The organism is Variovorax sp. AC103 (assembly GCF_979254005.1).
In genome coordinates, this window is record NZ_CEEDFC010000001.1 from 54,704 (window position 1) to 165,586 (window position 110,883).

General features: G+C 67.4%; 107 protein-coding genes and 2 tRNA genes (2 of these 109 only partly in view). 59 read left to right on the forward strand and 50 right to left on the reverse strand.

Annotated elements, in window-relative coordinates; all coding sequences use genetic code 11:
- The 6 genes from tolB to AC0IYU_RS00315 form a co-directional block, all read left to right on the forward strand.
- Window positions 1-1,204 carry the 3' portion of a Tol-Pal system beta propeller repeat protein TolB gene (tolB, locus tag AC0IYU_RS00290; protein WP_435438272.1) on the forward strand. 23 nt of this gene lie to the left of the window's left edge, so only the last 1,204 of its 1,227 coding nucleotides appear in the window; its start codon lies beyond the left edge, outside the window; its stop codon occupies window positions 1,202-1,204.
- 25 nt (window positions 1,205-1,229) lie between these two features.
- Window positions 1,230-1,745 carry a peptidoglycan-associated lipoprotein Pal gene (gene pal / locus AC0IYU_RS00295; RefSeq protein WP_472111645.1) on the forward strand — a complete coding sequence of 172 codons (516 nt, stop codon included), beginning with the start codon at window positions 1,230-1,232 and terminating at the stop codon, window positions 1,743-1,745.
- Window positions 1,745-2,494, forward strand: coding sequence for a tol-pal system protein YbgF (gene ybgF / locus AC0IYU_RS00300; protein WP_472112704.1), 750 nt, complete (start codon window positions 1,745-1,747; stop codon window positions 2,492-2,494). Before pal ends, ybgF begins: the two co-directional genes overlap by 1 nt.
- Window positions 2,495-2,510: 16 nt before the next feature.
- Entirely contained in the window at window positions 2,511-3,353 is an 843-nt protein-coding gene (locus tag AC0IYU_RS00305) for a tRNA threonylcarbamoyladenosine dehydratase (RefSeq protein WP_472111648.1), read from the forward strand.
- Between the two features lie 50 nt (window positions 3,354-3,403).
- Window positions 3,404-3,479 (forward strand) — tRNA-Lys (locus AC0IYU_RS00310).
- Window positions 3,480-3,599: 120 nt separating this feature from the next.
- Entirely contained in the window at window positions 3,600-5,729 is a 2,130-nt protein-coding gene (locus tag AC0IYU_RS00315) for a putative bifunctional diguanylate cyclase/phosphodiesterase (RefSeq protein WP_472111651.1), read from the forward strand.
- Between the two features lie 54 nt (window positions 5,730-5,783).
- Here AC0IYU_RS00315 and AC0IYU_RS00320 read toward each other — a convergent pair whose 3' ends face one another.
- Genes AC0IYU_RS00320 through AC0IYU_RS00330 form a run of 3 tightly spaced genes read right to left on the reverse strand, consistent with a single transcriptional unit; the run spans window position 5,784 to window position 11,646 of the window.
- Window positions 5,784-8,879 carry an efflux RND transporter permease subunit gene (locus AC0IYU_RS00320; RefSeq protein ID WP_472111654.1) on the reverse strand — a complete coding sequence of 1,032 codons (3,096 nt, stop codon included), beginning with the start codon at window positions 8,877-8,879 and terminating at the stop codon, window positions 5,784-5,786.
- 10 nt (window positions 8,880-8,889) lie between these two features.
- Entirely contained in the window at window positions 8,890-10,047 is a 1,158-nt protein-coding gene (locus tag AC0IYU_RS00325) for an efflux RND transporter periplasmic adaptor subunit (protein WP_435438277.1), read from the reverse strand.
- Window positions 10,048-10,101: 54 nt separating this feature from the next.
- Complete coding sequence (locus AC0IYU_RS00330; protein ID WP_472111657.1) at window positions 10,102-11,646, reverse strand: efflux transporter outer membrane subunit; 1,545 nt, start codon at window positions 11,644-11,646, stop codon at window positions 10,102-10,104.
- A gap of 146 nt (window positions 11,647-11,792) precedes the next feature.
- On the opposite strand from AC0IYU_RS00330, the gene AC0IYU_RS00335 reads away from it, so the two are divergent.
- Together AC0IYU_RS00335 and AC0IYU_RS00340 are read left to right on the forward strand one after the other, a co-directional pair.
- Window positions 11,793-11,948 (forward strand): hypothetical protein, encoded by a 156-nt coding sequence (locus AC0IYU_RS00335; protein ID WP_472111659.1) that lies wholly within the window; start codon window positions 11,793-11,795, stop codon window positions 11,946-11,948.
- A 53-nt stretch (window positions 11,949-12,001) separates the two neighbouring features.
- On the forward strand, window positions 12,002-12,562 hold the full coding sequence (locus AC0IYU_RS00340) for a fasciclin domain-containing protein (RefSeq protein WP_435438280.1): 561 nt from the start codon (window positions 12,002-12,004) through the stop codon (window positions 12,560-12,562).
- A 176-nt stretch (window positions 12,563-12,738) separates the two neighbouring features.
- Here AC0IYU_RS00340 and AC0IYU_RS00345 read toward each other — a convergent pair whose 3' ends face one another.
- A complete protein-coding gene (locus tag AC0IYU_RS00345; RefSeq protein ID WP_472111662.1) occupies window positions 12,739-13,455 on the reverse strand; it encodes a helix-turn-helix domain-containing protein in 717 nt (238 codons plus the stop codon).
- 68 nt (window positions 13,456-13,523) lie between these two features.
- Here AC0IYU_RS00345 and AC0IYU_RS00350 point away from each other — a divergent pair, with 68 nt between their 5' ends.
- Both AC0IYU_RS00350 and AC0IYU_RS00355 read left to right on the forward strand, forming a co-directional pair.
- Window positions 13,524-13,754 carry a helix-turn-helix domain-containing protein gene (locus tag AC0IYU_RS00350; RefSeq protein WP_435438282.1) on the forward strand — a complete coding sequence of 77 codons (231 nt, stop codon included), beginning with the start codon at window positions 13,524-13,526 and terminating at the stop codon, window positions 13,752-13,754.
- Between the two features lie 3 nt (window positions 13,755-13,757).
- Window positions 13,758-13,991 carry a hypothetical protein gene (locus tag AC0IYU_RS00355; RefSeq protein ID WP_472111664.1) on the forward strand — a complete coding sequence of 78 codons (234 nt, stop codon included), beginning with the start codon at window positions 13,758-13,760 and terminating at the stop codon, window positions 13,989-13,991.
- On the opposite strand, the gene AC0IYU_RS00360 is transcribed toward AC0IYU_RS00355, so the two are convergent.
- The 10 genes from AC0IYU_RS00360 to argA all read right to left on the reverse strand — a co-directional run bounded on the left by AC0IYU_RS00360 (window position 13,942) and on the right by argA (window position 25,223).
- Complete coding sequence (locus AC0IYU_RS00360; RefSeq protein WP_435438283.1) at window positions 13,942-14,445, reverse strand: hypothetical protein; 504 nt, start codon at window positions 14,443-14,445, stop codon at window positions 13,942-13,944. The genes AC0IYU_RS00355 and AC0IYU_RS00360 overlap by 50 nt on opposite strands.
- 19 nt (window positions 14,446-14,464) lie before the next feature.
- Window positions 14,465-16,444: an ABC-F family ATP-binding cassette domain-containing protein gene (locus AC0IYU_RS00365; RefSeq protein ID WP_435438284.1), complete on the reverse strand. Its 1,980-nt coding sequence runs from the start codon at window positions 16,442-16,444 to the stop codon at window positions 14,465-14,467.
- Window positions 16,445-16,617: 173 nt separating this feature from the next.
- Window positions 16,618-17,499, reverse strand: coding sequence for a 50S ribosomal protein L3 N(5)-glutamine methyltransferase (prmB, locus tag AC0IYU_RS00370; RefSeq protein WP_472111665.1), 882 nt, complete (start codon window positions 17,497-17,499; stop codon window positions 16,618-16,620).
- Entirely contained in the window at window positions 17,496-18,671 is a 1,176-nt protein-coding gene (dapE, locus tag AC0IYU_RS00375; RefSeq protein ID WP_472111667.1) for a succinyl-diaminopimelate desuccinylase, read from the reverse strand. Before dapE ends, prmB begins: the two co-directional genes overlap by 4 nt.
- 16 nt (window positions 18,672-18,687) lie before the next feature.
- Window positions 18,688-19,839: a PilT/PilU family type 4a pilus ATPase gene (locus AC0IYU_RS00380; RefSeq protein WP_472111669.1), complete on the reverse strand. Its 1,152-nt coding sequence runs from the start codon at window positions 19,837-19,839 to the stop codon at window positions 18,688-18,690.
- Between the two features lie 64 nt (window positions 19,840-19,903).
- A complete protein-coding gene (gene dapD / locus AC0IYU_RS00385; protein ID WP_435438288.1) occupies window positions 19,904-20,728 on the reverse strand; it encodes a 2,3,4,5-tetrahydropyridine-2,6-dicarboxylate N-succinyltransferase in 825 nt (274 codons plus the stop codon).
- A 66-nt stretch (window positions 20,729-20,794) separates the two neighbouring features.
- Complete coding sequence (gene dapC / locus AC0IYU_RS00390) at window positions 20,795-22,003, reverse strand: succinyldiaminopimelate transaminase (RefSeq protein WP_472111671.1); 1,209 nt, start codon at window positions 22,001-22,003, stop codon at window positions 20,795-20,797.
- Window positions 22,004-22,055: 52 nt separating this feature from the next.
- Window positions 22,056-23,069, reverse strand: a complete 1,014-nt coding sequence (locus AC0IYU_RS00395; protein WP_472111673.1) for a DUF3829 domain-containing protein — start codon at window positions 23,067-23,069, stop codon at window positions 22,056-22,058.
- 134 nt (window positions 23,070-23,203) lie between these two features.
- A complete protein-coding gene (locus AC0IYU_RS00400; protein ID WP_472111675.1) occupies window positions 23,204-23,842 on the reverse strand; it encodes a LysE family translocator in 639 nt (212 codons plus the stop codon).
- Between the two features lie 34 nt (window positions 23,843-23,876).
- Window positions 23,877-25,223, reverse strand: a complete 1,347-nt coding sequence (gene argA, locus AC0IYU_RS00405; RefSeq protein WP_116907571.1) for an amino-acid N-acetyltransferase — start codon at window positions 25,221-25,223, stop codon at window positions 23,877-23,879.
- A gap of 227 nt (window positions 25,224-25,450) precedes the next feature.
- On the opposite strand from argA, the gene hrpA reads away from it, so the two are divergent.
- On the forward strand, window positions 25,451-29,314 hold the full coding sequence (gene hrpA, locus AC0IYU_RS00410) for an ATP-dependent RNA helicase HrpA (RefSeq protein ID WP_472112706.1): 3,864 nt from the start codon (window positions 25,451-25,453) through the stop codon (window positions 29,312-29,314).
- Between the two features lie 69 nt (window positions 29,315-29,383).
- Here the strand turns inward: hrpA and AC0IYU_RS00415 are convergent, their stop codons facing one another.
- From AC0IYU_RS00415 to lptF, 6 genes are all read right to left on the reverse strand, one after another.
- Complete coding sequence (locus AC0IYU_RS00415) at window positions 29,384-29,542, reverse strand: DUF3309 family protein (protein ID WP_280806883.1); 159 nt, start codon at window positions 29,540-29,542, stop codon at window positions 29,384-29,386.
- Between the two features lie 144 nt (window positions 29,543-29,686).
- Window positions 29,687-30,859, reverse strand: coding sequence for a pyridoxal phosphate-dependent aminotransferase (locus tag AC0IYU_RS00420; protein ID WP_472111678.1), 1,173 nt, complete (start codon window positions 30,857-30,859; stop codon window positions 29,687-29,689).
- Window positions 30,856-31,797 (reverse strand): CysB family HTH-type transcriptional regulator, encoded by a 942-nt coding sequence (locus AC0IYU_RS00425; RefSeq protein WP_435438294.1) that lies wholly within the window; start codon window positions 31,795-31,797, stop codon window positions 30,856-30,858. Before AC0IYU_RS00425 ends, AC0IYU_RS00420 begins: the two co-directional genes overlap by 4 nt.
- A gap of 63 nt (window positions 31,798-31,860) precedes the next feature.
- Window positions 31,861-32,244: a sirohydrochlorin chelatase gene (locus tag AC0IYU_RS00430; RefSeq protein WP_472111681.1), complete on the reverse strand. Its 384-nt coding sequence runs from the start codon at window positions 32,242-32,244 to the stop codon at window positions 31,861-31,863.
- Window positions 32,241-33,353 (reverse strand): LPS export ABC transporter permease LptG, encoded by a 1,113-nt coding sequence (gene lptG, locus AC0IYU_RS00435; protein ID WP_472111684.1) that lies wholly within the window; start codon window positions 33,351-33,353, stop codon window positions 32,241-32,243. The genes AC0IYU_RS00430 and lptG overlap by 4 nt, the downstream gene beginning before the upstream one ends.
- The gene (gene lptF, locus AC0IYU_RS00440) at window positions 33,350-34,471 is read right to left on the reverse strand and encodes an LPS export ABC transporter permease LptF (RefSeq protein ID WP_472111686.1); all 1,122 of its coding nucleotides are present in this window, start codon (window positions 34,469-34,471) and stop codon (window positions 33,350-33,352) included. Before lptF ends, lptG begins: the two co-directional genes overlap by 4 nt.
- A gap of 21 nt (window positions 34,472-34,492) precedes the next feature.
- Here lptF and AC0IYU_RS00445 point away from each other — a divergent pair, with 21 nt between their 5' ends.
- The 4 genes from AC0IYU_RS00445 to AC0IYU_RS00460 all read left to right on the forward strand — a co-directional run bounded on the left by AC0IYU_RS00445 (window position 34,493) and on the right by AC0IYU_RS00460 (window position 38,185).
- Entirely contained in the window at window positions 34,493-36,007 is a 1,515-nt protein-coding gene (locus tag AC0IYU_RS00445) for a leucyl aminopeptidase (protein ID WP_472111688.1), read from the forward strand.
- Window positions 36,004-36,444, forward strand: coding sequence for a DNA polymerase III subunit chi (locus AC0IYU_RS00450; protein WP_472111691.1), 441 nt, complete (start codon window positions 36,004-36,006; stop codon window positions 36,442-36,444). The genes AC0IYU_RS00445 and AC0IYU_RS00450 overlap by 4 nt, the downstream gene beginning before the upstream one ends.
- Before the next feature lies 1 nt (window position 36,445).
- Entirely contained in the window at window positions 36,446-36,841 is a 396-nt protein-coding gene (locus tag AC0IYU_RS00455) for a hypothetical protein (protein ID WP_435483766.1), read from the forward strand.
- A gap of 135 nt (window positions 36,842-36,976) precedes the next feature.
- The gene (locus AC0IYU_RS00460; RefSeq protein ID WP_472111694.1) at window positions 36,977-38,185 is read left to right on the forward strand and encodes a branched-chain amino acid ABC transporter substrate-binding protein; all 1,209 of its coding nucleotides are present in this window, start codon (window positions 36,977-36,979) and stop codon (window positions 38,183-38,185) included.
- A gap of 67 nt (window positions 38,186-38,252) precedes the next feature.
- On the opposite strand, the gene AC0IYU_RS00465 is transcribed toward AC0IYU_RS00460, so the two are convergent.
- The 5 genes from AC0IYU_RS00465 to AC0IYU_RS00485 all read right to left on the reverse strand — a co-directional run bounded on the left by AC0IYU_RS00465 (window position 38,253) and on the right by AC0IYU_RS00485 (window position 40,809).
- On the reverse strand, window positions 38,253-38,642 hold the full coding sequence (locus tag AC0IYU_RS00465; RefSeq protein ID WP_435438302.1) for a response regulator: 390 nt from the start codon (window positions 38,640-38,642) through the stop codon (window positions 38,253-38,255).
- A gap of 100 nt (window positions 38,643-38,742) precedes the next feature.
- A complete protein-coding gene (locus AC0IYU_RS00470; RefSeq protein WP_472111697.1) occupies window positions 38,743-39,099 on the reverse strand; it encodes a hypothetical protein in 357 nt (118 codons plus the stop codon).
- A gap of 196 nt (window positions 39,100-39,295) precedes the next feature.
- Window positions 39,296-39,386, reverse strand: a tRNA-Ser gene (locus AC0IYU_RS00475).
- Window positions 39,387-39,420: 34 nt separating this feature from the next.
- A complete protein-coding gene (locus AC0IYU_RS00480) occupies window positions 39,421-40,350 on the reverse strand; it encodes an SPFH domain-containing protein (protein WP_435438304.1) in 930 nt (309 codons plus the stop codon).
- A gap of 33 nt (window positions 40,351-40,383) precedes the next feature.
- On the reverse strand, window positions 40,384-40,809 hold the full coding sequence (locus AC0IYU_RS00485) for an NfeD family protein (RefSeq protein ID WP_435483763.1): 426 nt from the start codon (window positions 40,807-40,809) through the stop codon (window positions 40,384-40,386).
- A gap of 213 nt (window positions 40,810-41,022) precedes the next feature.
- On the opposite strand from AC0IYU_RS00485, the gene AC0IYU_RS00490 reads away from it, so the two are divergent.
- On the forward strand, window positions 41,023-43,323 hold the full coding sequence (locus AC0IYU_RS00490) for an Orn/Lys/Arg family decarboxylase (RefSeq protein WP_435483762.1): 2,301 nt from the start codon (window positions 41,023-41,025) through the stop codon (window positions 43,321-43,323).
- Between the two features lie 45 nt (window positions 43,324-43,368).
- Here AC0IYU_RS00490 and AC0IYU_RS00495 read toward each other — a convergent pair whose 3' ends face one another.
- Window positions 43,369-44,211, reverse strand: a complete 843-nt coding sequence (locus tag AC0IYU_RS00495; RefSeq protein ID WP_472111700.1) for a DNA ligase — start codon at window positions 44,209-44,211, stop codon at window positions 43,369-43,371.
- Between the two features lie 65 nt (window positions 44,212-44,276).
- Entirely contained in the window at window positions 44,277-45,059 is a 783-nt protein-coding gene (fabI, locus tag AC0IYU_RS00500) for an enoyl-ACP reductase FabI (protein WP_435483760.1), read from the reverse strand.
- 37 nt (window positions 45,060-45,096) lie between these two features.
- Here fabI and AC0IYU_RS00505 point away from each other — a divergent pair, with 37 nt between their 5' ends.
- The 11 genes from AC0IYU_RS00505 to typA all read left to right on the forward strand — a co-directional run bounded on the left by AC0IYU_RS00505 (window position 45,097) and on the right by typA (window position 60,558).
- Window positions 45,097-46,917, forward strand: coding sequence for an extracellular solute-binding protein (locus tag AC0IYU_RS00505; protein ID WP_472111703.1), 1,821 nt, complete (start codon window positions 45,097-45,099; stop codon window positions 46,915-46,917).
- A gap of 28 nt (window positions 46,918-46,945) precedes the next feature.
- Complete coding sequence (locus AC0IYU_RS00510; protein ID WP_472111706.1) at window positions 46,946-47,986, forward strand: microcin C ABC transporter permease YejB; 1,041 nt, start codon at window positions 46,946-46,948, stop codon at window positions 47,984-47,986.
- Between the two features lie 147 nt (window positions 47,987-48,133).
- A complete protein-coding gene (locus AC0IYU_RS00515; RefSeq protein ID WP_472111710.1) occupies window positions 48,134-49,174 on the forward strand; it encodes an ABC transporter permease in 1,041 nt (346 codons plus the stop codon).
- Window positions 49,174-50,805, forward strand: a complete 1,632-nt coding sequence (locus tag AC0IYU_RS00520; RefSeq protein WP_472111713.1) for an ABC transporter ATP-binding protein — start codon at window positions 49,174-49,176, stop codon at window positions 50,803-50,805. Before AC0IYU_RS00515 ends, AC0IYU_RS00520 begins: the two co-directional genes overlap by 1 nt.
- 17 nt (window positions 50,806-50,822) lie before the next feature.
- Window positions 50,823-52,025 carry a YbfB/YjiJ family MFS transporter gene (locus AC0IYU_RS00525; RefSeq protein ID WP_472111716.1) on the forward strand — a complete coding sequence of 401 codons (1,203 nt, stop codon included), beginning with the start codon at window positions 50,823-50,825 and terminating at the stop codon, window positions 52,023-52,025.
- Window positions 52,026-52,201: 176 nt separating this feature from the next.
- Window positions 52,202-52,840: a ribosome maturation factor RimP gene (rimP, locus tag AC0IYU_RS00530; protein ID WP_435438314.1), complete on the forward strand. Its 639-nt coding sequence runs from the start codon at window positions 52,202-52,204 to the stop codon at window positions 52,838-52,840.
- A gap of 16 nt (window positions 52,841-52,856) precedes the next feature.
- A complete protein-coding gene (gene nusA / locus AC0IYU_RS00535; RefSeq protein ID WP_435438315.1) occupies window positions 52,857-54,350 on the forward strand; it encodes a transcription termination factor NusA in 1,494 nt (497 codons plus the stop codon).
- Window positions 54,351-54,374: 24 nt separating this feature from the next.
- The gene (gene infB, locus AC0IYU_RS00540; protein ID WP_472111719.1) at window positions 54,375-57,359 is read left to right on the forward strand and encodes a translation initiation factor IF-2; all 2,985 of its coding nucleotides are present in this window, start codon (window positions 54,375-54,377) and stop codon (window positions 57,357-57,359) included.
- Between the two features lie 21 nt (window positions 57,360-57,380).
- A complete protein-coding gene (gene rbfA, locus AC0IYU_RS00545; protein ID WP_093122236.1) occupies window positions 57,381-57,752 on the forward strand; it encodes a 30S ribosome-binding factor RbfA in 372 nt (123 codons plus the stop codon).
- Window positions 57,753-57,754: 2 nt separating this feature from the next.
- Window positions 57,755-58,723: a tRNA pseudouridine(55) synthase TruB gene (truB, locus tag AC0IYU_RS00550; protein WP_472111722.1), complete on the forward strand. Its 969-nt coding sequence runs from the start codon at window positions 57,755-57,757 to the stop codon at window positions 58,721-58,723.
- Window positions 58,720-60,558: a translational GTPase TypA gene (gene typA, locus AC0IYU_RS00555; protein WP_472111725.1), complete on the forward strand. Its 1,839-nt coding sequence runs from the start codon at window positions 58,720-58,722 to the stop codon at window positions 60,556-60,558. Before truB ends, typA begins: the two co-directional genes overlap by 4 nt.
- A 108-nt stretch (window positions 60,559-60,666) precedes the next feature.
- Here the strand turns inward: typA and AC0IYU_RS00560 are convergent, their stop codons facing one another.
- The 6 genes from AC0IYU_RS00560 to smpB all read right to left on the reverse strand — a co-directional run bounded on the left by AC0IYU_RS00560 (window position 60,667) and on the right by smpB (window position 65,027).
- On the reverse strand, window positions 60,667-62,100 hold the full coding sequence (locus AC0IYU_RS00560; RefSeq protein ID WP_472111728.1) for a hypothetical protein: 1,434 nt from the start codon (window positions 62,098-62,100) through the stop codon (window positions 60,667-60,669).
- A 98-nt stretch (window positions 62,101-62,198) separates the two neighbouring features.
- On the reverse strand, window positions 62,199-62,591 hold the full coding sequence (locus tag AC0IYU_RS00565) for a COG4315 family predicted lipoprotein (protein WP_472111730.1): 393 nt from the start codon (window positions 62,589-62,591) through the stop codon (window positions 62,199-62,201).
- A gap of 90 nt (window positions 62,592-62,681) precedes the next feature.
- Window positions 62,682-63,500, reverse strand: a complete 819-nt coding sequence (locus AC0IYU_RS00570) for an anti-sigma factor family protein (RefSeq protein WP_472111733.1) — start codon at window positions 63,498-63,500, stop codon at window positions 62,682-62,684.
- Window positions 63,501-63,513: 13 nt separating this feature from the next.
- Window positions 63,514-64,029 (reverse strand): sigma-70 family RNA polymerase sigma factor, encoded by a 516-nt coding sequence (locus AC0IYU_RS00575; RefSeq protein ID WP_472111736.1) that lies wholly within the window; start codon window positions 64,027-64,029, stop codon window positions 63,514-63,516.
- 29 nt (window positions 64,030-64,058) lie between these two features.
- The gene (locus AC0IYU_RS00580; RefSeq protein ID WP_472111739.1) at window positions 64,059-64,454 is read right to left on the reverse strand and encodes a COG4315 family predicted lipoprotein; all 396 of its coding nucleotides are present in this window, start codon (window positions 64,452-64,454) and stop codon (window positions 64,059-64,061) included.
- 96 nt (window positions 64,455-64,550) lie between these two features.
- A complete protein-coding gene (gene smpB / locus AC0IYU_RS00585) occupies window positions 64,551-65,027 on the reverse strand; it encodes an SsrA-binding protein SmpB (protein WP_409168598.1) in 477 nt (158 codons plus the stop codon).
- A 64-nt stretch (window positions 65,028-65,091) separates the two neighbouring features.
- Here smpB and AC0IYU_RS00590 point away from each other — a divergent pair, with 64 nt between their 5' ends.
- Window positions 65,092-65,538, forward strand: a complete 447-nt coding sequence (locus tag AC0IYU_RS00590; protein ID WP_472111741.1) for a type II toxin-antitoxin system RatA family toxin — start codon at window positions 65,092-65,094, stop codon at window positions 65,536-65,538.
- A gap of 10 nt (window positions 65,539-65,548) precedes the next feature.
- Window positions 65,549-65,893, forward strand: coding sequence for an RnfH family protein (locus AC0IYU_RS00595; protein WP_472111744.1), 345 nt, complete (start codon window positions 65,549-65,551; stop codon window positions 65,891-65,893).
- Window positions 65,894-65,902: 9 nt separating this feature from the next.
- On the opposite strand, the gene AC0IYU_RS00600 is transcribed toward AC0IYU_RS00595, so the two are convergent.
- Window positions 65,903-66,424: a DUF4124 domain-containing protein gene (locus AC0IYU_RS00600; RefSeq protein WP_472111747.1), complete on the reverse strand. Its 522-nt coding sequence runs from the start codon at window positions 66,422-66,424 to the stop codon at window positions 65,903-65,905.
- 138 nt (window positions 66,425-66,562) lie between these two features.
- Between AC0IYU_RS00600 and guaB the strand changes: the two genes are divergently transcribed.
- From guaB to guaA, 4 genes are all read left to right on the forward strand, one after another.
- On the forward strand, window positions 66,563-68,032 hold the full coding sequence (guaB, locus tag AC0IYU_RS00605) for an IMP dehydrogenase (protein WP_472111750.1): 1,470 nt from the start codon (window positions 66,563-66,565) through the stop codon (window positions 68,030-68,032).
- An 88-nt stretch (window positions 68,033-68,120) separates the two neighbouring features.
- Entirely contained in the window at window positions 68,121-68,369 is a 249-nt protein-coding gene (locus AC0IYU_RS00610; protein WP_435438329.1) for a type II toxin-antitoxin system Phd/YefM family antitoxin, read from the forward strand.
- A complete protein-coding gene (locus AC0IYU_RS00615) occupies window positions 68,366-68,800 on the forward strand; it encodes a type II toxin-antitoxin system VapC family toxin (RefSeq protein ID WP_435483742.1) in 435 nt (144 codons plus the stop codon). Before AC0IYU_RS00610 ends, AC0IYU_RS00615 begins: the two co-directional genes overlap by 4 nt.
- An 11-nt stretch (window positions 68,801-68,811) precedes the next feature.
- Window positions 68,812-70,428: a glutamine-hydrolyzing GMP synthase gene (guaA, locus tag AC0IYU_RS00620; protein WP_472111753.1), complete on the forward strand. Its 1,617-nt coding sequence runs from the start codon at window positions 68,812-68,814 to the stop codon at window positions 70,426-70,428.
- Window positions 70,429-70,491: 63 nt separating this feature from the next.
- Here guaA and AC0IYU_RS00625 read toward each other — a convergent pair whose 3' ends face one another.
- Window positions 70,492-70,935 (reverse strand): outer membrane beta-barrel protein, encoded by a 444-nt coding sequence (locus AC0IYU_RS00625; RefSeq protein ID WP_472111755.1) that lies wholly within the window; start codon window positions 70,933-70,935, stop codon window positions 70,492-70,494.
- Between the two features lie 363 nt (window positions 70,936-71,298).
- On the opposite strand from AC0IYU_RS00625, the gene AC0IYU_RS00630 reads away from it, so the two are divergent.
- Both AC0IYU_RS00630 and AC0IYU_RS00635 read left to right on the forward strand, forming a co-directional pair.
- Window positions 71,299-71,772, forward strand: a complete 474-nt coding sequence (locus AC0IYU_RS00630) for a 2'-5' RNA ligase family protein (RefSeq protein WP_472111758.1) — start codon at window positions 71,299-71,301, stop codon at window positions 71,770-71,772.
- A 144-nt stretch (window positions 71,773-71,916) separates the two neighbouring features.
- Window positions 71,917-72,408 carry a RidA family protein gene (locus AC0IYU_RS00635; RefSeq protein ID WP_472111760.1) on the forward strand — a complete coding sequence of 164 codons (492 nt, stop codon included), beginning with the start codon at window positions 71,917-71,919 and terminating at the stop codon, window positions 72,406-72,408.
- Here the strand turns inward: AC0IYU_RS00635 and AC0IYU_RS00640 are convergent.
- The gene (locus AC0IYU_RS00640) at window positions 72,405-73,481 is read right to left on the reverse strand and encodes a DUF72 domain-containing protein (RefSeq protein ID WP_472111762.1); all 1,077 of its coding nucleotides are present in this window, start codon (window positions 73,479-73,481) and stop codon (window positions 72,405-72,407) included. The two genes, AC0IYU_RS00635 and AC0IYU_RS00640, sit on opposite strands and share 4 nt — an antisense overlap.
- Before the next feature lie 62 nt (window positions 73,482-73,543).
- On the opposite strand from AC0IYU_RS00640, the gene AC0IYU_RS00645 reads away from it, so the two are divergent.
- The 8 genes from AC0IYU_RS00645 to AC0IYU_RS00680 all read left to right on the forward strand — a co-directional run bounded on the left by AC0IYU_RS00645 (window position 73,544) and on the right by AC0IYU_RS00680 (window position 79,985).
- Window positions 73,544-75,046, forward strand: coding sequence for a sensor histidine kinase (locus AC0IYU_RS00645; protein ID WP_472111765.1), 1,503 nt, complete (start codon window positions 73,544-73,546; stop codon window positions 75,044-75,046).
- On the forward strand, window positions 75,043-75,681 hold the full coding sequence (locus AC0IYU_RS00650; RefSeq protein ID WP_435486799.1) for a response regulator transcription factor: 639 nt from the start codon (window positions 75,043-75,045) through the stop codon (window positions 75,679-75,681). Before AC0IYU_RS00645 ends, AC0IYU_RS00650 begins: the two co-directional genes overlap by 4 nt.
- A gap of 118 nt (window positions 75,682-75,799) precedes the next feature.
- Window positions 75,800-76,300 (forward strand): GlcG/HbpS family heme-binding protein, encoded by a 501-nt coding sequence (locus AC0IYU_RS00655; RefSeq protein ID WP_472111768.1) that lies wholly within the window; start codon window positions 75,800-75,802, stop codon window positions 76,298-76,300.
- A complete protein-coding gene (locus AC0IYU_RS00660; RefSeq protein ID WP_472111771.1) occupies window positions 76,300-77,007 on the forward strand; it encodes an ankyrin repeat domain-containing protein in 708 nt (235 codons plus the stop codon). Before AC0IYU_RS00655 ends, AC0IYU_RS00660 begins: the two co-directional genes overlap by 1 nt.
- Before the next feature lie 46 nt (window positions 77,008-77,053).
- Window positions 77,054-77,686 carry an FMN-binding negative transcriptional regulator gene (locus tag AC0IYU_RS00665; protein WP_472111774.1) on the forward strand — a complete coding sequence of 211 codons (633 nt, stop codon included), beginning with the start codon at window positions 77,054-77,056 and terminating at the stop codon, window positions 77,684-77,686.
- Between the two features lies 1 nt (window position 77,687).
- On the forward strand, window positions 77,688-77,906 hold the full coding sequence (locus tag AC0IYU_RS00670; protein ID WP_472111777.1) for a hypothetical protein: 219 nt from the start codon (window positions 77,688-77,690) through the stop codon (window positions 77,904-77,906).
- Window positions 77,896-79,017 carry a tRNA adenosine(34) deaminase TadA gene (gene tadA, locus AC0IYU_RS00675; protein ID WP_472111780.1) on the forward strand — a complete coding sequence of 374 codons (1,122 nt, stop codon included), beginning with the start codon at window positions 77,896-77,898 and terminating at the stop codon, window positions 79,015-79,017. Before AC0IYU_RS00670 ends, tadA begins: the two co-directional genes overlap by 11 nt.
- Complete coding sequence (locus AC0IYU_RS00680) at window positions 79,014-79,985, forward strand: LD-carboxypeptidase (RefSeq protein ID WP_472111783.1); 972 nt, start codon at window positions 79,014-79,016, stop codon at window positions 79,983-79,985. Before tadA ends, AC0IYU_RS00680 begins: the two co-directional genes overlap by 4 nt.
- A gap of 49 nt (window positions 79,986-80,034) precedes the next feature.
- On the opposite strand, the gene AC0IYU_RS00685 is transcribed toward AC0IYU_RS00680, so the two are convergent.
- Entirely contained in the window at window positions 80,035-80,277 is a 243-nt protein-coding gene (locus tag AC0IYU_RS00685) for a hypothetical protein (protein ID WP_472111785.1), read from the reverse strand.
- Window positions 80,278-80,713: 436 nt separating this feature from the next.
- Between AC0IYU_RS00685 and AC0IYU_RS00690 the strand changes: the two genes are divergently transcribed.
- From AC0IYU_RS00690 to AC0IYU_RS00700, 3 genes are all read left to right on the forward strand, one after another.
- A complete protein-coding gene (locus AC0IYU_RS00690; RefSeq protein WP_472111788.1) occupies window positions 80,714-81,661 on the forward strand; it encodes an adenylate/guanylate cyclase domain-containing protein in 948 nt (315 codons plus the stop codon).
- 135 nt (window positions 81,662-81,796) lie between these two features.
- On the forward strand, window positions 81,797-82,138 hold the full coding sequence (locus tag AC0IYU_RS00695) for a hypothetical protein (protein WP_472111790.1): 342 nt from the start codon (window positions 81,797-81,799) through the stop codon (window positions 82,136-82,138).
- A gap of 245 nt (window positions 82,139-82,383) precedes the next feature.
- Window positions 82,384-82,746 (forward strand): hypothetical protein, encoded by a 363-nt coding sequence (locus AC0IYU_RS00700; protein WP_472111793.1) that lies wholly within the window; start codon window positions 82,384-82,386, stop codon window positions 82,744-82,746.
- Window positions 82,747-82,748: 2 nt separating this feature from the next.
- On the opposite strand, the gene AC0IYU_RS00705 is transcribed toward AC0IYU_RS00700, so the two are convergent.
- From AC0IYU_RS00705 to AC0IYU_RS00760, 12 genes are all read right to left on the reverse strand, one after another.
- The gene (locus tag AC0IYU_RS00705) at window positions 82,749-84,260 is read right to left on the reverse strand and encodes a mannitol dehydrogenase family protein (protein WP_472111796.1); all 1,512 of its coding nucleotides are present in this window, start codon (window positions 84,258-84,260) and stop codon (window positions 82,749-82,751) included.
- 11 nt (window positions 84,261-84,271) lie between these two features.
- Window positions 84,272-85,483 carry a D-mannonate dehydratase ManD gene (gene manD / locus AC0IYU_RS00710; protein ID WP_472111798.1) on the reverse strand — a complete coding sequence of 404 codons (1,212 nt, stop codon included), beginning with the start codon at window positions 85,481-85,483 and terminating at the stop codon, window positions 84,272-84,274.
- Between the two features lie 55 nt (window positions 85,484-85,538).
- Window positions 85,539-86,306 carry an amino acid ABC transporter ATP-binding protein gene (locus AC0IYU_RS00715; RefSeq protein ID WP_435486818.1) on the reverse strand — a complete coding sequence of 256 codons (768 nt, stop codon included), beginning with the start codon at window positions 86,304-86,306 and terminating at the stop codon, window positions 85,539-85,541.
- Complete coding sequence (locus AC0IYU_RS00720; protein ID WP_472111800.1) at window positions 86,306-86,965, reverse strand: amino acid ABC transporter permease; 660 nt, start codon at window positions 86,963-86,965, stop codon at window positions 86,306-86,308. Before AC0IYU_RS00720 ends, AC0IYU_RS00715 begins: the two co-directional genes overlap by 1 nt.
- Complete coding sequence (locus AC0IYU_RS00725) at window positions 86,965-87,630, reverse strand: amino acid ABC transporter permease (protein ID WP_472111803.1); 666 nt, start codon at window positions 87,628-87,630, stop codon at window positions 86,965-86,967. Before AC0IYU_RS00725 ends, AC0IYU_RS00720 begins: the two co-directional genes overlap by 1 nt.
- Window positions 87,631-87,670: 40 nt before the next feature.
- Window positions 87,671-88,501: a substrate-binding periplasmic protein gene (locus tag AC0IYU_RS00730; RefSeq protein WP_472111806.1), complete on the reverse strand. Its 831-nt coding sequence runs from the start codon at window positions 88,499-88,501 to the stop codon at window positions 87,671-87,673.
- Between the two features lie 87 nt (window positions 88,502-88,588).
- Window positions 88,589-89,320, reverse strand: a complete 732-nt coding sequence (locus AC0IYU_RS00735) for a FadR/GntR family transcriptional regulator (protein WP_472111809.1) — start codon at window positions 89,318-89,320, stop codon at window positions 88,589-88,591.
- Window positions 89,321-89,493: 173 nt separating this feature from the next.
- On the reverse strand, window positions 89,494-89,853 hold the full coding sequence (locus AC0IYU_RS00740) for a response regulator (protein WP_472111812.1): 360 nt from the start codon (window positions 89,851-89,853) through the stop codon (window positions 89,494-89,496).
- A gap of 74 nt (window positions 89,854-89,927) precedes the next feature.
- A complete protein-coding gene (locus AC0IYU_RS00745; protein ID WP_472111814.1) occupies window positions 89,928-91,145 on the reverse strand; it encodes a hybrid sensor histidine kinase/response regulator in 1,218 nt (405 codons plus the stop codon).
- The gene (locus tag AC0IYU_RS00750; protein ID WP_472111817.1) at window positions 91,135-91,740 is read right to left on the reverse strand and encodes a chemotaxis protein CheB; all 606 of its coding nucleotides are present in this window, start codon (window positions 91,738-91,740) and stop codon (window positions 91,135-91,137) included. The genes AC0IYU_RS00745 and AC0IYU_RS00750 overlap by 11 nt, the downstream gene beginning before the upstream one ends.
- Window positions 91,737-92,594: a CheR family methyltransferase gene (locus AC0IYU_RS00755; RefSeq protein ID WP_472111819.1), complete on the reverse strand. Its 858-nt coding sequence runs from the start codon at window positions 92,592-92,594 to the stop codon at window positions 91,737-91,739. The genes AC0IYU_RS00750 and AC0IYU_RS00755 overlap by 4 nt, the downstream gene beginning before the upstream one ends.
- 11 nt (window positions 92,595-92,605) lie before the next feature.
- Window positions 92,606-96,124, reverse strand: coding sequence for a response regulator (locus tag AC0IYU_RS00760; RefSeq protein ID WP_472111821.1), 3,519 nt, complete (start codon window positions 96,122-96,124; stop codon window positions 92,606-92,608).
- A gap of 149 nt (window positions 96,125-96,273) precedes the next feature.
- Here AC0IYU_RS00760 and AC0IYU_RS00765 point away from each other — a divergent pair, with 149 nt between their 5' ends.
- From AC0IYU_RS00765 to bioD, 11 genes are all read left to right on the forward strand, one after another.
- A complete protein-coding gene (locus tag AC0IYU_RS00765; RefSeq protein ID WP_472111824.1) occupies window positions 96,274-98,598 on the forward strand; it encodes a helicase C-terminal domain-containing protein in 2,325 nt (774 codons plus the stop codon).
- The gene (locus AC0IYU_RS00770; protein WP_472111827.1) at window positions 98,595-99,305 is read left to right on the forward strand and encodes an alpha-ketoglutarate-dependent dioxygenase AlkB; all 711 of its coding nucleotides are present in this window, start codon (window positions 98,595-98,597) and stop codon (window positions 99,303-99,305) included. Before AC0IYU_RS00765 ends, AC0IYU_RS00770 begins: the two co-directional genes overlap by 4 nt.
- A 282-nt stretch (window positions 99,306-99,587) precedes the next feature.
- Window positions 99,588-100,613, forward strand: coding sequence for an acyl-CoA dehydrogenase (locus tag AC0IYU_RS00775; protein WP_472111829.1), 1,026 nt, complete (start codon window positions 99,588-99,590; stop codon window positions 100,611-100,613).
- Window positions 100,601-101,359 (forward strand): PIG-L deacetylase family protein, encoded by a 759-nt coding sequence (locus AC0IYU_RS00780; protein WP_472111832.1) that lies wholly within the window; start codon window positions 100,601-100,603, stop codon window positions 101,357-101,359. Before AC0IYU_RS00775 ends, AC0IYU_RS00780 begins: the two co-directional genes overlap by 13 nt.
- Entirely contained in the window at window positions 101,356-101,985 is a 630-nt protein-coding gene (locus tag AC0IYU_RS00785) for a class I SAM-dependent DNA methyltransferase (RefSeq protein WP_472111835.1), read from the forward strand. The genes AC0IYU_RS00780 and AC0IYU_RS00785 overlap by 4 nt, the downstream gene beginning before the upstream one ends.
- Entirely contained in the window at window positions 101,982-102,692 is a 711-nt protein-coding gene (locus AC0IYU_RS00790) for a glycosyltransferase family 2 protein (protein ID WP_472111837.1), read from the forward strand. The genes AC0IYU_RS00785 and AC0IYU_RS00790 overlap by 4 nt, the downstream gene beginning before the upstream one ends.
- A 124-nt stretch (window positions 102,693-102,816) precedes the next feature.
- Window positions 102,817-103,128: a plasmid stabilization protein gene (locus AC0IYU_RS00795; protein WP_472111839.1), complete on the forward strand. Its 312-nt coding sequence runs from the start codon at window positions 102,817-102,819 to the stop codon at window positions 103,126-103,128.
- Between the two features lie 22 nt (window positions 103,129-103,150).
- Window positions 103,151-104,017, forward strand: coding sequence for an NmrA family NAD(P)-binding protein (locus AC0IYU_RS00800; RefSeq protein WP_472111841.1), 867 nt, complete (start codon window positions 103,151-103,153; stop codon window positions 104,015-104,017).
- Between the two features lie 297 nt (window positions 104,018-104,314).
- Window positions 104,315-105,697 carry an adenosylmethionine--8-amino-7-oxononanoate transaminase gene (gene bioA, locus AC0IYU_RS00805; RefSeq protein ID WP_472111843.1) on the forward strand — a complete coding sequence of 461 codons (1,383 nt, stop codon included), beginning with the start codon at window positions 104,315-104,317 and terminating at the stop codon, window positions 105,695-105,697.
- Window positions 105,681-106,934 (forward strand): 8-amino-7-oxononanoate synthase, encoded by a 1,254-nt coding sequence (bioF, locus tag AC0IYU_RS00810; RefSeq protein ID WP_472111847.1) that lies wholly within the window; start codon window positions 105,681-105,683, stop codon window positions 106,932-106,934. The genes bioA and bioF overlap by 17 nt, the downstream gene beginning before the upstream one ends.
- Window positions 106,931-107,665 carry a dethiobiotin synthase gene (gene bioD, locus AC0IYU_RS00815; protein ID WP_472111850.1) on the forward strand — a complete coding sequence of 245 codons (735 nt, stop codon included), beginning with the start codon at window positions 106,931-106,933 and terminating at the stop codon, window positions 107,663-107,665. The genes bioF and bioD overlap by 4 nt, the downstream gene beginning before the upstream one ends.
- Here bioD and AC0IYU_RS00820 read toward each other — a convergent pair.
- Window positions 107,648-108,700 (reverse strand): aldo/keto reductase, encoded by a 1,053-nt coding sequence (locus tag AC0IYU_RS00820; protein WP_472111853.1) that lies wholly within the window; start codon window positions 108,698-108,700, stop codon window positions 107,648-107,650. The two genes, bioD and AC0IYU_RS00820, sit on opposite strands and share 18 nt — an antisense overlap.
- A 219-nt stretch (window positions 108,701-108,919) precedes the next feature.
- Between AC0IYU_RS00820 and AC0IYU_RS00825 the strand changes: the two genes are divergently transcribed.
- Window positions 108,920-109,924 carry an AraC family transcriptional regulator gene (locus AC0IYU_RS00825; RefSeq protein WP_472111855.1) on the forward strand — a complete coding sequence of 335 codons (1,005 nt, stop codon included), beginning with the start codon at window positions 108,920-108,922 and terminating at the stop codon, window positions 109,922-109,924.
- A 124-nt stretch (window positions 109,925-110,048) separates the two neighbouring features.
- Window positions 110,049-110,883, forward strand: the 5' portion of a protein-coding gene (locus tag AC0IYU_RS00830) for a cation diffusion facilitator family transporter (protein WP_472111858.1). The gene runs 113 nt beyond the window's last position; 835 of the gene's 948 nt are visible here — the first part of the coding sequence; it begins with the start codon at window positions 110,049-110,051; its stop codon lies beyond the right edge, outside the window.

The following is a 110,883-nucleotide window of genomic DNA, read 5'->3' on the forward strand; positions in this document are numbered from 1 at the left end:
CCGGGTCGAGGTGTCGGGCGTCGGGCTCACTCAATTGCCCATCGCGCTCGTTCCCTTCAAGGGACAGGAAAGCTCGCCCCAGAAGATCTCCGACATCGTCCAGGCCGACCTCGAACGCAGCGGCCAGTTCCGCGGCGTCGACGCTTCGGGCCAGGCGCTGGACGAGGCCTCGCGCCCTGACCTGTCGCTGTGGCGCCAGCGCACGGCCGATTCGCTCGTGGTGGGCAGCGTCAGCAAGCTGGCCGACGGCCGCTTCGACGTGCGCTTCCGCCTGTGGGACGTGGTGAAGGGACAAGACCTGGGCGGCCAGAGCTACACCGTGCCGCAAGGTGACCTGCGCCTCGCGTCGCACCGCATCGCCGACTACGTGTACGAGAAGCTGACCGGCGAGAAGGGCATCTTCTCGACCCGCATCGCCTACGTCACCAAGGGTGGCAGCCGCTACTCGCTGTGGGTGGCCGACGCCGACGGCGAAAACGCGCAGGCTGCGCTGGCCAGCCCCGAGCCCATCATCTCGCCCTGCTGGTCGTCCAACGGCCAGCAGCTGGCATACGTGTCGTTCGAGTCGCGCAAGCCGGTCGTGTACGTACACAACGTGGCCAGCGGCCAACGCCGCCTGCTCGCGAACTTCAAGGGCTCCAACAGCGCCCCTGCGTGGGCACCGGACGGCAATTCGCTGGCGGTGACGCTCAGCCGGGACGGCGGCTCGCAGCTCTTCACCATTCCGGCCAGCGGCGGCGAGCCGCGCCGCCTCACGCAGAGCTCCAGCATCGACACCGAGCCGGTCTACTCCGCCGACGGCAGCACCATCTACTTCGTGAGCGATCGCGGCGGCGCGCCGCAGATCTACAAGATGGGCGCCAGCGGCGGCAACCCGACCCGGGTGACCTTCAGCGGCACCTACAACATCTCTCCGTCTGTCAGCGGCGATGGCCGGTGGTTGGCCTACATCTCACGCGTGGGCGGTGCCTTCAAACTCCATGTAATGGAGTTGTCCACCGGCACAGTGAACGCCATCACCGACACGACGGCCGACGAAAGTCCGAGTTTTGCCCCCAACAGCAAGTTGATCGTCTACGCCACGCAGCTGCAAGGCCGAGAAGCGCTGATGACCACCACGCTCGACGGAAAAATAAAAGCCCGGCTGGCAGGACAGGCGGGAGACATAAGAGAACCGGACTGGGGTCCGTTTCAAAAGCAATGATCAAGGTTTATTTGAGGAGTTCGAAATGTTGAAACGCACAATTTATTCGCTGGCCATCGTGGCTCTTATTGCTGGTTGCTCGTCGGGCACCAAGCTCAACGACACCCCGGTCACCGACCGCTCCGGCGCTGGCGCCGGCCAAGGTGGCCAAAGCAGCGTGGCGCCCGTCACCATCGATCCCAACGCGGGCACCACGCAAGGTCCGGTCAATGTGGCCCGCATCATCTACTTCGACTACGACAGCTACACCGTCAAGCCTGACTTCCAGTCGGCCATCGACGGTCATGCGCGTTTCCTCAAGGCGAACCCGCAACGCCGCATCTCGATCGAAGGCCACACCGACGAACGCGGTGGCCGCGAGTACAACCTGGCACTGGGCCAGAAGCGCTCCGAAGCCGTGCGTCGTGCACTGACCCTCCTGGGTGTGAGCGACAACCAGATCGAAGCCGTGAGCTTCGGCAAGGAAAAGCCGGCCGTCACGGGCTCGGGTGAAGAAGTCTGGGCGCAAAACCGCCGCGCCGAAATCACGTACCGCCGGTGATGCATCGCGCTGTGTTGCGAGGCGCAGCGTTGGCTGCGGCCTTGCTTTGCGCCTCGGTCGGTTCGCAGGCCGCGTTGTTCGAGGACGACGAGGCCCGCAAGGCCATCCTCGACCTGCGCCAGCGCGTCGAGGCCATGCGCCAGCAGACCGACCAGCGGCTGACCGACGAAAACGGGCAACTGCGGCGCAGCCTCCTCGACCTGCAAAACCAGATCGAGCAAATGCGCGGCGACCTGGCCCGCATGACCGGGCAGAACGAGCAGCTCACACGCACGCTGAGCGACATGCAGTCGCGCCAGACATCCCTGGACGACAAGCTCAAGCAGAGCGAGCCGTCGAAGGTGTCCGTGGACGGCCGCGAGTTCAATGCCGATCCCAAGGAAAAGGCCGATTTCGAAGCCGCCCTCGGCGTGTTTCGCGCGGGCCAGTTCGCGCAGGCGCAAACCGCCTTCGCCGAATTCGTCAAGCGCTATCCGCAAAGCGGCTACAACGCCTCGGCGTTGTTCTGGCTGGGCAATGCGCAGTACGCCACGCGCAACTACAACGAAGCCATTGCGAATTTCCGCTCCATGCTCTCGCTCGCGCCCGACCATGCCAAGGCCCCCGAGGCCGTGCTGTCGATCGCGAACTGCCAGATCGAGCTGAAGGACACGCGCGCCGCGCGCCGCACGCTGGAAGACCTGACCAAGGCCTACCCGCAGTCCGAAGCTGCACAGGCCGGACGCGAGCGCCTCTCGCGCCTGCGCTGATCCCTGCGGACCTCGCTTGAGCGCCGTCATCACTGCCGATATCGCGTCTTCTGTCGCCGCGGATGTCTTCACCGACACCGCGGCGCCTGACTTTGCGCGCCGCTTCGGCGGCCTCGAGCGCCTGTACGGCGTTGCGGGTGCCGCACGCATCCGCGATGCGCACGTCCTGGTCGTCGGTATTGGCGGCGTGGGGTCGTGGGCGGTCGAGGCCCTGGCGCGCAGCGGAGTGGGGCGCTTGACGATGATCGATCTGGACCATGTGTCGGAGTCGAACATCAACCGCCAGATCCACGCGCTCGAAGCGACGGTGGGGCAGGCCAAGGTCGAAGCGATGCGCGAGCGCATCGCGCAGATCAACCCCGCGTGCAAGGTGCACGCGATCGACGAATTCGTCGAGCCCGGCAACTGGACCACGCTGCTCGACGCGGCGCAGGCTGCGAACGGGCCGGCAACGGCCGTCATCGACGCTTGCGACCAGGTGAAGGCCAAGCTGACCATGGCCGCATGGGCGCGTTCTTCGCGCGCTGCGTTCGTCACGGTGGGGGCGGCGGGCGGCAAGCGGCTGGCGCACAAGGTCGACATCGACGACCTGTCTCAGGTCACGCACGACCCGCTGCTGGCGCAGCTTCGCCAGCGCCTGCGCAAGGAGCACGGCGCTCCGCGCGAGGGAAAGAAGATCGGCGTGACCTGCGTCTTCAGCCGCGAAAGCGTGGCGCCGCCCGATGCGTCGTGCGCCATCGAAGGCGACGGGTCGCTCAACTGCCACGGCTACGGATCGGTGGTCAGCGTGACCGCAACTTTCGGCCAATGCGCGGCAGGTTGGGTGCTCGATCGAATCGCGTCTAACGTCACGCTATAATCTTAGGCTTTGCCGGATTCAACGTCGGCAAAAAGCAAAAAAATGGTTCCGGGACGTTAGCTCAGTTGGTAGAGCAGCGGACTTTTAATCCGTTGGTCACTGGTTCGAATCCAGTACGTCCTACCAGAACCCTTTGCAGGATCATCAAAGCCAGCTGTCTACCCGATAGCTGGCTTTTTTCTTGGGAACCGAACTCCCGTTCGACACGCCACCCGCTGCCGGACGAACTCAAGTGTCATCTGCACTGTGAATACCGCTGCCGCCTTTCTTCCGTCCCACCACAACCTGTGGGTTGTCGCCGCGTCGCTGCTCCTGGCGACACTCGCTTCGTACGTGGCGCTGGACCTGGCGCGCCGCGTCCGGCATGCCAGCGGAAAGCCGCATCTGCTGTGGTGGGGCATCGGGTCGCTGGCCATGGGCACGGGCATCTGGTCGATGCATTTCGTCGGCATGCTGGGTTTCACGCTGCCGATTGCGCTCGGCTTCTCGGGGGCGACGACGCTGACATCATGGGTGGCCGCCGTGACCGCATCCGGCATTGCGCTGTGGGTGGCAAGCGAGGCGGACTACAGCCTTCGGCGCATCGCCATCGCTTCGCTGGCCATGGCCGTCGGCATTTGCGGGATGCACTACATCGGCATGGCCGCGCTGGACATGTCGCCGCCCATCGTCTGGCACGTGCCGACCGTGCTGGCATCGCTGCTGATCGGCCTGGCCGCCTCGGCCGCGGCGCTGTTCATCTTCAAATACCTAGGCGAGGTCCACAGCGCCCATCGCGTGGCCTTTCAGTTGCTGGCCGCGGTGGTCATGGGCATCGCGATCTGCGGCATGCACTACACGGGCATGGCCGCGGCGAACTTCCCGGCGGATTCGGTCTGCCGCAGTGCAGACGGGCTGTCGGGTTCCGAACTCACCGCCATCGTCGTGCTGGCGTCGGGCCTGCTGCTGCTGGGCACGCTGTTCACCTCGATCTTGGAGTCGCGGCTGCAGCAGGTCGCCAGGCGCCTGTCGCGCTCGCTCGAGGAGGCGAACGCCGAGCTCACGCAGGCCAACCGGGAGCTGCAGAAGCGCGCTTTCACCGATGCGCTGACCGGCCTGCCCAACCGGATCCTGTTCGAAGACCGGCTGCGCCACGCGTTGCTGCGCATGGAGCGAGCCAACCAGCACCAGGTGGAAGAGCGCATTGCCGTGCTCTTCGTCGATCTCGACGGCTTCAAGCCGATCAACGATTCCTTCGGCCATGCGGCCGGCGACCAGATCCTGCGCGCCGCCGCCGAGCGGCTCGCCGACGCCACGCGGGAAAGCGACACCGTGGCACGCATCGGGGGCGACGAGTTCCTGCTGCTGTTCGAAGGCGTGAGCGACCGCGCGGAATGCGCGCAGGCGGCCAACCGGGTGCTGCGCGCGCTCAGCCAGCCTTTCAACGTGATGGGCAGGCAGTTGCAGATTGCCTGCTCGATCGGCATCGTGCTGCATCCGGAGCAGGGCGAGCCCGACAAGCTCGTGGCCAACGCCGACGCCGCCATGTACGAGGCCAAGCGCGCCGGCGGCGGCAACTATGTGATGTTCGAGTCGCACATGGGGGCCGACGTCGTGAGGCAACTGCAATTGCAAAGCGACCTGCGCCGGGCGGTCGAGCTCAAGCAGTTCGAGCTGTACTACCAGCCTAAGATCAACGGCGCGGGCGACACCCTCAGCGGCGTGGAGGCGCTGGTGCGTTGGAACCACCCGCAGCAGGGCCTGATCGGTCCGAACGATTTCATCGGCCTGGCGGAGCGCTTCGGCCTGATCGTGCGCCTGGGCGACTGGATTCTGGACGAGGCCTGCCGCCAGATCGCGCAATGGCGGGCGCAAGACATCTGGATGAGCGTGGCAGTCAACCTGTCGGTCATGCAGCTGCGCGAGATCGATTTCGTCGCGCGCGTCGAGCAGACCCTGGCAAGGCACCAGGTGCCCGCCTCCTTGCTGCTGTGCGAGATCACCGAGTCGGTCGCCATGGAAGACATCAAGGCCACCCAGCGCACCTTCGAGGGGCTGGCGCGCGTGGGCGTGTTCCTGTCGATCGACGATTTCGGCACGGGCTATTCCAGCCTGAGCCATCTGCGCAAGCTGCCGGCGCGCCAGGTGAAGATCGATCGCAGCTTCGTGCAGGACCTGCAGGCCAAGGGCGACGCGCGCGCCGTGGTGGACGCCGTCATCCGCCTGGCCCATGCGCTGGGCTTGAGCGTGGTGGCCGAGGGCGTGGAGAACGAGGCGCAGCGCGACATCCTGCTCGCCATGGGGTGCGACGAACTGCAGGGCTTTCTCTATTCGCGCCCCTTGCCCGCGGGCGCCTTGCTCGAGTGGTTCTCCAGGCGCGAAGGCACCGCGGGCTGAGGCTGTGAGGCCTCAGGCCTCAGGCCTCAGGCCTCAGGCCTCAGGCCTCAGGCCTCAGGCCTCCGGCGCCACGCTCCCCGGCAATGCAGGAGCCGGTGACGACGGTGCAGGGGCCACCGCGTCGCCGCTTTCTTCCTTCTGGTGCCGCGCCGCGATGGCCAGGTACATCGCCGGCACCACGAACAGCGTGAACAGCGTGCCGATCGACAGCCCGCTGAAGATCACGATGCCCATCGCCTTGCGCCCGGCTGCACCGGCACCCGAGGCGATGACCAGCGGCAGCACGCCGAACACCATGGCCGCGGTGGTCATCAGAATGGGCCGCAGCCGCGTGCCCGCCGCCTCGACGATCGCGTCCAGCTTGCTCAGGCCCTGCCTCTGCAGCCGGTTGGCCACTTCCACGATCAGGATGCCGTGCTTGCTGATGAGCCCCATCAGCGTCACCAGCCCCACCTGCGTGTAGATGTTCATCGAGGCGAAGCCCCAGAAGATGAAGATCATGGCGCCGAAGAGCGCGAGCGGCACCGACACCAGGATGACCACCGGGTCGCGGAAGCTCTCGAACTGCGCGGCCAGCGCCAGGAACACGATGATCAGCGCGAACAGGAAGGTGATGGCGAAGTTGCCCGACTCCTGCACGAACTGGCGCGACTGGCCCGAGTAGTCGACCGTGTAGCCGCTGGGCGCGAGCTGCTGCACCACGCCGCGCAGGTACTCCAGCGTCTCGCCCTGGGTGCCGCTGGGCACGCCCTGGATGGTCACGGAGTTGAGCTGCTGGAAGTGGTTGACCGTTTCGGGCTGCACCGTGTACTTCAGGCTCGCCACGGTGCTTGCGGGCACCACGCCGTTGGGCGTCTTGATGTAGAAGTTGAGCACGTCCGACGGGTTGAGCCGGTCGACCTGCTGCACCTGCGGAATCACCTTGTACGAGCGGCCCGAGATGGAGAAGTAGTTGACGTAGCCGCCGCCCAGCGCCGCGCCCATCGCGTTGCCCACGTCCTGCTGGGTGATGCCCAGCGTGGCGATCTTGTCGCGGTCGACCACCACCGTGGCCTGTGGCAGGTCGATCTTGAGGTCGGCGTCGATGTAGTAGAACTTGCCGTCCGCGCGCGCCTTGTCCATCACTTGCTGCGCCAGCGTGTTCAGGTTCTCGAAGGGCTCGGTCGTCTTGATGACGAACTGCACCGGCAGGCCCGAGGCGCCCGGCAGCGCCGGGAACTGGAAGGCCACCACCTTGGCGCCGGCAATGCCGTTCCAGCGCTTCTGCAGGTCGGTCTGGATGTCGTGCGCGCTGCGCGTGCGCTGGTCCCAGGGCTTGAGCAGCACGCCGGCAATGCCCGCGTTGGTGCTGGGCACGCCCGTGAGCTGGAACAGCTGCTCGTACTCGGGCGTGTCGTGCGCGACCTTGAAGATCTGGTCGGCGTAGGTCTGCATCTGGTTGATGGTGGCCGTGGGCGCGCCCACCACCTGCGACAGCACGATGCCCTGGTCTTCTTCCGGTGCGAGCTCGGACTTCGACATCTTGAACATCACGAACAGCAGCGCCACCAGGATGGCGCCCATCACGAGCATCACCGGCCAGGTCTTCAGCACCCCGCGCAGGATGAGCTGGTAGCGCCGGTGCACGCGCTCGAAGGTGTGCTCGATGAAGGTCGCGAACTTGCCGCTGTCCTGCTCGGACTTGAAGAAGCGCGAGCACATCATGGGCGACAGCGTGAGCGCAACAATGCCCGACACCACCACCGAGCCCGCAAGCGTGAATGCGAACTCGGTGAAGAGCGACCCGGTAAGCCCGCCCTGGAAGCCGATGGGCACGTACACCGCCACCAGCACCACGGTCATCGCCAGGATGGGTCCGCCCAGCTCGCGCGCGGCCAGCAGCGAGGCCTGCAGGGGCGACTTGCCCTCGCGCATGTGCCGGTCGACGTTCTCCACCACGATGATGGCGTCGTCCACCACCAGCCCGATGGCCAGCACCAGTGCCAGCAGCGTGAGCAGGTTGATGGAGTAGCCCAGCACCAGCATCACGAAGAAAGTGCCGATGAGCGACAGCGGCATCGCGATGACGGGCACCACCACTGCGCGGAAGCTGCCCAGGAACAGGTAGATGACGATCGTGACGATCACCAGCGCCTCGACCAGCGTCTTGATCACTTCGCTGATGGAGGTGTTGATGAAGTCGGTCGAGTCGTAGACGATCTTGCCGGTCAGGCCCGTGGGCACCTGCGACTGCAGGTCGGGGAACACGGTGCGCACCTGCTTGGCCACGTCCAGGATGTTGGCCTCGGGCGCGACCTTGATGCCGATGAACACCGAGCGCACGCCGTTGAAGGCCACGTTGAAGTCGTAGTTCTCCGAACCCAGCGTGACGTTGGCCACGTCCTGCAGCCGCACGATGGCGCCGTTGCTGCTCTTGACCGACAGCTGCTTGAACTCGTCCACGCTGTGCAGCGAGGTGCCGGCCGTGAGCGGCACGCTCACCATCTGGCCCTTGCTGGTACCGACCGCGGCCAGGTAGTTGTTGGCGCTGAGCGCGGCGCTCACGTCGGTGGCGGTCACGCCGTAGGCGGCCATCTTCTGCGCGTCGAGCCAGGCCCGCAGCGCGAAGGTGCGCGCGCCCAGGATTTCGGCCGTCTGCACGCCCGGAATGGCGTTGAGCTTGGGCTGCACCACGCGCACCAGGAAGTCGGTCACGTTGTTGTTGGGCAGCGTGTCGCTGTAGAAGCCGATGTACATGGCATCGGTGGTCTGGCCCGTGGCCACCGTGAGCACCGGCTGCTGCGCCTGCGGCGGCAGCTGGTTGCGCACGGAGTTGACCTGCGTGTTGATCTCGGTCAGCGCGCGGTTGGAGTCGTAGTTCAGCCGCAGCGTGGCGGTGATGGTCGACACGCCCAGGCTGCTCGAGGAAGACAGGTAGTCGATGCCCTGCGCCTGCGACACGGCCGCCTCCAGCGGCTGCGTGATGAAGCCCGCGACCGTGGCCGCGTCCGCACCGTAGTAGGCGGTGCTGATGGTGACCACGCCGTTCTCGGTCTTTGGGTACTGGTTGACCGGCAGGCCGGACAGCGCGCGCAGCCCCAGCACCACGATCAGCAGGCTCACCACCATCGCCAGCACGGGCCGGCGGATGAAGATGTCGGTGAAGTTCATGCGGCGGGCCTCACTTTTCCTGCGGCTTCGGGTTCGGGTCGTTGGTCGGCTGGACGCTGTTGTCCACCGTGACCGGCGTGCCGTTCTTCAGCTTGTTCTGCCCGCTGCTCACCACCACCTGGCCGGCCTGCAGGCCCTTGACGATGGAGATCTGGTCGCCGCGCGTCGGGCCGGTCTCGATGAAGACCTGCTGGGCGATGAGCTGAGGCTTGCCTTGCGCATCGGTGGCTGGCGCGGGGGCCGGCGTTCCTGCGGCGCCGGGGGCACCAGGCTTTGGCGGCTCGGCCTGCTTCACCACGTACACCGTCGAGCCGTAGGGGTTGTAGGTCACGGCGGTGGAGGGCAGCGTGAGCCGTTCCTGCGCGCCGCCGATGTCGATCTTCACGTTGGCGAACATGCCGGGCAGCAGCACCTGCTTCGGGTTGGCGATGGTGGCCTCGACCTGCACGTTGCGCGTGGCCGAATCGACCTTGGGGCTGATCGCGTTGATCTTGCCGCTGAAGGTCTGGTCGGGGAAGGTGTCGACCGACAGATTGACCACCTGGCCGACCGCGAGTCCCGCGAGCTGCTGCTGCGGCAGCGAGAAGTCGACGTAGATCGGGTCGAGCGTCTGCAGCGTGACCAGCTTGTCGCCCGCGTTCACGTACTGCCCCGGGTTGAGCGCCGAGATGCCCAGGCGGCCCGCGAAGGGCGCGCGGATCGACTTCTTCGCCACCACCGCGGCCTGCTGTTCGACCTGCGCGCGCTTGGCCTTGAGGTCGTTGGTGTCGGCGTCGATCTGCGCCTGGGCCACGGCCTGCACCGCCAGCTGTGCCTGGTCGCGCTTGAGCACGGTGGCGGCCTGCGCGGCAGCGGCTTCGGCGGAATGCAGCAGGGCGATGTCGGAGTCGGCGTTGAGCTCGACCAGCAGCGCGCCGGCCTTCACGTCCTGGCCCGACTTGAAATGCACGGCGCGCACCAGGCCCGCCACCTCGGTGCTGAGGTCGGCGCCGCGCACCGGATTCAGCGTGCCCACCGCGGTGAACTGCGACTGCCACTGCAGCTTCTGCACCTCAACCGTCGACACGGTCTGCGCGCCCGGCTTGGGCACGGCCGCAATCAGCGCGCGGATCTGCAGGAACTTGCCGAGCGCGAGCACGGCGACCAGCAGCAGAACGCAGCCGATCATGATGATCATTCTCCGGGTCATAGGTAGGCTTTTCTTGGAGTTATTGGAGGGTGGTCAGTTGCGGGTGGCCGCAGGCTGGCCGGCCGGCGCGAAGGGCACGGAAGGGCCGGAAGGTGCGGACTGGGCCGGCGCGATCACCGCATCGGCCAGCGCACCGCGGTTCCACCAGCCGCCGCCCAGCGCCTGGAACAGCGCGGCCGTGTCGGCATAGCGCGCGGCCTGCGCCTGCACCAGCGCGGTGTGCGTCTGCAGCCAGGCCTGCTGCGCGGTGAGCAGCGTCACGTAGCTCACCGCACCGGCGCGGAACTGCGCGGTCGACAGGTCGAGCGACTGCCGCGCCAGCGACTCGGCCGTGGCCTGGGTCTGCAGCGCCGTGGCGTCGAGCTCCAGCGCACGCAGCGCATCGGCCACGTTCTGGAACGCGCCCAGCACGGTGTTGCGGTACTGCGCCGCCGCCGAGTCGTAGGCCGCGACCGCCGCGCGCTGCTGGGCGCGCAGCGCGCCGCCGTTGAAGATCGGCTGGGTGAGCCCGGCACCGATGTTCCACAGGGTGGTCGGGCCGGTGAACAGGTCGCGTGCGCGCAGCGCGCTGTTGCCGTAGCTGCCGCTCAGCTGGATCTGCGGATACAGGTTGGCCGTGGCCACGCCGATCGCCGCGCTGGCCTGGTGCAGTTGCGCCTCGCTGGCGCGCACGTCGGGCCGCTGGCGGGCGAGCTCGGAGGGCAGCGACAGCGGCAGGGCCTCGGGCAGCGACAGGCTCGCCAGGTCGAACTCGGGCAGGCCCGCCTCGGACGGCAGGCGCCCCGCGAACACCGCGAGCTGATGGCGCGTTTGCGCCAGTGCCTTCTGGATGGGCGGCAGGGTGGCCGTGGTCTGCGCGACCTGCGTGCGCTGCTGCAGCACGATCGACTTGGAGATGGCGCCGGTGTCGAACTGCTTTTCGATCACGTTGAGCTGCTCGCGTTGCGCCTGCAGCACTTCGAGCGCGGCCTGCAGCTGGGCCCGCAGCGAGGCCTCGCGGATGGCGGTGGTCACCAGGTTCGATGTGAGCGTGAGGTACACCGCCTCGACTTGGTAGCGCTGCGTCTCGACGGCGGCCTGCGCGCCTTCGAGCTGGCGGCGCGAGCCGCCGAACACGTCGAGGTTGTAGCTGACGTTGACCGACGCGTTGTACAGCGTGAGCAACTGGCCGCCCGGCACCTGCGAGGTGATTTCCGACGCGCGCTCGCGCTGCGCGCCGAGCTGCGCCGCGACCTGCGGCCACAGCAGGTTGCCCGACTTGGCGTCGTAGGTGGCTTCGGCCTGCCGCAGCGCGGCCTGCGCCGAGGCGAGCGTGGGGCTTTGCGCGAGCGAGGCGCGGATCAGCTGGTCGAGCGGCTCGGAACGGAACACGTCCCACCACTGCGCGGGAATGTCACGGCCCGGCAGCAGCGTCTGGGCCTGGCCGCCCGGCACGTCGGCCTGCGCGGTGCGCGCGGGCACGGGTGCGGGGGTGTAGTCGGCGCCCTGCGCGGCCGCCGGCAGGTCGGGCGTCTTGAAGTCGGGGCCGACCGCGCATGCGCTCAGCAACAAGGCGGCGCCGAGCGCCGCGCCCTGCATGGCCCCGGGAATCCCTGAGGCAGGCCACCCTCGTCGTTGGCGCGCGGGGGCCGCGCGCGGCGAAAAGGGTAAATCCTCCAACGCGTTGTGGTTTCGATGTGGCATGGGGCAGCGTTTGTACACCCGGAACGGCCCGGGCACCTGACTTGTTTCTGAATGTCGTCGAGGCCGCCGCGCAGCGCGAGCGCGATGAGACGAAATTGGTATTCCGGGGCGCGAAGTGCATCGGTGCAGCGCGAAACGTGGCCGTGCTTTTCTTTTTTGCCGAGGCCGAATCTGTTCCGCGCGGGCACCCGTATTGATTCCAGCCGCCGCCATTTCGCGGTGGTTCATTCATTCATCTGGAGCAATTTCCATGCAGAGCAAACTTCATCGCATCGCCGCCGTCTCTCTCGCCGTCGCGCTGTCCGCAGGGGCCTTCTCGGCCATGGCGGCTTCTGTCATGGTGGGCGGTGCACCGATGCTTCCGACCAAGGACATCATCGACAACGCCGTGAACTCGAAGGACCACACCACGCTGGTCGCTGCCGTGAAGGCCGCGGGCCTGGTCGACACGCTCAAGGGCCCGGGTCCGTTCACCGTGTTCGCGCCCACCAACGCCGCCTTCGCCGCACTGCCGGCCGGCACGGTCGACACGCTGCTCAAGCCCGAGAGCAAGGACGCCCTGACCGGCGTGCTGACGTACCACGTCGTGGCGGGCAAGCTGGACGCGGCCGAGCTGAAGAAGGAAATCAAGGCCGGCAAGGGCTCGGCCGAACTGAAGACGGTGGCCGGCGGCGTGCTGGTGGCCAAGGAAAAGGGCGGCAAGATCACGCTGACCGACGAAAAGGGCGGCACCGCCACCGTGACCATTCCCAACGTGTACCAGTCGAATGGCGTGATCCACGTGGTCAACAAGGTGCTGCTGCCCAAGTGATCTTCGCTTGCAGGCTCGCCCAAAAAAAACAGCCCGCTGTAAGGCGGGCTGGAAGGTGACCTGCTGGAGGAGGGAGGATCAGAGAGTGCAGGCCACAGGGAGAGACATGACTATCTCTCGTGAACCTGCACACAACCTGACCTCGTTCAAATCTTGTCTCGAAAGACGACGGACAGTCAGTCCTCGTCTTCCCACTTTCCCACGACGGTGCCCAGCACGGTGAACGCCACGCGGATGGGTTCGTGCCTCGGGTTCAGCGGCATCAGCCAGCGCCTGCCGTCCTCGTGCTTGAACACCTTGCATGTGACCTCGCCGGTCTCGTCGAGCCTCGCGACGACGCGCTCGCCGTCTTCGGGCGTCTTCAGTTGCGTGTCGACGAACACGAGCGACCCCGCCGGGTAGCTCTTCAGCTGGCCGCTGTTCGCAGTCATGCTGTTGCCGCGCATGCGCAGCGCGTAGGTGTCCAGGCTGTGATGCGCAATGCAGGGAATCCAGCGCTCGGGCTGGCGCTGCTGTGTTGCTGGAAGTTCTCCCCAGTGCGCGGCGTCTTCCCACGCGATCAGCGGCACGGTGCCCGGCGTGTTCGGATTGAACGCCGGGCTCACGGGCGGCGAATGGGTCACGCGATAGGGCCCTGCCGGCTCGTTGACGAGATACAGGGACCGGCGGATCTGGTTGGGGTCCCAGGGCGCGGGTCCGTCGCCGGTGTCCAGCCAGTTGGGATCGGCGCGGTAGGCCCGCGCCAGGGCCAGCACGCTCATCGACCGGCTGGTGTCTCCACGCTCGATCTTCGAAATGCTGGACTGCTTCACGCCCGAAGCAGCCTCGGCTTGCTTCTGCGTCATCTTGGCGAATTTACGCGCGGCCAAGGCGCGGCTTGCAATGGTCTCCATGGCCGGAATTTAAGCCCAGATGAATATTCTATGGAGACTCTAGAATATTAAAAAAAGGGAGGACGTCCATGAAGCCACGCGAGTTGGTCAAGGCGTTGAGAGCCATGGGGCTGACGCAGATGCAGATCCAGCAGAAAACTGGAATTCCACAACCGACGGTCAGCAAGATCGGCCTGGGGCGGGTGAACGACGTGATGTCGCGCCACTACCTGGCGTTGCTGGCCGCCTACGAGCAGCAGCTGAAGGAAGAGGCGGCGCGCCCGTCGAGCGCCTTCGATGTTCCACCGCCCCATGACTGAGGCGTGCATGGCCCTCGGTCGTCGGGCCTGTGGCTCGACCGTGCACTGTGCGCAGTGGTGGCGCTGCTGTCCCTTGCGGGGCTGATCTACGGGCTGGCGATGGGGCGCACGGCCTGGGCCGGGGGCAGCTGCTTCGGGCTGGCCGGGGCCGCGTGGGCGGCGCAGGTGCTGTTCGACCGCGAGGCGCTCAGGCGCTCGCGTGCGGTTCGGGCGGCGCGAGGGCGAGCGTGGCGCTGACGCGCACGCAGTCCTTGATGTGCTGCTCGCCCAGCGCGCGCAAGGCCGCATAGCCCAGCGCGGCCGACACCAGCTGCCCCGCAATGGGCACGTACTTGGTCGCCTGCTTGGCCGTGAGGCGCACGCCCGCGTGCTTGGCCAGGCGGATCAGCAGGTCGCGCGTGACCAGCCGTCCGACCAGCAGCGCGCCCACCGTGGTGGCCGCCTTCTGGATGCGCTCGCGCTGGTGCGGCGCGAGCTTTTCGACCTGGGTGACCGAGAGCCCGAACTCGGCACTGATCTGCGGCACCAGCCGCGACAGCAGTGCCGCATCGGCCGCCCAGTCGATGCCGGGCAGCGGCACGGCGCTGGCCGCGGCCGCCATCAGGGCCTTGCGCCCGATCAGGCGGCGGCTGCGCAGCACGGCGGCGATGAGCTTTTCATCGCCGCCGGCGAGTTCGATGGCAGACGGCATCCGGTGCCCCTTGTCAGGTTCAGGCCGCGAGCGCTTCGAGCTGGTCCGACAGGGCCAGCCAGCGCTCTTCGAGGCGGCCGATTTCGTCGTTGAGGGCCTTCAGCCGCTTGCCCGCATCGGCAATCTCGGCGGAAGGCAGCGGCTGGCTCATGCGGGCCTCGAGCGCGGCGCGCTCGGTGCTTGCGGCTGCCATGCGTTCATCGATCTGGGCGATTTCTCGCTTGATCGGCTTGGCCTGCTCGCTGCGCTGCTGGCGCTCCTGGGCGTCCTGCTTGCGCTGCTGCGGCACGGCGGGCGCGGCGGCTGCCGCGGCTGCGGTGCTGATCGCCTCGCGCGTCGCGACCTTGGCCTCTTCACGCATGCGCTTGGCTTCGTCGAGCAGGTAGCGCTGGTAGTCGTCCAGGTCGCCGTCGAAGTCGGCCACGACGCCGCGGCCGACGAGCCAGAACTCGTCGCACACCGAGCGCAGCAGCGCACGGTCGTGGCTCACCAGCATCAGCGTGCCTTCGAACTCGTTGAGCGCCACGGCCAGGGCCTCGCGGGTGGCGAGGTCCAGGTGGTTGGTGGGCTCGTCCAGCAGCAGCAGGTTGGGGCGCTGCCACACCATCATCGCGAGCACGAGGCGGGCTTTTTCGCCGCCGCTCATGGTGCCCACGGGCTGCTTGACCATGTCGCCGCTGAAGTTGAAGCTGCCCAGGTAGCCGCGCAGCGCCTGCTCGCCGGTGGCTTCCTTCACGGCGCTGCCGAGTTCGCGCGCCATGCGCACCATGTGCTCGAGCGGGTTGTCCTGCGGGCGCAGCACGTCGAGTTCCTGCTGGGCGAAGTAGCCGATGTTCAGGCCCTTGCCTTCGGTGACTTCGCCGGCCAGCGCGCCCATTTCGCGCGCGATGGTCTTCACCAGCGTCGACTTGCCCTGGCCGTTGGCGCCCAGGATGCCGATGCGCTGGCCCGCCAGCACCGAGCGGCTGACGCCGCGCAGGATGGTCTTGGGCGCGGCGTCTTCCACTTCGTAGCCGAAGCTCGCGTTGCTGATCGACAGCATCGGGTTGGGAATGTTGCCCGGCTCCTTGAACTCGAAGGTGAAGTCGGCCTCCGCCAGCAGCGGCGCCACCTTCTCCATGCGCTCCAGCGCCTTCACGCGGCTTTGCGCCTGCTTGGCCTTGCTGGCCTTGGCCTTGAAGCGGTCGATGAACTTCTGCAGGTGGGCGATCTTGTCCTGCTGCTTGCTGAAGGCGGTCTGCTGCAGCGCCATCTGCTCGGCGCGCAGGGTCTCGAAGGCGCTGTAGTTGCCGCCGTAGCGCGTGAGCTGGGCGTTGGCGATGTGCAGGGTGACGTCGGTCACGGCGTCGAGAAACTCGCGGTCGTGGCTGATGACGATCATGGTGCCGGCGTACTTCTGCAGCCAGGCTTCGAGCCAGACCAGTGCGTCCAGGTCCAAGTGGTTGGTGGGTTCGTCGAGCAGCAGCAGGTCGCTCGGGCACATCAGCGCGCGGGCCAGCTGCAGGCGCATGCGCCAGCCGCCCGAGAAGCTGTTGACGGCGCCGTCGAGCTCGTTCGACTTGAAGCCCAGCCCGAGGATCAGCGCCTGTGCGCGCGGCACGGCGTCGTGCTCGCCGGCATCGGCCAGGTCGGTGTAGGCGTGGGCCAGTTCCATGCCGATGTCGGCGTCGTCGGGGTTCTCCGCGTAGGCGGCCTCGATGGCGGCCAGCGTGGCGCGCAGCTCGGTCAGGCGGGTGTCGCCGCCCACGACGAACTCGGTGGCCGACTCGTCGGTTTCGGGCATGTCCTGCGCCACCTGGGCCATGCGCCACTGCTTGGGCACATAGAAGTCGCCGCCGTCTTCGTGCAGCGAGCCGTTGAACAGCGCGAACAGCGACGACTTGCCGGCACCGTTGCGCCCCACGAGTCCGACCTTTTCGCCGGGGTTGAGGTTGACGGTGGCGCCGTCGAGGAGTTTCTTGGCGCTGCGGCGAAGAATGACGTTTTTGAGAGTGATCATGAAAGAGGAACCGTAGGGGCGATTATCCCGCCCGGCCTTTTCGGCCTGGCGAAAAGGGACAAAGGCGCGGGGGACATCGCCCGGAAACTGGGGGCTGCGGCCAAGGGCCGCGGCGGGGGGATCGCGCCTGCTGGCCGCGAGAGGGCAACGAACGGGGCTTGGGGCTGGCGCCGCTAACGCGTGCCGGCGCCGGCCACCACGGCGTCGCGGGTCACAAGCAAGACCTGGTCCTCGCCGGCCGAGGTTTCCAGCCACACGACTTCGAGCTGCGGAAAAGCCGCCTCGAAATGGTCGCGCTCGTTGCCGATCTCCAGCACCAGCACGGCATGTTCGCTCATGCGCGCGGGCGCGTCGGCGAACAGCCGGCGCACGAAGTCCATGCCATCGGTGCCGCCGGCCAGCGCCAGTTCGGGCTCGGCGCGGTACTCGGCGGGCAGGGCGGCCATGCTCTGGCTGTTCACGTAGGGCGGGTTGCACAGCACCAGGTCGTACCGGCCGGGCACGTTGTGCAAACCGTCGGATTCGATCAGCGTGACGCGCGCGTCCAGCTGGTGGCGGGTGACGTTGATGGCGGCCACTTCGAGCGCGTCGACCGACAGGTCGGCGGCAGCGACCGTCACATCGGGGTAGGTCAGCGCCGCAATCACGGCCAGGCTGCCATTGCCGGTGCACAGGTCGAGCACGCGCTGCGTGTGCGGGCCGAGCCAGTAGTCGATGCTGCCGTCGGCGATCAGCTCGGCAATGAAGCTGCGCGGCACGATGGCGCGCTCGTCCACGTAGAAGGGCACGCCCTGCAGCCAGGCCTCTTTGGTGAGGTAGGCGGCGGGCTTGCGGGTGGCAATGCGTTCGTCGAACAGCGCGGCGACCCTGGCCGCATCGGCCGGCGACACCGGCGTGTCGGCCACGGCGTCGATGTCGTCCAGCGGCAGCTTCAGGCGCCACAGCACCAGCCAGGCGGCTTCGTCGAAGGCATTGGCGGTGCCATGGCCGAAGGCCACGCCGGCTTCCTCAAGCCGCTGGGCGCCGGCCTCGATGAGCGAGATGACGGTGCTCATGCGGTGAGCGCCGCGTCCAGCTGCTTCAGCGTGCGCACGTAGATGTTCTTCAGCGTCTCGATCTCGGCCACGTCGATGTGCTCGTCGATCTTGTGGATGCTCGCGTTCACCGGGCCCAGCTCGACCACCTGCTTGCAGATCTTGGCGATGAAGCGTGCGTCGCTGGTGCCGCCGCTGGTCGACAGTTCGGTCTCGATGCCGGTTTCGGCGCGGATGGCGCCTTGCACGGCCGTGACCAGCTCGCCCGGCGTGGTCAGGAAGGGCAGGCCGCCGATGGTCCAGGCCAGCGTGTAGTCGACCTGGTGCGCGTCGAGCACGGCGTGCACGCGCTGCTGCAGCGACTCGGGCGTCGACTCGGTCGAGAAGCGGAAGTTGAAGTCGATCACCGCGCTGCCCGGAATCACGTTGCTGGCGCCCGTGCCCGAGTGGAAATTGCTGATCTGCCAGCTGGTCGGCTGGAAGTAGGCGTTGCCCGCGTCCCAGCCGCCGGCCGTGTTGAGCGCCACCAGTTCGGCCAGCGCGGGCGCCACCGAATGCACCGGGTTCTTCGCCAGGTGCGGATAGGCGATGTGGCCCTGCACGCCCTTGACCGTGAGCTTGCCGCTCATGGTGCCGCGGCGGCCGTTCTTGATCATGTCGCCGCAGCGCTCCACCGCCGTGGGCTCGCCGACGATGCAATAGTCGATGACCTCGCCGCGCGCGGCCAGCGCGTTGCACACGACCACGGTGCCATCGACGCCGGGGCCTTCCTCGTCGCTGGTGAGCAGCAGGGCGAGCGTGAGCCGCGGCTCGGGCACGGCCTGCAGAAACTCCTCGATGGACACCACGAAGGCGGCCACCGAGGTCTTCATGTCGCAGGCGCCGCGGCCGTACAGCTTGCCGTCGCGGTGCGTGGGCGTGAAGGGGTGGCTGGTCCATTGCTCGACGGGGCCGGTGGGCACCACGTCGGTGTGGCCGGCGAACACGAGCGTTTTTGTGGTCGCGGCGTTCCGTGGACGGCGCACCGCCCACAGGTTGGTCACGCGAAAGTCGGCCGGGCCGCTCTCGATGGTTTCCAGCGTGAAGCCCAGTGCCGCCAGCCGTTCGCCGAGGATCTGTTGGCAGCCCGCATCGTCCGGTGTGACGGAAGGGCGCGAGATGAGTTGTTCGGCGAGCTGGAGCGTACGGGACATCGGGAAAAGGCTTGGTTCAGAACTTCACGTCCAGCGTGATGTCGGTAAAGGTGGGTTCGTCGAGCTGGTCGGTCAGCGCGCGGTCTTCGACCTGCTGCTGCTTGGGCGCTGCGCGGTTCTGCAGGCGCCACATGAGGTTGGTGGGCGAGTCGGCCTGGGCCAGGCCCTCTTCGCGGCTCACGCGCTCCTCGATGATGAGGCGGGCAATGTCTTCCTCGAAGGTCTGCGAGCCTTCGGCCATCGACTTTTCCATGGCCTCCTTGACGGCGGAGAAGTCGCCCTTTTCGATCAGCTCGGCCACCAGCGCGGTATTGAGCAGAACCTCGAATGCGGGGACGCGGGCGCCGGCCGGCGTGCGCAGCAGGCGCTGCGACACGACCGCGCGCAGCGCGCCGCCCAGGTCGCCCAGCAGCGTGGCGCGCACCTCGACGGGATAGAAGCTCAGGATGCGGTTCAGCGCGCGGTAGCTGTTGTTGGCATGCAGCGTGGCCACGCACAGGTGACCGGACTGCGCGTAGGCAATGGCGGCGGACATGGTCTCGCGGTCGCGGATTTCGCCGATCTGGATCACGTCGGGCGCCTGGCGCAGCGCGTTCTTCAATGCGACGTGCATCGACTCGGTGTCGCTGCCCACGTCGCGCTGGTTCACCACCGATTTCTTGTTGGTGAAGGTGAACTCGATCGGCTCCTCGACCGTGAGGATGTGGCCGCTGGCGTGCTCGTTGCGGTAGTCCAGCATCGAGGCCAGCGTGGTGGTCTTGCCGGCGCCGGTGGCGCCCACCATCAGGATCAGCCCGCGCTTCTCCATGATGAGCGTCTTCAGGATGTCGGGCAGGTTCAGGTCGGCAAAGCCCGGGATGACGGCGCTGATGTGGCGCACCACCACAGCGTAGCTGCCGCGCTGGCGCATGGCGCTCACGCGGTAGTTGCCGGCGCCTTCGAGCGCCACGGCCATGTTCAGTTCGCCCGTGCGCTCCAGTTCCTGGATGCGTTCGGCGGGCACCACTTCGGACAGCAGCGCCAGCGGCGCCGTGGCCGGCAGCACCTGCGCGTTGATGGGCACGCAGTTGCCGTTGATGCGGATCAGCACCGGGGAGTGAGCCGAGAGGTAGATGTCGGAGGCCTTGCGCTCGGCCATCAAACGAAGAATCCGCTCCATCATGTTCATCGGTCTCTCTCCTCGGGTGCTGTTGTTCTCTAAGGGGAAAAGCGATCGCTCGGAAAAGGGGCGATCAGTCGCGCAGCAGGTCGTTCAGCGACGTGGTCGAGCGCGTCTTGGCGTCGACCTTCTTCATGATGATGGCTGCGTAAGTGTTGTACTTGCCGCCGGGCTTGGGCAGGCTGCCGGCCACCACGACCGAGCCCGCGGGCACGCGGCCGTACAGCACGGTGTCGGTGGCACGGTCGTAGATGGGGGTGCTCTGGCCGATGAACACGCCCATCGACAGCACCGAGTTCTCCTCGACCACCACGCCTTCGACCACTTCCGAGCGCGCGCCGATGAAGCAGTTGTCCTCGATGATGGTGGGGCCGGCCTGCAGCGGCTCGAGCACGCCGCCGATGCCGACGCCGCCCGACAGGTGCACGTTGGCACCGATCTGTGCGCACGAACCCACGGTGGCCCAGGTGTCGACCATGGTGCCTTCGCCCACGTAGGCGCCGATGTTGACGTACGAGGGCATCAGGATCGCGCCCTTGGCGATGTAGCTGCCGCGGCGGGCCACGGCCGGCGGCACGATGCGCACGCCCGATTCCTTCAGCTCGGCGGCCGACAGGTGCGAGAACTTGGTCGGCACCTTGTCGTAGAAGCCCAGCGAGCCGGCCTGGATCTGCTCGTTGTCCTTCAGGCGGAACGACAGCAGCACGGCCTTCTTGATCCACTGGTGCACCGTCCACTGGCCGACGCTTTCACGGGTGGCCACGCGCAGCTTGCCGTTGTTCAGCTCGGTGATCACGTGCTCGACGGCATCGCGTACTTCGGCGGACGCGGCGGCGGGCGAGATGTTGGCGCGGTCGTCCCACGCGGCGTCGATGATTTGTTGCAGTTGCTGGGTCATGGAGAAAGTCTCGGGTGAAAAATGGGTGCGGGGAGAGCGGTTCGACTGGCAGGAGGATCGGCGGGATCAGCGAGCGCCCTTGACGAACCGGACGATGCGTTCGGCGGCCTCGACGCACTCGGCGGTTTCGGCCACCAGCGCCATGCGGATGCGGCCCCGGCCGGGGTTGGCGCTGTGGTCGGTGTCGCGCGCCAGATAGCTCCCCGGCAAAACCGTGACATTGTATTGAGCGTAGAGCGCGCGGGCGAAGGCCTCGTCGTCCCCAGCCCACACTTCGGGCACGCCGGCCCAGAGGTAGAAACTGGCGTCGGGCAGGCGCACGTCGAGCACCGGTTCGAGCAGCGGCGTGACGGCCGCGAACTTGGCGCGGTACTTGGCGCGGTTCTCGACCACGTGGGCTTCGTCGCCCCAGGCCGCGATGCTGGCCGCGCCCACGGTGCCGCTCATGGCGCTGCCATGGTAGGTGCGGTAGAGCAGGAATTTCTTGATCAGGGCGGCGTCGCCCGCCACGAAACCGCTGCGCAGCCCGGGCACGTTGCTGCGCTTGGACAGCGAGGTCAGGGCGATCAGGTTCCTGAAGTCGGGCCGGCCCAGCTTCACCGAGGCTTCCAGGCCGCTGAGCGGCGGCTCGTCCCGGAAATAGATTTCGCTGTAGCACTCGTCGGCCGCGATCACGAAGCCGTGGCGGTCCGACAGCGCAAAGAGCTTTTGCCACTCGTCCAGCGGCATCACGGCGCCCGTGGGGTTGCCTGGAGAGCAGACGAACACCAGCTGCGTGCGGGCCCAGACGGCCTCGGGCACGCTGTCCCAGTCGACCGCGAAATTGCGCGCGGCCACGCTCGGCACGTAGTACGGTTCGGCGCCCGAGAGCAGGGCTGCGCCTTCGTAGATTTGATAGAACGGGTTGGGCGAGATCACCACCGGCTTGGGTGAGGCGGTGGGGTCGACCACGGTCTGCGCCAGCGAGAACAGCGCCTCGCGAGAACCGTTGACCGGCAGCACCTGCGTGGCCGGGTCGAGCGCGAGGCTGTAGCGGGTCTGCAGCCAGTCGGTGAAGGCGGTGCGCAGTTTCAGGTCGCCGGCGGTGGCCGGGTACGCAGCCAGCGCGCCGAGGCTGGCGCTCAGCGCCTCCTTGATGAAGGCCGGCGTGGCGTGCTTGGGTTCACCGATGCCCAGGCTGATGGCGGCGAATTCGGGGTTGGGCGTGACGCCCGCGAACAGTTGCTTCAGCCGCTCGAAGGGATAGGGCTGCAACCTGGAAAGCAAGGGATTCATGCCCGGGATTATCGGCGACGGCCCCGCGTCCGGGGGCGCGCCGCCTTCTTCCTCAGCACAGCGAATGGTTGAACTGGCCGATCATGTTGGCAAAGTTCTGGTTGTAGCGGTTCGCGGAGCTCACGATGCTGGAGCTGCGCATGTACGCCGGCATGCGTGCCATCGCGCCGGTTTCCTTGCGGGCGAACACGCCGGCCTTGATGTCCTTGACCATCGAGCGCGACTGGCCGATGAACTCGTTGATATGCAGCATGCTGCCGCTGCAGCTCCTGGCGGCCGCGCTGTTGTCTGCCGACTGTTCGGCGATTTTCCTGCTCCAGCCCGCGGCCGAGTCCGCCACCAGCGCCAGCGACGCCTCGAAGGCGGCCAGCGCCTTCGGGTCGTTGGGCGATTCGAAAAGCACGTTCGCGTCGTTGTGGTTGAGCTTGCCGTGATAGATGAGCCCGGCACGGTAGTAGGCGGCGGTGTCCTTGGGCGCCTTCTCGAAGGCCTCCTTGGTCAGGGCCCGGTCGCGCGCGCCCAGGGCGTTGTCGAAGGCAGCTTCCGTTTGGGCCACGGTGGTGAGCGCGGCCAGGTAGTCGGCGTTCATCTGGCGGGCCTTGTCGCCGTTGTCGGCGAGGTAGCCCTTGGAGTTTGCGTAGTTGTTCAGCTCGCGGCTCAGGGGCGACAGCACCTTGAGCGCGGCAGAGAACGCCTTGGCCGACGCGTCGATCTCGGGCAGCGGCGCATCGATGGCGGCGGCGCTGTCCAGCTTCTTCGCCGAGCGGTCGATCCAGATGTCGTTCTGGATGCGCATGCTGGTCAGCGGCGCCTTGGCCTGCAGCAGCGGCACCTGCTGCCCCATGTATTCCTCTCGCGCCTGCTGGAAGGAGGTGCTCAGGTCGTTCGACACCTCGACGTAGATGTTGTATTTCTCCACCAGCTTCTGTTCGTTGGCGGCCTGCGTCGTCGCGGGCTTGTCTTGCGAGGTCTGCGAGGCTTGGGCCTTGTCGGATGCATCGCCGCACCCCGCGAGGAGTGCCGAAGCGGTGACAAGCGTGGCTCCCAGGATCTTCCAGTACTTCATTCTTACTTTTCCTCCGTTAAAGAAACGCGCAGGCAAGCCGTCTCCGGCTTGCCGAAAAATCATCAGAGCAAGCAAGGCCCCGGGGAAACATCAAGGTGCAGCCCGCCGGACGCAGGCCGCGGGGGCGCGCGCGCTCAGGCCGCGCCGCGCCGGTAGAAGGCCAGCGAGCCGGCCAGGGCCAGCAGCATGCCGCCGCAGGCGCGGTCGATCCAGCGCGTGGCCGACACGGTCAGCAGCCGGATCGCGCGTGCGCCGACGAAGGCGTAGGCCAGCATCACCGCCATGTCGAGCGCAGCGAAGATCAGCGCAATCGCCAGGTACTGCGGCGCCTGCGCGGCCGCCGGGTCGATGAACTGCGGCAGCAGCGCCGAGCAGAAGATGTAGCCCTTGGGGTTGGTCACCGCCACCAGGAAGGACTTGAAGAAGATGCGCCGGCTTTCGCCTGCGGCGACCGACGCGGCGGCATCCGCGACCGGCAGTTGCAGTCCGCCCCTGGAGCGCAGCATGCGCAGCCCCAGCCACGCCAGGTATGCCGCGCCCACCCACTTGAGCATGGAGAACCAGAACTCCGACGCCGCCAGCAGCGCGCCCAGGCCGAGTGCGACGGCCCCGACCAGCACGAAGTCCGACAGCACCGCGCCCAGCATGCCCGGCAGCGCGCGCCGCACGCCGTGGCGCGAGCCGTTGCTCAACGCCAGCAGCACGGTGGGACCGGGCGTGGCGATGGCGGCGAAGGCCACGAGCGCGAAGAGCAGGGCGGTGGCGAGCGTCATCGGGGCAGTCTCCTTCGTGGATTTCAGCGGCGCGTCAGATCTTCTTGACGAGCACCTGGCTCTTGCGGTCCCAGTTGTACTTGCGCTTGCGCGCCTCGGGCAGCCAGTCGGGGTTGACCTGCTGGAAGCCGCGCTTGAGGAACCAGTGCATGGTGCGCGTGGTGAGCACGAAGATGCTTTCCAGTCCCATGGACTTGGCGCGGTGCTCGATGCGCTTGAGGATGCGTTCGCCGTCGCCCTGCGACTGCGACAGCGGCGAGACGGTCAGCGCGGCCATCTCGGCGGTCTTGGCCTCGGGGTACGGGTAGAGCGCCGCGCAGCCGAAGATCACGCCGTCGTGCTCGATCACCGTGTAGTGGCCTACGTCGCGCTCGATCTCGGTGCGGTCGCGCTTGACCAGCGTGCCGTCGCGCTCGAAGGGCTCGATCAGCTGCAGGATGCCGCCGATGTCGTCCACCGAGGCTTCGCGCAGGCTTTCGAGCTTTTCGTCGATCACCATGGTGCCGACGCCGTCGTGCACATACACCTCCAGCAGCAGCGAGCCGTCGAGCGCAAAGGGCAGGATGTGGTTGCGCTCCACGCCGGCCTTGCAGGCCTTCACGCAGTGCTGCAGGTAGAAGGCCGTGTCGGTCGGCTTCTGGGCCGGCGGCAGCGAGGCGAGCAGCTTCTCGGCGGCGTCCAGCGGCAGCTCGGTGTCGATCGGGTTGTCTTCGCTCTCGGGCAGCTCGCTGTCCATGCGGATGCCCGGGATCTCCGTCAGGAAGATCAGCTTGTCGGCCTGGATCGAGATGGCCACGCTGGTGGCCACTTCTTCCATCGTCAGGTTGAAGGCCTCGCCGGTGGGCGAGAAGCCGAAGGGCGACATCAGCACCATCGCGCCGAAGTCGAGCGTGCGGCGGATGCCCGCCGAATCGACCTTGCGCACCAGGCCCGAATGCTTGAAGTCGACCCCGTCGACCACGCCCACGGGGCGTGCGGTGATGAAGTTGCCCGAAATCACGCGCACCGTGGAGCCGGCCATCGGGGTGTTCGGCAGGCCCTGGCTGAAGGCCGCCTCGATCTCGTAGCGCAGCTGGCCGGCGGCCTCCTGCGCGGAGTCGAGCGCCACCTCGTCGGTGATGCGGATGCCGTGCGAGTAGCGCGCCTCGTGGCCCTTGGCCGCGAGCTGCTCGTTGACCTGCGGACGGAAGCCGTGCACCAGCACGATCTTCACGCCCATGCTCTGGATCAGCGCCAGGTCTTGCGCAATGTTCTGCAGCTTGCCCGCCGCGATCGCCTCGCCCGCGAGGCCGACCACGAAAGTCTTGCCGCGGTGCGTGTGGATGTAGGGCGCGACCGAGCGGAACCACGGCACGAAGGTGAAATTGAAGACGGTGGACATGGGGCGTGATTGTGCATTCATGAGACGTCGTTTGCCTGACTCGCGCCCCGTGGTTTCGCAGGCGGTTGCCGCCCCTCTGCACCGAACGCCCCGGGCACCGATAATCGACGGTTTGCCCGCCGCGCCAGCCCGACGACTGCCTTGCCTTGACGACCACGACCCCCTCCGCTCCCTTGCGCATCGAATTCCCCGAATCGCTCCCCGTCTCGGGCCGGCGCGACGAGATCATGGCCGCCATCCAGGCGCACCAGGTTGTGATCGTCTGCGGCGAAACGGGCTCGGGCAAGACCACGCAGCTGCCGAAGATCGCGCTCGCCCTGGGCCGCGGCAAGCTGAACGCCGAGCCGGGCAAGGGCCGCCTGATCGGCCATACGCAGCCGCGCCGCATTGCCGCGAGCTCGGTGGCCAAACGCATTGCCGAGGAGCTGAAGACGCCGCTGGGCGACGTGGTCGGCTTCAAGGTGCGCTTCCAGGACCGCCTGAGCCGAGACGCCTCGGTCAAGCTGATGACCGACGGCATCCTGCTGGCCGAGACGCAGACCGACCCGCTGCTGAAGGCCTACGACACGCTCATCATCGACGAGGCCCACGAGCGCTCGCTGAACATCGACTTCCTGCTGGGCTACCTGCGCGAGATCCTGCCGCGCCGGCCCGACCTGAAGGTGATCGTCACGTCGGCCACCATCGACGCCGACCGCTTTGCGCAGCATTTCGCGTCGGCCGCCCCGCCGCCGGGCCGCGCCAAGGCGGGGGCGGCCCCCTCGGGGGGCAGTGACGACGCGCAGCGCGGAGCGTGGGGGCCAATGATTCCGGCGCCCATCATCTACGTGTCGGGGCGTACCTTTCCGGTCGAACAGCGCTACCGCCCGTTCGAGGAGTCGCGCGAGCACGACCTGAACGACGCCATTGCCGATGGTGTCGACGAGCTCTGGCGCGACCCGCACAACGCGGGCGACATCCTGATCTTCCTGCCGGGCGAGCGCGAGATCCGGGAGGCGGCCGACCACCTGCGCCGCCACCTGAGCAACCAGCCGCTGTTTCGAAACGCCGAAGTGCTGCCGCTGTTCGCGCGGCTGTCGGGCCCCGAGCAGGACCGCATCTTCGACAGCCACACCGGCCGGCGCATCGTGCTGGCCACCAACGTGGCCGAAACCTCGCTCACCGTGCCGGGCACGCGGTACGTGATCGACACCGGCACCGCGCGCGTCAAGCGCTACAGCTTCCGCAGCAAGGTCGAGCAGCTGATGGTCGAGCCCATCAGCCAGGCCGCGGCCAACCAGCGCGCCGGGCGCTGCGGGCGCGTGGCGGACGGCATCTGCATCCGGCTGTACGACCAGAAAGACTTCGAAGGCCGCCCGCGCTTCACCGATCCGGAAATCCTGCGGTCGTCGCTGGCGGGCGTGATCCTGCGGATGAAGTCGCTGCGCCTGGGCGACGTGTCGCGCTTTCCGTTCCTGGAAGCGCCGTCGCCGCGCGCCATTGCCGACGGTTACCAGTTGCTGAACGAGCTTGGCGCGGTCGACGACGCCAACGAGCTCACGCCGATGGGCGGCGAGCTGGCCAGGCTGCCGCTCGATCCGCGCGTCGGGCGAATGATCCTGGAAGCCCGCTCGCGCGGTGCGCTCGAGGAAGTGCTCGTCATTGCGTCGGCCCTGAGCGTGCAGGACGTGCGCGACCGCCCCATGGAGGCACAGCAGCAGGCCGACCAGGCGCATTCGAAGTTCGACGACGAAAAAAGCGAGTTCAGCGGCTACCTGCGGCTGTGGAAGTGGATCGCCGACGCGCGGGGCGGACATGGCGACACGCACAAGCTCAGCAACCGGCAGTACGAGCAGTTGCTGCGGCAGAACTTCATCAACATCCGCCGCGTGCGGGAGTGGCGCGACATTCATTCGCAGCTGCTCACGGTGGTGACCGAGCACAAGTGGCGCATCAACGCGGAGCCCGCGGGCTACGAGCCGCTGCACCTGTCGATGCTGGCCGGCCTGCTGGGCAACGTCGGCTGGAAGCTCGAGGACGACGAGGCCTATCTCGGCGCGCGCGGCATCAAGTTCTACAAGCACCCCGGCGCCCACCTGAAGAAGAAGCCCGGCCGCTGGATCGTGGCGGCCGAACTGGTCGAGACCACGCGGCTCTTCGGACGTGGCGTCGCCAACATCGAGCCGCAGTGGCTGGAACAGGTGGCCGGGCACCTGCTGAAGAAGCAGTTGCTCGATCCGCACTGGGAGAAGAAGGGTGCGCAGGTCTCTGCGCTGGAGCGCGCCACGCTGTACGGCCTGGTGGTGTACAGCGGGCGCCGTGTCGACTTCACCAAGGTCGACCCGGTTGCGGCGCGCGAGATCTTCATCCGCGAAGCGCTGGTCGGCGGGCAATGGGAAAGCAAGTTCCCGTTTCTCACGGCCAACCGCAAGCTGGTGCGCGAGGTCGAAGGGCTGGAGCACAAGGCGCGCCGGCAGGACGTGCTGGTCGACGACGAGCTGATCTTCGCCTTCTACGACGCGCAGTTGCCCGCCGATGTGGCCAGCGGCATCACGTTCGAGAACTGGTACCGCCACGCCTCCAGGGAGCAGCCGCGCCTGCTGTTCCTCACGCGCGACGAACTGATGCGCCACCAGGCGGCCGGCATTACGACGCAGTCGTTCCCGCCCACGCTGCGCCTGGGCGGCGTGGACTGCGCCGCAACCTACCTGCACGAGCCGGGCGACGCCAAGGACGGACTCACGGCGAGCGTGCCGCTGTTCGTGCTCAACCAGGTCAACGAAGAGCGCTGCGAGTGGCTGGTGACGGGCATGCTCAAGGACAAGATCCAGGCGCTGCTCAAGAGCCTGCCGCAGCGCCCGCGTTCGCGGCTGGTGCCGCTGCCGGAGTCGGCCTCGAAGCTGGCGGAAGAACTGTCGGCGCCCGAGCTGTTCGGCACGGGTTCTCTGACCGACGTGCTGCTCAAGCGCGTGCGCGACATGACCAGCATCGACGTGAAGCGCGCCGACTTCAAGCTCGACATGCTGCCGCCGCACCTGTTCATGAACCTGCGCGTGGTCGACGAGCATGGGCGCCAGTTGGGCATGGGGCGCAATCTTGGTGCGCTGAAGGCCGAGTTGGGCGCGCAGGCGCGCGGCGCCTTCCAGGCACTGGCGGGGCTGAACGTGAAGGCGTCGCCGCAGAAGAAGGCGGCCGAGCCGGACGACCTTTCGGCGCAGCCCGCGAGGAACGCGCAAGCACTCGCAGCGACCGCGCTGCCGGCCGGCCAGCGCTACACCGGCTGGACCTTCGGCGAGCTGCCCGAACTGATGGAAGTGCGCCGCGGTTCGCAGTCGCTCATCGGCTTCCCGGCGCTGCGCGACGAAGGCGACGCGGTGACCATCGAGGTGTTCGACGAGCCCGCCGTGGCTGCCACGAAGCACCGTGCCGGCCTGCGCCGGCTGTTCGCGCTGCAACTGAAGGACGCGCTCAAGTACCTCGAGAAGAACATCCCCGACCTGCAGAAGATGTCGGTGGCCTACATGCCGCTGGGCACGTCCGAGGAACTGCGCACGCAGATCATCGACGTGGCGATCGACCGCGCCTTTCTGCAGGAGCCGCTGCCGAGCGACGAGTTCGCCTTCAAGAAGAGGCTGGAGGAGGGCCGAGGGCGGCTCACGCTGATTGCCAACGAGGTGGCGCGGCTCGCGTCGACCATCCTGGTGGAGTACGCCGCCGCCGCGCGCAAGATCAAGGACACCAGGATCCAGCCCGACGCCGTGCAGGACGCCGCGCAGCAGCTGCAGCGCCTGGTCGGCAAGCGCTTCATCGCCGATGCGCCGTGGTCGCAGCTGCAGCACTTTGCGCGCTACCTGAAGGCCATCGTGCTGCGGCTCGACAAGCTGCGCGCCGACCCCGCGCGCGACGCCGCCAAGCTGGCCGAGCTGAAGCCGCAGGACCAGCGCTACTGGCGCCTGGTGGCCGAGCGCAAGGGCGTGGTGGACGACCGGATGCTCGAGTTCCGCTGGCTGCTGGAGGAGTTGCGCGTGAGCTTCTTCGCGCAGGAGCTGCGCACACCGCAGCCGGTGAGCGTGAAGCGGCTGGACAAGGCATGGGCGCAGCTGCAGGCCTGAGCCGCGCACCCGCACGCAAACGAAAAAAAGCCCGCGAAAGCGGGCTTTTTCATGGGTGACCGGCCGGGACTATATGCGGCCCATGAGCACCAGGATGATGACGATGACGACGATCAGGCCGACGCCGCCACTGGGTCCGTAGCCCCAGGACCGGCTGTACCCCCAGCTCGGCAGCGCGCCGATCAGTATCAGGATCAGGACGATCAGCAGAATGAATGAGAGCGACATGGTTTCTCCAGGGCGGTTGTTGTGATGAGCCTTGATGCTCGCCCCGCCCCGGCGAACGGATCGCCGGATAGCCGCTCCTTCGGTGGTCAGTGAACGTCCTACCGAGGGCGTCGGCGTTCCAGCCGCGTGCCGCCGGCGCTCGCGTCAAAGGCGTGCCAGCCGCTCCAGCGCCGCGTGCAGCGTTTCGTCTTTCTTGGCGAAGCAGAAGCGCACGACGCGCTGGTCGAAACCGTTGCCGTAGAAAGCCGACAGCGGAATGGCCGCCACGCCGATCTCGCCCGTGAGCCAGAGGCAGAAGTCGGCTTCCGACAGGTCGCTGACCCCCGAGATGTCCACGCACTGGAAGTAGCTGCCCTCGCTGCGCAGCAGCTTGAAGCGGGTCTTCTCGGCCAGGCCGGCGGCGAACAGGTCGCGCTTGCGCTGGTAGAAGGCCGGCAGCTCGAGGTAGGGCTCGGGCTGCGCCATGTACTGCGCGAGCGCGTGCTGCATCGGCGTGTTCACGGTGAACACGTTGAACTGGTGCACCTTGCGGAACTCGGCCATCAGCGGCGCCGGCGCGGCCACGAAACCGACCTTCCAGCCGGTGACGTGGTAGGTCTTGCCGAAGCTGCTCACGATGAAGCTGCGCGCCGCCAGGCCCGGGAACCGCGCCACGCTTTCGTGGCGGGCGCCGTCGTAGACCATGTGCTCGTAGACCTCGTCGCTGATCACGAACACGTCGGTGGGGGCCAGCAACTCTTCGAGCTTGCGCATCTCGGCCTCGGTCCAGACGGTGGCGCTCGGGTTGTGCGGCGTGTTGACGATGATGGCGCGCGTGCGCGGCGTGAGCGCGGCGGCGATCTTGTCGAAATCAGGACGGAAGGTGCCCGGCGTGAGCGGCACGCGCACCACGCTGCCGCCGGCCAGCTCGATGTTGGGCACGTAGCTGTCGTAGCAGGGCTCCAGCACGATCACCTCGTCGCCCGCGCGCACCACGGCAAGGATGGCGGTGATGATGGCCTGCGTGGCGCCCGCGGTCACGGTGATTTCGGTGGCGGCGCTGTAGCGGTGTCCGTAGAGCGCGGAAATCTTGGCGGCGATGGCATCGCGCAATGCAGGAATGCCCGGCATCGGCGGGTACTGGTTGTGGCCCGCGGCCATGGCGGCCGTGACGTCTTCGAGCAGCTTCGGATCGCAGTTGAAATCCGGGAAGCCCTGGCCGAGGTTGACCGCGTTCTTCTCGGCCGCCAGGGTCGACATGACCGTGAAGATGGTGGTGCCCACAGAGGGCAGCTTGGTGCCGATGGCCGGCGTGCGCGGGGCGTGAACTGTGCTCATAGCTCGTAGTCTTGTTGGTGGCCGCTCAGGGCCTTGGCGATCAGGTTGCGGTCGAGGCGGTCGGAGAGCAGCTCGGCGAACTTGAAGACGAAGTTGCGCAGATAGGCGCTGCGCTTGAACGCGACCCGCGCGATATTCTGGCCGAACACATGGCCCATGGGGCGCACCACGAGGTCGGCGTTCGACTCGTCTCGCACGGCCATCTCGGCCACGATGCCCACACCCAGGCCCAGGCGCACATAGGTCTTGATCACGTCGGAGTCGATGGCTTCGAGCGCGATGCGCGGCGACAACTTCTTCTGCGCGAAGGCGTGGTCGATGCGCGTGCGGCCGGTGAACGACGGGTGGTAGGTGATGATCGGCTCGAGCGCCAGGTCGTCGAGCGAAATGCGCTCCTTGGCGGCCAGCGGGTGGTCTTTGGGAAGTACCAGCACGTGCTGCCATTCATAGCAAGGCAGGGTCACGAGTTCGGCGTAGCCGTCCAGCGACTCGGTGGCGATACCGATCTCGGCGATTTCGTCGATCACCATGCGCGCCACCTGGTCGGGCGAGCCCTGATGCAGGCTCACGTTGACCTTGGGGTACGCCTCGCGCAGGTTCGCCACGGGCACCGGCAGCACGTAGCGCGCCTGGGTGTGCGTGGTGGCAATGGAGAGGGTGCCGCTGTCCTGGGCGCTGAACTGCTCGCCGATGCGCTTGAGGTTGCCCACCTCGCGCATGATCAGCTCGATGCTGGCGATGACGTGCTGGCCTGGCTCGGTCACGCGCTTCAGGCGCTTGCCGTGGCGCGCGAAGATTTCAACGCCCAGTTCTTCCTCGAGCTCGATGATGGCCTTGGAGACACCGGGCTGCGAGGTGTGGAGGGCCTTGGCCGCCTCGGTGAGGTTCAGGTTGCGCCGTACGGCTTCCTGGACAAACTTGAACTGATGCAGATTCATATCAAATTCCGTCTTATTGCGGAATTCATTATGCCTTCTTAATCTATCGAAATGGCCGAATGTTCAGGATTTGATGGCGATTCGGGCCAGCAGGTCGACCAGTTCAGGCTCCTCGCCCACGATGCGGGCGAGCGAGATGTCGATGTGGGGCCATGTCTGGCGCAGTGCTTCCAGCTGGTGCGGCAGGTCTTCGCGGGCATGCTTGCCCATGCCGAGGAACAGTGGGACCACGCGGATGGCGCGCGCACCGGCGGTGATCAGGGCCGCCGCCGCCGTGGGAAGGTCGGGCGTCGCCAGTTCCATGTAGGCGCAGGTCACGAGCGCGTCGGGTGCACGGCCGGTGATGCGAGCGGCCACGGCTTCGATCGGCTCGCGCCAGCGCTCGTCGCGCGAACCGTGCGCCAGCAGGACGATGCCCTGCGCCTGGCTGCGTGTGGTGGTCGTCATCGTCGCAACACCAGCCAGCTGAAGGCAGTGAGCGACATCACCGAATAGATCATCCCCGGCGCCGCCGCGGTGAGCCAGGGTGACCAGTTGCTCAGGTTGCCGAGGTAGCCGAACACGTTGTTCAGCAGGAAGAAGCTGATGCCGATCATCACGCCGCCGAACACGTAGGTCGTGATGCCGGCCTGGCGGAAATGCAGGTAGGCGAAGGGCAGGGCGAGCACCACCATCACCAGGCACGAGAGCGGGTAGAACACCTTGCGCCAGAACTCGATCTCGTAGCGTTGCGCGGTCTGGCCGTTGGCGTCGAGGTGGCGGATGTAGTCGAACAGGTCGATCGTGCTCATGCGGTCCGGGCGCAGCAGGGCGACGGACACCATCTCGCCCGTCAGCGAGGTGGGCCAGTTCAGCTGCGCCTTCTGGGTCTTGACGATGCGGGCCTGGTTGGCTGAAGTGCCCGTGTCGAACTGCTGCTCTTCCACGTTGGTAAGCATCCAGTGCCCGTCGTCGCCGATGACGGCCGAACCCGCCACGATCTGGTTGCTGATGTAGCCGTTGGCGTCGAACTCGAAGATGCGCGGGCTCTTCAGCGCGCCCTTGCGGTCGATGGACAGGACGTTCACCGCGTACGACACGTTGCCGCGCTTTTCCTTGAGCCAGGCCCCGGTGTTGCCGGCCAGGGAATAGATGCCCTGGTATTTGGCCTTGAGCAGCTGGGCCGTGCGCTCGGAGGCGGGCGCGACATAGTCGCCGACGGCAAAGGTGAGGATGACGAAGCCGATGCCCAGCAGCAGCAGGGTGCGCAGCGCACGCCAAGGGCCCAGGCCGCTGGTACGAAGAATGGTGTATTCCGAACTCTGCGCGAGCCGTGCCATGACGAAGATGGAGCCGATCAGCACGGTGATCGGCAGCAGCTCGTACAGGTGGCTCGGTATCAGCAGGGTCACGTAGATCAGCGCCTGCACGGGCCCGTAGTTCAGGCTGTCCGGCTTGCCGATGGACTGCAGCTCGTCGACGAAGTCGAAAAAGAAGAAGAGGCTCAGAAAGCCGAGCGTCACGAACGCAACGGACTTCAGCACCTCCACGTAGATCAGGCGTCTTATCGTTTTCACGTCGTGGGTTCGATCTTGGGTGTGAGCACTGCGGGGGCGCGGATTCGCCGCGTGCGCAGGCCCCAGTTGTTCTGGCGCACGCTCAGCCACGCGAGGTTGAGTACCAGCACGCTGCCATGCAGCATCACCATGAAGCCGGCCATGCTGAAGCGACCGGAGCTGATCCAGCTCTGCCCGATGTTGAGCATGTTGTAGTAGATGACGAAGGCGAACAGGGCCAGCAGCAGGTTGCCGCTGCGCCCCACGCGCGGGTTGGCGCTGGACACGTTCAGCGCCAGCAGCACGAAGTTGACGGCGGTCAGCAGCATGCCGATGCGCCAGGCCAGCTCACCGCGGCTGGGGTTGCCCGGGTCGGCCAGCAGCGCCAGGGTGGTGCGGGCGCGTGGCGGCGTGGCGTCGTTCACCGCGCCGTTGTCGCCGCCGGCACGGGTGCCGTAGGTCTTGAATTCGCTGATCTTCAGGCCGGTGTTGGCCATCGGCTGCTCCAGCCGCTGGCCGTTGTTGAGCAGCAGGTAGCGAGAGTTACCGATGTTTTCGATGCTGCCGCTGCGCGCCGAGGTAGTGATCTGCAGGTTGCGCTCGATCGACCAGATGAAGACGTTGGTGGCCTTGGAGTTGTCCGGTGTGTCCTTGTCGATGAAGAACACCCGCACGCGCCCTGCCGACTCGCGGAACTCGCCCGGCGACACGCGCTCGATGTCGCTGCGCTGCTCGTACTGCTGGCGCATGCCGATGGTCTGCGAATTGGCCCAGGGCCAGCCCACCAGCGCCATCACCGAGATCAGGATCAGCACCGGCCAGGCAAAGCGGAACAGTGGCTTCACGAAGTCCATGAGCCCGCGCCCGCTGGAGAACCAGATCACCATTTCGCTGTCGCGGTACATGCGCGAGAGGGTGCCGACGATGGCGATGAACAGGCTCAGGCTCAGGATGGTCGGCATGTAGCCGAGCACCGTGTAGGCCATGACCAGGAACACTTCCTGCGGGTTCACACTGCCCTTGGAGGCGAGCCCCAGGGTACGGATGAGCATCATGGTCATCACGATGGTGACCAGGACCACGAGGGTTGCTCCGAAGCTGCGGGACAGCTCCTTGCGTAGGGAAGAATGGAATAACATCGTTCGAGGAAAAAAAGGATTATGGACTTTCAACTCAAGACCCTCACCGTCGCCCAGGCTGCAGCCGAGAAATCCGATGTCCTGATCGTGCTCGTCGGCAGCGCTCCCCTTACCGCCAAGGACCCGCTTTCCGTGCTGGCCGCCAGTGCCCGCAAGGCCGGCGACCTGCCTGACAAGGCCGGCAAGCTGCTGGCGCTCTACCGGCCGGAAGATGTCGTGGCCTCCCGTGTGGTGCTTGCCGCCATCGGCGACGGCAAGCCTGCGGCGGTCCGCAGCGGCGTGCTTGCCGCGGTCAGCGCCGCCAAGGCCCATGCACCGAAGCGGGTGGTCGTGGTGTTCGCTCAGCCCGCGGACGGTGCCGCCGTGGCTTGCGCCGTGACCGCCGCGGCCGATGCCAGCTACGTCTACACGACCACCAAATCGAAGGCCGAGCCGCGCACCATCCGCAACATGACCCTCGGCGTGGCCGATTCGCCCGCCGTGGCCAGAGCCTTCAACGACGCCCGCGCCGTTGTCAACGGCATCGAGCTGGCCAAGGAATGGGGCAACCGGCCCGCGAACCATGCCACGCCCACGCTGCTGGGCGAGGCCGCCAAGGGCCTGGCCAAGCTGCCGAACATCAAATGCGAAGTGCTGGGGCCCAAGGAAGTCGAGAAGCTCGGCATGGGCTCGTTCGCCGCCGTGGCCCAGGGGTCGGCCGAACCGCTGCGCTTCATCGTGCTGCGCTACCACGGGGCGCCGAAGGACCAGGCGCCCGTGGTGCTGGTCGGCAAGGGCATCACCTTCGACACCGGCGGCGTCTCGCTCAAGCCGGCCGCCGAGATGGACGAGATGAAGTTCGACATGTGCGGTGCCGCGAGCGTGCTGGGCACGTTCCGCGCGCTCGGCGACATCCAGCCCGCCATCAACGTCGTCGGCCTCATTCCCTCCTGCGAGAACATGAACGACGGCCGCGCGCTCAAGCCCGGCGACGTGGTCACCAGCATGAGCGGCCAGACCATCGAGGTGCTCAACACCGACGCGGAGGGCCGCCTGGTCCTGTGCGACGCGCTGACCTATGCCAAGCGCTTCGAACCCGCCGCCGTCATCGACATCGCCACGCTCACGGGCGCCTGCGTGGTCGCACTGGGCGGCGTGCGCAGCGGCCTGTTCTCGAGCGACGACACACTGGCCGCCGCACTGGAGGCGGCCGGCGAAGCCTCGCAAGACCGTTGCTGGCGCCTGCCGCTGGACGACGACTATGCGGAAGGCCTGAAGAGCAACTTCGCCGACGTGGCCAACATTGCCGGACGCGCCGGCGGTGCCATCACCGCGGCCAAGTTCCTTCAGCGTTTTGCCGGCGACTTCGCCTGGGCGCACCTGGACATCGCCGGCACGGCCTGGAAGAGCGGAACGGCCAAGGGCTCGACCGGCCGGCCGGTGGGCCTGCTGGTGTCGTACCTGACGACCCGCGTGGGCAGCACCGAGGTACCGGGCAAGGCAAAGGCGGTCAAGCCCGTCAAGGCCCCGGCGCGAAAGGCCCGGTCGGCAACGTGACGGAAATCGGCTTTCACTACAACGCGCCGGACAAGCTGAACTACGCCTGCCGGCTGGTTCGCAAGGCCGTCAATGCGCGCGGCCTGCGCGTGGTGGTGGTGGGCGATGCGCATACGCTCGACGCGGTGGACGCCGCGCTCTGGCAGCTCTCGCCGGTGGATTTCGTGGCGCACTGCCGCGGCGATGCGCCGGCCCATGTGGTGGCGCGTTCGCCCGTCGTGCTGTCCGTGGAGGGCGCCGACTCGGCGTCGCTGCCGCACCGCGAGATGCTGGTGAACCTTGGGCTCGACGTGCCTGCGGGCTTCGAGCGCTACGAGCGCATGATCGACATCGTGAGCGACGAGACGCACGACCGCCAGGTCGGCCGTTCACGCTGGCGTCACTATGCCGACCGCGGCTACACCATTCAGCCGCACGACTTCGCAAGGAGTTCCTGACATGGCCAGCACGCTGCGCACGCCGCCCCGGTTCGTTCCCACGCTGACCACGGTGCTCGAGATTCCCGCGGAGCCCGCGAACCCCGCGCCACAGGCAGAGCTGGCACCCCCTCCCGACGCGGCAAGCGCCATGGCATTGCCGCCCGCGGCGCAACTGACGCAGGCTGAAATCGTCAGCCTCGAAGAGCAGCTGCTGCACCGCGTACTGCAGCGCGTCGACCTGTCGCTGGAAGAGCGCCTGAGCGACACGGTGTCCGCAGCTATACAGCATCAGCTCGATGCCATGGTGCCGCGTTTGCGCAATGAAATCGAGGCCGTTTTGCGTGCATTGGTGATCGAGGCAATGGCCGCCGAACTCTCGGAAAACACAGGGTCTACGCCAGCTTCCGGCGCATAAATCCTCAGCTAAACTGCGCCGCAGGTCGCAACGGCGTGAGGGTGCCACTGGCCTGCGGCGCGGAACTTGCGAGGTTTGCGCGCCCGGATCACACGACCGGTTTTTTTATTCTTTATCCAAGTTCTGGAGGTTCTCATGCAATTGAAATGGACAGCGGTCGCACTGGCTGCAATCACGCTCGTGGCTTGCGGCAAGAAAGAAGAGGCGGCTGCACCTGCTGCAGCGCCGGCCGCCGCGGCCCCGGCTGCAGCTGCGCCCGCACCTGCCGGAGAAACACTGCTTGTGAAGATCGGTCACGTGGCACCTACCAGCGGTCCTATTGCCCACCTGGGCAAGGACAACGAAATGGGCGCCAAGATGGCGATCGAAGACCTGAATGCCAAGGGCATCAAGATTGGCGACAAGACCGCCAAGTTCGAACTGGTCGCAGAAGACGATGCCGGTGACCCGAAGCAAGGCACCGCAGTGGCACAGAAGCTCGTGGACGAGAAGGTCAACGGCGTGGTCGGTCACCTGAACTCGGGTACGACCATTCCCGCCTCCAAGCTCTACAGCGACGCTGGCATTCCGCAGATCTCGCCTTCGGCCACGAACCCGAAGTACACGCGTCAAGGCTTCAAGACCACGTTCCGCGTGGTGGCTGACGACACGCAACTCGGTGGCACGCTGGGCAAGTACGCGGTCGATACGCTCAAGGGCAAGAACATTGCCGTGATCGACGACCGTACCGCTTACGGCCAAGGCGTTGCCGAAGAGTTCGAAAAGGCAGCCAAGGCTGCTGGCGCCACCATCGTGGGCCACGAGTTCACCACCGACAAGTCGACCGACTTCAACGCCATCCTGACCAAGCTCAAGGCCACCAAGCCCGACGTGCTGTTCTTCGGCGGCATGGACGCTGTCGGCGGCCCGATGCTCAAGCAGGTCAAGCAACTCGGCCTGAACGTCAAGTTCATGGGCGGCGACGGCCTGTGCACCGGCGAACTGCCGAAGCTGGCTGGCGATGCCATCGGCGAAGACATGGTGGTGTGCGCTGAAGCCGGCGGTGTCGACGGCGACTTCAAGCAGCCGCTGGAAGACTTCAAGGCCAAGTTCAAGACCAAGAACGGCGTGGAAGTGCAGATCTATGCACCTTACGTGTACGACGCGGTCAACGTGCTGGCCGAAGCCATGGTCAAGGCCGGTTCGTCCGACCCCGAAAAGTACCTGCCTGAAGTTGGCAAGGTGCAGTACAAGGGCGTGACCGGCCCGATCGCCTTTGACGAAAAGGGCGACATCAAGAACGGCGCGCTGACGCTGTACACCTACAAGGGTGGCGTGCGCACGCAGATTGCCGTTGTGCGCTGATCGGCGGCTTTCGCCAAAAAAGAAAAGGGCCTTCGGGCCCTTTTTTCATGCCTGTCGCGGCAGCCGTTCAGAGCGGGGCGAGGCCCGAGGGCCGGTCGTTGTTGCAATACTCGATGAAGGCGTCGAGGTCGCGCGACTTGTCGAAGACCGCATCGGCACCGAGCGCCGCACAGCGCGCGCGAATGTCTACCGTGACGTAGTTGCTGAGCACCACGACGCGCTGCGTCGGCTTGCGTGTCGTGCAGCCCGCCAGCACGCCCAGGCCGGAGCCTTCCTTGAGGAACAGGTCGACGATGAGCAGTTGCCAGTCGTCGGGGTGGGTGTCGAGCCAGGCCAGCGCTTCGGTTTCGGTTTCGGCGAAGCCGACCACATGGCCATTGACCAGATCCTCGAGTGCCGGGACCAGGTTATCCCTGATGGTCTTGTTGTCCTCGACGAGGAACGTGATGAGGGCCATGCCGTGGTTTCGCTGTGAGAACCAATAGCGTAGCGTGCCGGACGCCGCCGCAGCGTAGGAGAAAGGATACGGACGCAGGGAGCCGGTTGCGCCGCCTGGGTCAGTTGGAGCTCTGGGCGCGGAGCTTTGCCTTGAGCTTTTCGGCCAGTGCCAGGCTTTCGTCACGCTCGGCCGTTGCTTCCAGGCGCTTTTCGATCTCCTCGCTCAACGCGGCATTGACCTCGGCAAGCTTCGCAGCGGACTTGGCCAGTTTTTCCTCCAGCTGGCTCGTGTGTTCGATGGCCTGCGCCACTTCGCCGACCTGCACCTCTTCGGGCAGTTCCTGTTCGAGCACCGTGTTCACGACGGCCAGATTGTCCGAGGCACGCTGCACGTCGGCGGCCACCTGCTCGGTCTTTTTGAGGGTGTGGTCCAGAGATGTCGTGCCACGCGGCGAGGTTTGGGAATGTCCAGCCATCGAGGCTCCTTTGCAGGCTTGAAAGTAAAACCTTTGGATCGTACTGCCAGACGAAACGCCCGGTGCACGATGCCCAGTTGTTGCCAAGCAACGCATTGCACAGCAGAACAGATGACAAAAAAGCCCAAGTGCTTGTGGCGACTTGGGCTTCTTGTGCTGTCTGCATGTTCGCGAACGGTTACGAACAATCAATCTCTGGCGGAGCAGGCGGGATTCGAACCCGCGGAGGGCTATTAACCCTCACACGCTTTCCAGGCGTGCGACTTAAACCGCTCATCCACCGCTCCTGAGCCTCAAATTATAGCGTGGCTTCAAGCCATTTCAGGTCGGGCCGGCGCTTTTGCCGGTCTGGATCATCCGCATCGCCGATGCGATGAGCGCGGCGGTCTCGGACATGTTGCTCGGCACGATCAGCGTGGTCTTGGAATCCGCCGCCACCTTGCCGTAGGCATCGACGGCGCGTTCGGCCACCTTGAGCTGCACGGCCTGTTCGCCGCCCGGCTGGCGGATGGCTGCAGCCACGCGCTCGATGGCGTCCGCGGTGGCGGTGGCCACCGCGGTGATGGCGGCTGCTTCACCCTGCGCGTTGTTGATCTGTGCCTGCTTCTCGCCCTCGGAACGGGCAATGAAGGCCTCGCGCTCGCCGGTGGCGATGTTGATCTGCTCCTGGCGGCGGCCTTCCGAGGCCGCGATCAGCGCGCGCTTGCCGCGCTCGGCCGTGATCTGCGCCTGCATGGCCAGCAGGATTTCCTTCGGCGGCGTCAGGTCCTTGATTTCGTAGCGCAGCACCTTCACGCCCCAGTTGAGAGCCGCTTCGTCGATGGCGGCCACCACCTGTGCGTTGATGACATCGCGTTCTTCGAAGGTCTTGTCCAGCTCCAGCTTGCCGATCACGCTGCGCAGCGAGGTTTGCGCAAGTTGCGTCACCGCCACGATGTAGTTCGACGAGCCGTAGCTCGCGCGCATCGGGTCGGTCACCTGGAAATACAGGATGCCGTCCACCTGCAGCTGCGTGTTGTCGCGCGTGATGCAGATCTGGCTGGGCACGTCGAGCGGAATTTCCTTCAGGCTGTGCTTGTAGGCCACCCGGTCGATGAACGGGATCAGGAAATTGGGGCCGGGCGTCATCGTGCTGTGGTACTTGCCCAGCCGTTCGCGCACCCAGGCGTTCTGCTGCGGCACGAACTTGACCGACTGGCTGATGAAGATGATCGCGATGACCAGGATGATGAGAGGGACCGAAAATTCCATGGTGCGCTTCCTTTTCTGAGTTCTATGGACTGACTAAACCTTGGCGACGACGAGGCGGCTGCCGATCACTTCGACCACGCGGTGCTCTCCGGTGGACGGGGTGCTGCCTGCGCGCTGAATCACCGTCCATTGCGCGCCGCGGTAGCGAACGGTGGCGGTGCCGTCGGCATTCCAGGCATCGACGTGCACGCTCTCGCCGATGTCGAGGTTCACGTCGCGGTTGGTGCCGGTCCGCGCTGCGGCAGGGCGCCTGCGCTGGATCGAATACCAGGCCAGCACGGCGCCAACGCCGATCACCGACGCCACGATGAGTTGCGTGACGGTGCCGAAGCCCAGGTGCGCCGAGATCGCGGCGGCGGCGAAGCCTGCGGCGAGCAGCAGCAGGTAGACCGTGCCCGAGAGCAACTCGGCCACGATGGCCACCCCCGCAATCAGCCACCAGACGGTGGAATTCGCCATGTCGACTCCTCTTTTGCTTGTTCGATGCGCGACATTCTGCGGCATGAGCCCCAAGCGCTTGCCGTGCGTAGGGGTACTGGCGCGGGGGCAGACGGCCTTGCCCGCCGGGCCCGAATGGCTTGCAGCAAGCTGACCGAATCCGTCATCCGAATTCCGTACACTTCGCGCCTCGTCTTTGCCTGTCTGTCTCCCCGCCTGTCCGGAGCCCCGCTCATGAAATTTCGCTTTCCCATCGTCATCATCGACGAGGACTTCCGCTCCGAAAACACTTCGGGCCTCGGCATTCGCGCGCTCGCGCAGGCCTTCGAAAGCGAGGGCTTCGAGGTGCTGGGCGTCACGAGCTACGGCGACCTGAGCCAGTTCGCGCAGCAGCAAAGCCGCGCCAGCGCGTTCATCCTGTCGATCGACGACGAGGAGTTCACCGTCGGCCCCGACCTCGACCCGGCCGTGCTGAACCTGCGCACCTTCATCGGCGAGGTGCGGCGCAAGAACGCGGACGTGCCGATCTACATCTACGGCGAAACCAAGACCGCGCGCCACATTCCGAACGACATCCTGCGCGAGCTGCACGGGTTCATCCACATGTTCGAGGACACCCCCGAATTCGTGGCGCGCCACATCATCCGCGAGGCCAAGAGCTACCTGGAAGGCGTGCAGCCGCCGTTCTTCAAGGCGCTCATCGACTACGCGGAAGACGGCTCGTACTCGTGGCACTGCCCGGGCCATTCGGGCGGCGTGGCGTTCCTCAAGAGCCCGGTGGGCCGGATGTTCCACCAGTTCTTCGGCGAGAACATGCTGCGTGCCGACGTGTGCAACGCGGTGGAAGAACTGGGCCAGCTGCTCGACCACACCGGCCCGGTGGCGGCCAGCGAGCGCAATGCGGCGCGGATCTTCAATGCCGACCATTGCTTCTTCGTGACCAACGGCACCAGCACCAGCAACAAGATGGTGTGGCACCACACGGTGGCGCCAGACGATGTGGTGGTGGTGGACCGCAATTGCCACAAGTCGATCCTGCACGCGATCATCATGACCGGCGCGATTCCGGTGTTCATGAAGCCCACGCGCAATCACTTCGGCATCATCGGCCCGATTCCCCAGAGCGAGTTCGAGCAGAGCGCCATCAAGGCCAAGATCAAGGCCAACCCGCTGCTGGCCCACGTGGACTCCGAAACCGTCAAGCCGCGCGTGATGACGCTCACCCAGTCGACCTACGACGGCGTGATCTACAACACCGAGACCATCAAGAACATGCTCGACGGCTACGTCGACACGCTGCACTTCGACGAAGCGTGGCTGCCGCACGCGGCCTTCCACCCGTTCTACGGCGCGTACCACGCGATGGGCAAGCGCCGCGTGCGGCCGAAGGATTCGCTGGTGTTCGCCACGCAGTCCACGCACAAATTGCTGGCCGGCATCAGCCAGGCCAGCCACGTGCTGGTGCAGGACTCGCAGAACCGCGCGCTCGACCGCGACCTGTTCAACGAGGCCTACCTGATGCACTCGTCGACCAGCCCGCAGTACGCGATCATCGCGAGTTGCGACGTGGCCGCCGCCATGATGGAGCCGCCCGGCGGCACGGCGCTGGTGGAAGAGAGCATTCTTGAAGCCCTCGACTTCCGCCGCGCCATGCGCAAGGTCGAGGAAGAGTTCGGCAAGGAAGAGTGGTGGTTCAAGGTCTGGGGCCCCGAGAAGCTGGTCGAAGAAGGCATCGGCCGCGCCGACGACTGGATCATGACGGGCGAGAAGGAGTCCACCAAGCGCAAGACCAAGAAGTCGCCGCGCAACTGGCACGGCTTCGGCGACCTGGCCGACGGCTTCAACATGCTCGACCCGATCAAGTCGACCATCGTCACGCCCGGCCTGGACCTCGAAGGCAACTTCGCGGAGAGCGGCATTCCCGCCAGCGTGGTGACCAAGTTCCTCGCGGAGCACGGCGTGATCGTGGAGAAGACCGGGCTGTACAGCTTCTTCATCATGTTCACCATCGGCATCACCAAGGGCCGCTGGAACACGCTGCTCACGGCGCTGCAGCAGTTCAAGGACGACTACGCGCGCAACCAGCCGATGTGGCGCATCCTGCCGGAGTTCTGCCAACAGCATCCGGGCTACGAGAAGCTCGGCCTGCGCGACCTGTGCCAGCACATCCACAAGCTGTATGCGCGCTTCGACGTGGCGCGCCTCACGACCGAGATGTACCTGAGCGACCTGACGCCGGCCATGAAGCCCAGCGATGCCTTTGCCCACATCGCGCACAGGAAGACCGAGCGCGTGGAAATCGACGACCTTGAAGGCCGCATCACCACCAGCCTGATCACGCCGTACCCCCCGGGCATTCCGCTGCTGATTCCGGGCGAAGTGTTCAACAAGAAGATCGTCGACTACCTGCGGTTCTCGCGCGAGTTCAACTCGCAGTGCCCGGGCTTCGAGACCGACATTCACGGCCTGGTGGCGCGCGTCGACGAGACCGGCAAGAAGCGGTACTACGCCGACTGCGTCAGGGCAGTGAAGTAAACAGGCCTGCGGTCGGGCCGCCTGGCCCGATCGAATGACCCGTGCCTAGCCTTCTCGCACCCGCATGAAGCGGGCGAAACGCGGCAGCCCCTTGGCGGTGGTGCCGTTGTAGCGGTAGGTCACCCAGCTGCCGATGGCGGGCGGGTTGTCCCGTTCGGCGTCGGTCAGGCCGGTGCCGAGCTTGAAGCGCTTGCCGTCGGCGGTCTCGACCACCAGCGCGCCGAGCCGGCTCGCGTGCTTGCCCTTGCCGGTCACATGCTCGACGACGCGCGCCTCGGCGTCGTCGTAGGGCTTGACCTTCAGCAGGTCGTTGTTGCGCTCGCCGCGATAGCTCGAACTGCCGCGGTGGAGCATCAGGCCTTCACCGCCCATCTTCACCGTCTTGTCGAGCAGCGCCTGCAGCGCTTCGTGCGTGGTCGCGCGCTCTTGCGGCACGGGCACCACCCACGGCGCGTCGGTGACGGGGAGCAGCTTGCGCAGGGCGGCCAGCCGAGCGGTGAAGTCGCCGGCCTGGGCGGGCAGGTCGAACACCATGAAGCGCATCTCGTGCCATGCGACGTCGTTGGGTGTCTGGCTGCGCACCGTCGAGACCGCGTGGGGGAACCGGCCGCGACCGGCCCACAGTTCGCCGTCGAGCGGCTGCTTCGGCAGCGGGGCCGTGAACCATGCGGGCGCCACGACGCGTTCCCCGCCGCGCGTCCACAACTGCTTGCCGTCCCAGTAGCCGCGCACGCCGTCGTACTTCTCGCTGACCCAGTAGTCGGACAGCGACATCCCGGGGCGGTAGACGTCGGCCAGCATCAGCGACGGCGCCGCGTCGCGCGCGAACACGGCGGGGGCCGTAAGCACGCCGAAAGCGGCAAGGAGGAGGGAGCGTCGGCTCAGCACGGTGCTATTGAATAGATAGCTGCATATGACCGTCTGGCGGCCGTATCAGCGATTTTTTACCCGACTTACTCGGCCATTCCGCCCACGACGTTGCTGAAGCCGCCGTCGACATAGGTGATCTCTGCCGTCACGCCGCTGGCCAGGTCGCTCAGCAGGAAAGCGGCCACGTTGCCGACTTCTTCGATGGTCACGTTGCGGCGGATCGGCGAGGCGTCGGCCACGGCCGCGAGCATCTTGCCGAAGCCCTTGATGCCGCTGGCGGCGAGCGTCTTGATCGGGCCGGCGCTGATGCCGTTCACGCGCATGCCCCGGGGTCCGAGCGAGGCGGCGGTGTAGCGCACAGAGGCTTCGAGCGAGGCCTTGGCCAGGCCCATGGTGTTGTAGTTGGGCAGCGCGCGTTCGGCGCCCAGGTAGGTCAGCGTGAGCAGGGCCGACTTGTCGTTGAGGTAGGGCAGGGCGGCCTTGGCCATCGCCGGGAAGCTGTAGGCGCTGATGTCGTGCGCGATCTTGAAGCCTTCGCGCGAGAGCCCGTCGAGGAAGTCCCCGGCGATGGACTCGCGGGTCGCGAAGCCGATGCTGTGCACGAAGCCGTCGAACGTGGGCCAGGTTTGCGCCAGGTCGGCGAAGAGCTTGTCGATCTGCGCGTCGTCGCCCACGTCGCAGTCGAAAATCAGCTTCGAGCCGAAGTCTGCGGCATATTCGGTGATACGGTCCTTGAATCGCTCGCCGACATAGCTGAAGGCGAGCTCCGCGCCCTGTTCGTGACAGGCCTTGGCAATGCCATACGCAATGGAGCGATTGCTCAACACACCGGTGATCAACAGTTTTTTGCCGGAAAGAAAGCCCATGAAGTTGCCTTGTGAAAATCTTGGGCAGAATTCTCGCATGCGGTTTCTCCGGGTCTGGTGGTTGATGGTGTGTGCGGTTCCCGCGTGGGCCGCGCATGGATACGCACTCTGGGACGACCTGAAGTACGCCCCCGGCTTCCAGGCCTTCGACTACGTCGACCCCGCCGCGCCCAAGGGCGGTGAGTTGCGCTTGGTAAGCAACCTGCGCGTGTCCACCTTCGACAAGTACAACCCGTTCACCATCAAGGGCGCGGCCCCGGCCTACCTCGACAGCCTGCTGTTCGACACGCTGCTGACCGGTGCCATGGATGAAACCGGCTCCGGCTACGGCCTGCTGGCCGAAGACGTGACGGTCGCACCCGACCGCCGCAGCGTGACCTTCCGCCTGCGGCCCGAGGCCAGGTTCCACAACGGCATGCCGGTCGAGGCGGCCGACGTGAAGCACAGCTACGACACCCTCATCGGCCCCTTCACTTCGCCAGGCTACAAGACGCTGCTGCAGGAGGTCGACGGTGCCGACGTGCTCGACGCGCGCACGATCCGTTTCCGCTTCAAGACGATCAACCGCGAGCTGCCGCTGATCGTGGGCAGCCTGCCGGTGTTCAGCCGCGCCTGGGGCATGGAGAACGGCAAGGTCAAGCCCTTCGACCAGGTGGTCATGGACATTCCCATCGGCAGCGGCGCCTACAAGATCGGCCCCGTGCGCTTCGGCAAGGACATCACCTACGTGCGCGACCCCAACTACTGGGCGCGCGACCTGCCGGTCAACCGCGGCTCACACAACTTCGACCGCATCACCGTCAAGATCTACAAGGACAACACGGCCCGGCTCGAAGCGCTGAAGGCCGGCGAGTTCGACATGATGAGCTTCTACTCGGCCGGTGACTGGGCGCGCCGGGTGAACGGCAGGCGCTTCAATACCGGCGAACTCGTCAAGCGCGAGTTCTCCCACAAGAAACCCTCGGGCTTCCAGAGCTTCGTGCTCAACAGCCGGCGCAACAAGCTGAGCGACCCGCGCGTGCGCGAGGCCCTGGGCCTCGCGTTGGACTACGAGTGGATGAACCGGCAACTGTTCTACAACGGCTATCCGCGCGTGAAGGACCTGTTCGGCAACACCGACTGCGAGGCACAGGGCCTGCCGTCGCCGGAAGAAAAGGCGCTGCTAGAGCCCTGGCGCGGCAAGATTCCCGACGCGAGCTTCGGCCCGATGTACGCACCCCCAGTCACCGAAGGCGAAGGGCAGTCGCTGCGCAACAACCTGCGCCGCGCGCGCGACCTGCTGAAGCAGGCCGGTTGGGAATACCGCGACGGCGCTTTGCGCAATGCCAAGGGCGAGGCCATGACGCTCGAGTACCTCGACAGCAAGGAAGGCGGCGTGCGCACCGTGTCGCCGTGGATCCGCAACCTCGAGAAGCTCGGCATCACGCTGAACTTCGCGACCGTCGACTTCGCGCTCTACCAGGAGCGGCTCGACCGCTTCGACTTCGAGATCACCACCATCAACTTCCCGGGCACCAACAATCCGGGCCAGCAGCTCCTGGAGGTCTTCGGCAGCAAGGCCGCCAAGACGGAGAGTTCGGGCAACTACATGGGCGTGTCCACGCCTGCGGTCGATGCCTTGCTCAAGGACATCGTCGATGCCGACACCAAGGCCGAACTGATGCCGGCCTGCCGCGCGCTGGACCGCGTGATCATGCACAGCCACTATCTCATTCCCCAGTGGACGCTGACCTCGCACCGGATCGTCTACGACGACTGGCGCCTCGCCTTCAAGTCCCCCATGCCGCCGTATTCCAACGGGGAAGACTGGGTCATGGGCACGTGGTGGGCCAAGCCGCCAAGCAAGCCGGCGCCATAGACAGAAATAGAAGAGAAGGAAACCTGCCGTGCTCTCCTATGTCCTCAAGCGCCTGCTGCTGTTCATTCCGACCTTGCTCGGCGTGATGCTCGTGACCTTTCTCGTGATCCAGTTCGTGCCCGGCGGTCCGGTGGAGCAGTACCTGGCCGAAGCCAAGACGGCGGGGCGGGGCGGCGGCGGGGGCGGCTTCGAATCCGGCGGCGGCAGCTATCGCGGCAACCAGGGCGTGGACCCCAAGCGGCTGGAGCAGATCAAGGCGCTCTACGGCTTCGACAAGCCGCCGCATGAGCGCCTGGTCCAGATGCTGGGCCAGTTCGCGCGTTTCGACCTCGGCAAAAGTTTTTTCCAGAACAAGGACGTCTGGACGCTGATCATGGAGAAGCTGCCGGTGTCGATCAGCCTCGGCCTTTGGACCTTTTTCATCAGCTATGGCGTGGCGGTGCCGCTGGGCGTTGCCAAGGCGGTCAGGGCGGGCACGCGCTTCGACCTGATCAGCACGCTCATCGTGCTGGTCGGCTATGCCATTCCGGGCTTCGTGCTCGGCGTGGCGCTGCTTGTGGTGTTCGGCGGGCAACTGCAGTGGTTTCCGTTGCGCGGGCTGACCTCTTCCAACTGGGACGACCTCAGCTGGGGCGCGCGCATCGTCGACTACCTCTGGCACATCACCTTGCCGGTCACGGCCATGGTGCTCGGCAGTTTTGCCGTGACGGCCATGCTCACGAAGAACGCCTTCCTCGAGGAGATCCGCAAGCAGTACGTGCTGACCGCGCGGGCCAAGGGGCTGGGCGAGCGGCAGGTGCTGTGGAAGCATGTGTTCCGCAATGCGCTGATCCCGATCATCACGGGGCTGCCCTCGGCCTTCATCGGTGCCTTCTTTGCGGGCTCGCTGCTGATCGAGACCCTGTTCTCGCTCGACGGGCTGGGCCTGCTGGGCTACGAGAGCGTGATACGCCGCGACTATCCGGTGGTGCTCGGCACGCTGTATCTCTTCACGCTGATCGGCCTGGTGACCAAGCTGATTTCCGATCTCTGCTACGTATGGGTGGACCCGCGTGTCAAATTCGACTGAATATGGGCTCGCCCCCAGGCTTCGCGCACTTCGTGTCGCTTCTCCTTCCCCCTACCGGGGGCAACACCGGAGGCCCGGCAAAGCCGGTTCCTCGGTGTTTCTGGAAGAGTTCGGGGGCGCGGCGGCTTGGTTGGGGGGAGGGCGCGCATGGTAGGCGGCAGTGCCCACGTCTCGCCGGGGCGCCGCGCCTGGCTGCGCTTCAAGCGCAACCGGCTCGGTTTCTGGAGTCTGGTGATCTTCACCGTCCTGGTGGTGCTGAGCCTGTTCGCCGAGGTGTTGTCCACCGACAAGCCACTGGTGCTTCGCTACGAAGGCCACACCTACTTCCCGGTGCTGCGCGACTATTCCGAGAAGACCTTCGGCGGTGACTTCGAAACGCCGGCCGACTACCTTGACCCGTTCATCCGCAAGCGCATCACGCAGGGCGACAACTGGGCGGTCTACGCCCCCAACCCCTATGGCGCCAGAACGCTCAACTACTTCGCCAAGTCGCCCAGCCCGGCCGCGCCCACGGGCGACAACTTCCTGGGCACCGACGACCGCGGCCGCGACCTGCTGGCGCAGCTGGTCTACGGCTTTCGCGTGAGCGTGCTGTTCGGCCTGGCGCTCACGGCCATCGGCACGGTGCTGGGTGTGGCGGCGGGGGCGGTGCAGGGCTATTTCGCAGGAAAGATCGACCTGGCCTTCCAACGCTTCATCGAAATCTGGAGCTCCATGCCCGAGCTCTACCTGCTGATCATCTTCAGCGCGATTTTCGCGCCCAGCGTGGCGCTGCTGCTCATCCTGCTGAGCCTGTTCGGCTGGATGGGCCTGGCCGACTACGTGCGCGCCGAGTTCCTGCGCAACCGTCAGATGGATTACGTGCGCGCCGCCCGCGCGCTGGGCGTGAGCAACCTGCAGATCATGTGGCGCCACATCCTGCCCAACAGCATGGTGCCGGTCGTCACCTTCCTGCCGTTCCGCATGAGCGCCGCCATCCTTGCCCTGACCTCGCTCGACTTCCTGGGCCTGGGTGTGCCGCCGGGCACGCCGTCGCTCGGCGAACTGCTGAGCCAGGGCAAGGCCAACATCGACGCCTGGTGGATTTCACTTTCCACCTTCGGCGTGCTGGTGGTCACGCTGATGCTGCTGACCTTCATGGGCGACGCGCTGCGCGACGCGCTCGATCCCCGGAAGGCCGACAAGTGATGAACGGCAATTCAACACATCCCCCGCTGATCGACGTGAAGGGCCTGCGTGTCGCCTTCGGCGGCAAGGAGGTGGTGCACGGCATCGACTTCCAGATCGCCGCCGGCGAGAAGCTCGCGCTGGTGGGCGAGTCGGGCTCGGGCAAGACGGTCACGGCGCTGTCGCTGCTGCGGCTGGTGCAGAACGCCGACGTCACCGGCGTTGCAAGGCTTTTCGGCGGGGAACGCCCGTCGGACGTGCGTGACCTGCTATCGATTCCGGAGCGGCAGTTGCGTGGCATCCGCGGCAAGGAGATCGCGATGATCTTCCAGGAGCCGATGACCGCGCTGAACGCGCTCTACAGCGTGGGCGACCAGATCGCCGAGGTGCTCGAGTTGCACGAAGGGCTGTCGGCCCGCGCCGCGCAGGCGGCCGCCGTGCAGCTGCTGGCCGACACGGGCATTCCGGAGCCCGCGCGGCGCGCGCAGGCGTTTCCGCATCAGCTGTCGGGCGGCCAGCGCCAGCGCGCCATGATCGCCATGGCCCTGGCCTGCAAGCCGCGTCTGCTGCTGGCCGACGAGCCGACCACGGCGCTGGACGTCACCGTGCGCGCGCAGATCCTCGACCTGCTGGCCGAGTTGCAGCGCAAGCACGGCATGGCGGTGCTGCTGATCACGCACGACCTGAATCTGGTGCGCCGCTTCGCCGACCGCGTGGCGGTGATGGAGAACGGCCACATCGTCGAGCACGGGGCGGTTGCGCCGGTGTTCGAGGCGCCGCAGCATCCCTACACCCGCAAGCTGATCGACAGCCACCCGGAGCGCCATGTGGCGGCGGTGCCGTCGAGCGGCGCCGCGCCGGTGCTCGAGGCGAAGGCCTTGCGCGTGATCTACCCGGTGCCCCGGCCCGGCATCGGCGGCTGGTTCCGCAAGGGCGAGTTCGTGGCGGTGCAGGGCGCAGATTTCCGCATTGCGCCGGGCGAGACGCTCGGCGTGGTCGGCGAATCGGGTTCGGGCAAGTCGACGCTCGCGCTGGCGGCGCTGGGGCTGCTGCGCCATCAGGGCGCGCTGAAGGTCGCGGGAAAAGACTGGGCGGTCGATCGCGCGTCCGACCTGGGCCTGCGCCGGGTGATGCAGGTGGTGTTCCAGGACCCGTTCTCCTCGCTCTCGCCGCGCATGACGGTCGAGCAGATCGTGGGGGAGGGGCTGCGCGTGCACGCGCCCAGGCTCGATGCCGAGGCGCGGCGGGCGCGTTCGCTTGTTGCACTCGCCGACGTCGGGCTGACCGAGGCCCAGTTTCCCTCGCTGCTCGACCGCTACCCGCATGAGTTTTCCGGTGGGCAGCGCCAGCGGCTGGCGATTGCGCGTGCGCTGATCGTCGATCCGCAACTGCTGGTGCTCGACGAGCCCACCAGTGCGCTCGACGTAACGATCCAGAAGCAGGTGCTCGGCCTGCTGCAGCGCCTGCAGCGCGAGCGCGGGTTGAGCTACCTGCTGATCACGCACGACGTGGAGGTGATCCGTGCCATGGCGCACCAGGTCATCGTGATGAAGGACGGGGCCATCCTCGAAAGCGGAGCGGTCGAGCGCGTGCTCGACGCACCCGAGCACCCCTACACACAAAAGCTGGTGGCCGCCGCGCTGCTGGAATAAAACGGAGTCTGCAAGCAATGTCGGAAATCGGACGCGACCGGCGCGGGGCGTGGCGCGCGGCGCTGGCCTGCATGGTCACCCTGTCGGTTGCCATGGGCCTGGGTCGCTTTGCCTTCACGCCCATGCTGCCCATCATGCTGCACGAGGGAAAGCTGGAGCTCGCCACCGGCGGGGTGCTGGCATCGCTCAACTACCTGGGCTACTTTCTGGGTGCGGTCAGCTGCGCGGCCATCGGCATCAAGGCCTCGAGCATGGTACGCGGCGGGCTGCTGGCCACGGCGGCGTTGCTGGTCGGCATGGGGCTGCTGCACAGCTTCACGAGCTGGGGCATCCTGCGCGCCGCCGCCGGCGTGATGAGCGCCTGGGTCTTCGTGTTCGCCTCCGGTTGGGGGCTGCGCAGGCTGGCGGAAACCAACTCGCCGATGCTGGCGGGGGTGATCTACACCGGCCCGGGAATCGGCATTGCGATGACCGGCTTGCTCGGTGGGGCGCTCGGGCGATGGGGCTCCGAGGCGGGTTGGATCGGCCTGGGCATGCTGGCGGTCGTGCTGATCGCGGTGATCTGGCGGGTGTTCGACGACGGCGAGCGGGCGCCGGTCGGGGCCGGGGCGGCCGTTGCCTCCGCCGCGACGGGGCACGCCAGCCGCTCGGCGGCCGATCGCAGCGATGCGATCTGGCTGGTGGCGCTGTATGGGCTGGCGGGCTTCGGCTACATCATCACTGCGACCTTCCTGCCCGTGATCGCCCGGCAGGCGCTGCCCGGTTCGTCCTGGCCCGATTTCTTCTGGCCCTTGTTCGGGCTGGCCATCATTCCCGGGGCCTTGATCGGCGCGAGGGCGCCTACGCATTGGGACAACCGGCTGTTGCTGGCCATGGCCTATTCGCTGCAGGCGCTGGGTGTGGTGTTGTCGGTGGCGTGGCCGACGATCGGCGGGTTCGCGCTCGGAAGCCTGCTGCTGGGGATGCCGTTCACCGCCATCACTCTTTTTGCGATGCGGGATGCGCGCAGATTGCGCGGCAACGCGGCCGCCGGCCTGATCGGCTATGCAACGGCCTCCTATGGGGTGGGGCAGATCGTCGGGCCGCTGTTTGCAGCGCCGCTGGCCCAGCGGACGGGGTCGTTTCAGCTGCCGCTGCTGGTCGCGGCGGCGGCATTGGCGCTCGGCGCTGTTTTATTTGCATGGGTTTGGCTCAAATCTCGCCGTCCGGGGGGCGTTTGAGTGTCTATGCCCCTTCATTTATTGCACGAATAGCATATAATTCGAGGCTCACGACCAAACGGGCGGGTACCAACCGCCCGTTTTTTTTGGTCTGTGCATTCTGAACATTCCAGCGATCTGGCATCCGTGGCGGGCGGATTGCACAGTTACCGTATTTAAAAGGCACTTTCGAACACGTGGCATTGCAGCAAATAGTGGAACAAACCGTGGCCGGTCTCGGCTATGACCTGGTCGAGATCGAACGCTCGGCCGGGGGAACGCTGCGCGTGACGATTGATTTGCCGTGGACGGCCCCCACATCGGAAGCTGTCGCGGCCGGTGTGCCCGAGCCCTTCGTGACGGTGGAAGACTGCGAGAAGGTAACGCGGCAGTTGCAGTTCGCGCTTGAGGTGGATGGTGTCGATTACAAGCGGCTCGAGGTGTCCTCGCCCGGTATCGACCGTCCGCTGCGCAACGAGCAGGATTTCGGGCGTTTCGTGGGTGCGGTGATCGACATCACGCTCAAGGCGCCCATGGGTGCGGCGGCGGCGGGCCAGGTGTCCGCCAATCGCAAGAAGTTTCGCGGCACGCTGGAGCGTGTCGAGCAGGCGGATGGCGCCCAGGGCTGGCAGATCGTCTGGAGCGATGCGCCCGAGGCCAAGCCTGGACAAAAAGTGAGCAAGAAGCGCGCGCCTGCACCGTTGCATGCGCTGGGCTTCGTTTTGGACGAGCTGCGCGATGCGCGGCTGGCGCCCATTGTGGATTTCAAGGGCCGCAAGGCCAAAACCCAACCGGGTTTTTCGGATATTGACGACGGAACGCAGGTTCCGGACTGACCAGAGGAGTGGTGGCATGAATCGCGAAATGTTGATGTTGGTGGATGCGATCTCGCGGGAGAAGAACGTCGAACGCGACGTGGTCTTCGGCGCGGTCGAATCCGCACTGGCGCAAGCCACCAAGAAGCTCCATCAGGGCGATGTGGACATCCGCGTGTCGGTCGATCGCGACAGCGGCGACTACGAAACCTTCCGCCGCTGGCACGTCGTTCCCGATGAAGCCGGCCTGCAGCTGCCCGACCAGGAAATCCTCCTGTTCGAGGCCAAGGAAGAAATGTCGGACATCGAAGTCGGCGAGTACATCGAAGAAGCGGTGGACTCGGTGCCGATCGGCCGCATCGGCGCCATGGCCGCCAAGCAGGTCATCCTGCAGAAGATCCGCGACGCGGAGCGCGAGATGCTGCTCAACGACTTCATGTCGCGCGGCGACAAGATCTTCGTGGGCACCGTCAAGCGCCTGGACAAGGGCGACATCATCGTCGAGGCCGGCCGCGTCGAAGGCCGCCTGCGCCGCAGCGAGATGATCGCCAAGGAAAACCTGCGCAACGGCGACCGCGTGCGGGCCATGATCATGGAGGTCGACCTGACGCTGCGCGGCGCGCCGATCATCCTGTCGCGCTCGGCACCCGAGTTCATGATCGAGCTGTTCCGCCAGGAAGTGCCCGAAATCGAGCAGGGTCTGCTCGAAATCAAGAGTTGCGCCCGTGACCCGGGTTCGCGCGCCAAGATCGCCGTGCTCTCGCACGACAAGCGCGTCGATCCGATCGGCACCTGTGTCGGTGTGCGTGGCACCCGCGTCAACGCCGTGACCAACGAGCTCGCCGGCGAGCGCGTGGACATCGTGCTGTGGAGCGAGGATCCGGCCCAGTTCGTGATCGGCGCCTTGGCCCCGGCCAACGTGTCGTCCATCGTGGTCGACGAGGAAAAGCACGCCATGGACGTGGTGGTCGATGAGGAAAACCTCGCCATCGCCATCGGCCGCGGCGGCCAGAACGTGCGCCTGGCTTCCGACCTCACGGGTTGGAAGATCAACATCATGGACGCCAACGAGTCTGCGCAGAAGCAGGCCGTCGAAACCGATGCCAGCCGCAAGCTGTTCATGGAAAAGCTCGATGTCGACGAGGAAATCGCCGACATCCTGATCGCCGAAGGCTTCAACAGCCTCGAGGAAGTGGCCTATGTGCCGATTTCCGAAATGCTGGAGATCGAAGCCTTCGACGAAGACACCATCAATGAGCTGCGCACGCGCGCCAAGGATGCGCTGTTGACCATGGAAATCGCCAAGGAAGAGGGTGTCGAGGTCCAGCCGCAGGTATCGCAAGACCTGCACGACCTCGAGGGCCTCGACCCCGAGCTGATTCCCAAGCTGACCGAAGCGGGTGTGAACACCCGTGACGATCTTGCCGACCTCGCGGTCGATGAACTCACCGAGATCACCGGCCACAGCGCCGATGACGCCAAAACTCTCATCTTGAAAGCCCGCGAACATTGGTTCGCTGGCCAAGAGTGACGGTCATGAAGGCACGAAACCAATATGTCCAGTACCACTGTCGCCGAGTTCGCGAACGAGCTCAAGAAGACTCCCGAAACCTTGCTTGACCAGCTCAAGAGTGCAGGTGTGCCCAAAGCGGCCGCCACCGACGCCCTTACTGAGGCTGACAAGCAGCGCCTGCTCGGCCACCTCAAGGCCAGCCACGGCACCGTCGAGCCCGAGCGCAAGAAGATCACGCTGACGAAGAAGTCGACCAGCGAGATCAAGCAGGCCGACGCCACCGGCCGCGCCCGCACGATCCAGGTCGAGGTGCGCAAGAAGCGCACCTTCATCCAGCGCGAGGACGGTCATCCGGCCACGCCTGAGTCGGCACAGCATGCGGAAGAAGCGCCGGTCGAGGTCCCCGAAGCCCCGCGCGTCGACGAGGCCGAGCTGGCCCGCCGCGAGGAAGAGGCGCGCCGCCAGGCCGAGCTGATCCGTCGCCAGGAAGAAGAACTGGCCGAGAAGCGTCGTCTGCGTGAAGAAGCCGAGGCCCGCGAACGCGAACAGGCCGAGAAGGTCGAGCGTGCCGAACAGGCTGAGCAGGCACAGCAGGAAGCCGTGCGCGTCGCTGCTGCGAAAAAGGCCGCTGCATTCGCGGAAACCGCCGCCGTCAACGCCGCCAGCAAGGATGCGCATGCAAGGCACGCAGCCGCTCCGGCGGTGATTGCCGCTGCCGCCGCTGCCGAACAGCAGGCCGCCGACACCAAGCTCGCCGCGCAGAATGCTGCGACGCAAGCCAAGGAAGACGCGAAGGCCAAGGCCGCCGCCGAATCGAAGGCCCGTGCCGACGAGGAAGCCGCCCGCGCCAAGGACCTCGACGAGCGTCGCCGCAAGGCCCTCGCCGAAGCCGAGGCCATCCGCGCCATGATGAATGCACCGGCCCGCGTGCTGGTGCCGCACAAGGCGCCCGAGAAGCCGCAGCCCGAAAAGGCCGCGGTCAAGGGCACGCTGCACAAGCCGGCCACGCCCGCACCGCGTCCCGGCGCGCCAGCCGCTCCGGGTGCTGCTGCAGCGCCTGGCGCTGCGGGCGCCGGCAAGGAAGTCAAGTCCGCCAAGCTCTCCTCGAGCTGGGCAGGCGACCCTGCCAAGAAGAAGGAAATCAAGACCCGCGGCGATGCCAGCGGGGGTGTCAGTCGCGGCAACTGGCGCGGAGGCCCGCGTGGTCGCCGTGGCAACGACCGCGGCGGTCACGACGAGCAGCACGCACCGGCCGCACCGGTCGAGGCGCGCATTCTCGAAGTGCACGTGCCCGAAACCATCACGGTGGCCGAGCTCGCGCACAAGATGGCCGTCAAGGCGCAAGAGGTCATCAAGCAACTGATGAAGCTCGGCCAGATGGCGACCATCAACCAGTCGCTCGACCAGGACACCGCGATGATCCTGGTGGAAGAAATGGGCCATACCGCGGTGGTTGCCGCGCTGGACGACCCGGAAGCCTTCACCGACGACGACGTGTCGGCGCAAACCGCCGAGTCGCTGCCGCGCGCTCCGGTCGTGACCGTCATGGGTCACGTCGACCACGGCAAGACCTCGCTGCTGGACTACATCCGCCGCGCCAAGGTGGCTGCGGGCGAAGCCGGCGGCATCACGCAGCACATCGGTGCGTACCACGTGGAAACCGCACGCGGCATGGTGTCGTTCCTCGACACCCCGGGTCACGAGGCCTTTACGGCCATGCGTGCCCGCGGTGCGCAGGCCACCGACATCGTGATCCTGGTGGTGGCGGCCGACGACGGCGTCATGCCCCAGACCAAGGAAGCCATCAAGCACGCCAAGGCTGCGGGTGTGCCGATCGTGGTTGCCATCAACAAGGTGGACAAGCCCGATGCCAACCTGGACCGCGTGAAGCAGGAACTGGTGGCCGAAGAGGTGGTGCCTGAAGAGTACGGCGGCGACGTGCCGTTCGTGCCGGTGTCCGCCAAGACGGGCCAGGGCGTGGACGAGCTGCTCGAGCAGGTGCTGCTGCAGGCCGAAGTGCTGGAACTCAAGGCGCCGGTGGAAGCCGCTGCCAAGGGCCTGGTCATCGAAGCCCAGCTCGACAAGGGCCGCGGCCCGGTCGCCACCGTGCTGGTGCAGTCCGGCACGCTGAAGACCGGCGACGTGGTGCTGGCCGGCTCGACCTATGGCCGCGTGCGCGCCATGCTGGACGAAGACGGCAAGTCGACCAAGTCGGCAGGTCCGTCGATCCCGGTCGAAATCCAGGGTCTGACCGAAGTGCCGCAAGCAGGCGACGAATTCATGGTGATGAGCGACGAGCGCCGTGCGCGCGAAATCGCAACCTACCGTGCCGGCAAGTTCCGCAACACCAAGTTGGCGAAGCTGCAGGCCGCGAACCTGCAGAACATGTTCACCGACCTGTCGGCGGGCGAAGTGCAGACGCTGCGCATCATCATCAAGGCCGACGTGCAGGGCTCGCAGGAAGCTCTGGCGCAATCGCTGCTCAAGCTGGCGACCGAAGAAGTCAAGGTGCAGATCGTGTACGCCGGCGTGGGTGGTATCAGCGAAAGCGACATCAACCTGGCCATCGCTTCGAAGGCGGTCGTGATCGGTTTCAACGTGCGTGCCGATGCCGGTGCGCGCAAGCTGGCCGAGAACAACGGCGTGCAACTGAACTACTACAGCATCATTTACGACGCCGTGGACGAGATCAAGGTTGCGATGTCGGGCATGCTGGCACCGGAGCGCCGCGAAGAGATCATCGGCTCGGCCGAGATCCGCACGGTGTTCGTGGCCTCGAAGATCGGTACGGTCGCAGGTTCGTACGTCACTTCGGGCTCGGTCAACCGCAGCGCGCATTTCCGCCTGCTGCGCGACAACGTGGTGATCTACACCGGCGAAGTCGACTCGATCAAGCGCATGAAGGACGATGTCCGCGAAGTCCGCGAAGGTTTCGAGTGCGGTATCAAGCTCAAGAACTACAACGACATCAAAGAAGGCGATCAGCTCGAATTCTTCGAAATCAAGGAAATCGCCCGGACGCTGTAAGCGTTCGAAGCGAGAGAGTCCATGCCTAAAAGAAAAGCCGCCGCCCCCAACCGTGCGTTCAAGGTTGCCGACCAGATCCAGCGGGATCTGACGGAGCTGATCGCGCGCGAGTTGAAGGATCCGCGCGTGGGCATGGTCACGATCCAGGCCGTCGAGGTCACGCCCGACTATGCGCACGCGAAGATCTTCTTCAGCCTGCTCACGGGCGATGTGGACGAGACCACCGAAGCGCTGAACCAGGCCGCGGGCTTCCTGCGCAACGGCCTGTTCAAGCGCCTGCACATTCACACGGTGCCCACGCTGCACTTTCTGTTCGACCGCACCACCGAGCGTGCGGCCGACATGAACGCGCTCATCGCGCAAGCCGTCGCCTCGCGTTCGAAAGACGAATAGCCATGAACGCGCCACGCACAAGGGTGCAGCGGCGCCCTGTGCATGGGGTGTTGTTGCTCGACAAACCGCTGGGTCTCTCCAGCAACCAGGCTTTGCAGAAGGCCAAGTGGTTGCTGCGCGCGGAAAAGGCAGGCCACACCGGCACGCTCGATCCGCTCGCCACCGGCGTCCTGCCTTTGTGTTTCGGCGCGGCCACCAAGTTCAGCCAGCTGCACCTGGACGCCGACAAGATCTACGTGGCCACGGCCCGCCTGGGGGTGAAGACCACCACCGGCGACGCCGAGGGCGAGGTGATCGAGGAGCGACCCGTGCATGTCACGCCAGAAGACCTTGTGCGCGTGCAGGCGCAGTTCACCGGAGCGATCCGTCAGGTGCCGCCGATGCACAGCGCACTAAAGAAGGACGGCAAGGCGCTGTATGAATACGCCCGTGAAGGCATCGAAGTCGAGCGGGCCCCGCGCGACGTCGTGATTCATCAGCTGAAAGTGTCGGATGCGAGCTTCCAGCCTCAAGAGTTTGCTATCAAAATTGAGGCAAATGTGAGCAAGGGCACCTACATCCGCACGCTCGGCGAAGACATCGGCGAGGCCCTCGGGTGTGGCGCACATCTGACTGCGCTGCGGCGCATCGCCACCGGCGGTTTTGTCCAGGCGCAGTGCATCACGCTCGAAGCCCTCGAAGCGATGGACGAAGAGCAGCGCCTGGCGCAGCTCTTGCCTGCCGAATCGCTGGTGGACGGCCACAGCCGCGTCACGCTCGGCGCGGAAGATGCGGCACGTTTTCTTTCGGGCCTGCGCCGCCGCGGCGACTGGGCCGATGCGGGCGAGGTGGCCGTGTTCGGCACCGAGCCGCCGGCCTTCCTGGGCTCTGCCCACGTCAAGGCCGGTGAATTGATCCCGGGGCGCTTGCTGAACCCCATCGAAATCCAGCAAATTCTTTTGAACGCACAACAGACCGAAGCGACACCATGAGTACCAAGCAAATCCGCAATATCGCCATCATTGCCCACGTGGACCATGGCAAGACCACGATGGTCGACCAGCTGCTGCGCCAGTCGGGCACCTTCGCCGATCACGAGAAGGTCGTCGACACGGTGATGGACAACAACGCCATTGAAAAGGAACGTGGCATCACGATCCTGGCCAAGAACTGCGCCGTGACCTGGGAAGGCACGCACATCAACATCGTCGACACCCCGGGCCACGCGGACTTCGGCGGTGAAGTGGAGCGCGCGCTGTCGATGGTCGACGGCGTGGTGCTGCTGATCGACGCGCAGGAAGGCCCGATGCCGCAGACGCGCTTCGTGACCAAGAAGGCGCTGGCCCTCGGCCTGAAGCCGATCCTGGTGGTGAACAAGGTCGACAAGCCCGGCGCCAACCCCGACAAGGTGGTCAACGCCGCCTTCGACCTGTTCGACAAGCTCGGCGCCACCGACGAACAGCTCGACTTCCCCGTGGTGTACGCCTCGGGCATCAACGGCTGGTCGTCGCTCGAAGAAGGCGCTCCCGGCGAACAGTGGGGCCCCGACATGTCGGCCCTGTTCAACACCATCCTGAAGCACGTGCCGGCGCAAAAGGGTGACCCCGCAGCGCCGCTGCAGCTGCAGATTTCCGCGCTCGACTTCTCGACCTTCGTCGGCCGCATCGGCGTGGGCCGCATCAGCCAGGGCACGCTGCGTCCGATGATGGACGTGGTGGTCATGGAAGGTCCGGACGGCAAGGCCGTCAAGGGCCGCGTCAACCAGGTGCTGACCTTCCAGGGCCTGGACCGCGTGCAGACCACCGAAGCCGGCCCGGGTGAGATCGTGCTGATCAACGGTATCGCCGACATCGGCATCGGCGTGACCATCACCGACCCCGCCAACCCGGCGCCGCTGCCCATGCTCAAGGTCGACGAACCGACCCTGACCATGAACTTCTGCGTGAACACCAGCCCGCTGGCCGGCCGCGAAGGCAAGTACATCACCAGCCGCCAGATCTGGGACCGCCTGCAAAAGGAGCTGCAACACAACGTGGCCCTGCGCGTGAAGGAAACCGACGAAGAAGGCATCTTCGAAGTCATGGGCCGCGGCGAACTGCACCTGACCATCCTGCTGGAAAACATGCGCCGCGAAGGCTACGAGCTGGCCGTGTCGAAGCCGCGCGTGGTGTTCCGCACCGTCAACGGCGAAAAGCACGAACCCATCGAGCTGGTGACGGCCGACATCGAAGACCAGCACCAGGGCGGCGTGATGCAGGCCCTGGGCGAGCGCAAGGGCGAACTGGTCAACATGGAACCGGACGGCCGCGGTCGCGTGCGCCTGGAGTACCGAATTCCGGCGCGTGGCCTGATCGGCTTCACCAACGAATTCCTGAACCTGACGCGCGGCTCCGGCCTCATCAGCAACATTTTCGACAGCTACGAAGCGCACAAGGGCGACATCGGCAGCCGCAAGAACGGCGTGCTGATCTCGATGGACGACGGTGAAATCTTCACCTACGCGCTGGGCAAGCTGGACGATCGCGGCCGCATGTTCGTCAAGGCGAACGATCCGGTGTACGAAGGCATGATCGTCGGCATTCACAGCCGCGACAACGACCTGGTGGTGAATGCCACGCGCACTAAGCAGCTGACCAACTTCCGCGTCTCGGGCAAGGAAGATGCGATCAAGATCACGCCGCCGATCGACCTCACGCTCGAATACGGCGTGGAGTTCATCGAGGACGACGAGCTGGTCGAAATCACCCCCAAGAGCGTTCGCCTGCGCAAGCGTTTCCTGAAGGAACACGAGCGCAAGCGGGCCGGCCGCGACACGTCGCAAGGCTGACGGCCTCAGCCCCTGCCTGTGCAGGGGCGTGCAGCATCCAGATCACCTTCTGGCGCAGCCTCTTCGAGAGGTTGCCGCCGGGGGTGATTTTTTCGTTGGGGCGCCGGCTTATTGCGGCAGGGCCTCGGCGGCGAGGCCCATGCGCTTCAAGCGCGCCTCGAGCACCGAGCGCAAGAAGGTCTTCGGAAAATCGTCGCTCACGCGCCAGTTGCCGTTCTCTTTCAGAAACTTGAATTCACCGGCCAGCGCGAGCGACTGGGTGTGTCCGCCGATGGCGCTCAGCAGTCGGTCGTTGTATTCGATGACGAGCGGGCAGGCCTGCACGGCGTCGTTCTCGAGCGCCCGGCATGGCCCGGCAACCTCGACCTCGGCGATCTCGCGCGAGCGGTCCGGGTCCTTGTCCACCAAGCCTGATTCGTTGCGAGGACGCTGGCGAGACAGTGCCGAGCTGGCCGAACGCGCGCTCAGCGGCGCGGCCCCTTCGCGGAATGCGTGCTCCAGCGCCGCACGACCGATGGGCTCGGCGTTGTAGCGCGGCTTGCCCTGGGCGTCGAGGTTGCCGAAGCGCGCCTGCACGATGGCCAGGTCGGCGCCGCGCACCACCATTTCGTCGCTCTTCGGCGCGACGGGGCCGATGGTGTAGGCCATCGGGTCGCGCTTGTCGCCCTGCGTCATCACGGCCGTGCAGCCGCGCACACGGTCCGTCTTGCGGTAGCCGATCTCGCGCATGCTGCCGATGGACGGCGTTTGAAGCTCGGCGCGCTTTTGCGGATCGAGGGTGCGCATGCGCACGTCCACGGAAGCACGAAACATCAGGTTGTCGAGCGTCTTGCGCGTGGAGGCCGCGTCGCAGGCGGGCACGCCGGCCGGCGCAAAGAAGTACCAGCCGAGGCCGCCGCCGATCACCAGCACGGTCAGCATCAACTTCAATGCGCCGATGCGGCGGGCGCGCTGCGTGCGGGACTGCCATGCCTTCATGGCTTGCGCTTCGGCATCGATCAGCGCCTGTGCCTCGTTCACGATGCGGACGCGATCGGCGGCCATGGCAAAGGCCGGCTCGGCGGCAACCTGGGCGCGGAGTGCTTCGAAGCCTTTCTTGTCGATGAGCTCCTCGCTCACCAGCCAGGCCAGCGTGGCCGCTGCGGACGCGGGCACGCTGCCGACAACGGGTGTTTCTTCCAGCGCCTCGTCGCGTGTCGGCGTATCGATGAGGCCGTCGCTGTGCAGTGCCTGGAGGGCCTCATGGGTGATGCCTTGCCCGGCCAGTTCGACCATGTCGTCGGCGTCCATGGCGCTCATGGCGGCGTCGCCTGCGTGCGGATGGGCAGGCTCGGCGGCCTCGACCTTGTCGAGCGCGGCGTTCTGTTGGGCTTCGGTGATCAGGCCTCGCACGCGCATCCATGCCAGGGCATGCGCGGGCCCTGGAAGGGGCGGGAGGCTCGGCGTCTCGGGATGTGCGAGCGCGGTGTCGTGCTGCGTGTCGGTGATCAGGCCCTGGGTCAGCAGTGCGAGGAACGCGTCGGGGTTGGCGTCAGAAGTCATGCGGGCATTCTGCCGTGCCCCCTCGGCGCGATGCGTTGGTCGAGGCGGACAAAAAAACGCCGGCGGTTGCCGGCGTTTCGTTGAGGTGCCCTGGTGAATCAGGGGCGGGCAACCTTCCAGGCGCCGTTGGCAACGCCGTCGCCGGTCTTGTCGCCAGCCTTCGCGTCCTTCGACCAGAAGTACAGCGGCCAGCCCTTGTAGGCCCATTGGCGCTTGCCGTCTTCGCGAATGATGATGGTGTAGCCGCCGATAGGCTTGGCCGTCTCGGTCACGCCGAGCGGGGGCCAGTTGGTGGCGCACTGGGCGTTGCAGGCGGAAGTGCCGGCGCCGGCCGTGTCCTTGGCGAAGGTGTACAGCGTCATGCCGTTCGGTCCGACCAGCACGCCGTCGGCGGTGCGGGTGGGGGTGTCGGGCGCTTTAGCGGTCGGGGACATGCTGCCGCAGCCGGCAAGCAGGGCCGCCGCGAGGATCGAGGCGCTGAGCAATTTCATGCAGTTTCTCCTTCAGTTGAAAAATCGCGAAGACGGATCCGGTGACGGGCCGGGCCGAGTAAATGCGCGAGCCGGCAGTTTATGCGTTCATCAAGACAAATCGCGGTAGGCCAGCGTCGCCAGTTTGAGCAGTAGTTCTCGCGGCAGCTTGCCCGCGAGGGCGTAGCCGAAGCCCTGGTCGACCCAGTAGAAGCTGGGCACAGGGCCTTCGGAGGCGAAGCGGAAGGCGGTTTCGCGCGCGGCGGCAGCCCCGGCGGCGTTGGCGTCGAGCGTGCCGATGTACAGCGTCACGCGCTCGCCGGCGGCGTCCTCGAACATGAACTGGGCGCGAGCGCCGGTTTCTCCGGGCAGCAACCGGCCACCGACCAGGGCGTACCCCTGGGAAGACAGGTCGGGCACCTTCAAAGGCCTATCCAGGCGCTTGGAGAGCCACTGCACCAGATGCTGCTGCTCGGACGCTGCCACTTCGACAGGGTGCCGCTTTTCCGGCACGTACACGGCGTGCGCCATCGACGCGTCGTGCACGAACTCGCGCACCGCAGGTGCCTTGGCCAGCTGCGAGCCGCCGCGCGCGGCGGACCATTGGCTGCTGCCGATCCAGCCGGCGGCGAAAGCGACCAGCACGCCGGCCGCCATGCCGCCCCAGCGCACCCAGGAGGCACGCTGCGCTTGTCGTGTCGGACGGCCGCCGAGCGCATTCATCAGGGCCGCGGGAACGGGCTCGTCGAGCAGCTCGCCATGCAGCCTGCGCAAGGCGTCGCGCTGAGTGTGCCACGCGGCGATCTTCGCGGCCACGGCAGGATCGCGCGCAATGGCTTCTTCGACCGCGCCGTGACGCTCGGCAGCCAGTTGGCCGTCGACCCAGGCGTGCAGCTCGTCGTCGGTGGGGGGCGGGGCGGGGCGGTTCATGGTGTGGCGATTTTCATTTGAGGCGGCGCAGGCCGGGACGACCGGGCGCGCAGGCGCCGTCCATCAGTTCCTGCAGCCGGACGCGGGCGCGCGACAGGCGCGACATGACAGTGCCCGCGGGAATGCCGAGCACCTTGGCCACCTCGGCATAGGACAGGTCTTCGAGCGTCACCAGCAGCAGCACGGCGCGCTGCTCCTCGGGCAGCTGCATCAGGCAGCGCTGCAGGTCCAGGCGCGTGCCCTGGTCGCGGCCCGGGTCGATGCCGCCGTGCATCTCGTGCGGCAGGTCGTCGAGCGAGACCACGGCGTGCGGTGGCGGCGTGCGCCGCACCTGGCTGGCAAAGATGTTGTGCATCACGGTGAACAGCCACGCGCGCAGATCGGTGCCCACGACCCACAGGCGCCACTTGCTGCAGGCGCGCTCGAGCGTGTCCTGCACCAGGTCGTCGGCGGCCCATGCATTGCCCGTGAGCGCACGCGCATAGCGGCGCAGGCTCGGGGTGTGCTCGATCAGCAGGCGGGCGTCCATGAGGGCGTGGACCGATCCAAAAACGCCGATCAGGGCTTGGCGATTTTCCAGGTGCCGTTGACGCCGTCGCCGGTCTTGTCTCCCGGCTTGCTGTCCTTGGCCCAGTAGTACAGGGGCCAGCCCTTGGCGGCCCATTGCTTCTTGCCGTCGTCGCGGGTGACGATGGTGAAGTCGCCGGTCGCCTTGTCACCTTCGGAGGCCATGAACGGCGGCCAGTTGGTGGCGCAGCCGCCGTTGCAGGCCGACTTGCCGCTGCCTGCGGTGTCCTTGTCGAAGGTGTAGAGCGTCATGCCCGTGGCGCCGACGAGCGCGCCGTCGGCGGGCTTGGGCTGGGCGAAGGCCGGCAGCGCGAGCAGGGCTCCGAGCAGCACGGTGAAAGACGCACGCGAAAGAAGGGGAGGGAGCGAACGGCTGAAAGGCGACATGGAAAGACTCCTGGGTTGTGATGGCACCGGCTTGTCCGGTGACAAACGTACAAACGCCCGCGGCGGGTCTTTTATTCCATGGCCTGCAAAAAAGATTCAGCGGCTGCGGCTCTTCATGGCGCGCTCGACCTCGCGCTTGCCTTCGCGGTCCTTGATGGTGTCGCGTTTGTCGTGCTCGGCCTTGCCCTTAGCCAGCGCGATGTCGCACTTCACCTTGCCGGCTTTCCAGTGCAGGTTGAGTGGCACCAGCGTGTAGCCCTTCTGCTCGATCTTTCCGACGAGGCGGCGGATTTCTTCCTTGTGCAGCAGCAGTTTCTTGGTGCGGATCGAGTCGGGACTGACGTGGGTCGAGGCGCTCTTGAGCGGGTTTATCTGCAGGCCCACCACGTACAGCTCGCCGTCGCGGATCACCACGTAGCCGTCGGTCAGCTGCACCTTGCCTTCGCGCAGCGATTTGACTTCCCAGCCCTCGAGGACCATGCCGGCCTCGAAGCGCTCTTCGAAGAAATAGTTGTAGGCGGCCTTCTTGTTGTCGGCGATGCGGGAGGAGGTGTCTTGTTTCTTTGTGGCCATGACTCAGGAATGTTGGGGCTGCATGGCTTCAATACAATCTCCGTCGCGCACGCGTGCCGATTCTATGAAAACAGTCAACAAGTCCGTCCTCATCTGGTACAGCGCCGAAGAAATGTACGCGCTGGTCACCGACGTGGCCAAGTATCCGCAGTTTCTTCCCTGGTGCGACAAGTCGCGCGTCGTCGAGCAGCACGAGGATGGCATGACTGCCGAAGTCGGCCTGTCCTTCGGCGGGCTGCACAAGAGCTTTACTACCCGCAACACCCATGTGCCGGGGCGCGAGGTGCAGCTCAAGCTGGTCGACGGGCCGTTCTCCAACCTCGACGGCCAATGGAAGTTCGTGCCGGTGGGCGAAGCGGGCGAGCGCGCCTGCCGCGTCGAACTGCACCTGAGCTACGGCTTCAGCAATTTCGCCTTGCAGGCGCTCGTGGGGCCGGTGTTCGACACCATCGCCTCCAGCCTGGTCGAGGCCTTCGTCAAGCGCGCCGAGCAGGTCTACGGCGCTTCCTGATGCCTTGCCCATGACCCGCGTGATCGAGGTGGCGCTGAGCTGTTCGCCCGGGGCCCGCGAGGTGTTCGAACAGGTGCTGAAGCTGGCACCCGAGACCACGCTGGCCGACGCGGTGAAGGCAAGCGACCTGTCCGTGGCGCTGCCGGAACTGGACTGGCGCCATGCAATGACGCCGGGGATCTGGGGCAAGGTCGTCGAGTGGGACCAGCCCCTGAAGGAAGGGGACCGCATCGAACTGTGCCGGCCCCTCAAGGTGGATCCGAAAGTGGCGCGCCGGGAGCGCTTCCAGCGCCAGGGCGCGCGGGGAACTGGCCTGTTCGCGAACCGCCGCAAGGGCAGCGCCACGGGCTACTGAGGCACGCGGCTATTTGCAGTCGCTGTCGATGATCGACTGAATGCGCTTCTGCTCGGCCGCGCGTGCCGAGTCGTCCATGATTTCGCGTTCGCCGCTGGCATTGACCTTGGCGATGCGCACACCGCTGTCGACGGTGGCCTTGCCCTGGCGGGCGAGCACGCAGTTGTCGGCCTTGGCCTTCGCCGACTTGGCGGCTTCGGCGGCCTGCTTGGCTTTTTCGTCGGCCTCGGCCTTCCTGGTCTTCTCCTCGAGTTCCTTGTCGACACCGGTTGGCTTGGGCGCGGCCGCGGACTTGGGCGGTGCATCTGCCGCGGCTTCGGCGGGCGGGGCATCCACGTTCGGGTTCGCGGTGGAGCGCGCGACCGGCGGCGGGCCGACGCGGCGCAGGATGTTCTTCTCGGGAATGTCGGGCGGCGGCGCCTGGTCGCTGAAGACCTTCTTGCCGTTCTTGTCGATCCATTGCCATTGGGCGCTCGCGGAGAGCGGCAGCGCAACGACACATCCCAGTACCAGCCAATGCACGAATTTCATGCGCGAATTCTAGCCACGCCTTACTTTTTGCAACATCCGCATCGGCTGGCATTGGGTGGTTTTGCAACGCCGCGGAAAGGCCCAGGCCGGCAAACCCTTCGGGCGCGTCGTTACAATCCTTCTTTTGGAGCTTCACCCATGCGCCTTCTCGGCAAAGCGCTCACCTTCGACGATGTGTTGTTGGTGCCAGCGTTCTCCCAGGTCCTGCCCAAGGACACCTCCCTCGCCACCAAACTCTCCCGCAACATCACGCTGAACCTGCCGCTCGTTTCGGCGGCCATGGACACCGTGACGGAAGCCCGCCTCGCGATCGCCATCGCGCAGGAGGGCGGCATGGGAATCGTGCACAAGAACCTCACTGCGCAACAGCAGGCCGCCGAAGTGGCGCGCGTGAAGCGCTACGAGTCGGGCGTGCTGCGCGACCCGGTGGTGATCACGCCGACGCACTCGGTGCGCCAGGTGATGGCGCTGTCCGACCAGCTCGGGATCTCCGGCTTCCCGGTGATCGACGGCGGCAAGGTCGTGGGCATCGTGACGGGGCGCGACCTGCGCTTCGAAACCCGCTACGACGTGCCCGTGAGCGAAATCATGACGCAGCGCGACAAGCTCATCACCGTGCCCGACGGCACCACGCTGGCCGATGCCAAGGCGCTGCTCAACAAGTACAAGCTCGAGCGCCTGCTGGTCATCAACAACGACTGGGAACTCAAGGGCCTGATCACCGTCAAGGACATCACCAAGCAGACCAGCTTCCCCAATGCAGCACGCGACGCCAGCGGCCGCCTGCGCGTGGGCGCGGCGGTGGGCGTGGGTGACGGCACCGAAGAGCGTGTCGAAGCCCTGGTGAAGGCCGGCGTCGACGCCATCGTGGTCGACACCGCGCACGGCCACAGCGCCGGCGTGATCGAGCGCGTGCGCTGGGTCAAGCGCAACTATCCCCAGGTCGACGTCATCGGCGGCAACATCGCTACCGGCGATGCAGCGCGTGCGCTGGCCGACGTGGGTGCCGACGCGGTCAAGGTCGGCATTGGCCCGGGCTCCATCTGCACCACCCGCATCGTGGCTGGCGTGGGCGTGCCGCAGATCATGGCGGTCGACAGCGTCGCCACCGCGCTGCAAGGCACGGGCGTTCCGCTGATCTCCGACGGCGGCGTGCGCTACTCGGGCGACATCGCCAAGGCGATCGCCGCCGGCGCCAGCACCGTGATGATGGGCAGCATGTTCGCCGGCACCGAAGAAGCTCCCGGCGAAATCGTGCTTTACCAGGGCCGCAGCTACAAGAGCTACCGCGGCATGGGCTCCATCGGCGCGATGCAGCAGGGCAGCGCCGACCGGTACTTCCAGGAATCAAGCACCGGCAACCCCAACACCGACAAGCTGGTGCCCGAAGGCATCGAAGGCCGCGTGCCCTACAAGGGCTCGATCGTCTCCATCGTCTACCAGATGGCCGGCGGCGTGCGTGCCAGCATGGGCTACTGCGGCTGCGCGACCATCGCGGACATGCAGAACAAGGCCGAGTTCGTCGAGATCACCACGGCCGGCATCCGCGAGAGTCACGTGCACGACGTGCAGATCACGAAGGAAGCGCCGAACTACCGGGCTGATTAAGGGCTGAACAAGCCTGTTCTGGCCAGACCTTGAAAGTCAGGCCAGTTTGAGGTTAGAATTTGGGCCAGATTCAATTTTTCTGGCCCAAATGCAATCCATCGGTATCGCTGAAGCCAAGAACAACTTCTCCGCCCTGATCGACCTCGTCGAAAAGGGCGAGGAGGTTCGCATCACCCGCCACGGCAAGGAAGTCGTGCGCATGCTGCCGGTGCGCCGCAAGCCGGTCATCACCGACGAGCAGATCGAGCGCGAGCTCGGCCAGATCGACGCGCTGCACGCCACCATCCGGCCCGGTCTTTCGTTGCGCGCCTTGCGCGAAGAAGGGCGCCAGCCATGACCGCCTTCGTCATGGACGCCTCGGTCACCGCCGCCTGGCTGCTGCCCGACCAGGCCAGCGAACACACCCGCAAGCTCTACGCGGCCATTCGCCGCGACGAGGTCGAGCCGCAGGCGCCCAACGCCTGGCAATGGGAGTGCGCCAACATTCTTGCCAACGGCGTGCGCAGCGGCCGCATCCCCGCGTCCGCGGTCGAAGGGCTGTGGAGCGTGCTCGACGCCATCCGCCACCGCGTGGAACTGCACGAGCTCGCACCCGCGCAACACAAGGCCGTGCTGGCCGTGGCCATCGACGCCGGCGTGTCGCTGTACGACGCAGGCTATCTCTGGCTCGCCAAATCGCTAGATCTCCCGCTCGCCACTTTCGACGAGCAACTCATCCAGGCGGCGCCGCACGCGGGCGTCAAGCTGTTCGACATTTCAACGCTCTGAGTCCTCTCGCCATGCAACACGACAAGATCCTCATCCTCGACTTCGGCTCGCAAGTCACGCAACTCATTGCACGCCGCGTGCGCGAAGCCCATGTGCTGAGCGAAGTGCATCCCTGCGACGTCACCGACGAATGGGTGCGCAAATACGCCGCCGACGGCCACCTGAAGGGCGTGATCCTTTCCGGCAGCCACGCCAGCGTGTACGAGGAAACCACCGACAAGTGCCCGCAGGCCGTGTTCGACCTCGGCGTGCCGGTGCTCGGCATCTGCTACGGCATGCAGACCATGGCCCATCAGCTCGGCGGCAAGGTCGAGTGCGGCCACAAGCGCGAGTTCGGTTTCGCGGCCGTGCGCGCCCATGGCCACACCGCGCTGCTGAAGGACATCGCCGACTTCACCACGCCCGATGGCCACGGCATGCTCAACGTGTGGATGAGCCACGGCGACAAGGTCACCGAACTGCCGCCGGGCTTCAAGCTCATGGCCAGCACCGACAGCTGCCCCATCGCCGGCATGGCCGACGAGGCGCGCCGCTACTACGGCGTGCAGTTCCACCCGGAAGTCACGCACACCGTGCAGGGCAAGGCGCTGCTCGAGCGCTTCGTGCTCGGCATCTGCGATGCCAAGCCCGACTGGGTCATGCGTGACCACATCGCCGAAGCCGTGCAGAAGATCCGCGAGCAGGTGGGTGACGAGGAAGTCATCCTGGGCCTGTCGGGCGGCGTCGATTCGAGCGTGGCGGCCGCGCTCATCCACCGCGCCATCGGTGACCAGCTGACCTGCGTGTTCGTCGACCACGGCCTGCTGCGCCTGAACGAGGGCGACCTGGTCATGGAGATGTTCGAAGGCAAGCTCAACGCGAAGGTGATTCGCGTCGATGCCAGCGACCTGTTCCTCGGCAAGCTCGCTGGCGTGAGCGACCCCGAAGCCAAGCGCAAGATCATCGGCGGCGAGTTCGTCACGGTGTTCAAGCAGGAGGCCGCCAAGCTCAAGGCCGGCGACGGCGGCCACAAGGGCGCGACCTTCCTGGCGCAAGGCACGATCTACCCCGACGTCATCGAGTCGGGCGGCGCCAAGAGCAAGAAGGCCGTCACCATCAAGAGCCACCACAACGTGGGCGGCCTGCCCGAGCAGTTGGGCCTGAAACTGCTCGAGCCGCTGCGCGACCTGTTCAAGGACGAAGTGCGCGAATTGGGTGTTGCACTCGGCCTGCCGCCTGAGATGGTGTACCGCCATCCGTTCCCCGGCCCGGGCCTGGGCGTGCGCATCCTGGGCGAGGTGAAGAAGGAATACGCCGACCTGCTGCGCCGCGCCGATGCGATCTTCATCGAGGAGTTGCGCAACTTCAAGGACGAGTCGGGCAAGACCTGGTACGACCTCACGAGCCAGGCCTTCACCGTGTTCCTGCCGGTGAAGAGCGTGGGCGTGATGGGCGACGGGCGCACCTACGACTACGTGGTGGCGCTGCGCGCCGTGCAGACCAGCGACTTCATGACGGCCGACTGGGCGGAGCTGCCCTACGCGCTGCTGAAGAAGGTGTCGGGCCGAATCATCAATGAAGTGCGCGGCATCAACCGCGTGACCTACGACGTGTCGAGCAAGCCGCCGGCGACGATCGAGTGGGAGTGAGGGGTACTCCGACGTCTGTCGGGCCCGAGGCCACCCGCTGAACGCGCCCGGCGTGCTTCGGGTCTAGAAGCTCGCCTTCAGGCCCACCGTCAGCATGCCGCCCTTGGCCTGCTTCGACAGCTTGCCGAAGTAGTCGTAGTCCGCGGTGATGGCCAGGTTCTGCGTCACCCGATATTCGGCGCCGAAGCCCGCCATGACGCCGTTGGCGCCGCCCGAGAAGCGCCGGTTGCCGGGTACGCCGTTGTCGCCGCCGGAAATGCGCCCGTGCGCAATGCCGAGACGCCCGTTGACGGCGAAGAACTCGCCCAGCGGCAGGCGCGCGGTGGCTGCCGCATAGAAGGCCTGGCCCGAGCCGCTCTGCAGCGTTGAAACGCCGTAGGCCGAGGTCCACTGGCTCACGCGGCCCAGGCGCGCATAGCCGGCCTCCACGCCGAAGTTCTCCGTCAGCCGGTAGCCGCCGTACAGCTTGTAGGCCGTGCCGGCCTTGCTGCTTTTTCGCCACCCCACGGCGCGGGCGCGCTGCTGGACGACGAGAGGCTGAAGCTCGAACGGCCGATGGCGCCGCCCGCATAGAAGCCGGTGTCCTGTTAGACGGCGATGAAGCCTGTCCGCCCGTGTGCGTCGATTCTCAAAAACCAGCCTGAAGACCCGCTTGGCACTTGCTGAAGGGCGCATGAAGCGCGCAGGTCCATGGGCGATGATCGAGGCATGTCAGAACAGTTTCTTCTTCCCGGTATCGATCCCCCGCCGCGGCCCCTGCCACGCCCCCGAAGCAAGGCGCGCAGCAAGCAAGTGCTGCCGCACTCGCTCTTTTTTGCACTGCTTCCCCACGCGCAAGATGCCACGTCGATCGAAGCGCTGGGCGAACGCATGAACTCGCAACACGCATTGAAGGGAACACCGGTCGCAGCGCATCGCCTGCATGTCACGTTGTTCGACCTGGGCGGCTACGCGCAGGTGCCGGCCGACACGGTGGCGCAGGCCTCGAGCGCGGCCGCCACGGTCGCGGCACCGGCATTCGACATCGTCTTCGACAAGGCCATGAGCTTCACCAAGGGCGCGCTGGTGCTGTGCGCCGACGACGAAAAGAACACCGCGGCCCTCCTGGCTTTCCGGCAGCGGCTGGGCGAAGCGCTGGCCGATGCGGGCCTCAAGCCCTCGCGCGCCTTCACGCCGCACATGACGTTGGCCTACGCACGACGCAAGCTGGAGAAGCACGCGCTCGAAGCGCCCGTCAAGTGGACCCCAGGCTCGCTCGTGCTGATCGACAGCCACGTGGGCGAGGGCGTGCACGAGGTGCTCGGCCGGTGGCCCGGCGCCCAGTTGGACGCGGCGTTCGCCTGACACGAATTTCCCGCCGCGGGTCTGCACACGCGCCCAAGCCAGCACCCTGATCTCCCTGTCTGTTCTGCCCTCGATCCGCGTCGTCTGTATCTGTTCCGCGGCGAAGGGGATGGCGACAATGACGCTCCCTTTCACGGAACAGCCATGACAGACAAGACCCGAGACCAGATCGCCGACCAGATTGCCGCCGAGCTGGGTCACAGCTTCGACGGCGAGATCATTGCCGGCGGCCACTACGTGCCGCTGGTGCGCGACGGCCGCACGGTCTACCTCAGCGGTCAGGTGCCGCGCGTGGGCACCACGGTGGTGGTCACCGGCCGCGTCGGCGACGCGGTGTCGCTGGCCAAGGCCCGGGAGGGCGCGCAGATCTGCACGCTGCGCAGCCTCACGCTGCTGCGCCGGGCGCTCGGCTCGCTCGATGCCGTCGAGAAGGTGTTGCGCGTGGGGGTGTTCGTGCAGTGCACCGCCGACTTCACGCAGCAAAGCGAGGTGGCCGATGCCGCGTCGGACCTGCTGCACCGCGTGTTCGGCGACGCCGGCGTGCATGTGCGCACGGCGGTCGGTGTCTATGCGCTGCCGAAGAACGCGACGGTCGAGGTCGAGATGACCGTCGCCGCCAAGCACAACATCGGCTAACGCGACGCCAGTCCGCTGAGGTCGCGCGCCAGTTGCGCAATGGTCAGCGGTGCGCAGCCTTCGGCGTTGTTGCTCACGGTGACGAAGGCGTTCTGGCCCGCACGGGTGGTGCCGGCAATCACCTTGGCCAGCGCGGCGCGGGTTTCAGGGTCGGGGTCGACGATCCTGTCGAACGGGCCGTAGAGTTTTTCCGCGTCTTCGTAGCCGAAACGGCCGTGGCGCCGGTGCAGGTTCCAGCGGCACACCAGCGGCCCGGGCCACAGCGCGCGCAGCATCGGCAGCTGGTCTTCGATGGGCGGCATCTTGGCGTGCAGGCCCATGCAGAAGGTGGCGCCCACGCTGCGCAGCATCGCGGCGAAGGCGGGGTTCAGCAACTGCGGGTCGCGCACCTCGACGGCGACCACCGCGTCGGGCGCGACCTGCTTCAGACCGGGCAAGGCATCGAGCATTTCGGCGATGCGCGCGAGCAGCGCAGGCTGGTCGGCCAGGATGTGCCCCGGAATCGGGCTCAGCTGGAACACCAGCACGCCGATGCGATGGCCCAGCCCTTCGAGCGCGGGCAGCACGAACTCCTGCCGCGCGATGTCGGGGCTCAGGAACACCGGGTTGGCCTGCATGCCGCGTCCGCTTTCGTCGCGCACGGTGGCGTCGCTCACCAGGCTCGGCGCCTTCACCATGAAGCGGAAGTCGTCGGGCACCATGGCCGCGTAGCGGGCGTACTGGCTCGCGGTGAGGGCGCGGTAGAAGTTGCGGTCCAGGCTCACAGTGCGAAACAGCGGGTGCTTGGCGAGTGCGTGCAGGCCGTGCTTCGACAGCACGCTCTCGGCGTATTCGCCGTCCCATACGAGGTTGGCCCAGCCGGGGTAGCTCCACGACGAGGTGCCAAGCCGCAGGTTGGGCGGCAGCGCGGCGGCCAGTTCGACGAGTGCGGGGTCTGCAGGCGCGGGCTCGACGGTGCCGGTGCGCGACTTCTTCCTGGCGGGCGCTTCGGCTTCGGAAGGCGCGGACACGGCCACGGGCGCCTCTTCGGGGCGCGGCAGCTCGGGAAAAAGAGAGTCCTGTACTTCAACCATGTCTGGGGCTGCATTCTCGGCCCACATCGATCGGGCCTGGCGCGGCGGGCACAATCCGCGCCATGAAACAGTGGTTGCGTACGCAGGGCGGTTGGTGGCTGGCATGGCTGGCGCTCACCGCCGCGGGTGCGGTGTGGATCGCCCGCGCCGAGCTCGCGCAGATGCACCAGGACTTCGAGACCGACGTGCGCATTGCGCACCGCCTGCTGAGCCAGCAGATGGTGCAGTACGACGCCGTGCTGGCCACGCTTGCGTTGCTGGAGCCCAGCACCGGCGCGGACCATCCGGAGCAGCGCCTGCCGTCCGTGTACTCCTCGATCCTGCGCGTGCAGCGGCGCGAGCGCGACGAGCCCTGGCCCGCCACCCCGCAGATGGGCACCACCGCGCAGGCGCTGGCGGCGGCGGAAGCGCGCTCGCGCGACCAGCGCCGCGCCGAGCTCGCCACCCTCGACCTGGCCCACGGCCGCTATGTGCTCGTGATGGGCGCCACGCCGTTCAGCTACGCGCTGGACATCGACCTGGCCGGCTCCGTGCCGTGGCGCGACTGGCCGATGAACCCGCAGCGCAGCCCGGTGCGCCTGAGCCTGCAGCGCGACGGGCAGCAACTGGTGCTGCAGCCAGGCGTGCCGGCGGCCAACGGCTGGCGCTTCGGCCTGACCAAGGCGCTGGCGTCGCCGAGCCAGCCTTTCGACGTGGTGGCCGAACGGCAGGTGGGCTGGGGCGAGTTGCCGTGGCGCGGCATTGCCGCGTGGGCGGCTGCCATGGCTGCGCTGCTGGCGGGGCTGTGGGCTGCGCAGCGCCAGCGCATCGCGCGGCGGCGTGCCGAAGAACTGCTGCGCCTGGGGCAGGTCGCGCGGCTCAATGCACTGGGCGAACTGTCGGCCGGCCTGGCGCACGAACTCAACCAGCCGCTCACGGCGGTGCTGGCCAACGCGCAGGCCGCGCGCCGCCTGCTCGACGACGATCCGCCGGACCTGGCCACCGCGCGCGACGCGATGGGGCAGGCCGTGGAGCAGGCCCGCCGTGCGGCCGGCGTGGTGGGGCGCCTGCGCCGCGTGATCGAGCGGCCCGAAGCTGGCGGCGACGTGAAGCCGCTGGTGCTGCAGGAGGTGGTGCGCAGCGCCATGCACCTGCTGGCGCCCGAGTTCGTGCAGCGCACCGTGGCCGCGCAGTTCGACGCCGCCGCGCAGGCGCCGGTGCGCGTGCAGGCCGAGGCGGTGGCGCTGGAGCAGATCGTTCACAACCTGCTGATGAATGCGTTGCAGGCGCTCGAGCTGGTGCCCGCCGCCGAGCGCCGGCTCGTGGTGTCGGTCGGGCGCAATGGGCAGGAGGGCGTGCTGACCGTGACCGACAACGGCCGCGGCATTGCGCCCGAGGCGCTGCCGCGCCTGTTCGAGCCGTTCTTCAGCACGCGCGACGGCGGGCTGGGCCTGGGCTTGAGCCTCAGTGAAACGCTGGCCAGCGGCATGGGCGGCAGCCTGGGCGCAGCCAACGTCTCGCCGCGCGGCGCGCGCTTCACCTTGCTGCTGCCGCTTGTCGCACCCACCGCGGAGCGTTCGTCATGAACACCCCCGCTCCCCACCAGCCGCAGTCGCCGCTCATCCACCTGATCGACGACGACCAGGCGGTGCGCGACGGCCTGTCGCTGCTGATCGGCACGGTCGGCCTGCGCGTGCAGGCCTGGGCCGACCCACAGGCCTTCATCGACGGCTTCGACCGCGCGAGCGTGGGCGCGATCGTGCTGGACGTGCGCATGCCCGGCATCAGCGGGCTCACGGTGCTCGACCGGCTGGTGGCGCAGGGGGTCGACCAGCCCGTGATCATGCTCACCGGCCACGGCACCGTCGAGATGTGCCGCCGTGCCTTCAAGGCCGGCGCGGCCGAGTTCCTCGAAAAGCCGGTGGACGACGAGCAGCTGCTCGAAGCCTTGCAGCACGCGGTGCGCCAGCATGTTCGCTCGCGCGAACGTTCGCAGGCCGACAACGCGGCGCGCGAGCAGGTGGCGCAGCTGTCGGAGCGCGAGCGCGAGGTGCTGGGCTTCATCGTGCAGGGGCTCACCAACAAGGAGATCGCGCGTGAACTGGCGCTGTCGCCGCGCACGGTGGAGACGCATCGCGCCAACCTGTTCGCCAAGCTCGGTTGCGATTCGCTGGCTCAGCTGATCCGGCGCTATGCCGTGCTGGTGGACAGGGCTGCGTAGTTCTACGGAGCACCGCGCGTAGCCGTACGAATGGCTGCGGGCGCTCGAGTTTTCTACAGTGGCGCAGCCGTCGGCAACAGCCGGCGCGAACACCCGAATCCACTGGAGAAAACGAACAATGCAAACCATCCTTCGCCTCGGCAGCCTCGCCGTCCTGCTCGCCGCTTCGGTCGCGCAAGCCCAGACCCCCGCACCTGCAGTCCGCACGGAAAGGAACATGTCGCTCGCGCTCGCCAACCAGCTCGCGTCTGAAGCCGTGGCAGCCTGCGCGGCCAACGGCTACAACGTGGCGGCCACCGTGGTCGATCGCGCCGGCACCGTGCGTGCCGTGCAGCGCGCCGACAACGCAGGCCCGCACACGCTGGCTTCGAGCGAGCGCAAGGCCTGGACCTCGGCTTCGTCGAAGACGCCCACGCAAGCCATGATGGAAGGCTCGCAGAAGAACCCCGGCGGCGCCAACCTGGTGTACCTGCCGGGCGTGCTGCTGCTGGGCGGCGGCGTGCCGGTGAAGTCGGGCAACGAGGTGATCGGCGCGGTCGGTGTGGGCGGCGCGCCCGGCGGCCACCTCGACGAGCAGTGCGCCAACGCGGCCATCGACAAGGTCAAGGGCCTGCTCTGATGTTCGCGCGCGGTATCTGGTCGGGCATGCTGGTCGCCGCGCTCGGGTTGGGCGTGTCGACGGTCGCGTGCGCCCAGGTGCCGCCGCTCGCGGCCGAGGTGCTGGCCTACGACGGGTTGCACCAGGCCGCGTGGCACGGCGACCTGGCGAAGCTCAGGAGCCTGATCGCCTCGGGCGCGAACCTCGATGCGCGCGACACGCGCGGCCGCACGCCGCTGCAGGTCGCCACGCATGCGCGGCAGCGCGAGGCCGTCAAGCTGCTGGCCAAGGCCGGCGCCAATCTCGACCTGCTCGAGGACGACCGCTACGATGCGGTCACCATCGCGTCGGTGGCCGACGATGCCGCCACGCTCTCTGTCTTGCTGTCGCTCGGCGCCAGTGCCGGGCAGACCACGAGCCGCTACGACGGCACCGCGCTCATTGCGGCCGCGCACCTCGGGAACTACGAGGTGGTGCGCCGGTTGATCGCGGCCGGCGCGCCGCTGGACCATGTCAACAACCTGCACTGGACGGCGGTGATCGAGTCCATCGTGCTCGGCGACGGCGGCCCGCGCCACCAGCGCACGCTGGCCGCACTGGTCGGTGCCGGCGCCAGCCTCGCGCTGGCCGACCGCCAGGGCAACACACCGCTGCAGCTGGCGAAGGCGCGTGGCTACACGGCCATGGTGAAACTGCTGGAAGAAGCGCGCGCAACGCGCGCAAGATAGGCCGGCTCGGGGACAATCGGGCCTCGCCCCACGAGGAAACCGCCCCATGTACATGCCCCCGCAGTTCAACGCCAAGGACCCGGCCATCGCGCTGGAGCTGATGCGCTCGCATCCGTTCGCGAGCCTCATTTCGAACGACGACGAAGGCCTGCCCTACGTCTCGCACCTGCCGCTGGTGGCCGAACAGCGAGAGGGCGACGAGCTGGTTCTGTGGGGCCATTGCGCCAAGCCCAATCCGCACTGGCGCTACCTGCAGGCACGGCCCAGGGCGACCGTCACCTTTCTCGGCCCGCATGCCTACCTGTCGCCGTCCGTCTACCCCGACCTGGCGCGCGTGCCGACGTGGAACTACCTCGCCGTGCATTGCACCGTCGAGGCGCGCCTGATCGAGGAGCCGGGCGCGAAGGACGTGCTGTTGAAGAAACTCATCGGCGACCACGAGCCTGCGTATGCGCAGCAATGGCGAGACCTGGGCGAGGAGTTCCAGCTCAAGATGCTGGCCGGCATCGTCGGTTTCGAGCTGCGCGTGACGGCGCTCCAATGCAAGGTCAAGCTCAACCAGCACCGGCGCGAATCGCATGCCGCAATGCACGCCATGTACAGCGCGGGCACGCCGGACGAGCAGGCATTGGCCGCGTGGATGGACCGCCTCGGCATGCCCGCGGCGCAAGGCCACTGAGATGCGCGGACTCGGATTGATCGGCCTCGTGCTGGCCCTGCTGATCGTCGGGCTGGTCGCGAAGAAGCAGATGACCAGCGCGGCTGCACCCGTGGGCGCGCCGCCGGTTGCCGGGGAGTCGCCCGGCACTGCCCACGACCAGGCGCAGCGCGTTCAACAGCAGGTCAAGGCGGCGCTCGATGCGGCGGCCAAGACGCGCCAGATGCCGGATGACAACTGAGGCCGCCCCAGCAAGCTCGCCGAGCGACGCGCACTGGATGTCGCTCGCGCTGGCCGAGGCGCGCCTGGCCGCCGCGGCGGGCGAGGTGCCCGTCGGCGCGGTGCTGGTAAAGGACGGCCGGCTCCTCGCGACCGGCCGCAACACCCCCGTGGCGCAGCACGACCCGAGTGCGCATGCGGAAATCAACGCGCTGCGCGCCGGTGCCGCGGCCCTGGGCAACTACCGGCTCGACGGCTGCGAGCTGTTCGTCACGCTCGAGCCGTGCGCCATGTGTTCGGGTGCCATGCTGCATTCGCGCCTGGCGCGCGTGGTGTTCGGCGCGACCGATCCGAAGACCGGCGCGGCCGGTTCGGTGCTCGATCTTTTTGCCGAGCCGCGGCTGAACCACCGCACGCAGGTGCAGGGCGGGGTGCTGGCCGACGAATGCGCCGCGGTGCTGCAGGCCTTCTTCCAGCAACGCCGAAGCGCCGCGCGCGCACAGGCCGAGCCCTTGCGCGACGACGCGCTGCGCACGCCGGCCGAACGCTTTGCCGCGCTGGAGAACTACACCTTCGCCCCGCATCACGTGCAGGACCTGCCGGCGCTGCACGGCTGGCGCATGCATTACCTCGATGAAATTGGTGAAAGCGGTGAGGGCGACAAGCTCGCAGGCTGCCTGTGCCTGCACGGCCCGGGCGAATGGGGCTACTTCTTCCGTCGCCTCGTGGGCCTGCCGGGCCTGCGCACGCTGGTGCCCGACCTGGTCGGCTTCGGCAAGAGCGACAAGCCCAAGCGCGAAACCATGCACACGCTGGCGTGGCATGGTGAGGTGCTGCGTGAATGGCTCGCGGGCGTGCAGGCGGGCCCGCTGGTGCTGGTGCACAGCACGGCCGCCACAGAACTCGCCGCGCTGTTGCAGGCCGTCGTGCCCGAGCTTTTCATCGCGACGCTCGTCGCACCCGACGGCGACGAGCGCATCGAGGACGCATGGCGCGCGCCGTACCCCGACCGTGGCTACGAAGCCGCACTGCGCGCGCTCGGGCCCATCGCATCGTCCTCGGGGCCGACGTTGGCGCAGGCACGGGTGCTCGCTCTTGAAGTGCGCAACGCAATGGGATACTCGACCACGTGACCAAACACATCTACATCTATTCCCCCTCCAGTGCCATTCGCGACAAGGCCGCCTTCCGACGCGGCGTGAAGCGGCTCAAGGCGCTGGGCCATGAAGTCGAAGTCGACGACGCGGCACTCTCGGTGCACCAGCGTTTTGCTGGCGACGACGCCACGCGGCTCGCCGCGATTTCCCGCGCCGCCGCCAGCGGTGCCGACGTGGCGCTCATCGCGCGCGGCGGCTACGGCCTCACGCGCATCCTCGATGCGCTGCCCTACAAGGCCATTGCCAAGGCGATCGGCAAGGGCACCGAGTTCGTTGGCTGCAGCGACTTCACCGCACTGCAGAACGCGCTGCTCGCCAAGACCGGTGCGGTCACGTGGGCCGGTCCTGCGGTCGGCGAAGACTTCGGCGCCGAAGCCGGCCCCGACGACATCATGGAAGCCTGCTTCGACGACCTCGTGAGCGGGCAGGGCGAAGGCACCGGCTGGCGCATGCCCGCGCGCGACGCCGACCTGAAGTTCAAGGCCGTGCAGGACGCGGTGCTGTGGGGCGGCAACCTCTGCGTGCTGACCAGCCTGCTCGGCACGCCGTACTTTCCAGCCATCGACAAGGGCGTGCTCTTCATCGAGGACACCAACGAACACCCGTACCGCGTCGAACGCATGCTCGACCAGTTGAAGATGGCCGGCGTGCTCGCGCGTCAACGTGCCATCGTGTTCGGCCAGTTCACGGGTGTGCGCAAGGTGCCGGGCTATGACCGCGGCTTTGGCATCAATACCGTGATCGACCGGCTGCGTGCTTCGCTCAAGGTGCCCGTGCTGGCTGGCTTGCCATTCGGGCACGTTGCCACGAAAGTACTACTTCCAGTCGGCGCCAAAGTGTCCATGGCCGCCGAGGGGCGCGACGTGTTTCTGGTCTGGGGTCATAGGCACGAGGCCGGTGATCACGATCACCACGGCCACGACCATCACCACCACGCGCATTGAAAAAAGAAACGGCCCCGAAGGGCCGTTGCTGCGTGACGCGAGAGTCGGGTCAGGCGTCGTGCGTGAAGCGCTGGTGGGTCCTGGGGCCCATCGAGCCGGGCAGGCCGCCCTTGAACATGCTGTTGATGGTCTTCATCTGGTTGCGCGCGGCGGTTTCGCCGTCGATCGCGCTCAGCGCAATCATCACGTCCTGGCGCAGATACCAGAGCGATTCGACATCGGCCGCAAAGCGCACCCGCTGGCTGACGCGCTGTACCGAATTGCCGCCATGGTCCTGGAGCACCGAGAGCATTGCGGTGCGGATGCGCCCCAATTGGCTCTCTGCAGCCCGACGGGAACCAAAGCCGGGCAGGTTCAGCAGGCGAAGAATGCGGCGAAAAAGCATGGGACAAAAAGCGTATTGCTGGGAGCAGTGACGTTCGATACCTTAAGCGGCAGTTCAGGATTGCACAAGATCCGGAACAGTGTTCCTTGTTTGTAAACAACACGCTTTACTTAGAGATCTTTTTTGATGTCTGGTTTTGTTTTCTAAAGTACTACATATCAAGGAATGACTGTCTCGCATCTGATCTGTTGCAAGGTGCGTATACATGTAACGTCAACAAATATGGCGTGCAAGCCGTTCCACTTTTTGCGGCAATGCACACAAGCAAAGGAAATGGTTTGCAGGGTAACGTGGGAATCCGGCCATTCACCAACAGCGATCTGAAAACGAGAATCACAAGAACATGGGTGTCAATTCCACAGTCGTATTCGCGGACTTGACGGGAAGTACCGGGGTCTTCGAGGCCATGGGGAATGCGCGAGCCACGGAAACCGTCACGCGGCTGACGCAATGGATCGGCGGCGTATGCCAGACGCACGGCGGCCGTGTCGTGAAGTCGCTCGGCGACGGCGTCTTCGCCATTTTTTCGACGGGTGCCGCCGCCACGCATGCCGTCATCGAAATGCAGCGCTATCACCAGAAGCGCCTGCTCGTGTGGCCGGCGCCGTTGCGCATGGCGTTGCAGATCGGCGTGGCGAGTGGCGAGGTCGTCGAGGTCGAGGGCGACTGCTACGGCGACGCCGTCAACCTGGCCTCGCGGCTCAGCGACCTGGCGGGGCCCGGCCAGATCTGGGTGACCGATGCGGTCATCTCGCAGTTGCACGAGGGGTCGGTGCAGCACCGGGACCTGGGCCACATCAACATCCGCGGTCGCAGCGAGATGCCGGTCGTGCATCGCATCGACTGGCAGGAAGAGGTGACCTCCTTTCTCACGGTGCCCGCCTCGCTCGCACCGTCGCGCATGCCCGACTCCTCGTTCGGGCAGATCGAGCTGGCCTGGCTCGACGTGCGCTCGATGTTCCGCATCGAACAGCTGCCGATCCACCTGGGCCGTGTCGACGACGCCCAGTTCGTGGTGAACGACCCGCGCGTGTCGCGGCTGCATGCGCGCATCGAATTGCGCCAGGGCAGCTGCGTGCTGATCGACGTCAGCACCTACGGCACCTGGGTGCGCTTTCACGGCAACGGCGGACCGAGCACCGAGATCGCCCTGCGCCGCGAAGAGTGCGTGCTGCACGGCAGCGGCGAAATCGGCCTGGGTGCCCCCTTGAACGATTTCAGCGCGCCCACCATCGCCTTCAACACGACCGGCGGCGACGTGATGCTTTCGCGCCGCGAAATCGCGCGCTGATCCGCATGGAACGGCGAACGCCGCGGGTTGCTCGCCTTCGGCAACCGGCTTTTGCGCCGCCCGGTGCACCGTGGCACGGGTTGCGGCGTTGACTGGGCACCCCGGACACCGTCCGCCCTTGGCCCCGGAGCCCCTGTGAATTCCAAACCTCAATCTTCTGTTTTCAAATGGGCCGCCGTCGGCGCCTTAGCGGCCGTTGCGTTGCTGGCAGCAGGCGCGGCCAGCGCGCGCGGCAGCTGGTCGGTTCAGATCGGCACGCCTGGCGTGGCCTACCCGGCACCGTACTACGCGCCACCGCCGGTCTATCCGTATCCGGCGCCCATCTACTACGAAGCGCCGCCGCCGGTCTATTACCGGCCGCCGCCGCCCGTGTACTACCGCCCGGCGCCCGTCTACGCGCCGCCGCCCGGTCGGGTCTACTACGGACCCGGCTATCCCTACCGTCCGCCGAACGGCTGGTACGACGAGCGCGATTGAGCATCGGCCAGCCTCGCAGCCGTTCCGGTGGCTGAAGGTCTCTTGAAAATGGCATGCCAGCTGGCATGCCATTTTTGTTTCAGGATGCGACGAAAAAGTCACATAGATTCACATTTGTGTGGCTTTAAGGCTGCTTCGACGCCTCTGGCACGCCGTTTCCCACGGGTTTGCGCAAGGCATGCCGCTTGCCTTGAGTCGTTCACCTGCGTTGAAGCGCAGGAGGAGCGACACATGGGATTCATGGCATGAACGCAATGAGCATCGGCGGCCTCAACGGCATGGACGGCGGGGCCAGCGTGAACTTCGGCGCGGACAGCCGTCCGCAGCCGCGCACCCTGGTGCGCAGCAACGCGGTGACGCATGTGCGTCCCTTCACCACCGTCGAGGCTGCGATCGCCGCGATCGAATCGCTGGACCGCGAACTCAGGAAGTTCGAGCTCGCGGTGGCCGACAGCCTGCAGGACTACCTCGGCGTGCAGATGGCGCAGATCACCGACTGCGCGCTGGCACGCGGGTGGGAGCCGCTCAGCTTCATGCAGCGGGACGGGTTTCGCGTGTACCGCTACGAAGCGATGGCCAGCGCGTCGAGGCGCAGCAAGAGGCGCTGAGGCTAGGCCGGCGCGATGGCCGCGTCGAATGCCGCAAGGGCGCCGAGCACGCCGCGCGTTTCAAGCCGCCCCAAGTGCCGCGCCACCGCCGCCACGAAGTGCAGGTCACTGCCGAGCTCGCCGAACACCGGCCTGAAGCCGGTGAACAAGGCCACGCGGTCCTGCACCGACGGCGCCGTATCGGCTTGCGCCAGGCGTTCGATGAGCGCGGCGGCCAACGGGTCTTGTATGTCGTGCGTGGCGCCGGTCTCGTCCACGCCGCGCAGGTAGTAGATCCAACCGGCCACGGCCAGTGCCAGCCGGTCGATCGGCAGTCCCGCGGCCAGCCGGTCGCGCACCGTGCCGAGCAGCCGCTGCGGCAGCTTCTGTGAACCGTCCATCGCGATCTGCTTCGTCTGGTGCTGCAACGCGGGATTCGAGAAGCGCGCCAGCAGCCGGGCACGGTAGCTGTCGAGGTCGATGCCCTCCATGGCAGGCAGGGTGGGTGCGATCTCGTCGCGCATCAACACGTTGATGAAGTTGCGCAGCGCCGGCTCGGCCATTGCGCGATCCACCGTGCGAAGGCCTGCCATCGCGCCCAGGTAGGCCAGTGCCGAGTGGCTGCCGTTGACCATGCGCAGCTTCAGCCGTTCGAAGGGCTCGGCGTGTTCGACGAAGCGCGCGCCGCCCGCCGCCCAGTCGGGCCGGCCGTTGGCGAAGCGGTCTTCGACCACCCATTCGAGAAAGGGCTCGCCGATCACCGGCCATGCGTCCTCCATGCCGAGCCGCGCGGAAATGCGCGCGCGATCGGCGTCGGTGGTGCGCGGCACGATGCGGTCGACCATCGAATTCGGGAACGTGCAGCGCGTGTCGATCCAGTCGCGCAGGCCGGCATCGACCGCCTGCGCGAACGCCAGCACGATGCCCCGCGTCGTGTCGCCGTTGGCGGGCAGGTTGTCGTAAGACAGCACCGTGATCGGTGCCAGCCCGCGGGCGCGGCGCCGCGCCAGCGCGTGCACCACGAAGCCGGGCATGGTGCGCGGCGACGCGGGATGCGCGAGGTCGTGAACGATGTCGGGCGCGTCCAGCCGCAGCGCGCCGGTGGCCGGGTCGTGGTGGTAGCCCTTCTCGGTGATCGTGAGGCTCACGATGCGCGTGTCCGGGTGCGCGATGCGTTCGAGCACCGCTCGAGGGTCCTCGGGCGCGACGAGCACGTCGAGCAGATTGCCGACCACTTGCAGCACCTCCCGCGGGCTGCCGTCGTCCGCCGCGTCGCGCAAGGCCAGTGTGTAGAGCCCGCCCTGCGGGCGCAGCGCGTCGCGCGTGTCGGCCGCGCGCAGCGACACACCCACCGTGCCCCAGCACAGGTCGCTGCTCGCATGCAGCGCGGCCTCGTTCACCACCGCGATGTGCGCGCGATGGAACGCGCCCACGCCCAGGTGGACGATGCCGGCCTGCAGCGCGTCGCGCCGGTAGCGCGGCCGCGCGACTTCGGCGGGCAGGTGGGGCAGGGTGTCCGGATGCAAACGCGGCATGGCTCGTGCGCTCACCAGTTCCACAGCGTGCCGTCGTGCTGCAGGCGGTTCACCGGCAGGTACGCGCGCTGGTAGGGGTATTTGGCCGCCAGCGTTTCGTCGATGTCCACGCCATGGCCCGGCGCCTCGCCCGGGTGCAGCATGCCGTTCGCGAAGCTGTACGAATGCGGGAACACCGCATCGGTTTCGTCGGTGTGGCGCATGTACTCCTGGATGCCGAAGTTGGGCACCCACATGTCGAAGTGCAGCGCCGCGCCCATGCAGGCCGGCGACAGGTCGGTCGCGCCGTGGCAGCCCGTGCGCACCTGGTAGAGCGAGGCCAGGTCGGCAATGCGGCGCAGCTGCGTGATGCCGCCCGCGTGGACCACCGTGGTACGGATGAAGTCGATCAGCTGGTTCTCGATGAGGTCCTTGCAGTCCCAGATGCTGTTGAATATTTCGCCGACCGCCAGCGGCGTGGTCGTGTGCTGGCGGATGAGCTTGAACGCCTCCTGGTTCTCGGCCGGCGTGGCGTCTTCCATCCAGAACAGGTTGAAGGGCTCGAGCGACTTGCCCAGGCGGCCGGCCTCGATGGGCGTGAGGCGGTGGTGCACGTCGTGCAGCAGGTGCACGTCGGGGCCCACGGCGGCGCGCACCGCGTCGAACAGCCTGGGCGTGTGCTCCAGGTACTTGGCGGTTGACCAGTCGTGCTCGCTCGGCAGGTCGGCATCGGCCGGCTCGTAGAACATGGTGCCTCGGCCCACGCCGTACACCTTCTCCAGGCCCGGCACGCCGCTCTGCGCGCGAATGGCCAGGTAGCCTTCTTCCTTGTAGCGCAGCACCTCGTCCACGGTCTGCTCGATGTCGCGGCCGTTGGCGTGGCCGTACACCATCACGCCGGTGCGGCTCTTGCCGCCGAGCAGTTGGTACAGGGGCATGTTGGCGGCCTTGGCCTTGATGTCCCACAGCGCGGTGTCGACCGCGGCAATGGCCGTCATGGTGACCGGGCCGCGGCGCCAGTAGGCACCCTTGTAGAGGTACTGCCAGATGTCCTCGATCTGGTGCGCGTCGCGCCCGATCAGGCAGGGAATGACGTGCTCGGTGAGGTAGGCCGCTACCGAGAGCTCGCGCCCGTTGAGCGTGGCGTCGCCGATGCCGGTGAGGCCTTCGTCGGTCTCGATCTTCAGCGTGACGAAGTTGCGGCCCGGGCTGCAGACGATGACGCGGGCGTTGGTGATTTTCATGGTGTGTGTCTGTGCGTGTCGTTGTGTGGGGAAGGGCGCGTGCCTTGCCGGCGTATCAGCCGTGCCAGCCGAGGTGGCCCAGGAAGTCGCGCGTGCGCTCGGCCGTGGGGGCCTCGAAGATCTGCCTGGGCGGGCCTTGCTCGACCACCTTGCCGTGGTCGAACACGACGACCCAGTCGGCCACGCTGCGGGCAAAGGCCATCTCGTGCGTGACCACGACCATGGTCATGCCTTCGTCGGCCAGCTTCTTCATCACGTTGAGCACTTCGCCGATGGTCTCGGGGTCGAGCGCGGAGGTGGGCTCGTCGAACAGCATCACCTCGGGCTCCATGGCCAGCGCGCGGGCAATGGCCACGCGCTGCTGCTGGCCGCCCGAGAGGCCGCTGGGGAAGTTGTGCGCCTTGTCGGCCAGGCCCACCTTCTCGAGCAGCTTCATGGCGCGCTCGCGCGCCTTCGCCTCGCTCATGCCCAGCACGGTGACCGGGCCGATGGCCACGTTGTCCAGCGCGTTCTTGTGCGGGAACAGCTCGAAGTTCTGGAACACCATGCCCATGCGCTGGCGCACCTTGCGGGCCTCGCGCTCGTCGGTGGGCAGCGGCACGCCGTCGATCAGCACGCGCCCGCCGTCGATGGTTTCCAGCGCGTTGGTGCAACGAAGCAGGGTCGACTTGCCCGAGCCCGACGGCCCGATGAGACACATCACCTCGCCCTTGTTGACCTGCACCGACACGCCGTCGAGCGCCACGAAACTGCCGTACAGCTTGCGCACCTTGTCGTACACCACCACCGGCGCCTGACTTGCCGATTTGCGTTCGCCGTTCATCATTCCTTGACCTCGAATTTCTTCTGTATCCAGTCGACCAGCTTGGCCTGCGGGTAGCCCATGAGCCAGTAGATGACGGCCATGGCCGTGAGCATCTCCAGCACGCGGAAGCTCGACGAGCGGATCTGCAGCGCCACGTGCGCCAGCTCGCCCACCGCGATCACCGACACCAGCGAGGTGTCCTTGAACAGCGACACCCAGGTGCTCGCCAGCACCGGCAGCACACGCCGCCAGGCCTGTGGAATCACCACCTTGCGCATCGCCTGCCAGCGGCTCATGCCCACCGCGACGGCGGCCTCCATCTGGCCCTTGCGGATCGAGTTGATGCCGGCGCGGAAAGTCTCCGCGTTGTAGGCCGCCACGTTCAGGCACAGCGCCACCAGCCCGGTCGTGAAGGCCGAGAACTCGATGTGCAGCAGCACCGGCATCACGTAGAACGCCCAGTACACGACCAGGATCAGCGGCAGGTTGCGGAAGAACTCCACGAACACCTGGCTCGCGCCGGACAGCACCTTCGATTTCGACAGCCGCATCAGCGCCAGCACGATGCCCGCGGGCACCGCCACCAGCATGGTCAGCACCGTGAGCAGCACGGTCAGCATCGCGCCGTGCAGCAACTCGGCGCGGTGGTCCCAGACAATGTTCCAGTCCAGGTTCATCACGACCTCCCCAGGTGCGCAACGCGCTTGTAGAGCGCATCGATGAGCCGTGTCCCGGGGAACAGGATGATGAAGTAGATGACCATCACCACCGTGAACACCTCGATCGGCCGGTAGCTCTGCCCGGCGATGGTCTCGGCGCGCTTCATGAGTTCAGGCACCGCGATCACCGTGGCAATGGCCGTGTCCTTGATGGTGATCGAGAGAATCGATCCGAAGGCCGGCAGCATGCGCACCAGCGCCTGCGGCAGCACCACCTTGCGCACGATCTGGGCGCGTGACATGCCGAGCGCCAGCGCCGCGCGGATCTGCCCGGGCCGGATCGACTCGATGCCCGCGCGCACGATTTCCGCCACGTAGGCGGCAATGTGCAGCGTGAGCGCCATCAGCGCGGCCCAGAACGGATGGAAGCTGATGCCCGTGAGGATGGGCACCGCGAAATAGAACCACACCAGGATCACCAGCACCGGAATGGCGCGCTGGGTGTCGATGTAGAAAACGATGGGAATGCGCAGCCATGCCGCGCCATAGACGCGGCCCAGGCCCAGCGCGGTGCCGAGCACCAGCGCGCCGATGCCGGTCAGCACCGACAGCAGCAGCGTGATGCCCAGCCCGCCGAGCAGGTACTGCCAGCTGTCGAGCAGGGGGGAGAAGTCGAGCTCCATGAGGTCGGTGAAGTCGGTGCGTTGCGGCCGAAGCCGAAGCTCACATCGCGTTGATGATCCGGACCTCGTCCGCGTCCAGCTTGGGCTTCATCTGGTCGTTCACCGCCTTGAGCCAGTTCAGGTACTCGGGCTGGTTCTTGTCGATGGCCAGGCCGATGGGCGTGGCCATCTCAGCCGAGTCCTGGCAGTTGTTGCCCTCGGGCAGCACCTTCAGGCCCTTGACCTTGCGGTTGAGCGCCTGCCACGGCACGCGGTTGATGGGCGTCACGTCGGCGCGCCTGGCCATGATTTCTTCCACCGGCGCCGCGGTGCCCGCGGTGGACACGCCGCGCAGCTTGGCATTGGGGAAGCGCTTCTTCACCCAGTTTTCCTCGCCGCCGCCGGTGAAGTAGGCCACCGTGATGTTCGGGTTGTTGAACTCGTCGATCGACTTGGCGTTGGCCACCTTCGGGTTGTCGGCGCGGCCGAACACGCACAGGGCGGTGCGCGAGTAGGTCACGAAGTCGACCACCTTCAGGCGCTCGGGCGTCACCGACAGAGGCGAGATGGTCATGTCGGCCTGGTTCGAGGCGAGCACCGGTACCTTGGTCTCGTGCGAGACCGGCAGCGCCTGCAGCTTCACGCCGAGTTGCCGTGCCACCTCGTTCGCCAGCAGCCATGCCGGGCCGGCCCAGGCATCGCCCGAACCGGTGGTGTTCTCGACGAGCCACGGCGGGTTCGACAGCACGGCTGCACGCAGCACGCCGGCCTTCTTGATGGCATCGATGCGCGCGCTGGTGCCGGGGGCCGGCAGCGGCACGTTCTGCGCGGCGGCCTGGCCGACGAACGCCGCGGCCAGCAAGGCGGCGAGCAGGGTCTTCGTAGTTGTCATCTTCAGTCTCCAGTTCTAGGTATCACCCGGTTCGGGCGGAGGGAAAACACAGGAAAAAGGGGGCGGCTGCGCAGGTTGCAGGGGCGCTCAGCGCCAGGCCTGCGCGAACTCGGCGATCACGCGGTCGATGTGCGCGCGCATCGCGGCGCGGGCCTCGGCGGGGTTGCGTTCGAGCAGCGCGTTGAACACGCGCTGGTGGTCGTCCTGCGAAGCGCGGCGCAGTTCGGGCGTGTGGAAGTGCGCCTCCATCTGCGACCAGATCGGCGCCTTGGTGTGGTCCCACAGGCCGGTCACCATCTGCAGCAGCACGCTGTTGCCGGTCGACTCGGCAATGCGCAGGTGAAAGAGCCGGTCGGCCGCCTCGTTGGCCGCCTTGTCCTGCATGTGCTCGCGCATCGCGGCCAGCGCGGCGTAGATGCGGTCGATGTCGCTGTCCTTGCGGTTCTCGGCAGCGACCGAGGCAATCTCGGCTTCGATCAGGCTGCGCGCGCGCAGCAGCTCGAACGGTCCCGGACCGGGCGACAGCGTGTAGGCCGACACAGCGGGAACGGCGCCCGCGACCGGCGCGCTGATGTAGATGCCCGAGCCGCCGCGCACCTCGACCGCGCCCTGGATCTCCAGGACGATGATGGCCTCGCGCACCAGCGTGCGGCTGACGTTGAAGCGCTCGGCCAGCGCCCGCTCCGACGGCAGGCGGTCGCCCACCTTGAATTCGCCGCCGGCGACGAGCGTTGCAATGCGCGCGGCCAGCTTCTGGTAGGAGCGATCGGATTCCGGCTCGGTGGCCTGGGCGAAGGGGAGGTCGGTGGTCGTTGCCATGATTGGTGAGCCAGTCTAAAAGTGGTTCACCAATTCAGGGCCTCTGGTTTACCAGTAGCCGACGCCATGGAGCGCGGCGGCGCGCAGGCTTGCGCCGCGCCGGCCTGCGTCGCTCTGGTCAGAAAGGGAGAGGGGAAAAAGGACGCATCCCGGCCGCGACGGCCGGCGAGCGGTTAGGGCGTCCCGCCCAAAATCTGCTCGAGCCTGTCGATGTCGATCGGCTTTTGCAGATGGTGGTCGAACAGCCCTGCGGCCGCCTGGCCGCCGCTGTCCTGTGCCGAGAAGCCCGAGATGGCGACCAGCAGTTTCGGCGTGCCTTCGGCCGTGCTGGCGCGAAGCCGCCTGGCCACCTCGGTGCCCGGAAAGTCGGGCAGCGTGAGGTCGATCAGCGCGGCGTCGAAGCTTTCGGAGGCCGCTGCGTCCAGCGCCTGTTGCGCCGTGTAGGTGCAGCGCGCCGTGTGCTGCTGCAAGCTCAGCAATTCCTGCAGCAGGTCGGCCGCGGCTTCGTTGTCGTCGACGATCAGCACATTCACAAAAAAGCTCTCTTTGAAGTAAGTCGAATAGGGCAGTATCGCGGCCCTGAACGCGCCCCGCCGTAGGCGCATGCCTACGGCAGGGCGCTGTTTTCGGCGTCCTTTGCGTGCAGCGGCAGGTCGACCACGAAGCGCGAGCCTTCGCCCGGCGCGCTCTCCACGCCGATGTGCCCGCCGTGCAGGTCCACGATCTTGCGCGTGATGTACAGCCCCAGGCCCAGCCCGGCCGCATGCTTGCGGCTGTCGGCGGTGCGCTCGAACTGCTCGAAGATGCGCCCCTGGTCCTCGCTCGCGATGCCGATGCCCTGGTCGCGCACGGCCACCTGGGCGGTGCCGTCGACCTCGCGCACCACCATCTGCACCGGCTTGCCGCCGCCGTAGCGCAGCGCGTTGGTCAGCAGGTTGGTCAGCACCTGCTCGATGCGGAACTCGTCCCAGACGCCGTGCAGCTCGGCCGGCGCGTCCAGCGTGATGACCGCGCCTGCGGCTTCGGCCTGCTGGCGCAGGTTCTCGACCACGGCACGCGCCAGCACGGCCAGGTCCACCGGCTTGGTCTGGATCGACAGCGCATCGCGGCGCATGCGGGTCACGTCGAGCATGTCGTCGATCAGCCGCACCATGTTGCGGATCTGCCGCTGGTCGCGCTCGATCATCGCGGGCAGGCGGTCCGGCGCGAAGTTGGCCAGGTTGCCCTTGGACAGGTGCAACTGCCGCAGTTGCGCTTCGAGGTACAGCGTGTTCAGCGGCGTGCGCAGCTCGTGCGACACCATCGACATGAAGTCGTCGCGCATGCGCACGGCCCGCTCCAGCTCTTGCTGCGTGTGCTGCAGCTGCGCAACCAGCTCTTCCTGCTTGCGGTGCGCGGCGGCGAGCGATTCCATCTCGTGGCGCAGCGCCTTCCTGTGCTGGTACAGGTCGACGAACACGTTCACCTTGCTGACCACCGCGTGCGGGTCCAGCGGCTTGTGCAGGAAGTCGACCGCGCCGCTCTCGTAGCCCTGGAACGCGTAGTTCAGCTCGCGCCCGGCGGCGCTCACGAAGATGATGGGAATGTGCCGCGTGCGCTCGGTGCCGCGCATCAGCTCGGCCAGCTCGAAGCCGTTCATGCCGGGCATCTGCACGTCGACGATCGCCAGTGCGAATTCATGCTCCAGCAGCAGCGCCAGCGCGGCCTCGGCCGAGGCCGCGCGGTACACCACGCGGCCCGGCGCGCGAATGAGCGCCTCCAGCGCCAGCAGGTTCTCCGGCAGGTCATCGACGATCAGCAGCTTGCTTTCGATGTCAATGTTCATGGGCGGCCTCCAGTTGAAGCAGCAGTTCGCGCAGTTGACGCAAGGGGAGCACGTAGTCGGGGGCGTGGCGCGCGATGGCGGCTTGGGGCATGGTGGAAATCTGGGCTTCTTTCGGTTCCTGCACGGCGGTGAGTCCGCCGGCCAGGTGAATGCGTTGGAGGCCTTCGGCCCCGTCGTAGTTGGCGCCGGTCAGCAAAAAGCCCGCGAGGGCGGGGCCGTAGGCATCGGCGGCGGAGCTCATCAGCACGTCGATCGACGGCCGCGAGAACAGCACGGGCGGCTCGCAGCTCAGCGAGAACGTGCGCTCGCGTTCGATCGACAGGTGGTAGCCCGGCGGCGCGAAGTACAGGCTGCCGCCGGCGAGCGGCATCTTGTCGGCCGCCTCGCGCACGGCGAAGGGCAGGCGCTGCGCGAAGATCTCGGCCAGATGGCTGTCGTGGTCCTCGGGCAGGTGCAGCACCACCGCCATCGGCAGTTGCCAGGTGGCGGGCAGGTCGTGCAGCAGCGTGGACAGCGCTTCGATGCCGCCGGCCGAGGCGCCCAGCACCACGGCGTCCACGCGCTTCTGAACGGATGAGCGCAGCTGCTTTCTCATGCGAGCTTGCGGTAGATGCGCTCGGCACGGGCGTGCGTCTCGAAGCGGTCCGCGTAGCCCGAGAAGTCGATGCTTTCCTTGGAACCCAGCCCGAGAAAGCCGCGGTGCGACAGCGACTCGTGGAACAGGCCCAGCGCCCGGTCCTGCAGCTGCCGGTTGAAGTAGATCAGCACGTTGCGGCACGACACCAGTTGCGTTTCCGCGAACACGCTGTCGGTGGCCAGGCTGTGGTCGGCAAAGATCACGTCGGCGCACAGCGAGGGGTCGAAACGCGCGGCGTCGTAGGCGGCGGTGTAGTAGTCCGAGAACGAGCTGCGCCCGCCCGCGCGCTGGTAGTTGGTGGTGTAGCCGCGGATCGCTTCCAGCGGAAAGATGCCCTGGCGCGCCTTCTCCAGCGAGGCCGGGTTGATGTCGGTGGCGTAGATCTGCGTGCGCGCCAGCAGGCCTTCCTCGCGCAGCAGGATGGCCAGCGAGAACACCTCCTCGCCGGTGCTGCAGCCCGCCACCCACACCTTCACCGAAGGGTAGGTGTGCAGGATCGGCACCACGTGCTGGCGCAGCGCCAGGAAGTACGGCGGGTCGCGGAACATCTCGCTCACCGGAATGGTCAGGAACTGCAGCAGCCGCCCGAACAGGCCCGGGTCGCGCAGCACCTTGTCCTGCAGCGCCGAGATGCTGGGCAGCCCGAGCTGGTCGAGCGCATGCAGCACGCGGCGCTTCTGCGAGGCCACGGTGTAGTTGCGGAAGTCGTAGCTGTACTTGAGGTAGATCGCCTCCATCAGCAGGCGCAGCTCGATCTCCGTGTCGCTGAGCGGGTGCAGCTGCGGCGTGGACGAGCCGGGGGAAGGGGGCAAGGGCGGTTGGGTCACAGGCGCTCCATCTTCGGCATCCACACGCGCAGCATCGAGAACAGGCGCTCCAGGTCCACCGGCTTGGCCAGGTAGTCGTTGGCGCCGGCGGCCAGGCACTGCTCGCGGTCGTCCTTGGTGGCCTTCGCGGTGATGGCGATCACCGGCATCTTCTCGAAGCGCTGGTTGGCGCGCAGCCGGCGCGTGGCCTCCAGGCCGTCCATCTCCGGCATCATCACGTCCATCAGCACCAGGTCGATCTCGCTGACCTGGTCGAGCTTCTCCAGCGCCTCGCGGCCGTTGCGGCCGATCTCGACCATGGCGCCGCGCGCCTCCAGCGCGCTGGTCAGCGCGAAGATGTTGCGCACGTCGTCGTCCACCAGCAGGATGGTGCGGCCCTCGAAGATGCGGTCGCGTCCGCGCACCGTCTTCAGCATGCCCTGGCGCTCGGTGGACAGTTCGGCCTCCACCTTGTGCAGGAACAGCGTCACTTCGTCGAGCAGGCGCTCGGGCGAGCGCGCGCCCTTGATGATGATCGAGCGCGAGTAGCGCTGCAGCTCGGTCTCTTCGTCGCGCGTGAGGTTGCGCCCGGTGTAGACGATGACCGGCGGAAACGACACGATCTCCTCCGCCGCCATGGCCTTGAGCAGCTCGCTGCCCTGCATGTCGGGCAGCTTCAGGTCGGTGATCATGCAGTCGAACACGCGGGTGCGCAGCAGCTCCAGCGCCTCTTCGCCCGAGCCGACCGCCACGATCTCGATGTCGTCGTCGCCGATCAGCCGGATCACGGCCTCGCGCTGCAGCGCGTCGTCTTCCACCAGCAGCACGACCTTGACCTTCTGCGTGAGCTTTTCCTCGAGCCGGCCGAACACCTTCATCAGTTCGTCGCGCGTGGCGGGCTTCAGCGCATAGCCGATGGCGCCCATCTGCAGCGCGGCGCCCTGGGCGTTCTCGGCGGCCGACACCACGTGGATCGGAATGTGGCGCGTGTGCGGCGAATCCTTCAGGCGTTGCAGCACGTCGAGGCCGGTGCTGTCGGGCAGGCGCATGTCGAGCAATATCGCGTCGGGCAGGAACTGCGTGGCCAGCTCGAAGCCGTCGTTCGCGCCGTGCGCCACCAGGCAGCGGTAGCCCAGTTCGTGGGCCAGGTCATAGAGGATGTGCGCGAACTGCGGCTCGTCCTCGATCACCAGCACGCGGCGCACCTGGTCGCGCGGAAGCGTGCGGTCGTCGGCAAACTGGGGCGCGGGCACGGGCGTGGGCTTGGGCGCCTGCGGTGCGGCGGGCACGGCCACGGCCCTGGGCGAGTAGACCGCCGAGCCCGGCGAGGGCGCGAAGGACGACTGCGAGGAGGCAGAAGAAGACGACAAGGGAGACGATGCGGCGTCCGCCTGCGGTGCCCTGGCCGGCAATTCGAGCACGAAGGTGCTGCCCTGTCCCGGCGTGCTGCGCACGGTGAGCGTGCCGCCCAGCAGCTTCGTGAGGTCGCGTGAAATCGACAGGCCCAGGCCGGTGCCGCCGTAGCGGCGGCTGGTGGTGCCGTCGGCCTGGCGGAAGGCCTCGAAGATCAGCTCGTGCTGCTGCGGATCGATGCCGATGCCCGAGTCGGACACGGAAAAAGCCGCGCCGCCGTCCGCGGTCGGCGACACCTCCAGCGCCACTTCGCCGCGGTCGGTGAACTTCAGCGCGTTCGACAGCAGGTTCTTCAGGATCTGCTCCACCCGCTGGCGGTCGGTGACCAGCGTGGCCGGCGCGTCGGGCCGGATCTCCAGGCGAAAGCCGAGGTTCTTTTGCATCGACAGCGGGCTGAAGGTGCTCTCCAGGCTCTGCGCCAGCCGGGCGAGCGACACGTCTTCGGTCACCACCTCGAGCTTGCCAGCCTCGACCTTCGCGATGTCCAGGATGTCGTTGATCAGCACCAGCAGGTCGTTGCCCGACGAGTAGATCGAATCCGCGAACTTCACCTGCTCCGCCGTGAGGTTGCCCTGCGGGTTGTCGCCCAGCAGCTTGGCCAGGATGAGCGCGCTGTTGAGCGGCGTGCGTAGCTCGTGCGACATGTTCGCCAGGAACTCCGACTTGTAGCGGCTGGAGCGCTGCAGCTCGTCGGCACGGTCTTCCAGGTCGCGCTGCACGCGGCGCAGCGCGGTGTTGCGCTGGTCCAGCGCCTCGGTGCGTTCCGAGAGCTGGCTGTTGGTCTGCTCCAGTTCGGCCTGCTGGTTTTCCAGCATGGCCTGCGAGGCGCGCAGGGCGCGCGACTGTTCCTCGAGTTCTTCGTTGGCGGTGCGCAGCTCTTCCTGCTGCACCTGCAGCTCTTCGTTGAGCTGCTGGGTCTCGGCCAGCACGTCCTGCAGCTGCTCGCGGTAGCGCGCCGCCGCCAGCGAGGTGCCGATGTCGTCGGCCACCACGTCCAGCAGCTGGTTGCAGCGATCGTCCAGCGGGCCCGGCAGGCCGAGCTCGATCACGCCGTTGACCGCGCCGCCGTTCGACACCGGCAGCAGCAGCACGGCCTTGGGCGACATGTGGCCCAGGCCGGAGTTGACCTTCAGGTAGTCGGCGTCGACCGGGTCGATGAGCATGCGGCGCCGCTCGGCGGCGGCCTGGCCGATCAGGCTCTCGGTGGGGGAGAACACCTGCGGCGTGGCCTCGGACGCGCTCGAGAACCCGTAGCTCGCCGCCCGGCGCAGCGGGCCGTGGCGCTCGCGCACGTACAGGGCCCCGACCGCGCTGCCCATGTAGCGCGAGAAGAACGCGAGCACCTTGCGGCCCATGTCCGGCGCGGTCAGTTCGCCGACCAGGTCGCCCACCAGCTCGGTCTGCGCGCTGCGCAGCCAGGCCTCGTGGGCGAGCAGCTCCGCATGGGCGGCCTGTTCCTTCAGCACCACGTCGTAGCTGTCGGACAGCCGCACCAGCTGCCGCCGGCCGAAGTAGGCCACCAGGCCGGTGAAGCCCACCGTGAACAGCAGGAACAAGCCGACCGTCCACCACGCGGTGCGGTTGGCGTCGTTGTTGCGCTGGAAGCGCAGCGTCTGCTCGGTGTCCATGAGCGCGGTGAACTCCGCGCGCATGTCGTCGGTCAGCCGCTTGCCGCGGCCCAGGCGCACCTGGGCCTGGGCGTCTTCGCCGGCGCGGCGCGCGGCGATCAGGCTGCGCGCAAACTCCAGCCAGGTGGCCTGGATGCCCGCGATGCGGTCGACGCGCTCCACCTGCTGGCGGTTGTCGGACACCAGCTCGCGCAGCGCGGCCGTGTCGCCCTTGATGCGGGGTAGGGCGCTCTGGTAAGGCTCCAGGAAGGTCTCGTCGCCGGTGATCAGGAAGCCGCGCATGCCGGTTTCCATGTCGATGCTCTGGCGTTGCAGTTCGCTGGCGGCGCGCGTGACGCGGTCGGTGTGCTCGACCCAGCCGATGGTGTTGAGCAGGAACAGGATCAGCCCGACGAACACCACGGCGCCGAACACGCCGCCGATCAGCGGCAGCTTGATGTTGCGGCCCAGCAGCCGTTCAAAGTCTTCGGGGTCGATCGCGGTGGGAGTATTCATCGGACGCATTTGTAAGCAAAACTTGTCAAGTCTTGCCGAAAAAATCAGGTCGCCCTGTCGGAGAAAGCCCCGTCAGGGCAAGAAGGAGGGGGGAGTCCGAGTGTGAGGCATGTCTCGCTATACTGTAATTTCATACAGTTTCAAACGAGATGGGCCCCGTACCCTCCACCCAGCCAGCCGCGGCACCCCCTGTCGCGCACGTCGTTTCCGTCAAGGCCCTGTGCGCCTTCGGCGCGAAGGCGGGCGACCTCGACCTGCGCTTCGTGCCCGCGCCCAGCGCGCAGGAAGGCATGGCCGGCCATGCGCTGGTGCAGAACCGTCGCGGCGACGGGTACCAAAGCGAGGTCGGGCTCGACACCACCTGCGGCACGCTGCGGGTGCGCGGGCGGGCCGACGGCTACGAGGTGCGCCGGGGGCAAGCGGCCCGGGTCGAGGAAATCAAGACCTTCCGAGGCGACTTCGACGCCATTCGCGGCAACCACCGCGCCCTGCACTGGGCGCAGGCCCGCACCTATGGCTGGATGCTGTGCGAACTGCACGGCCACGAAGAAATGACCGTGGCGCTGGTCTACCTCGACCTGGCCAGCGGCGACGAAACCGTGCTCGAGGAGCACCACACCCGCGACGCCTTGCGCGCGCACTTCGAGCTGCTGTGCGACCGGTACAGCGCATGGGCTGCCAGCGAGGCCGGGCACCGCGGCGCGCTCGACCAGGCCCTGGCCCGGCTCGAATTCCCGTACCGCGCATTCCGCACCGGCCAGCGCGAACTGGCCGAGGCCGTCTACCGCGCGACCGTGAACAGCCGTTGCCTCATGACGCAGGCGCCCACCGGCATCGGCAAGACGCTGGCCACCATCTTCCCGCTGCTCAAGGCGCGGGCCGCCGGCAAGATCGACAAGATCTTCTTCCTCACCGCCAAGACCTCCGGCCGCCCGGTGGCGCTCGATGCGTTGCGCGTGCTCGACAAGGGGCCGCGCGACGACAAAGGGGCCGGCCGGCTGCGCGTGCTCGAACTCGCGGCCCGCGAAAAGGTCTGCGAATACCCCGACCGCGCCTGCCACGGCGACGCCTGCCCGCTGGCCAAGGGCTTCTACGACCGCCTGCCTGCCGCGCGCGCGCAGGCCGTGCAGGTGGCCTGGCTCGACCGGCAGGCGCTGCGCGACATCGCGCTGGCGCACGCGGTCTGCCCGTATTTCCTCGCGCAGGAAATGACCCACTGGGCGGACGCCGTGGTGGGCGACTACAACTACTACTTCGACAGCAGCGCCTTCCTCTACGCCACCATGCGCGACGCCGACTGGCGCGTGGCCGTGCTGGTGGACGAGGCGCACAACCTGCTGGAGCGCGCGCGGGGCATGTACACCGCGGCGCTCGAAGGCGCCGCGCTCGAGGAGGCCCACCGCGCGGCGCCCGCGGCCCTGCGCGGCCCGCTGGCCCGGCTGTTCCGCGAATGGGACACCGTGCAGCAGCCCCAGCAGGCCGACTACGAAACCGGCGACGAGATTCCCGAGCGCTTCCTGCGCACCCTGCAGGCCGCCAACACCGCCATGGCCGAGTATTTCGCGGAAACGCCCGACGCGTCGCAGGGACCGCTGCAGCGCTTTTTCTTCGACGCGCTGCACTTCGCCCGGCTGGCCGAGGCCTTCGGCGACCACTCGGTGTTCGAGCGCACCTTGGGCGCCGCGCAGCAGGACCGCACCCTGGCCATCCGCAACCTCGTGCCCGCGCCGTTCCTGGCCGCGCGCTTCGGCGACGCGGTGTCGGTCACCTGCTTCTCGGGCACGCTGTCGCCCTTCGGGTTCTACCGCGACGCGCTCGGCCTGCCCGAGGACACCGCCTTGCTCGACGTGGCCTCGCCCTTCACCAGCCAGCAGCTGCGCGTGGAGGTGGCCATGCACGTGTCCACGCGCTTTCGCGACCGCGCGGGGTCGCTGCGCCACGTGGCGGACATCATCGGCGCGCAGTTCGAGCGCACGCCCGGCAACTACCTGGCCTTCTTCAGCAGCTTCGACTACCTCGACAAGGCCTGCGCCGCCTTCTCGCAGCGGCACCCCGGCGTGCCGGTGTGGACGCAGACGCGCGGCATGCGCGAGGACGACCGCCACGGCTTCATCGCGCGCTTCGAAGAGGGCGGACAGGGCATCGGCTTCGCGGTGCTCGGCGGCGCGTTCGGCGAAGGCATCGACCTGCCGGGCAGCCGGCTCATCGGCGCCTTCGTGGCCAGCCTGGGGCTGCCGCAGTACAACGCGCTCAACGAGATCACGCGCGAGCGCATGCAGACGCGCTTCGGCAAGGGCTACGAGTACACCTACCTCTACCCGGGCCTGCAGAAGGTGGTGCAGGCCGCCGGCCGCGTGATCCGCACCGAGGAAGACCGCGGCGTGCTGCACCTGCTGGACGACCGCTTCGCGCGCGCCGAGATCCGCGAACTGCTGCCGCGCTGGTGGCACGTGCAGCTGGCGGGAGGCGCATGACCGCGCGCGCCGCCAGACGCCTCGAACATGCCGGGCAGCCCGACCTGTTCGGCCAGTCGCCTGTCGCAGCCATCGAAGGGCTGCGCTACGAAAACGGCTTCCTGTCCCGCGAAGAAGAAACCGAGCTGCTGCGCATCGTGCAGGGCCTGCCGATGAAGGAGATGCGCTACAAGGACTACACCGCCCGGCGGCGCGGCATCGGCTTTGGCGGCAGCTACGACTTCGACACCCACCAGCTCAAGCCCGGCGCGCCGTTGCCCGAGCGGTTGCACCCGCTGCGCGACAAGGCGGCCGCCTGGGCCGGCATTGCGCGCGAAGACCTCACGCACGCGCTCATCGCCGAGTACCGCCCAGGCACGCCGCTGGGCTGGCACCGCGACGTGCCGGACTTCGAGCACATCGTCGGCGTCTCGCTGCACGGCGATGCGGTGATGCAGTTCAGGCCGTACCTGCCGGGCGCCGCAGCCTCGGGGCCGCCCACGCTCGAATTCCTGATCGAGCCGCGCTCGGTGTACGTGCTGCGCGGGCCGGCGCGCTGGGCATGGCAGCACGCCATTGCGCCCACCGAGGGCCTGCGCTACTCGATCACGCTGCGGACGCGGTCCGCGCGGATGAATCGGCGGGCGGGTGGGCGCGCTTCCGACGCTTCTGGCGCGCCCATGGTCCTGGCGGCTGGAACACCTCCGCCGCCACCGACCGATCCCTGAACCAGGCGTCCCACGCGGCCTCGCGCCGCGCCGGGCGTCTTGTGCATGCGGCGCTTGCCGCGTCATTCATACCTCGGCACAGCGCCGGCACAGTGCCGTGCTCAGGCCGCAAAGCAGCGCGTTCTCGCGGCCGCGCCATCACGGCTGCGACCGCTCACGCTCGCCGCCTGTGGGAGTGGGCCGACCCTGCGTGTCGTCCAGGGCGCGTGGCGGCTCGGCTCCTACAAGGCGCGACGCTGACTGCCGACGAGCGCGCCTGGACGGCATGCCTAACTTCAGATCATGTTCGATCCCGACCCCGCCGACGTCCTCACACCCCTGATGCTTCGGCATGGCCGCGCGCTGTCGCTCAGCCACCTCGTCGAAGCGGGCATCGATGTGCTGCCGCGCCCCGGCTCGGGCCGCACCTTGGCGCGCTGGCGCGTGCTGGCCGCCGTGGCTGCGCATGACCTGTCGCTGGTCAAGCTTTTCGAAGGGCACACCGATGCGCTCGCCATCCTGGCCGAGCTCGGCGGTGCCCCCCTCACGCCGACCGGCGCGCGCTGGGGCACGTGGTGCGCCGAGCCGCCCAACGCGAAGGTCGTGTTCGAGCCGGCCGATGCAGGGCAGGGCATCCGCATGCACGGCACCAAGGCCTGGTGTTCCGGCGCGGCCAGCGTCACCCACGCGGTCGTCAGTGGCTGGAACGCGGCCGGCGAGCCCTGCCTGGCCGCCGTGTCCATGACCGAGCCCGGCGTGCGCGTCACCGGCGAAGGCTGGCATGCCGTCGGCATGGCGGGCAGTGCGAGCGTCGATGTCCGTTTCGACGGCGCGCGCGCCGTGCAGATCGGCCAGCCCGGCGACTACGTGCGCCGGCCCGGCTTCTGGCAGGGCGGCGCCGGCATTGCCGCGTGCTGGTTCGGTGGCGCATTGGGCATCGCGCGCCAAGTGCGCAAGGGCACCGGCCCCAAGGCCGACGCCCACCGGCTCGCGCACCTCGGCGCCATCGAGGTGGCGCTCGGCGGCGCCGCGGCGCTGTTGCGCGAAGCCGCCGAATGGATCGACCGCCACCCGCAGGACGACGCCCAGCGCGTCGCGATGCGCGCTCGCCTGGCCGTCGAGCAGGCCGCGCTCGAGGTGATGCACCACGCCGGCCGCGCGGTCGGTGCCGGCCCGCTGTGCCGCGACCCGCAGTTTGCGCAGGCCATGGCCGACCTGCCCGTGTTCCTGCGTCAGAGCCACGCCGAGCGCGACCTCGCGGCGCTGGGCCAGTTGGCCGTTCAAGCCATTCAAGACAACGATGAGGAGACTCCGTCATGGACCCTGTAGAGCGCCGAGCCATCCGGGGCGAGGGCACCACCGAAGCCGAATGGCACCGCTGGCCGGGCCTGGCCCAGTTGCCGGCCATCGACCTGCGTTCGCTGGTGCCCGAGGGCTCGCGGGCGGTGGTCGTTGCGCCGCACCCCGACGACGAGGTGCTCTCGGTCGGCGGCCTGCTGGCGCAGCTGGCCGACAACGGCACGCCCGTCGAGGTGATTGCCGTCACCGACGGCACGGCCAGCCACAGCGGCTCCACCGAGTGGTCCGCCGAACGGCTGGCCCAGGCCCGCCCGCGTGAAAGCCTGTGCGCCCTGCGCCGGCTGGGCCTGGCCATCGAGCCCGCGCGGCTGGGCCTGCCGGATGGCGGCCTCAAGGACGTGCGTGTCTTGCTGGCGGCGCAGCTCGTGTCGCTGCTGCGACCGGGCGATGTCGTCTTCACCACCTGGCGGCAAGACGGCCACCCGGACCATGAAGTCACCGGGGAGGCCTGCGCGCTGGCCACGGCCAGCACCGGGGCGCGCCTGGTCGAGGTGCCCGTGTGGGGCTGGCACTGGTCCCGCCCCGGCGACAGCCGCATGCCATGGAAGAGCGCCTTTCGCCTGCCGTTGAGCGCCGAGGCGGTGCGCCGCAAGCGCGCGGCCGTGCAGGCCTTTACCAGCCAGCTGCAGCGCGACGCGTCCACCGGCTCCGGCCCCGTGCTGCGCGCCACCACGGTCGAGCGCGCCGCGCGTCCTTACGAAGTGGTGTTCCTGTGAGCACCAACGCCGAACAGGACCAGGGACAGGGACAGCGCCCGTACTTCGACGCCCTCTACGCCGCCAGCGACGACCCCTATGTCTCGCGCCAGCGCTGGTACGAGGCCCGCAAGCGGGCCGTGCTTCTGGCCGCCTTGCCGCAGGCGCGCTTTCGCCGGGCCTACGAACCGGGTTGCGGCATCGGCGAACTCACCCTCGCGCTCGCGCCGCGCTGCGACGCGCTGCTGGCCAGCGACTTCACGGCGCAGGCCGTTGCGCTGGCCCGCGAGCGCACCAAGGCGCTGCCCCATGTGCAGGTCGCGCGCCACACGCTGCCGGCCGACTGGCCGCACGACGCCGGCGGCTTCGACCTGATCGTGCTCAGCGAGGTGGGCTACTTTTTGCAGCGCAGCGACATGCAGCGCGTGGCCGAGTGCTGCGCACTCTCGCTGGACGACGGCGGCACGCTCGTAGCCTGCGACTGGCGGCCCGACTTCGCGCAGCGCAGCCTGTCCACCAACGACGTGCACGGCATCCTCGCCGAGCTGGGCCTCGCACGCCTCGTGCTGCACGAGGAAGACGACTTCGTGCTGCAGCTGTGGTCGCGCGACGCGCGCTCGGTGGCGCAGCGGGAGGGCATCCGGTGATCGGCGTCGTCATTCCCGCGCACAACGAGTGCGAGCGCATCGGCGCCGCGCTGGCGGCCGTGCGGCTGGCGGCGGCGCACCCGGCGCTGGCCGGCGAAACGGTGGAGGTGGTGGTCGTGCTCGACAGCTGCAGCGACGCCACCGAAGACGTGGTGCTGGCGCACGGCGTGGCACGCCTGTCGCTGGCCGCGCGCAACGTGGGCATTGCCCGTGCACGCGGGGCCGAGCTGTGCATCGACGCCGGCGCGCGCTGGCTCGCCTTCACCGACGCCGACACCGTGGTGTCGCCCGACTGGCTGGTGATGCAGCTGGCGGAGCAGGCCGACGCGGTATGCGGCTGCGTGGACGTGGAAGGCTGGCAAGCGCACGGCGCCGAAGGCGAGCGCGTGCGCTCGCATTTCGACAGCCGCTACACGCACGCCGACGGCCACCGCCATGTGCACGGCGCCAACCTGGGCGTCGCGTCGGAGGCCTACCGCCGCGCCGGCGGCTTCGCGCCGCTGGCCTGCAGCGAAGACGTGGCGCTGGTGGAGTCGCTGTCGGCCATCGGCGCGCGCATTGCCTGGAGCGCCGGCCCGCGCGTCACCACCAGTGCCCGCACCGACGCGCGCGCCCGCGGCGGCTTCGGCGACACGCTGCTCGCCATGGTGGCCTCGCTGGCACCGGTGCCGGTGCCCTTGCTCACGGTCGGGCGCGCGCTGCCGTAATCGAGCCGCCCTTGCCAACTGACGCCCGCGCCGGACAAGGCTGACGCGCAACGCGTGCGTCTTCTTACCCGCGGGGCGCGCCGCGCTCGCAGCATGAAGTTTTCCAACCATCAGGAGCCATGCCATGCCAGGAGGCGACAAGTCGTCCTACACGGACAAGCAGAAACGCGAGGCCCGGCACATCGAGAAGGGCTACGAGCAACGCGGTGTCGGCAAGGGCGAGGCCGAACGCCGCGCGTGGGCGACGGTGAACGCCGAGACCGGCGGCGGCAAGAAGAGCGGCTCCGGCCGCGGCAAGGCCGAGAACCACGCGCCGGCACGCAAGGGCGGCCACCTGGGCGGCGGCGCCGCGGCGAAGCGCACGGCGGCCGAACGCTCGGCCTCCGCCAGGAAGGGCGCCGCCACGCGCAAGCGCAACGCCGAGACCCGCGGCTGACGCGGCTGAGGCAGGAGATTCGATGCACATCGTTCTCGGCGCCACCGGCCATGTGGGCTCGGCACTGGCCCAGGCGCTGCTGGGCCACAACGAACCCGTGACCGTGGTCACGCGCGACGCCCGCAAGACGCAGGCGCTGCAGACCAAGGGCGCGCGCGTGGCCGTGGTCGACGTGCTCGACACCGCAGCGCTGCACCACGTGTTCCTCGGCGGCACCCGGCTCTTCGTGCTCAACCCGCCGGCCGCCCCGTCGACCGACACGGTCGCCGAAGAGCGCAGGAGCCTGCAGGCCATCCTGGCGGCGCTCGAAGGCTGCAAGCTCGAGCAGATCGTCGGCGAATCGACGTACGGCGCGCAGCCCGGCGAGGCCGTGGGCGACCTGGGCGTGCTGTACGACATGGAGCGGGCGCTCGGTGCGGGCACCACACCGTTCAGCGCCATTCGCGCGGCCTACTACATGAGCAACTGGGACGCCTCGCTGAAAACAGCGCGCGACGAAGGCAAGGTGCACAGCATGTACCCGCCCGACTTCAAGCTGCCGATGGTGGCGCCGCACGACCTCGGGCAGTTCGCCGCCAAGCTAATGCTGGGCCCGCCGGCGCCTTCGGGGCCGCACTATGTCGAAGGGCCGGAACGCTACTCTGCGGCGGATGTGGCCCAAGCTTTCTCCAAAGCGCTCGGGCGTCCGGTCACTGTGCAAGAGACGCCACCCGCGCAATGGGCGCAGGCGTTCAAGGCACTGGGCTTCTCGGACGCCGCGGCGAAGTCGTACATGGCCATGACGCGCATCACGCTGGAACAGCGCTACGCGTTGCCCGACAAGCCGGAGCGCGGCGTGGTGACGCTGCGTGAATACATCCGCGCGCTGGTCAACAAGAGCCCGCGCTGACCGCGCCGCTGAAACACGCCACGAGGCACGTCCGAAAAGCAGGTTCATCGCGCCAACATCGTGAAAACCGGACATTCGTGACCCGTTTCTGACGTCAGCCGGACAACTTGCGTTTTCCCGCCAAGGCCGGCCGAAACCAGCCAACGCGCTTCTTCGGCGAGGTGGCGCCGAACGCGGGCGCTACGCCCGCAAACGTCGCTCAACCGGCCTTGATTCCGCCGCGGTTTCCGGCGTTTGCCGCGCTCCGGATGCACCGATACCATCCCGCGCCTTGCCCCTGAAAAAAGGACTGCGCGGGTGCCTCCAACGACTGCTTTTTCCCCTGAATCCAATGCCGGCTGGCAGCAGCGCAGCCGGCGCCACGTCTGGCACCCCTGCACCCAGAGCATCCGCCTCGACGCCGTGCCGCCCCTGCCGATCGCGCGCGGGCAGGGCGTCTGGCTGTTCGACGCCGAGGGGCGCCGCTACATGGACGCCACCAGCTCGTGGTGGGTCAACCTCTTCGGCCATGCGCACCCGGCACTCAACGCCGCGCTCAAAGACCAGCTCGACCGGCTGTCCCACGTGATGCTTGCGGGCTGCACGCACGCGCCGGCCGTGGAACTGGCCGAACGCCTGTCCGCGCTGACGGGGCATTCGCTGGGCCATTGCTTTTATGCGTCGGACGGGGCTTCGGCGGTGGAGATCGCGTTGAAGATGAGCTTCCATGCCTGGCGCAACGCGGGCCTTGGCGGCAAGCAGCGCTTCGTGGCGTTGAGGCAGGGCTACCACGGCGAGACGCTCGGCGCCCTGCACGTGACCGACGTGCCGGTGTTCCGCGATGCGTATGCGCCGCTGCTCGCGCAGGCGCACCTCGTCGCCTCGCCGGATGCGCGGCATGCGCGGCCGGGCGAAGACGCCGCCGCCGTTGCGCACCGCGCCGCCGATGAACTCGAAGCCTTGCTGGCCGACCGGCACGAGACCATTGCCGCCGTCATCGTCGAGCCGCTGGTGCAGTGCGCCGCCGGCATGGCGATGCACGACCCGGCCTACCTGCGCCGCGTGCGCGCCCTGTGCGACCGCTACGGCGTGCACCTCATCGCCGACGAGATCGCAGTGGGCTGCGGGCGCACCGGCACCTTCTTCGCCTGCGAGCAGGCCGGCATATGGCCGGACTTCCTGTGCCTGTCGAAGGGCATCAGCGGCGGCTACCTGCCGCTGGCGCTGGTGATGACGCGCGACGCCATCTACCAGAGCTTCGTCGACGACGACGTGGCGCGCAGCTTTCTTCATTCGCATTCGTACACGGGCAATGCGCTGGCCTGCCGCGCGGCGGTGGCCACGCTGGACCTGTTCGAGAGCGAACGCGCCTTGCAGCGCAACGCAGGCCGCGCGGCGCGGCTGCTGGCGCGCTTGCGCGAGGGGCTCGAAGGGCAGCCGGTCGACCACCTGCGCCAGCGCGGAATGATCACCGCCTTCGACGTGCGCGAACCCGGCGCGCGCTTTGCCGAACGCTTTCACATGGCGGCGCGCGCGCACGGCCTCTTGATGCGCCCGATCGGCCCCACCGTCTACCTGATGCCGCCCTACGTGATCGGCGACGACGAGATCGACCGGCTGGTCGACGGCACCCTGGCCACGCTGACAACGGTGACGGCCACGCGCGACACGAAAGGAGCCCGCGATGTCGCGCTTGCTTGACCGCCTGCAAGCCGAAATGGCCGCGCTCGACGCTCAGTCGCTGCGCCGCCGCCGGCATGTCGCCGAGACCGCCTGCGCGCCCCAGCAGACGCTGACGCTGGCCGGCGCCACGGCCTCGCGCACCATGCTGTGCTTCAGCAGCAACGACTACCTGGGCCTGGCCGCGCACCCCGCGCTGGCCGAGGCCTGGGCCGAAGGCGCGGCGCGGTACGGCACGGGCAGCGGCGGTTCGCACCTCATCCTGGGCCATTCGCGGGCGCATGCATCGCTCGAGGAAAGGCTCGCCGGCTGGATGGCGCCCTTCATTCCCGAAGCGCAGAGCCTGTTCTTCTGCACCGGCTACATGGCCAACCTGGCGGTGCTGTCGGCGCTGGGCGGGGCCGAGGCGGCGATCTTCTCGGAGTCGCTCAACCACGCCTCGCTGATCGACGGTGCGCGGCTGGCCAAGGCACGGGTGGAACGCTACCCGCACTGCGACGTGGCCGCGCTGGACGCGCAGCTTTCTGCCTGCAAGGCGCCGGTGAAGCTCATCGTGAGCGACGCGGTGTTCAGCATGGACGGCCACATTGCGCCGGTGGCCGAGTTGCTCGCGCTGGCCGAGCGGCACGACGCCTGGCTGGTGCTCGACGATGCGCACGGCTTCGGCGTGCTGGGCGCCACGGGGCGCGGCGTGCCGGAGGCGCTGGGCCTGCGTTCCGAGCGGCTGGTGCTGGTGGGCACTCTGGGCAAGGCGGCGGGCGTGTCGGGTGCGTTCGTGGCGGCGCACCGCACCGTCATCGACTACCTGGTGCAGCGCGCGCGGCCGTACATCTTCACCACGGCCGCGCCGCCGGCCGTGGCGCATGCGCTGCTGGCGAGCCTGGCATTGATCGAGGGCGAGGAGGGCATGCGGCGCCGGGCGCGGCTGCAGGCACGCATCGCGCAACTGCGCCAGGGTCTGCAGGCCGTGTTGCCTTCGGACGGCAGCGCGTGGCTGGCACCGTCGCCCACGGCGATCCAGCCGCTGATGCTGGGCGGCAACGCGCGTGCGATGCAGGTCATGGCGCAGCTCGACGCAGGCGGCCTGCGCGTGGGCGCGATCCGCCCGCCGACCGTGCCCGCCGGCACCGCGCGGCTGCGCATCGCGCTGTCGGCCTGCCACAGCGAGGCCGATGTGGCGCGGCTGGTCGATGCGCTGGGCGAGGCGCTCGCGCAGCTTTCGCACACGCAGTCTTACGTGGAACAGGAGCCCGCATGACGCGCCGCCACTGGTTCGTGACCGGCACCGACACCGGCATCGGCAAGACGCTGGTCAGCAGCGCCATGCTGCACCTGCTGGCCGGCTCGGGCCTGCGTGCGGTCGGCATGAAGCCCGTGGCCGCAGGGTTGGAAGACATCGATGGCGCGTGGCGCAACGAAGACGTGGAACGGCTGGCCGCGGCCGGCAACGTCGACGCGCCGCTGGCGCTGCGCTGCCCGTACCTGCTGCGCGCGCCGATGTCGCCGCACCTGGCGGCGAAGGAAGAGGGCGTGCGCATCGCCTTGCCGCCCCTGCTCTCGGCCTTCACGCAGCTCGCGGCGCGCGCCGACGCGGTGGTGGTCGAGGGCGTGGGCGGGTTCTGCGTGCCCTTCGGCGACGACCTCGACAGCGCCGACCTGGCCGTGGCGCTGGGCCTGCCCGTGGTGCTCGTGGTCGGGCTGCGGCTGGGCTGCCTCAACCATGCGCTGCTGACGGCCGAGGCGGTTCGCGCGCGTGGCCTCGTGCTGGCGGGCTGGGTGGCCAGCGTGGTCGATCCGTCGATGCTGGCGCCGCAGGCCAACCTGCAGACGCTGCGCGCCCGGCTCGGCGCACCGCTGCTCGGCGTGGTGCCGCACCTGCAGCAGCCCGACGCGGCGCAGGCGGCCCGCCACATCGACCTGCGGGCCTTGCGCGGCACGGCAGTTCATGCCGTCCGCCGCGCGCAGGCGCTGTCAGCCGCGCTGGCCTGATTCCGCCAGCCGCTTGGCCCGAGCGCCGCCCTGGCGCTCGAGCATCCAGCCCGGGTACTCGGCGGGCAGGGCGCTCACCTTGTCCAGCGCGGCCAGCTCGTCGCCGGTCAGCTGGATGGCGGTGGCCGCGATGTTGTCGTCCAGCTGCTCGACGCGCTTGGCGCCGATGATCACGCTGGTCACCACCGGCTGGTGCAGCAGCCAGGCCAGCGCGATCTGCGCCACCGACACCTTGCGCGCATCGGCCAGCTGGCGCATCACGTCGATGCAGTCGTAGGCGCGCTCCACGTTCACGGGCGGAAAGTCGAAGGTGGCGCGGCGGCTGCCTTTTTCGGCCTCGATGTCACGGCCGAACTTGCCGCTCAGCAGGCCGCCGGCCAGCGGGCTCCACACCATCAGGCCCACGTTCTCGCTGCGCAGCATGGGTGCCAGCTCGCGCTCCAGGTCGCGCCCGGCGATGGTGTAGTAGGCCTGCAGCGACTCGAAGCGCGCCAGCTTGTCGCGCTCCGCGATGCCCAGCGCCTTGGTGATCTGCCAGGCGGCCCAGTTCGACACGCCCACGTAGCGCACATGGCCGTGGCGCACCAGGGTGTCCAGCGCGTGCACGGTCTCCTCGATGGGCGTGAGCGGGTCGAAGCCGTGGATCTGGTACAGGTCGATGTGGTCGAGCTGCAGGCGCTTCAGGCTGGCCTTCACGCCGTCCATGATGTGAAAGCGCGAGGCACCGGCGGAGTTCAGGCCCTTGCTGCCGGTTTCGCCCAGCACCTTGGTGGCCAGCACGAAGCTGTCGCGCGGCGCCTTCAGGTTCTTCAGCGCCTGGCCGGTGATGATTTCGGACTGCCCTTCGGAGTACACGTCCGCCGTGTCGATGAAGTTGATGCCGGCGTCCATCGCCTTGCCGATCAGCCCCTCGGCCTCGGACTGCTGCAGGTTGCCGATCTGGCCCCAGATGCCCGTGGAGCCGCCGAAGGTCATGGTGCCGAGGCACAGTTCCGACACGAGGAGGCCGGTGCGGCCGAATTTGCGGTGTTGCATGGAGAAATTCCTTTGCTTGGGGAGGTGTGGCGGGGCGTTGCGGGCAAAGTATCCGGCCGCCACGCTGCGGGCGGCGAGCGCGTTCCTGCAAAGTCTTTGCCTATTTCTCCAGATGACGCCCGCAGCGCGTGCGCTGGCGCGGGAGCGGCGCTAAGCTGCAAACGCTCGATCCTCCATGGCGGCCACCCGGTGGCGCCCTCCATGACAAGGCCCCTGGACATGCCAGAAGAAACAACCGAAATCTCCGCGCTCGGCGCCGGCATCGCCGAACCGATGCCGCTGGAGCCCGAGCTGGACGAAGCCCGCAAGGAGCTGGTGCAGCTGCTCAACCACATCACGCAGGGGCAGGACGGCACCATCGTCACCGCCGTGCCCGGCCTGCAGGTGTTTCGCATCAGCAAGCCCGACGGCCCCAAGCACGCCTTCGCCAGCCCGGCGCTGGGGCTCATTGCGCAGGGCTCCAAGCGCATCATCGTGGGCGACGACATCTACGTGTACGACCCCATGCACTACCTGGTGACCTCGGTCGACCTGCCGGTGTGCGGCCATGTGCGCCTGACCAGCGAGCACGAGCCCTACCTGGGCGTGCGGCTGGAGCTGGCCGTGGACGAGATCGGCGAGCTCATCGGCGACGAGAAGCTGCCCGCCAAGGCCAGCAACGCGCCCGCGTCGCGCGGCCTGTACGTCAACCGCATCGCCATGCCGGTGCTCGAGCCGGTGCTGCGCCTGCTGCGGCTGCTCGACACGCCGGAGGACGTGCCCATCGTCGCGCCGCTCATCAAGCGCGAGATTCTCTACCGCCTGCTGGTCAACGGCGAGGGCGCGCGGCTGCGCCAGATTGCACTGCAGGACAGCCACACGCAGCGCATCACCAAGGCCATCAGCGCGCTGCGCGTGAACTACGCGCAGTCGCTGCGGGTGGAGGACATGGCGCGCGCGGTGCACATGAGCGTGTCGTCGTTCCACCACCATTTCAAGGCGGTGACCGCGATGAGCCCGCTGCAGTACCAGAAGCAGCTGCGCCTGCAGGAGGCGCGCCGCCAGATGCTGCTCACCGGCGCCGACGTGGCCTCGGCCGCGCACAGCGTGGGCTACGAAAGCCCTTCGCAGTTCGCGCGCGAGTACGGCCGCATGTTCGGTGCGCCGCCGCTGCGCGACAAGCGCCGCTGGCTCGGCGAGGCGGGCAACGACGCGCTGGGCGCGGCATCGATGGAAGCGGCGTAGCAGGTTCTCCGGGTTCCGCCGGCAAGCTCGAAGTGCGCGCGCGTCCTGCAAAGGGTCGCGCGCGTGTCCGGCGGCGAGCGGGCACGGCGTGGCGACACTGCGGTTTTCCCCCACTGCACAGGCCATGGCCGAATCCAAAGTCGCCATCTACGGCGCAATAGGCGCCAATGTCGCCATCGCCGTCACCAAGTTCATCGTGGCCGGCATCACGGGCAGCTCGGCGATGCTGTCCGAAGGCATCCACTCGGCGGTCGACACCCTCAACGGGGTGCTGCTGCTGGTGGGCATTCGCCAGAGCAAGAGACCGCCCAGCGCCGAACACCCCTTCGGGCACGGCAAGGAGCTGTACTTCTGGAGCCTGATCGTCGCCGTGCTGATCTTCGGGCTGGGCGGCGGCGTGTCCTTCTTCGAAGGCGTGCAGCACATCCGCGAGCCCGAGCCGATGCGCGACCCGACGTGGAACTACGTCGTGCTCGCAGCCGCCATGGTGTTCGAAGGCGCGAGCTTCTTCATCGCGCTGCGGCAGTTCCTGAAGCAGGCCGGCGACACGCCGTTCTGGCAGGCGCTGGACCGCAGCAAGGACCCGTCCACCTACACCGTGCTGGCCGAAGATTCGGCGGCGCTGGCCGGCCTCCTGGTGGCGGGCCTGGGCATCTACTTCAGCCATCGCCTGAACATGCCGGAACTCGACGGGGCCGCGTCGGTGGTCATCGGGCTGCTGCTGGCCGGCGTGGCCGTGGCGCTGATCCGCCAGGCGCACGGGCTGCTGATCGGCGAGGGCATTCGCCCCGAGACGGCACGCGCGATCCGCGAGATGGCGATGGCGCAGCCCAGCGTCGAGGAGGTCGGCCATGTGCTGTCGATGTACGTCGGACCCGACGACGTGCTGGTGGTGGTCGACGTCAACTTTCACGACGACACCGACACGGGCGAAGCGGCGCGCGCCATCGCCGCCATCG

What these genes read in the sequence shown, in the direction of transcription:
- pal (WP_472111645.1), top strand. Translation starts at nt 1,230, where the DNA reads ATGTTGAAACGCACAATTTATTCGCTGGCCATCGTGGCTCTTATTGCT.
- ybgF (WP_472112704.1), top strand. Translation starts at nt 1,745, where the DNA reads ATGCATCGCGCTGTGTTGCGAGGCGCAGCGTTGGCTGCGGCCTTGCTT.
- AC0IYU_RS00320 (WP_472111654.1), bottom strand. Translation starts at nt 8,879, where the DNA reads ATGAACTTCACCGACATCTTCATCCGCCGGCCCGTGCTGGCGATGGTG.
- AC0IYU_RS00325 (WP_435438277.1), bottom strand. Translation starts at nt 10,047, where the DNA reads ATGATCGGCTGCGTTCTGCTGCTGGTCGCCGTGCTCGCGCTCGGCAAG.
- AC0IYU_RS00330 (WP_472111657.1), bottom strand. Translation starts at nt 11,646, where the DNA reads ATGCAGGGCGCGGCGCTCGGCGCCGCCTTGTTGCTGAGCGCATGCGCG.
- AC0IYU_RS00340 (WP_435438280.1), top strand. Translation starts at nt 12,002, where the DNA reads ATGCAGAGCAAACTTCATCGCATCGCCGCCGTCTCTCTCGCCGTCGCG.
- AC0IYU_RS00345 (WP_472111662.1), bottom strand. Translation starts at nt 13,455, where the DNA reads ATGGAGACCATTGCAAGCCGCGCCTTGGCCGCGCGTAAATTCGCCAAG.
- AC0IYU_RS00350 (WP_435438282.1), top strand. Translation starts at nt 13,524, where the DNA reads ATGAAGCCACGCGAGTTGGTCAAGGCGTTGAGAGCCATGGGGCTGACG.
- AC0IYU_RS00360 (WP_435438283.1), bottom strand. Translation starts at nt 14,445, where the DNA reads ATGCCGTCTGCCATCGAACTCGCCGGCGGCGATGAAAAGCTCATCGCC.
- AC0IYU_RS00365 (WP_435438284.1), bottom strand. Translation starts at nt 16,444, where the DNA reads ATGATCACTCTCAAAAACGTCATTCTTCGCCGCAGCGCCAAGAAACTC.
- prmB (WP_472111665.1), bottom strand. Translation starts at nt 17,499, where the DNA reads ATGAGCACCGTCATCTCGCTCATCGAGGCCGGCGCCCAGCGGCTTGAG.
- dapE (WP_472111667.1), bottom strand. Translation starts at nt 18,671, where the DNA reads ATGTCCCGTACGCTCCAGCTCGCCGAACAACTCATCTCGCGCCCTTCC.
- AC0IYU_RS00380 (WP_472111669.1), bottom strand. Translation starts at nt 19,839, where the DNA reads ATGAACATGATGGAGCGGATTCTTCGTTTGATGGCCGAGCGCAAGGCC.
- dapD (WP_435438288.1), bottom strand. Translation starts at nt 20,728, where the DNA reads ATGACCCAGCAACTGCAACAAATCATCGACGCCGCGTGGGACGACCGC.
- dapC (WP_472111671.1), bottom strand. Translation starts at nt 22,003, where the DNA reads ATGAATCCCTTGCTTTCCAGGTTGCAGCCCTATCCCTTCGAGCGGCTG.
- AC0IYU_RS00395 (WP_472111673.1), bottom strand. Translation starts at nt 23,069, where the DNA reads ATGAAGTACTGGAAGATCCTGGGAGCCACGCTTGTCACCGCTTCGGCA.
- AC0IYU_RS00400 (WP_472111675.1), bottom strand. Translation starts at nt 23,842, where the DNA reads ATGACGCTCGCCACCGCCCTGCTCTTCGCGCTCGTGGCCTTCGCCGCC.
- argA (WP_116907571.1), bottom strand. Translation starts at nt 25,223, where the DNA reads ATGTCCACCGTCTTCAATTTCACCTTCGTGCCGTGGTTCCGCTCGGTC.
- hrpA (WP_472112706.1), top strand. Translation starts at nt 25,451, where the DNA reads ATGGCCGCCATCCAGGCGCACCAGGTTGTGATCGTCTGCGGCGAAACG.
- AC0IYU_RS00415 (WP_280806883.1), bottom strand. Translation starts at nt 29,542, where the DNA reads ATGTCGCTCTCATTCATTCTGCTGATCGTCCTGATCCTGATACTGATC.
- AC0IYU_RS00420 (WP_472111678.1), bottom strand. Translation starts at nt 30,859, where the DNA reads ATGAGCACAGTTCACGCCCCGCGCACGCCGGCCATCGGCACCAAGCTG.
- AC0IYU_RS00425 (WP_435438294.1), bottom strand. Translation starts at nt 31,797, where the DNA reads ATGAATCTGCATCAGTTCAAGTTTGTCCAGGAAGCCGTACGGCGCAAC.
- AC0IYU_RS00430 (WP_472111681.1), bottom strand. Translation starts at nt 32,244, where the DNA reads ATGACGACCACCACACGCAGCCAGGCGCAGGGCATCGTCCTGCTGGCG.
- lptF (WP_472111686.1), bottom strand. Translation starts at nt 34,471, where the DNA reads ATGTTATTCCATTCTTCCCTACGCAAGGAGCTGTCCCGCAGCTTCGGA.
- AC0IYU_RS00445 (WP_472111688.1), top strand. Translation starts at nt 34,493, where the DNA reads ATGGACTTTCAACTCAAGACCCTCACCGTCGCCCAGGCTGCAGCCGAG.
- AC0IYU_RS00455 (WP_435483766.1), top strand. Translation starts at nt 36,446, where the DNA reads ATGGCCAGCACGCTGCGCACGCCGCCCCGGTTCGTTCCCACGCTGACC.
- AC0IYU_RS00460 (WP_472111694.1), top strand. Translation starts at nt 36,977, where the DNA reads ATGCAATTGAAATGGACAGCGGTCGCACTGGCTGCAATCACGCTCGTG.
- AC0IYU_RS00465 (WP_435438302.1), bottom strand. Translation starts at nt 38,642, where the DNA reads ATGGCCCTCATCACGTTCCTCGTCGAGGACAACAAGACCATCAGGGAT.
- AC0IYU_RS00470 (WP_472111697.1), bottom strand. Translation starts at nt 39,099, where the DNA reads ATGGCTGGACATTCCCAAACCTCGCCGCGTGGCACGACATCTCTGGAC.
- AC0IYU_RS00480 (WP_435438304.1), bottom strand. Translation starts at nt 40,350, where the DNA reads ATGGAATTTTCGGTCCCTCTCATCATCCTGGTCATCGCGATCATCTTC.
- AC0IYU_RS00485 (WP_435483763.1), bottom strand. Translation starts at nt 40,809, where the DNA reads ATGGCGAATTCCACCGTCTGGTGGCTGATTGCGGGGGTGGCCATCGTG.
- AC0IYU_RS00490 (WP_435483762.1), top strand. Translation starts at nt 41,023, where the DNA reads ATGAAATTTCGCTTTCCCATCGTCATCATCGACGAGGACTTCCGCTCC.
- fabI (WP_435483760.1), bottom strand. Translation starts at nt 45,059, where the DNA reads ATGGGCTTTCTTTCCGGCAAAAAACTGTTGATCACCGGTGTGTTGAGC.
- AC0IYU_RS00505 (WP_472111703.1), top strand. Translation starts at nt 45,097, where the DNA reads ATGCGGTTTCTCCGGGTCTGGTGGTTGATGGTGTGTGCGGTTCCCGCG.
- AC0IYU_RS00515 (WP_472111710.1), top strand. Translation starts at nt 48,134, where the DNA reads ATGGTAGGCGGCAGTGCCCACGTCTCGCCGGGGCGCCGCGCCTGGCTG.
- AC0IYU_RS00520 (WP_472111713.1), top strand. Translation starts at nt 49,174, where the DNA reads ATGAACGGCAATTCAACACATCCCCCGCTGATCGACGTGAAGGGCCTG.
- AC0IYU_RS00525 (WP_472111716.1), top strand. Translation starts at nt 50,823, where the DNA reads ATGTCGGAAATCGGACGCGACCGGCGCGGGGCGTGGCGCGCGGCGCTG.
- nusA (WP_435438315.1), top strand. Translation starts at nt 52,857, where the DNA reads ATGAATCGCGAAATGTTGATGTTGGTGGATGCGATCTCGCGGGAGAAG.
- infB (WP_472111719.1), top strand. Translation starts at nt 54,375, where the DNA reads ATGTCCAGTACCACTGTCGCCGAGTTCGCGAACGAGCTCAAGAAGACT.
- rbfA (WP_093122236.1), top strand. Translation starts at nt 57,381, where the DNA reads ATGCCTAAAAGAAAAGCCGCCGCCCCCAACCGTGCGTTCAAGGTTGCC.
- truB (WP_472111722.1), top strand. Translation starts at nt 57,755, where the DNA reads ATGAACGCGCCACGCACAAGGGTGCAGCGGCGCCCTGTGCATGGGGTG.
- typA (WP_472111725.1), top strand. Translation starts at nt 58,720, where the DNA reads ATGAGTACCAAGCAAATCCGCAATATCGCCATCATTGCCCACGTGGAC.
- AC0IYU_RS00560 (WP_472111728.1), bottom strand. Translation starts at nt 62,100, where the DNA reads ATGACTTCTGACGCCAACCCCGACGCGTTCCTCGCACTGCTGACCCAG.
- AC0IYU_RS00565 (WP_472111730.1), bottom strand. Translation starts at nt 62,591, where the DNA reads ATGAAATTGCTCAGCGCCTCGATCCTCGCGGCGGCCCTGCTTGCCGGC.
- AC0IYU_RS00570 (WP_472111733.1), bottom strand. Translation starts at nt 63,500, where the DNA reads ATGAACCGCCCCGCCCCGCCCCCCACCGACGACGAGCTGCACGCCTGG.
- AC0IYU_RS00575 (WP_472111736.1), bottom strand. Translation starts at nt 64,029, where the DNA reads ATGGACGCCCGCCTGCTGATCGAGCACACCCCGAGCCTGCGCCGCTAT.
- AC0IYU_RS00580 (WP_472111739.1), bottom strand. Translation starts at nt 64,454, where the DNA reads ATGTCGCCTTTCAGCCGTTCGCTCCCTCCCCTTCTTTCGCGTGCGTCT.
- smpB (WP_409168598.1), bottom strand. Translation starts at nt 65,027, where the DNA reads ATGGCCACAAAGAAACAAGACACCTCCTCCCGCATCGCCGACAACAAG.
- AC0IYU_RS00590 (WP_472111741.1), top strand. Translation starts at nt 65,092, where the DNA reads ATGAAAACAGTCAACAAGTCCGTCCTCATCTGGTACAGCGCCGAAGAA.
- AC0IYU_RS00595 (WP_472111744.1), top strand. Translation starts at nt 65,549, where the DNA reads ATGACCCGCGTGATCGAGGTGGCGCTGAGCTGTTCGCCCGGGGCCCGC.
- AC0IYU_RS00600 (WP_472111747.1), bottom strand. Translation starts at nt 66,424, where the DNA reads ATGAAATTCGTGCATTGGCTGGTACTGGGATGTGTCGTTGCGCTGCCG.
- guaB (WP_472111750.1), top strand. Translation starts at nt 66,563, where the DNA reads ATGCGCCTTCTCGGCAAAGCGCTCACCTTCGACGATGTGTTGTTGGTG.
- AC0IYU_RS00610 (WP_435438329.1), top strand. Translation starts at nt 68,121, where the DNA reads ATGCAATCCATCGGTATCGCTGAAGCCAAGAACAACTTCTCCGCCCTG.
- AC0IYU_RS00615 (WP_435483742.1), top strand. Translation starts at nt 68,366, where the DNA reads ATGACCGCCTTCGTCATGGACGCCTCGGTCACCGCCGCCTGGCTGCTG.
- guaA (WP_472111753.1), top strand. Translation starts at nt 68,812, where the DNA reads ATGCAACACGACAAGATCCTCATCCTCGACTTCGGCTCGCAAGTCACG.
- AC0IYU_RS00630 (WP_472111758.1), top strand. Translation starts at nt 71,299, where the DNA reads ATGAACTCGCAACACGCATTGAAGGGAACACCGGTCGCAGCGCATCGC.
- AC0IYU_RS00635 (WP_472111760.1), top strand. Translation starts at nt 71,917, where the DNA reads ATGACAGACAAGACCCGAGACCAGATCGCCGACCAGATTGCCGCCGAG.
- AC0IYU_RS00640 (WP_472111762.1), bottom strand. Translation starts at nt 73,481, where the DNA reads ATGGTTGAAGTACAGGACTCTCTTTTTCCCGAGCTGCCGCGCCCCGAA.
- AC0IYU_RS00645 (WP_472111765.1), top strand. Translation starts at nt 73,544, where the DNA reads ATGAAACAGTGGTTGCGTACGCAGGGCGGTTGGTGGCTGGCATGGCTG.
- AC0IYU_RS00650 (WP_435486799.1), top strand. Translation starts at nt 75,043, where the DNA reads ATGAACACCCCCGCTCCCCACCAGCCGCAGTCGCCGCTCATCCACCTG.
- AC0IYU_RS00655 (WP_472111768.1), top strand. Translation starts at nt 75,800, where the DNA reads ATGCAAACCATCCTTCGCCTCGGCAGCCTCGCCGTCCTGCTCGCCGCT.
- AC0IYU_RS00660 (WP_472111771.1), top strand. Translation starts at nt 76,300, where the DNA reads ATGTTCGCGCGCGGTATCTGGTCGGGCATGCTGGTCGCCGCGCTCGGG.
- AC0IYU_RS00665 (WP_472111774.1), top strand. Translation starts at nt 77,054, where the DNA reads ATGTACATGCCCCCGCAGTTCAACGCCAAGGACCCGGCCATCGCGCTG.
- AC0IYU_RS00670 (WP_472111777.1), top strand. Translation starts at nt 77,688, where the DNA reads ATGCGCGGACTCGGATTGATCGGCCTCGTGCTGGCCCTGCTGATCGTC.
- tadA (WP_472111780.1), top strand. Translation starts at nt 77,896, where the DNA reads ATGACAACTGAGGCCGCCCCAGCAAGCTCGCCGAGCGACGCGCACTGG.
- AC0IYU_RS00685 (WP_472111785.1), bottom strand. Translation starts at nt 80,277, where the DNA reads ATGCTCTCGGTGCTCCAGGACCATGGCGGCAATTCGGTACAGCGCGTC.
- AC0IYU_RS00690 (WP_472111788.1), top strand. Translation starts at nt 80,714, where the DNA reads ATGGGTGTCAATTCCACAGTCGTATTCGCGGACTTGACGGGAAGTACC.
- AC0IYU_RS00700 (WP_472111793.1), top strand. Translation starts at nt 82,384, where the DNA reads ATGAACGCAATGAGCATCGGCGGCCTCAACGGCATGGACGGCGGGGCC.
- AC0IYU_RS00705 (WP_472111796.1), bottom strand. Translation starts at nt 84,260, where the DNA reads ATGCCGCGTTTGCATCCGGACACCCTGCCCCACCTGCCCGCCGAAGTC.
- manD (WP_472111798.1), bottom strand. Translation starts at nt 85,483, where the DNA reads ATGAAAATCACCAACGCCCGCGTCATCGTCTGCAGCCCGGGCCGCAAC.
- AC0IYU_RS00715 (WP_435486818.1), bottom strand. Translation starts at nt 86,306, where the DNA reads ATGAACGGCGAACGCAAATCGGCAAGTCAGGCGCCGGTGGTGGTGTAC.
- AC0IYU_RS00720 (WP_472111800.1), bottom strand. Translation starts at nt 86,965, where the DNA reads ATGAACCTGGACTGGAACATTGTCTGGGACCACCGCGCCGAGTTGCTG.
- AC0IYU_RS00725 (WP_472111803.1), bottom strand. Translation starts at nt 87,630, where the DNA reads ATGGAGCTCGACTTCTCCCCCCTGCTCGACAGCTGGCAGTACCTGCTC.
- AC0IYU_RS00730 (WP_472111806.1), bottom strand. Translation starts at nt 88,501, where the DNA reads ATGACAACTACGAAGACCCTGCTCGCCGCCTTGCTGGCCGCGGCGTTC.
- AC0IYU_RS00735 (WP_472111809.1), bottom strand. Translation starts at nt 89,320, where the DNA reads ATGGCAACGACCACCGACCTCCCCTTCGCCCAGGCCACCGAGCCGGAA.
- AC0IYU_RS00745 (WP_472111814.1), bottom strand. Translation starts at nt 91,145, where the DNA reads ATGAACATTGACATCGAAAGCAAGCTGCTGATCGTCGATGACCTGCCG.
- AC0IYU_RS00750 (WP_472111817.1), bottom strand. Translation starts at nt 91,740, where the DNA reads ATGAGAAAGCAGCTGCGCTCATCCGTTCAGAAGCGCGTGGACGCCGTG.
- AC0IYU_RS00760 (WP_472111821.1), bottom strand. Translation starts at nt 96,124, where the DNA reads ATGAATACTCCCACCGCGATCGACCCCGAAGACTTTGAACGGCTGCTG.
- AC0IYU_RS00765 (WP_472111824.1), top strand. Translation starts at nt 96,274, where the DNA reads ATGGGCCCCGTACCCTCCACCCAGCCAGCCGCGGCACCCCCTGTCGCG.
- AC0IYU_RS00770 (WP_472111827.1), top strand. Translation starts at nt 98,595, where the DNA reads ATGACCGCGCGCGCCGCCAGACGCCTCGAACATGCCGGGCAGCCCGAC.
- AC0IYU_RS00775 (WP_472111829.1), top strand. Translation starts at nt 99,588, where the DNA reads ATGTTCGATCCCGACCCCGCCGACGTCCTCACACCCCTGATGCTTCGG.
- AC0IYU_RS00780 (WP_472111832.1), top strand. Translation starts at nt 100,601, where the DNA reads ATGGACCCTGTAGAGCGCCGAGCCATCCGGGGCGAGGGCACCACCGAA.
- AC0IYU_RS00795 (WP_472111839.1), top strand. Translation starts at nt 102,817, where the DNA reads ATGCCAGGAGGCGACAAGTCGTCCTACACGGACAAGCAGAAACGCGAG.
- AC0IYU_RS00800 (WP_472111841.1), top strand. Translation starts at nt 103,151, where the DNA reads ATGCACATCGTTCTCGGCGCCACCGGCCATGTGGGCTCGGCACTGGCC.
- bioF (WP_472111847.1), top strand. Translation starts at nt 105,681, where the DNA reads ATGTCGCGCTTGCTTGACCGCCTGCAAGCCGAAATGGCCGCGCTCGAC.
- bioD (WP_472111850.1), top strand. Translation starts at nt 106,931, where the DNA reads ATGACGCGCCGCCACTGGTTCGTGACCGGCACCGACACCGGCATCGGC.
- AC0IYU_RS00820 (WP_472111853.1), bottom strand. Translation starts at nt 108,700, where the DNA reads ATGCAACACCGCAAATTCGGCCGCACCGGCCTCCTCGTGTCGGAACTG.
- AC0IYU_RS00825 (WP_472111855.1), top strand. Translation starts at nt 108,920, where the DNA reads ATGCCAGAAGAAACAACCGAAATCTCCGCGCTCGGCGCCGGCATCGCC.